Annotated in this window: 93 protein-coding genes, 2 tRNA genes and 1 riboswitch (1 of these 96 cut by a window edge); of the genes, 54 read left to right on the top strand and 41 right to left on the bottom strand. The window is 62.4% G+C overall.

All coding sequences use genetic code 11. From position 1 onward, the window contains the following. Window positions 1-148: 148 nt before the first annotated feature. From H7688_RS17175 to H7688_RS17150, 6 genes are all read right to left on the bottom strand, one after another. Window positions 149-1,225, bottom strand: coding sequence for an AI-2E family transporter (locus H7688_RS17175; RefSeq protein ID WP_183362427.1), 1,077 nt, complete (start codon window positions 1,223-1,225; stop codon window positions 149-151). Between the two features lie 147 nt (window positions 1,226-1,372). Further along, window positions 1,373-1,669, bottom strand: a complete 297-nt coding sequence (locus H7688_RS17170) for a hypothetical protein (RefSeq protein ID WP_183362426.1) — start codon at window positions 1,667-1,669, stop codon at window positions 1,373-1,375. A gap of 206 nt (window positions 1,670-1,875) precedes the next feature. Continuing rightward, window positions 1,876-2,580: a lipoprotein insertase outer membrane protein LolB gene (locus H7688_RS17165; protein ID WP_371873202.1), complete on the bottom strand. Its 705-nt coding sequence runs from the start codon at window positions 2,578-2,580 to the stop codon at window positions 1,876-1,878. Between the two features lie 178 nt (window positions 2,581-2,758). Next, entirely contained in the window at window positions 2,759-3,016 is a 258-nt protein-coding gene (locus H7688_RS17160) for a phosphopantetheine-binding protein (RefSeq protein WP_183362424.1), read from the bottom strand. Window positions 3,017-3,377: 361 nt separating this feature from the next. Next, a complete protein-coding gene (locus H7688_RS17155; protein ID WP_183362423.1) occupies window positions 3,378-4,637 on the bottom strand; it encodes a spinster family MFS transporter in 1,260 nt (419 codons plus the stop codon). A 23-nt stretch (window positions 4,638-4,660) separates the two neighbouring features. Further along, window positions 4,661-7,135 carry an AMP-binding protein gene (locus H7688_RS17150; RefSeq protein ID WP_183362422.1) on the bottom strand — a complete coding sequence of 825 codons (2,475 nt, stop codon included), beginning with the start codon at window positions 7,133-7,135 and terminating at the stop codon, window positions 4,661-4,663. Between the two features lie 543 nt (window positions 7,136-7,678). Between H7688_RS17150 and H7688_RS17145 the strand changes: the two genes are divergently transcribed. The 6 genes from H7688_RS17145 to H7688_RS17120 all read left to right on the top strand — a co-directional run bounded on the left by H7688_RS17145 (window position 7,679) and on the right by H7688_RS17120 (window position 15,971). Continuing rightward, window positions 7,679-9,130 carry a DUF3943 domain-containing protein gene (locus H7688_RS17145; protein ID WP_246329861.1) on the top strand — a complete coding sequence of 484 codons (1,452 nt, stop codon included), beginning with the start codon at window positions 7,679-7,681 and terminating at the stop codon, window positions 9,128-9,130. Between the two features lie 167 nt (window positions 9,131-9,297). Then, window positions 9,298-9,456 (top strand): hypothetical protein, encoded by a 159-nt coding sequence (locus H7688_RS17140; protein WP_183362420.1) that lies wholly within the window; start codon window positions 9,298-9,300, stop codon window positions 9,454-9,456. A 354-nt stretch (window positions 9,457-9,810) separates the two neighbouring features. Further along, window positions 9,811-10,335, top strand: a complete 525-nt coding sequence (locus tag H7688_RS17135; protein ID WP_183362419.1) for a hypothetical protein — start codon at window positions 9,811-9,813, stop codon at window positions 10,333-10,335. A gap of 164 nt (window positions 10,336-10,499) precedes the next feature. Continuing rightward, entirely contained in the window at window positions 10,500-11,417 is a 918-nt protein-coding gene (locus H7688_RS17130) for a PLP-dependent cysteine synthase family protein (protein ID WP_183362418.1), read from the top strand. 73 nt (window positions 11,418-11,490) lie between these two features. Continuing rightward, window positions 11,491-12,495, top strand: a complete 1,005-nt coding sequence (locus H7688_RS17125) for a sodium:calcium antiporter (RefSeq protein WP_183362417.1) — start codon at window positions 11,491-11,493, stop codon at window positions 12,493-12,495. A 467-nt stretch (window positions 12,496-12,962) separates the two neighbouring features. Then, entirely contained in the window at window positions 12,963-15,971 is a 3,009-nt protein-coding gene (locus H7688_RS17120) for a hybrid sensor histidine kinase/response regulator (RefSeq protein WP_183362416.1), read from the top strand. Between the two features lie 147 nt (window positions 15,972-16,118). Here the strand turns inward: H7688_RS17120 and H7688_RS17115 are convergent, their stop codons facing one another. Then, complete coding sequence (locus H7688_RS17115; RefSeq protein ID WP_183362415.1) at window positions 16,119-16,697, bottom strand: Ros/MucR family transcriptional regulator; 579 nt, start codon at window positions 16,695-16,697, stop codon at window positions 16,119-16,121. 580 nt (window positions 16,698-17,277) lie between these two features. Further along, a riboswitch (SAM riboswitch) is annotated at window positions 17,278-17,384 on the top strand. A gap of 71 nt (window positions 17,385-17,455) precedes the next feature. On the opposite strand from H7688_RS17115, the gene H7688_RS17110 reads away from it, so the two are divergent. Together H7688_RS17110 and H7688_RS17105 are read left to right on the top strand one after the other, a co-directional pair. Beyond that, the gene (locus H7688_RS17110) at window positions 17,456-18,595 is read left to right on the top strand and encodes a trans-sulfuration enzyme family protein (protein WP_183362414.1); all 1,140 of its coding nucleotides are present in this window, start codon (window positions 17,456-17,458) and stop codon (window positions 18,593-18,595) included. Between the two features lie 3 nt (window positions 18,596-18,598). Next, complete coding sequence (locus H7688_RS17105) at window positions 18,599-19,732, top strand: trans-sulfuration enzyme family protein (protein WP_183362413.1); 1,134 nt, start codon at window positions 18,599-18,601, stop codon at window positions 19,730-19,732. Between the two features lie 210 nt (window positions 19,733-19,942). Here H7688_RS17105 and H7688_RS17100 read toward each other — a convergent pair whose 3' ends face one another. After that, window positions 19,943-21,289, bottom strand: coding sequence for a leucine-rich repeat domain-containing protein (locus H7688_RS17100; protein ID WP_183362412.1), 1,347 nt, complete (start codon window positions 21,287-21,289; stop codon window positions 19,943-19,945). Window positions 21,290-21,535: 246 nt separating this feature from the next. Here H7688_RS17100 and H7688_RS17095 point away from each other — a divergent pair, with 246 nt between their 5' ends. Continuing rightward, window positions 21,536-22,528 carry an ADP-ribosylglycohydrolase family protein gene (locus H7688_RS17095; RefSeq protein ID WP_183362411.1) on the top strand — a complete coding sequence of 331 codons (993 nt, stop codon included), beginning with the start codon at window positions 21,536-21,538 and terminating at the stop codon, window positions 22,526-22,528. 279 nt (window positions 22,529-22,807) lie between these two features. Further along, window positions 22,808-23,008 (top strand): cold-shock protein, encoded by a 201-nt coding sequence (locus H7688_RS17090; protein ID WP_183354898.1) that lies wholly within the window; start codon window positions 22,808-22,810, stop codon window positions 23,006-23,008. 236 nt (window positions 23,009-23,244) lie between these two features. Here the strand turns inward: H7688_RS17090 and H7688_RS17085 are convergent, their stop codons facing one another. The 10 genes from H7688_RS17085 to H7688_RS17040 all read right to left on the bottom strand — a co-directional run bounded on the left by H7688_RS17085 (window position 23,245) and on the right by H7688_RS17040 (window position 36,242). Next, complete coding sequence (locus H7688_RS17085) at window positions 23,245-23,790, bottom strand: YaeQ family protein (RefSeq protein ID WP_183362410.1); 546 nt, start codon at window positions 23,788-23,790, stop codon at window positions 23,245-23,247. Between the two features lie 28 nt (window positions 23,791-23,818). Beyond that, complete coding sequence (locus H7688_RS17080) at window positions 23,819-24,514, bottom strand: YkgJ family cysteine cluster protein (protein ID WP_183362409.1); 696 nt, start codon at window positions 24,512-24,514, stop codon at window positions 23,819-23,821. Window positions 24,515-24,655: 141 nt separating this feature from the next. Then, on the bottom strand, window positions 24,656-25,204 hold the full coding sequence (pyrE, locus tag H7688_RS17075; protein ID WP_183362408.1) for an orotate phosphoribosyltransferase: 549 nt from the start codon (window positions 25,202-25,204) through the stop codon (window positions 24,656-24,658). Continuing rightward, entirely contained in the window at window positions 25,201-26,628 is a 1,428-nt protein-coding gene (purF, locus tag H7688_RS17070; protein WP_183362535.1) for an amidophosphoribosyltransferase, read from the bottom strand. The genes pyrE and purF overlap by 4 nt, the downstream gene beginning before the upstream one ends. A gap of 53 nt (window positions 26,629-26,681) precedes the next feature. Beyond that, window positions 26,682-27,506 carry a phosphoribosylformylglycinamidine synthase subunit PurQ gene (locus tag H7688_RS17065; protein WP_183362407.1) on the bottom strand — a complete coding sequence of 275 codons (825 nt, stop codon included), beginning with the start codon at window positions 27,504-27,506 and terminating at the stop codon, window positions 26,682-26,684. A gap of 116 nt (window positions 27,507-27,622) precedes the next feature. After that, window positions 27,623-30,613, bottom strand: coding sequence for a phosphoribosylformylglycinamidine synthase subunit PurS (locus tag H7688_RS17060; RefSeq protein ID WP_183362406.1), 2,991 nt, complete (start codon window positions 30,611-30,613; stop codon window positions 27,623-27,625). After that, a complete protein-coding gene (locus tag H7688_RS17055; RefSeq protein WP_246329860.1) occupies window positions 30,597-31,685 on the bottom strand; it encodes a mechanosensitive ion channel family protein in 1,089 nt (362 codons plus the stop codon). The genes H7688_RS17060 and H7688_RS17055 overlap by 17 nt, the downstream gene beginning before the upstream one ends. Further along, window positions 31,678-32,973 carry an adenylosuccinate lyase gene (gene purB / locus H7688_RS17050; RefSeq protein ID WP_183362404.1) on the bottom strand — a complete coding sequence of 432 codons (1,296 nt, stop codon included), beginning with the start codon at window positions 32,971-32,973 and terminating at the stop codon, window positions 31,678-31,680. The genes H7688_RS17055 and purB overlap by 8 nt, the downstream gene beginning before the upstream one ends. A 174-nt stretch (window positions 32,974-33,147) precedes the next feature. Continuing rightward, a complete protein-coding gene (locus tag H7688_RS17045; protein ID WP_183362403.1) occupies window positions 33,148-33,918 on the bottom strand; it encodes an MBL fold metallo-hydrolase in 771 nt (256 codons plus the stop codon). A 254-nt stretch (window positions 33,919-34,172) separates the two neighbouring features. Beyond that, window positions 34,173-36,242, bottom strand: coding sequence for an ATP-binding protein (locus tag H7688_RS17040; protein WP_183362402.1), 2,070 nt, complete (start codon window positions 36,240-36,242; stop codon window positions 34,173-34,175). Window positions 36,243-36,519: 277 nt separating this feature from the next. Here H7688_RS17040 and gap point away from each other — a divergent pair, with 277 nt between their 5' ends. From gap to H7688_RS17015, 5 genes are all read left to right on the top strand, one after another. Continuing rightward, entirely contained in the window at window positions 36,520-37,515 is a 996-nt protein-coding gene (gap, locus tag H7688_RS17035) for a type I glyceraldehyde-3-phosphate dehydrogenase (protein ID WP_183362401.1), read from the top strand. A gap of 159 nt (window positions 37,516-37,674) precedes the next feature. Continuing rightward, window positions 37,675-38,877 carry a phosphoglycerate kinase gene (gene pgk, locus H7688_RS17030; RefSeq protein ID WP_183362400.1) on the top strand — a complete coding sequence of 401 codons (1,203 nt, stop codon included), beginning with the start codon at window positions 37,675-37,677 and terminating at the stop codon, window positions 38,875-38,877. 263 nt (window positions 38,878-39,140) lie between these two features. Further along, window positions 39,141-39,896 (top strand): triose-phosphate isomerase, encoded by a 756-nt coding sequence (gene tpiA, locus H7688_RS17025; RefSeq protein ID WP_183362399.1) that lies wholly within the window; start codon window positions 39,141-39,143, stop codon window positions 39,894-39,896. 68 nt (window positions 39,897-39,964) lie between these two features. Continuing rightward, window positions 39,965-40,372, top strand: a complete 408-nt coding sequence (gene secG, locus H7688_RS17020; protein ID WP_183362398.1) for a preprotein translocase subunit SecG — start codon at window positions 39,965-39,967, stop codon at window positions 40,370-40,372. Between the two features lie 64 nt (window positions 40,373-40,436). Next, window positions 40,437-40,523 (top strand) — tRNA-Leu (locus H7688_RS17015). A gap of 772 nt (window positions 40,524-41,295) precedes the next feature. Here the strand turns inward: H7688_RS17015 and H7688_RS17010 are convergent. After that, a complete protein-coding gene (locus H7688_RS17010) occupies window positions 41,296-41,955 on the bottom strand; it encodes a fibronectin type III domain-containing protein (RefSeq protein WP_183362397.1) in 660 nt (219 codons plus the stop codon). Between the two features lie 300 nt (window positions 41,956-42,255). Between H7688_RS17010 and H7688_RS17005 the strand changes: the two genes are divergently transcribed. Both H7688_RS17005 and H7688_RS17000 read left to right on the top strand, forming a co-directional pair. Then, complete coding sequence (locus H7688_RS17005; RefSeq protein WP_183362396.1) at window positions 42,256-42,744, top strand: ferritin-like domain-containing protein; 489 nt, start codon at window positions 42,256-42,258, stop codon at window positions 42,742-42,744. A 399-nt stretch (window positions 42,745-43,143) separates the two neighbouring features. Further along, window positions 43,144-43,230 (top strand) — tRNA-Leu (locus tag H7688_RS17000). A gap of 229 nt (window positions 43,231-43,459) precedes the next feature. On the opposite strand, the gene H7688_RS16995 is transcribed toward H7688_RS17000, so the two are convergent. The 7 genes from H7688_RS16995 to cysD form a co-directional block, all read right to left on the bottom strand. Next, a complete protein-coding gene (locus H7688_RS16995; RefSeq protein WP_183362395.1) occupies window positions 43,460-43,882 on the bottom strand; it encodes a response regulator in 423 nt (140 codons plus the stop codon). 5 nt (window positions 43,883-43,887) lie between these two features. Then, window positions 43,888-46,320, bottom strand: a complete 2,433-nt coding sequence (locus H7688_RS16990; protein ID WP_183362394.1) for a PAS domain S-box protein — start codon at window positions 46,318-46,320, stop codon at window positions 43,888-43,890. 221 nt (window positions 46,321-46,541) lie between these two features. Further along, window positions 46,542-46,820, bottom strand: a complete 279-nt coding sequence (locus tag H7688_RS16985) for a hypothetical protein (protein ID WP_183362393.1) — start codon at window positions 46,818-46,820, stop codon at window positions 46,542-46,544. Between the two features lie 31 nt (window positions 46,821-46,851). Then, window positions 46,852-48,096, bottom strand: coding sequence for a BamA/TamA family outer membrane protein (locus H7688_RS16980; RefSeq protein ID WP_183362392.1), 1,245 nt, complete (start codon window positions 48,094-48,096; stop codon window positions 46,852-46,854). A gap of 63 nt (window positions 48,097-48,159) precedes the next feature. Then, window positions 48,160-49,158, bottom strand: a complete 999-nt coding sequence (locus H7688_RS16975) for a lysylphosphatidylglycerol synthase domain-containing protein (RefSeq protein ID WP_246329859.1) — start codon at window positions 49,156-49,158, stop codon at window positions 48,160-48,162. A 27-nt stretch (window positions 49,159-49,185) separates the two neighbouring features. Further along, the gene (locus H7688_RS16970) at window positions 49,186-50,532 is read right to left on the bottom strand and encodes a sulfotransferase family protein (RefSeq protein ID WP_246329858.1); all 1,347 of its coding nucleotides are present in this window, start codon (window positions 50,530-50,532) and stop codon (window positions 49,186-49,188) included. A gap of 201 nt (window positions 50,533-50,733) precedes the next feature. Further along, entirely contained in the window at window positions 50,734-51,531 is a 798-nt protein-coding gene (cysD, locus tag H7688_RS16965; RefSeq protein WP_183362391.1) for a sulfate adenylyltransferase subunit CysD, read from the bottom strand. A gap of 329 nt (window positions 51,532-51,860) precedes the next feature. On the opposite strand from cysD, the gene H7688_RS16960 reads away from it, so the two are divergent. From H7688_RS16960 to H7688_RS16920, 9 genes are all read left to right on the top strand, one after another. Continuing rightward, window positions 51,861-52,355 carry a chemotaxis protein CheW gene (locus H7688_RS16960; protein ID WP_183362390.1) on the top strand — a complete coding sequence of 165 codons (495 nt, stop codon included), beginning with the start codon at window positions 51,861-51,863 and terminating at the stop codon, window positions 52,353-52,355. Then, the gene (locus H7688_RS16955) at window positions 52,352-53,857 is read left to right on the top strand and encodes a CheR family methyltransferase (RefSeq protein WP_246329857.1); all 1,506 of its coding nucleotides are present in this window, start codon (window positions 52,352-52,354) and stop codon (window positions 53,855-53,857) included. Before H7688_RS16960 ends, H7688_RS16955 begins: the two co-directional genes overlap by 4 nt. Next, on the top strand, window positions 53,844-54,461 hold the full coding sequence (locus H7688_RS16950; RefSeq protein ID WP_183362389.1) for a chemotaxis protein CheW: 618 nt from the start codon (window positions 53,844-53,846) through the stop codon (window positions 54,459-54,461). The genes H7688_RS16955 and H7688_RS16950 overlap by 14 nt, the downstream gene beginning before the upstream one ends. A gap of 49 nt (window positions 54,462-54,510) precedes the next feature. After that, window positions 54,511-56,367 (top strand): methyl-accepting chemotaxis protein, encoded by a 1,857-nt coding sequence (locus H7688_RS16945; RefSeq protein WP_183362388.1) that lies wholly within the window; start codon window positions 54,511-54,513, stop codon window positions 56,365-56,367. Window positions 56,368-56,430: 63 nt separating this feature from the next. Further along, window positions 56,431-58,701, top strand: a complete 2,271-nt coding sequence (locus H7688_RS16940) for a hybrid sensor histidine kinase/response regulator (RefSeq protein ID WP_183362387.1) — start codon at window positions 56,431-56,433, stop codon at window positions 58,699-58,701. 28 nt (window positions 58,702-58,729) lie between these two features. After that, window positions 58,730-59,797 carry a chemotaxis protein CheB gene (gene cheB / locus H7688_RS16935; RefSeq protein ID WP_183362386.1) on the top strand — a complete coding sequence of 356 codons (1,068 nt, stop codon included), beginning with the start codon at window positions 58,730-58,732 and terminating at the stop codon, window positions 59,795-59,797. Between the two features lie 11 nt (window positions 59,798-59,808). Beyond that, a complete protein-coding gene (locus tag H7688_RS16930) occupies window positions 59,809-61,161 on the top strand; it encodes a hybrid sensor histidine kinase/response regulator (protein WP_183362385.1) in 1,353 nt (450 codons plus the stop codon). A gap of 2 nt (window positions 61,162-61,163) precedes the next feature. Further along, window positions 61,164-62,318, top strand: coding sequence for a sensor histidine kinase (locus H7688_RS16925; protein WP_183362384.1), 1,155 nt, complete (start codon window positions 61,164-61,166; stop codon window positions 62,316-62,318). Between the two features lie 31 nt (window positions 62,319-62,349). Then, entirely contained in the window at window positions 62,350-63,792 is a 1,443-nt protein-coding gene (locus H7688_RS16920) for a sigma-54-dependent transcriptional regulator (protein ID WP_183362383.1), read from the top strand. Window positions 63,793-64,268: 476 nt separating this feature from the next. On the opposite strand, the gene lhgD is transcribed toward H7688_RS16920, so the two are convergent. Continuing rightward, window positions 64,269-65,468, bottom strand: a complete 1,200-nt coding sequence (gene lhgD, locus H7688_RS16915) for an L-2-hydroxyglutarate dehydrogenase (RefSeq protein ID WP_183362382.1) — start codon at window positions 65,466-65,468, stop codon at window positions 64,269-64,271. 199 nt (window positions 65,469-65,667) lie between these two features. Between lhgD and H7688_RS16910 the strand changes: the two genes are divergently transcribed. Further along, window positions 65,668-66,033 (top strand): hypothetical protein, encoded by a 366-nt coding sequence (locus H7688_RS16910; RefSeq protein ID WP_183362381.1) that lies wholly within the window; start codon window positions 65,668-65,670, stop codon window positions 66,031-66,033. Window positions 66,034-66,148: 115 nt separating this feature from the next. On the opposite strand, the gene H7688_RS16905 is transcribed toward H7688_RS16910, so the two are convergent. Genes H7688_RS16905 through H7688_RS16895 form a run of 3 tightly spaced genes read right to left on the bottom strand, consistent with a single transcriptional unit; the run spans window position 66,149 to window position 68,749 of the window. Next, complete coding sequence (locus tag H7688_RS16905) at window positions 66,149-66,904, bottom strand: energy-coupling factor ABC transporter ATP-binding protein (RefSeq protein WP_183362380.1); 756 nt, start codon at window positions 66,902-66,904, stop codon at window positions 66,149-66,151. After that, window positions 66,901-67,713, bottom strand: coding sequence for a cobalt ECF transporter T component CbiQ (cbiQ, locus tag H7688_RS16900; protein ID WP_183362379.1), 813 nt, complete (start codon window positions 67,711-67,713; stop codon window positions 66,901-66,903). Before cbiQ ends, H7688_RS16905 begins: the two co-directional genes overlap by 4 nt. Beyond that, window positions 67,700-68,749, bottom strand: a complete 1,050-nt coding sequence (locus H7688_RS16895) for an energy-coupling factor ABC transporter permease (RefSeq protein WP_183362378.1) — start codon at window positions 68,747-68,749, stop codon at window positions 67,700-67,702. The genes cbiQ and H7688_RS16895 overlap by 14 nt, the downstream gene beginning before the upstream one ends. A gap of 266 nt (window positions 68,750-69,015) precedes the next feature. Here H7688_RS16895 and H7688_RS16890 point away from each other — a divergent pair, with 266 nt between their 5' ends. The 11 genes from H7688_RS16890 (at window position 69,016) to H7688_RS16840 (ending at window position 79,214) form a co-directional block, all read left to right on the top strand. Further along, window positions 69,016-69,456, top strand: a complete 441-nt coding sequence (locus H7688_RS16890; RefSeq protein ID WP_183362377.1) for a Fur family transcriptional regulator — start codon at window positions 69,016-69,018, stop codon at window positions 69,454-69,456. Between the two features lie 250 nt (window positions 69,457-69,706). Further along, window positions 69,707-70,657, top strand: a complete 951-nt coding sequence (locus H7688_RS16885) for a metal ABC transporter substrate-binding protein (RefSeq protein WP_183362376.1) — start codon at window positions 69,707-69,709, stop codon at window positions 70,655-70,657. 289 nt (window positions 70,658-70,946) lie between these two features. After that, entirely contained in the window at window positions 70,947-71,441 is a 495-nt protein-coding gene (locus H7688_RS16880) for a TlpA family protein disulfide reductase (protein ID WP_183362375.1), read from the top strand. Between the two features lie 220 nt (window positions 71,442-71,661). Then, window positions 71,662-72,105, top strand: a complete 444-nt coding sequence (locus tag H7688_RS16875; protein ID WP_183362374.1) for a nitrous oxide reductase accessory protein NosL — start codon at window positions 71,662-71,664, stop codon at window positions 72,103-72,105. A gap of 24 nt (window positions 72,106-72,129) precedes the next feature. Then, entirely contained in the window at window positions 72,130-72,642 is a 513-nt protein-coding gene (locus H7688_RS16870; protein ID WP_246329856.1) for a nitrous oxide reductase accessory protein NosL, read from the top strand. Between the two features lie 37 nt (window positions 72,643-72,679). Next, the gene (locus H7688_RS16865) at window positions 72,680-72,985 is read left to right on the top strand and encodes a hypothetical protein (RefSeq protein ID WP_246329855.1); all 306 of its coding nucleotides are present in this window, start codon (window positions 72,680-72,682) and stop codon (window positions 72,983-72,985) included. Further along, window positions 72,982-74,118 carry an ABC transporter permease gene (locus tag H7688_RS16860; protein WP_183362373.1) on the top strand — a complete coding sequence of 379 codons (1,137 nt, stop codon included), beginning with the start codon at window positions 72,982-72,984 and terminating at the stop codon, window positions 74,116-74,118. Before H7688_RS16865 ends, H7688_RS16860 begins: the two co-directional genes overlap by 4 nt. A gap of 1 nt (window position 74,119) precedes the next feature. Next, entirely contained in the window at window positions 74,120-74,845 is a 726-nt protein-coding gene (locus H7688_RS16855) for an ABC transporter ATP-binding protein (RefSeq protein WP_183362372.1), read from the top strand. Beyond that, complete coding sequence (locus tag H7688_RS16850) at window positions 74,842-75,840, top strand: hypothetical protein (RefSeq protein WP_183362371.1); 999 nt, start codon at window positions 74,842-74,844, stop codon at window positions 75,838-75,840. Before H7688_RS16855 ends, H7688_RS16850 begins: the two co-directional genes overlap by 4 nt. A 106-nt stretch (window positions 75,841-75,946) precedes the next feature. After that, the gene (locus H7688_RS16845) at window positions 75,947-76,786 is read left to right on the top strand and encodes a substrate-binding domain-containing protein (RefSeq protein WP_183362370.1); all 840 of its coding nucleotides are present in this window, start codon (window positions 75,947-75,949) and stop codon (window positions 76,784-76,786) included. A gap of 4 nt (window positions 76,787-76,790) precedes the next feature. After that, a complete protein-coding gene (locus tag H7688_RS16840) occupies window positions 76,791-79,214 on the top strand; it encodes a PAS domain-containing hybrid sensor histidine kinase/response regulator (protein ID WP_183362369.1) in 2,424 nt (807 codons plus the stop codon). 52 nt (window positions 79,215-79,266) lie between these two features. On the opposite strand, the gene H7688_RS16835 is transcribed toward H7688_RS16840, so the two are convergent. After that, window positions 79,267-80,082: a hypothetical protein gene (locus H7688_RS16835; RefSeq protein WP_246329854.1), complete on the bottom strand. Its 816-nt coding sequence runs from the start codon at window positions 80,080-80,082 to the stop codon at window positions 79,267-79,269. 284 nt (window positions 80,083-80,366) lie between these two features. Here H7688_RS16835 and H7688_RS16830 point away from each other — a divergent pair, with 284 nt between their 5' ends. The 3 genes from H7688_RS16830 to H7688_RS16820 all read left to right on the top strand — a co-directional run bounded on the left by H7688_RS16830 (window position 80,367) and on the right by H7688_RS16820 (window position 84,948). After that, on the top strand, window positions 80,367-82,079 hold the full coding sequence (locus H7688_RS16830; RefSeq protein ID WP_198424507.1) for a SulP family inorganic anion transporter: 1,713 nt from the start codon (window positions 80,367-80,369) through the stop codon (window positions 82,077-82,079). Window positions 82,080-82,338: 259 nt separating this feature from the next. After that, window positions 82,339-83,910, top strand: coding sequence for a DUF3300 domain-containing protein (locus H7688_RS16825; protein WP_183362366.1), 1,572 nt, complete (start codon window positions 82,339-82,341; stop codon window positions 83,908-83,910). Between the two features lie 120 nt (window positions 83,911-84,030). Further along, on the top strand, window positions 84,031-84,948 hold the full coding sequence (locus H7688_RS16820; protein WP_183362365.1) for a DUF2950 domain-containing protein: 918 nt from the start codon (window positions 84,031-84,033) through the stop codon (window positions 84,946-84,948). A gap of 160 nt (window positions 84,949-85,108) precedes the next feature. Here the strand turns inward: H7688_RS16820 and H7688_RS16815 are convergent, their stop codons facing one another. The 3 genes from H7688_RS16815 to H7688_RS16805 all read right to left on the bottom strand — a co-directional run bounded on the left by H7688_RS16815 (window position 85,109) and on the right by H7688_RS16805 (window position 89,029). Beyond that, on the bottom strand, window positions 85,109-86,014 hold the full coding sequence (locus H7688_RS16815; RefSeq protein ID WP_183362364.1) for a universal stress protein: 906 nt from the start codon (window positions 86,012-86,014) through the stop codon (window positions 85,109-85,111). 4 nt (window positions 86,015-86,018) lie between these two features. Next, window positions 86,019-87,323, bottom strand: coding sequence for an Nramp family divalent metal transporter (locus H7688_RS16810; RefSeq protein ID WP_183362363.1), 1,305 nt, complete (start codon window positions 87,321-87,323; stop codon window positions 86,019-86,021). A 413-nt stretch (window positions 87,324-87,736) separates the two neighbouring features. Then, entirely contained in the window at window positions 87,737-89,029 is a 1,293-nt protein-coding gene (locus H7688_RS16805) for an amidohydrolase (protein WP_183362362.1), read from the bottom strand. 270 nt (window positions 89,030-89,299) lie between these two features. On the opposite strand from H7688_RS16805, the gene H7688_RS16800 reads away from it, so the two are divergent. The 7 genes from H7688_RS16800 to H7688_RS16770 all read left to right on the top strand — a co-directional run bounded on the left by H7688_RS16800 (window position 89,300) and on the right by H7688_RS16770 (window position 94,442). After that, entirely contained in the window at window positions 89,300-89,545 is a 246-nt protein-coding gene (locus H7688_RS16800) for a DNA-binding protein (RefSeq protein ID WP_183362361.1), read from the top strand. A 69-nt stretch (window positions 89,546-89,614) separates the two neighbouring features. Next, window positions 89,615-89,857 (top strand): hypothetical protein, encoded by a 243-nt coding sequence (locus H7688_RS16795; RefSeq protein ID WP_308470310.1) that lies wholly within the window; start codon window positions 89,615-89,617, stop codon window positions 89,855-89,857. Between the two features lie 71 nt (window positions 89,858-89,928). After that, window positions 89,929-90,540 (top strand): hypothetical protein, encoded by a 612-nt coding sequence (locus H7688_RS16790; protein WP_183362359.1) that lies wholly within the window; start codon window positions 89,929-89,931, stop codon window positions 90,538-90,540. A gap of 256 nt (window positions 90,541-90,796) precedes the next feature. Further along, on the top strand, window positions 90,797-91,309 hold the full coding sequence (locus tag H7688_RS16785) for a SixA phosphatase family protein (RefSeq protein ID WP_183362358.1): 513 nt from the start codon (window positions 90,797-90,799) through the stop codon (window positions 91,307-91,309). Between the two features lie 26 nt (window positions 91,310-91,335). After that, window positions 91,336-91,857 carry a helix-hairpin-helix domain-containing protein gene (locus H7688_RS16780; protein ID WP_183362357.1) on the top strand — a complete coding sequence of 174 codons (522 nt, stop codon included), beginning with the start codon at window positions 91,336-91,338 and terminating at the stop codon, window positions 91,855-91,857. 51 nt (window positions 91,858-91,908) lie between these two features. Continuing rightward, window positions 91,909-92,886 (top strand): CHAD domain-containing protein, encoded by a 978-nt coding sequence (locus tag H7688_RS16775; protein ID WP_183362356.1) that lies wholly within the window; start codon window positions 91,909-91,911, stop codon window positions 92,884-92,886. Beyond that, entirely contained in the window at window positions 92,883-94,442 is a 1,560-nt protein-coding gene (locus H7688_RS16770; RefSeq protein ID WP_183362355.1) for a Ppx/GppA phosphatase family protein, read from the top strand. Before H7688_RS16775 ends, H7688_RS16770 begins: the two co-directional genes overlap by 4 nt. Window positions 94,443-94,730: 288 nt before the next feature. Here the strand turns inward: H7688_RS16770 and H7688_RS16765 are convergent, their stop codons facing one another. From H7688_RS16765 to H7688_RS16745, 5 genes are all read right to left on the bottom strand, one after another. Next, window positions 94,731-95,225, bottom strand: a complete 495-nt coding sequence (locus tag H7688_RS16765; RefSeq protein WP_183362354.1) for a chemotaxis protein CheW — start codon at window positions 95,223-95,225, stop codon at window positions 94,731-94,733. Between the two features lie 235 nt (window positions 95,226-95,460). Then, the gene (locus tag H7688_RS16760) at window positions 95,461-97,971 is read right to left on the bottom strand and encodes a glycogen/starch/alpha-glucan phosphorylase (protein ID WP_183362353.1); all 2,511 of its coding nucleotides are present in this window, start codon (window positions 97,969-97,971) and stop codon (window positions 95,461-95,463) included. A gap of 162 nt (window positions 97,972-98,133) precedes the next feature. After that, window positions 98,134-100,833, bottom strand: a complete 2,700-nt coding sequence (locus H7688_RS16755) for a cation-translocating P-type ATPase (protein ID WP_183362352.1) — start codon at window positions 100,831-100,833, stop codon at window positions 98,134-98,136. A 240-nt stretch (window positions 100,834-101,073) separates the two neighbouring features. Beyond that, window positions 101,074-103,776, bottom strand: a complete 2,703-nt coding sequence (locus H7688_RS16750) for a UPF0182 family membrane protein (RefSeq protein ID WP_183362351.1) — start codon at window positions 103,774-103,776, stop codon at window positions 101,074-101,076. A gap of 266 nt (window positions 103,777-104,042) precedes the next feature. Then, on the bottom strand, window positions 104,043-106,589 hold the full coding sequence (locus H7688_RS16745; RefSeq protein WP_183362350.1) for a PAS domain-containing hybrid sensor histidine kinase/response regulator: 2,547 nt from the start codon (window positions 106,587-106,589) through the stop codon (window positions 104,043-104,045). 422 nt (window positions 106,590-107,011) lie between these two features. Between H7688_RS16745 and H7688_RS16740 the strand changes: the two genes are divergently transcribed. From H7688_RS16740 to H7688_RS16730, 3 genes are all read left to right on the top strand, one after another. Continuing rightward, window positions 107,012-108,391 carry a sigma-54-dependent transcriptional regulator gene (locus H7688_RS16740; RefSeq protein WP_183362349.1) on the top strand — a complete coding sequence of 460 codons (1,380 nt, stop codon included), beginning with the start codon at window positions 107,012-107,014 and terminating at the stop codon, window positions 108,389-108,391. Next, window positions 108,391-110,400 (top strand): cache domain-containing protein, encoded by a 2,010-nt coding sequence (locus H7688_RS16735; RefSeq protein ID WP_183362348.1) that lies wholly within the window; start codon window positions 108,391-108,393, stop codon window positions 110,398-110,400. The genes H7688_RS16740 and H7688_RS16735 overlap by 1 nt, the downstream gene beginning before the upstream one ends. A 98-nt stretch (window positions 110,401-110,498) precedes the next feature. Continuing rightward, window positions 110,499-110,903: a bacteriohemerythrin gene (locus H7688_RS16730; RefSeq protein WP_183362347.1), complete on the top strand. Its 405-nt coding sequence runs from the start codon at window positions 110,499-110,501 to the stop codon at window positions 110,901-110,903. A 12-nt stretch (window positions 110,904-110,915) separates the two neighbouring features. Here H7688_RS16730 and H7688_RS16725 read toward each other — a convergent pair whose 3' ends face one another. Together H7688_RS16725 and H7688_RS16720 are read right to left on the bottom strand one after the other, a co-directional pair. Continuing rightward, window positions 110,916-111,794 carry a hypothetical protein gene (locus tag H7688_RS16725; protein ID WP_183362346.1) on the bottom strand — a complete coding sequence of 293 codons (879 nt, stop codon included), beginning with the start codon at window positions 111,792-111,794 and terminating at the stop codon, window positions 110,916-110,918. Window positions 111,795-112,367: 573 nt separating this feature from the next. Next, window positions 112,368-112,709 carry a response regulator gene (locus H7688_RS16720; RefSeq protein WP_246329853.1) on the bottom strand — a complete coding sequence of 114 codons (342 nt, stop codon included), beginning with the start codon at window positions 112,707-112,709 and terminating at the stop codon, window positions 112,368-112,370. 666 nt (window positions 112,710-113,375) lie between these two features. Between H7688_RS16720 and H7688_RS16715 the strand changes: the two genes are divergently transcribed. The 3 genes in view from H7688_RS16715 to ctaD are tightly spaced (at most 45 nt apart) and all read left to right on the top strand, a layout consistent with a single transcriptional unit that may run on beyond the window. Next, a complete protein-coding gene (locus H7688_RS16715; RefSeq protein WP_246329872.1) occupies window positions 113,376-114,221 on the top strand; it encodes an SCO family protein in 846 nt (281 codons plus the stop codon). Between the two features lie 40 nt (window positions 114,222-114,261). Beyond that, a complete protein-coding gene (gene coxB, locus H7688_RS16710; RefSeq protein ID WP_183362343.1) occupies window positions 114,262-115,209 on the top strand; it encodes a cytochrome c oxidase subunit II in 948 nt (315 codons plus the stop codon). Between the two features lie 45 nt (window positions 115,210-115,254). Then, window positions 115,255-115,343, top strand: partial view of a cytochrome c oxidase subunit I gene (gene ctaD, locus H7688_RS16705; RefSeq protein ID WP_183362342.1) — the 5' portion only. Its footprint extends 1,534 nt past the window's final position; only the first 89 of its 1,623 coding nucleotides appear in the window; it begins with the start codon at window positions 115,255-115,257; the stop codon falls past the right edge of the window.

The raw sequence follows: 115,343 nt of genomic DNA, 5'->3' as shown, positions 1-115,343 counted from the left end.
ATTGTGGAAAGCCTTCCATCCCTTTGCTACGAGTCCCCCGGGAAGTAGTGTCAGGCTCGAGACGCAAAAAAGGCCGCTGTCCCTTCTCGGGAAAAGCAACCCTCAAGCGCCAAGGCGCGGGTAGCGCCTGCAGCCTGTTCATCCAGCTTCAGCTGCCGGTTTGCGAAGCAGCGTCGTCCGCTACGACCTTTTGCGGGTGGATGAGATCCGCGCACAGAGAAATCAGGATGGCAAAGAGGACCGGCCCCAGGATAAGGCCGAGGATCCCGAGACTGAAAACACCACAGATGGCGCCAAGTACGATCGCCAGAACCGGTATGTCCCCCGTGGCGCCGATGGCCAAGGGTCGGATTGCGTTGTCGGCCAGGCCGACGAACAATACGCACCACAGCGCCAGGAGCCCCGCCTTCAGGTAGGCACCGTTCAGGGCGATGAGCGCCACCAGCGGGACCCAGACCACACCGGTACCTACCACCGGGATGAGTGCGGCAACCGCGGTGAGGGCCCCACAGAGAACCGGGGCCGGGACCCCTGCCACGAAGTAGCCCAGGCCAGCGGTTACCCCCTGGACGCAGCAGGTCAGGATGGTCCCCACCGTGACCGAGGTGGTGATGGAGCGGATCTGGTTCACGTAGCGGTGTGCAGTTGCAGGATTGGAGGCGAATCGGTCGATCGCCGCGGAAACGGTGCGTTCGCCATCGCGATAGATGAAAAAGAGGATAAAAAGGGCAACTGCCAGGGTGAACAGCAGGTCCGCCAGGCTGCGTGCGGTGTTGGTGGCCAGTTGGATCAGAAACGCAGAAGAGGCAGCAGCGGCCTTGGCTCCGATCCCTTTCAGGTCTACCCCCAACCTGTCGGTGAGCGAGGTGAGCCGGTCCACCAGGGGGAGATGGCTTATGGTATTGGCGCCAGTGCGGGCAAATTCTCGAACCAGCTGCTCGGCCTCGCGGTACCAGTCGCTCGCGTTGATGACGACGGTGGTGATGAAGGCCGCCAGGGGGAGGATGAAGCAGATGGTCACGATAAAGACCATCAAGCCGGCAGCTTTTCCCGGCCGTTCCGGAAAGTGCTTCAGTATCCGGTTGTAGTGCGGCAGCGTCGCGATACCGATGATGAGGGCCCAGGCGAGCGGCGCGGCGACCGGCATGGCGAGAAGTCCGATCACGGCGATAGCGGCGATGGTGAAAAACGCAGCAAGAAAGCTCTGGTAGATCTTGTTATCCATTAAGGGCACCTGTCCTCTTTTGGTAGGGATGCGCTCCCCTTCCGGGACCGCTGGCGAAGCAGCACAGCAGCACGGGGAGACCAACGGTCACCTGGTGGCTCCCTGCCCTCGGGTAACCTCAGGCGGGAGTTTCCAGGATAGCTCGGGTCAGCGCCCGGAGTTCGGCGTCTCGAGTTTGCGAACGTCGGACGGCGTCGTGGGAGGCGCGCCCGGGGGCTGTACCGACTGCTCGGTCTGAAACGCCGGCTGATTGCCCCTTTTTTCGTTGGTGAGTTGGGGGGCCTCTTCGATGACCTGCCAGTTTTTCCCCAGAGGGATGGCGATCGGCTTGGCCGGTACCATGGGGGGCGCAGCAGGTTTGGCGGCCTGGCTGGTCGAGCACGCTCCGAGCAGAACCACTACGGCAAGAACTGACAAAGACTGGAGGATATATTGGGATTTCATGTCATCTCCTTGGTTGAAGCTCGGCAGCAGATATGGGATCCACGTGGACCCTCATGGCAAAGCATACCAAGGAGAGACTATTATTAAAAGCCTGACGGTAATAATTGCTGCAAAATGTCACGAGCATCTTGTGCTCATAGCCATCCAGCCTGACCAAAAACGATACGGGCAGCATCCTGGCTGGAAGAACGAAGGACGGTATTCTCTCAGACCCCGGTGAATTCTTCGAGAGGCCGCACGCTGTAACCTTCCAGGTTCGGCTCAAGTACGGAAGGTTCGATTGTCGCGTTGATTTCAGGTTCGTCAAAGACGATGCGTGCCGAGGTTAGTCCTGTTTTGATCTCGATGGATTCGGGGAAAGCCACCCCATTTACGTTGCGGTAGTCGTGAAATTCTGCCAGGTCCCCTGCGGGAGAGATCTTTCGCTCGATCAGGCCGAACTTGTCGTAGCGGATCCGGTCCCCGCTTGCCGCCAGGATCTCCTGCCCGTACTGGTCCGGAGCGGTGTCCTCCTGGTGCGCCACCACCCACTTGAAAAGTGCAAAGCTTCTGAACATCGCATTGGCTGGCAGTTCGGAGGTGCGTCCCTGGTAGGCGGTCTGCCGGGCGGGTACCAGGCAGGTGAGGCGATCTCCGTCGCTGAAAACCTCGAGCACCGTGAGACCGAAAGGAGAAAGGACGGCGACATGGAAACGGTCAGGGTAGCGGAACACCAGGTAGCCCCGGCCGCTGGTGCCGCGATCCCCATATTTCATGGAGAGTGACACCGAGGATTGCAGGGTTTCCAGCTGCCGGCCCGGAACCAGCCCGGTTAAAGGTTTCGGCACGGCGGCACAGGCTGTCAGGGCGATAGCCGCCAGCAAGACGCCGAGGCAACGAACGAACGAGAGGGGAACGAACCTAAAGGACACCAGAGAACCTCACAAGGCGCGGCAGATGTACGGCATGCAACCGTCGGAGTTCCTATTTACCTGACCGGTACGCCACATTCAAGTACTGATTGCGCAAAGTCTGCAGTCTCGACCCTGGATTCCCCCGTTTGACGCCTCGGGCAACTTTCGAAGTTGGCCTGGACCCGACTCAACGGCGTCAGTAACTGTGCAATTCGATGTACTCGGCCATACTGCGCACCGACCGGAAAACCTGCGAGGCGACCGCGGCATCGGGAATCACCACACCGAAGGCATGTTCCATCCCCGTAGCCAGTTGCAGGATATCGACCGAATCCAGTCCCAGCCCCTCGCCGAACAGGGGGACATCCGGCTCAAGGTCGTGCACGGTAAGCCCCTCGCTGCGCAGCGTGTTGATGATGAAGTTTTTAACCTGGTACATGAGTTCTTCACCCATCACGTCCTCCCGTTAACTCCTTTCCCGGCACTACCTGACCCTTCAGCCGCGCCCCTTCAGAACCTGCAGTCACCCTGCTTGTCGAAAGACTCGTGGACCTCGAACAGGTTACTGCCAGTGGTGCCGCAGTAACATTAACCCTTATTAACCACCGTAACTTTATACTGTAACGTACCGGAGCTGTCAAACGGGGAGAGTGTTTTCCGGGGTGTCTTAAGAATGGAAGTTGGGCCAGCCTGGGCAGAAAACGAGGCTAAGACATAAATCCAGATCGGGACGGCGAGCAGCATCCAGAGATGTCACCAGCAGTGACTTTAAGGAAGGAAGGATCAGAGCAGACAAGGAGACGGGAAATGCGCAGCTAGCTTTCGACACGAGCCATGTCCTTTACCACGAACCGGCCACAGGCAAAGCAGAGCACCCCTGACAATGCCATGGCAAGCGGAGTGATCAAGAGGGCACTGCGCAGGTTCCAGAGGTCGGAAAGCCACCCGAGGATGGAGGGGGAGAAGGCGTCTCCCAGGGCATGGATGAAGAAGATGTTCACCGCGAAGGCCATGGCCCGCATGGTAGGTGGGGTCACGTTGATGATCACCGTGTTGAGCGGGCCGGTGTTGAGAAAGAGGAAGAATTCCGCTACGAAGATGGCGCCCAGGCAGGATTTCAGGTCGGGCGCCAGGATGGCCCAGGCGGCAAAGGGGGTGCCGATCAAAAAGCCCCAGCCGGAAACGTGCAGGTATCCGGCCGGGCTCTTTTTCTGCCAGCGATCTCCCAGCCACCCCCCCGCGAGGGTGCCGAGGATGCCGGCCAGCACCGTGATACCGCCGAACAGGGTGTTCCCCTTGGCCACGTTGAGACCGTGGGTGCGGTTTAGAAACGAGGGGATCCACTGGGCGAGGCCGCCGATGGCGAAGGTCATCGCAGCCATGGCCAGGGTATTAAAGACAAAGGAGCGGTTCCGGAACAGGTCGAGGTAACTCCCCGAACCCTCGGCGGGGAGGTCCGTCCCGGAATCGGGTGCGCCGTGCGCCGAGGCGGCAGGAGTGCGTGGCGGGGTGCGCAAGAGCGCGATGGGGAGCGCCAGGGCGAGCCCCGGCAGGCCAACCATGAGAAAAGCGGCATGCCAGCCGAACTTTTCACCCAGGATCCCGCCTAAAAGGTAGCCGAGCGCGCTGCCGACCGGAATCGCCACGTAGAACCAGGAGAGGATCTCGCCGCGCCGCTCCTTGGGGAAGTAATCGGCGATGAGACCCGGCGAGACGGTACCGAAACTCGCCTCCCCTACCCCGACCGTGGCACGCGCGGCCAGGAGCGTCCGGTACCCGGGGGCGAGACCGGCCAGGGCGGTGGCCAGGCTCCAGACCACCAGGCCGCTGGCGGCAAGTTTCACCCGGCTCCAGTGATCCCCCAGCCAGCCGAAAAGCGGCGCGAGCATCATGTAGCTCAGCATGAAGGCGCTCCCCAGGAAACCAAGAGCCGTGTCGGAGAGGTTCAGATCGGCCTTGAGCAGCGGAAAAACGGCGAAGAGTACCTGCCGGTCGATGTAGTTCAAGAGGTTCACGGCCAAAAGCAGTCCCAGCACGTAGCGGCGGTAGTTTTGCGAGATGGTTTCTGCTGGCATGCGTCCTCCGTCTTCCGATGTCCTTACAACTCTTCCACCGCCCGGCGCGCTATCTCCACGATCTCGGCCGGTTCTTCGAAGCGGAAGGTAAGCGGTGCGCCGAAGCGGACCGAGATGGTACCGCTGCGGGGGAAACTCGCTTCGGGCGGCAGCACCTCGTCGCTCCCCCTGATCTTGATCGGCACCACCGGGAGCCCCAGCTCCTTCACCATGATGCCGAGCCCCAGCTGAAAGGGTTGCATCGTGCCGGTCCGGGTGTGGGCGCCTTCCGGGAAGATCAGGATGTTGATCCCCGCATCGGCGAGCCTCCCCATGAACCTGAAGGCGGCGCTGAACCCCTGCTGCTGGGGTAGCGGAAAGAGGTTGAAGAACAGGGTACCGTACTCGAAGGTGAAACGCCTCCAGAGTCGGTTCAGGCCGTGGTAGTCGCCGAAAAAGAACTCTGCCCAGGCAGCGGTCGCGGTACTATAGCGAAGCTCGGGCGGAAGCGCAAACATTACCGATGGTTGGTCGAAGTACCCGAGGTGGTTCGCAATGAAGAAGACCGGACCCTTGATCTGGGACAGGTTCTCGCGTCCCTGCACCTCGAGTCGGGCGAAGCTGCGGTACAGGGGATAGTGGAAAACGCGGTCCCAGAAGCGGCGCATCCCCCGGGCCCAGGGCGCGTTGGTCCAGAACCGGTAGTGGTTTTTCCGGGAGAGCTTCTCGCGTTTTTCGATGATCCGGCGCACGTCGGAGACCCGGGACTGGGGACCGATCTGCGAGTCGTCAATATCGAGCCGGTACTCCTGTTCCAGAAAGTTCACCAGCTCCAGGCGGGCGATGGAGGTAAGCCCCAGGTCGGCGACCACCAGCGAGTCCTCGCGGATCTGCGCCACCGGCGTTCCGGTTACCTTGGCCAGGAGATTGACCAGGCTGTCCCGCGACCCGGTGGCTGCCCCCTCTTCGGCCCCCTGCTTGATCGCCTCTTTCACTGCGAACTTCTTGATCTTCAGCGTGGTGGTCTTGGGGAATTCCGGCTCTTTCCAGACGGTGTAGCCGGTTATCTGGTGCATCCCGTCGAGACCTTTGTTGGCCTGGGCGATGATGGCGTCCGGAGTGGTACCCGAATGGTCCAGGAGGAGCACGGCATGCACCTCCTCCCCACCGCCCCGGTCCAGGCCGATCACGCAGGCTTCCTTCACTCCCGCCACCTTGTTGAGCACCGCCTCAACCTCGTCAGGGTAAACGTTCACCCCTGCCCCGGTGACGATCAGTTCCTTCTCGCGCCCCTTGATGGTCAGCCAGCCGTCCGGGCCGATCTCACCCAGGTCACCGGTCTTGAACCAGCCGTCGGCGCTGAAGGCGGCACGGGTCGCCTCCTCGTTTTGGTAGTAGCCGGGGAACACGTTAGCGCCGCGAGCCAGCACTTCCTTGTCCTCGATTTTCAGCTCCACCCCCGGCAAGGGTGGGCCGACCGATCCGGGCACCTGGCGCTGCATGGTGTTGACGCAGAGCACCGGAGCGGTCTCGGTCAGCCCGTACCCCTCCAGGACGGTAAACCCCATGTTGAACCAGAAGGCGAAGAGCTCCGGGGATAGCGGCGCGCCGCCCGAGACGAAGACCGTGAAGTTGCGCCCGAATTTGCGCTGCACCGGGTAAAAGAGCAGCTTGCGGGCCTGCATCGAGGTCCCTTCTGCGAACCGGGACAGCTTGGCGAAAACACCTGCCAGGTGCTTCTCGGCAAGTTCCCGCTCGATGCTCGTTTTTAACAGCTGCATGAGCCTGGGGACCGACATGATGACGTAGACGTCTTCCTCGGCCAGCGCCTCCAGGATCGCTGACGGCTTGAGCGCGCCCAGGTAGATCACCGTGGCACCGCGGTAGAGCGGGGTGAAGAATCCACCCATCTGTTCGAACATGTGGGACAGCGGCAAAAGGGAAAGAAACGAGAACTCCGGCGTGATGATGGGCACCTGGCTGTTGATCTGCACGATGTTGGCCGCCAGGTTCCGGTGGGTGAGGATCACCCCCTTGGGGTTCCCGGTGGTCCCCGAGGTATAGATGAGCTGCGCTATGTCGTCGGGTTTGGGTTCGTTGATAAGGGAACTGGGGGGCAACTCGGGGAGCAGAAACGGCAGGTGTTCCAAAAGCAGGGTGGTGCCGGCGGCGATCCGTTCGACCTTGAACCTGCTCTGCAGCACGAGCTTCGCATCGGTCAGACGCCGGATGCTGTCGGCGCGTGCCAGGTCCGACATGAAGTCGACCGGCACCGCGATGGCACCCCGCACCAGGATCCCCCAGTAGGCCACCCCCCACCAGGAAGAGTTGGGCCCCCAGAGCACCACCCGATCACCGGGTTGCACCCCTTGCTGTTCGAGCAGGCTGGCCATCCTCAGGGCAAGATCGTAGCAGTCTCGATAGCTGGTGACAAACCTGCGGATGCCGGTGCGGTTGATAAAGGCCGTTTTGTTGCCGAGCCCAGGAAAGGTACGGAAAAGATCTATCAGGGTCTGCATACCTGTCACTCCTTGTGCCACCCAGCCGCCAACCTACCCGATGCATGCCGGGAACTCTCTCAAAGGCACCCGGATCCGGTCTGAGTCACCCTCGGTCCGGTTCGCAGCAAGGATAGCAGCAAAACTGAAAATATCAGATTTTATGATAAGCTCATGCCGTTACATTTGCATGGACTAATATCATTTACGACTCTGTCCCCCACATCACTGTGCCAGTCCCTGAGGTTTTCCCGCTGTTTCAGTAACGAACGAGGCTCTCGGCTGTGCGGACTCACCCATCTCCCCTTCGCTCTTCTGGGTCAGGGGTGCACCAGAGGAGTCGGACCAGCTTATGGAGACGCTATGCCCCCGATGACGCGGTTAGTTTCAGCGCTGCTTTTTTTACTGGTAACCGGCCTGTTAGTCGCGCCGGCCTCCCAGGCCGGCGCCCCACCAGGTCTCGACGCGGAGGCGGCCCGGGGGGCATCCCCTGTGCACCGCGGCGCAGAACCGGCAGTGTCCCCACGCAAAACGGAGTCGGCCGACCAGCCGGGGAGGGCGTCCTTGCAAAGCACTCCCCTCCCCCCTTCCCCGCCGGCGTTCAGCTGGCGCCGAATTGCTGCCGAGCAAGACACAGCCGTAGGCGCGGCGTCCCCGGCACCGGCACAAGGGACAACCGGCGGCTCCACGGTTCTCGATTGGGACAGCGGCGCCGGAAGAAGTTACCTGATTCCGGGTATCGAACTCCCGAGTTTTCTGGTGCTCCTCAACCTCTACGACCGCAGTTTCCTGCACACCAAAACCCAGGAAGGAAGCAGTACCTACGACAGCAACCCCTCCACCATCTGGCAGCACCTGAGAAAGCAGAACTGGACCTTCGACCGCGACCCGTTCAACGTCAACCAGATTGGGCACCCCTACCAGGGGGCCACCATGTACGGCATAGCCCGGTCCGCGGGCCTCAACTTCTGGGAGTCCCTTATCTACAGCAACCTGGGAAGCTTCACCTGGGAGATGGCCGGAGAGACCAGCCGCCCCTCGATAAACGACCTGATCACCACCGGCAACTCCGGCAGTCTTTTGGGGGAAGCACTTTTCCGCATGTCCCAATTGGTACTGCAGGAAGACGCGCCGCGCCCGGATGCCTGGCACGAGGCCGGCGCGGCCCTGCTCTCTCCGCCGACCGGGTTCAACCGCTGGGCCTTCGGGGAATGGTTCAAGCCGATCTTTCCCAGCCACGACCCTGCGCTCTTCTGGCGGACCCGCCTGGGGGCGAGCGTCAGCGGAAATGGGCGGCAGGCGGCGGTACTGGATTTCCAGATGTCCTACGGCCTGCCCGGCAAGCCCGGGTATACCTACCGCCGCCCCTTCGATTACTTCGATTTCCAGATAGGTGGCCTCTCCGAGGCACAGAACCCGATCAGCTACGTACTCCTGCGCGGCCTGCTGGTCGGCCGGGACTACCACGTCGGCGAGAACTATCGCGGCATCTGGGGGATCTACGGCGGCTACGACTACCTGTCGCCCACCAATTTCCGGGTCTCCACCACGGCACTCTCCCTGGGAACCACCGGGCAGTACTGGATGGCACCGGCCATCGCCTTGCAGGGTACGGTCCTTGGTGGCTTCGGGTTCGGAGCGGCCGGCAAGACCCCGGTGGATCTCGGCATGCGCGACTACCATTACGGCGCGACACCCCAGGTCCTGCTGGCCTTGCGCATGCTCTTTGCCAACAGGGCCGCACTGGAATTGATCGGACGCGGTTACTACGTAAGCGGTACCGGTTCCGACGATGCCGAGGGGTACGAGCAGATCGCCCGGATCAACACCGGCTTCACGGTACGGGTGTTTCGCCGTCACGGTATCGGGCTGCAATTCGTGGAGTCGCTGCGCTATGCGCACTATGGATCCCTGCCACGCAGCAAGCAAGCCGATGGAACGATAAGCCTGGTCTACACCTTCCTCGGTGATTCCCACCTGGGAGCGGTCGAGTGGCGGGACCTGGGGAGCCGGTAACCACGCGCCGGCAGCGTGCCAGCTGGCAGGGAAGCAGGATGGCTCCCTGCACTGAGTTGCGCATCGGGGCAGTTTTCTGCGAAAATAGAGCAGGTAGCGCCTGCTCCGGACGAACGAACTTTCAAGAACTGCCCGGCCTCCTCGCGCTGCCAGGATGGAGGCTCACCATGAAACGTATCACCACGCTCGCCCTGTTACTGGCACTCCTGGCCCAGATCTCTGGCTGTATCATCTGGCCCGGGTACTACGATGACGACGGATACTACGGCCACCGCCACTACTACGAGCACGGACGCCACGGAGAGTGGCACGACCGCAGGTACTGAGAGTTCCGCGTTCCTCTTCCACCGTCTCTTCTCGAGGCGCAATCGCCCCCCTCCCTACAGGTCTAGGCATCACCCCCAAAGGCTCTCTCCACCCGTTTTTCATCCGCCACGCGGATCACCCCAGATAGGGTAACAAGGACGCATTTAAGGCAGCCGATCCTGAACCAGGTCGGCAATCTGTGCAACCATGACGGTAGATTAGCTAGTTATCGACTCCGTTTGTTTGGCATTGCGTATGCTATGAGGTAAAATACCAGAAGCGCAACGGGTCCCACGGTTGCCTGATACAGTGCGACCGGTTGACAAGGAGGCACTATGAGAAGAATTCTGACAGTAACGCTAACTATTCTCGTTATGACAGCGACCCTGGTCCAGGCGTCCAGCAACTTTTCGTTCAGTATCAACGTGGGCGGCCCGCCCGTGGTGATCGAACAACCACCCGAATTCCTCTATCCGCCTGAACTCGGTTTCGGCGTTGCGGTGGGGGTTCCCTACGACATGTACTACCTCGGTGGCATTTACTACATCTACCGCGGCGGCGGCTGGTACCGCACCTCGCGCTACGGTGGCGACTGGATAAGGGTGCGGCACCGCGAGCTCCCCTACGAGTTGCGCCGCTACAAGGTCAACCGGATCCACGAATACCGTGACCGCGAATACCGCGTGTACTCGCGGGACCGGGAAGGGTACCGGGGCAGATACTTCCGGCCCGACCGTGGGCGCATTGAAGATCGTCGCGGACCCGAGCGGCATGAAGGGCGCCCGGAGCGCGGCGGCGAGTATAGGGGCGGCGGCGAACATAGGGGCGGTGGCGAACACAGGGGCGGTGGCGAGCAGCGCGGCCATGGTCCGGAGCGCGGGGATGAGCGCGGCCGCTGACCGCTGAAGTTAAGGTAAACCCGAAGAGGTCGGGCGTGGCATAACCTGCCGCCCCGCCCTCTTTTCACTTCGCAAAAAAACGGTTGCACTGCGTCAACGTCCTTGACCTTCTCCCCGCGGAAGGATTATATGGATAGCTCCATATTCCACATGACGAGGCGCACATGAAAGGTGAAAGTCTGTTGCAGGCCATCGGCTCTACGCCGCTGGTGGAGATCGGCTCCCTCTCCAGCCTCCCGGCCGTCAGGATCCTGGCCAAGCTGGAAGGTAACAACCCCGGAGGCTCCGTAAAGGACCGCCCGGCCCGCCAGATGATCCTTGCTGCCGAAGCAAGCGGAGAACTGACCCCTGACAAGGTGATACTGGAGCCTACCTCGGGCAACACCGGCATCGCCCTCGCGATGATCGCCGCGGCCCGCGGCTACCGGATCAAGTTGGTTATGCCGGCCTGTGTCAGCGTCGAGCGCCGCAGCGTGCTGGAGGCCTACGGAGCCGAGATCGTCCTCTCGCCCGGGTGCGAGGCGACCGACGGTGCCATCCGGTTGGCCCACAAGATCCTCGCCGAGGACCCGGACCGCTACTACATGCCCAACCAGTACTCCAACCCGAACAACATCCTGTCTCACTACTTAACCACCGGCCCGGAGATCTGGCAACAGACCGGCGGAGAGGTGACCCACGTGGTGGCGGGGATCGGCACCAGCGGCACCGTCATGGGGCTTTCCCGCTTCTTCCGGGAAAAGAAACCCGAGGTGCAGGTGGTGGCGGTCGAGCCGGTGCTGGGGCACAAGATCCAGGGGCTCAAGAACATGCAAGAAGCCATCGTTCCGGCCATCTACGATCCGGGCGCCTACCACCACAAGCTGGTGGTGCAGGACGACGACGCCTTCGAAACCGCGCGGCTTTTGGCCAGCAGGCAGGGGATCTTCTGCGGCATGTCCGGCGGAGCCGCGGTTTCCGGGGCGCTGCGCCTGGCCCGTGAGCTCTCTTCGGGTACCGTGGTGGTCATCGTTCCGGACCGTGGCGACCGCTACCTGAGTACCAACCTCTTCAAATCCATGTGCGCCGAATGTCCCCCCTAAAGACCGGGGGAGGCCTCCCCTCCCCCAACCGCGCCACACCGCTTAAATCCGCAGCTACCTTCGAGGAGTTTTCATGGGCAACATCCTGATGCTATTTCTGGCGCTCGCCATCATCCTTTTCGGCGCCACCGTCTTTACCAACGGCCTTGAGTGGTTCGGCAAGAAACTTAACCTCTCCGACGGCGCCGTGGGGAGCATCTTTGCCGCCATCGGCACCGCCTTGCCCGAGACCCTGGTCCCGATCATCGCCATCATGTTCGGCACCAAGGAGGCCGGTCACGCTATCGGCGTCGGAGCCATCATCGGCGCACCCTTCATGCTGGGGACCCTGGCGCTGTTCATCAGCGGCCTTGCCGTCATCTTCAACCGGAAAAAGCGCGACGACTACCCGACCATGCGCGTCGACCCCGTGGTCATGCGCCGCGACATGGAGTACTTTCTCTCGCTGTACTCCCTGGCGATCCTCTGTACCTTCCTCACCCATCCGATCCTGAAGGTATTCATCGCCATGACGCTCTTCATGTGCTACGGCGCCTACGCCCTGAAGACCATCAAGGGAACCCAGAACCACGTGGTGGAAGAGGAAGATCTCGACCCCTGTTACTTCGCACCCAAGTCTCACGACCCGCACTTCGCCCTGATCCTCTCCCAGGTCCTCAGTTCGCTGTTCCTCATCGTCTGGGGATCCTACATTTTCGTCGAGAAGGTCCAACTCCTTTCGAACGAAATGGGTATCTCCCCGTTCATCCTCTCCATGATCATTGCCCCCATCGCCACCGAACTTCCCGAGAAGTTCAACAGCGTCATCTGGATCAACAAGGGAAAGGACACCCTGGCCATCGGCAACATAACCGGCGCCATGGTCTTCCAAAGCTCGGTTATCACCGCGATAGGCATCATGATGACCCCCTGGCAGCTGAACCATGCCGCGTTCGTCACGGTACTGCTGACCTTCGCCTCCATCGGCCTTGCCTACGCGCAGTTGCGCATCAAGCGCTCGCTCACCCCGGTCACCCTCCTGGCCGGCGGCGTCTTTTACGCCCTGTTTCTGGTCCTCATCTATCTCGGCAAACTCTGATACCGGCACCACCTTTGCCGCCGGTCGGGCCACCAGGACCCTGACCAGCGGAGATCTCCTCCCCCGAAACCTGACAAAACAGCCCCCCCGCCCCCTGCCTCACTATGCTCACCCGCGCCGCCGACCCTTCCCGTGCGGCCGCATCGGATTTTTCCTGCTTTAGTTTTAATTAGTTGTGCCGATACCAAGAGGTAGGTTTTCCGGCCTGAGGTAACAACGGCACACCTAGCCGGCGAGAAGCCCGCCAGGATAGTGCCTGATTCGTGAGAGGTGGTATGCAGTTTTGGCCCGAAAGAGCCGGCCGGCGGACTCCCCCGCTGGGACAGACAGCGGGAAACCCGGTACCTGAGCAACCCGGTACGCCCCCCCCTGACCCGGGAACCGCAGTCCCGCGCCGAACGACGGACGGAGGCGGAAGCCTTCCGCCGAGTGCGGTCCTGGTAACCGACCAGGACACGGTAGTCGGCATGTGTTCGCCTGCGGCTGCCGCGCTGTTCGACAGCACGGCCCACGGGCTGGTCGGCCGGACGCTGACGGAGTTGCTGGCCCCCGCCTCGGCAGCGCAGGCCCCGTCCCTGCAGCACTTCATGGACCAGGCGCTACGTTCCGGAAGCTGCTGCGCGGAGGTGCGCCTTGCCTCCCCGGCTGCCGGCGGTACGCTGCGGGCAACCATCACCCCTTTGGCAGGCGGCTCCCCCCTCCCCCAATACTTTCACTGGCTCATCGAAACAACCGCGTCGCAGCACGCTGAAAGTGACCGCCGGGTGCAGGCCCTCCTGGAGGCGATGCCGCACCCGGTCTACCTGAAGGATGCCAGCGGCAATTTTTGCGACTGCAACGAGCATTTCACCGGCTGCCTGCACCTCCCCCGTACGGAGATTCTCGGAAAGCTCCCCAGCCAGCTCGACTCGCGGGAGGTGGACATCGTCAAGGCGTTGGAAGCCGCCTGTCCGAGTCGCGATCCGCGCCTCCCCGGCACCTTGCAGTCGGTACGGCATACCACCGGGGGAACCAGCACCCTCTTTTTCATCGAAGTGCCGCTGCTGGACGACAACGGGGCCGAATACGGCCTGGTGGGGATCATCGCAGACCTGACGGAGCAGACCCTGGTCAAAGAGGAGCAGCAACTCCAGGCGACCATGCTCGAAGACGAGATCGCCAAGCACCAGCAGGTCGCCGAGGCGCTGCGCCAGCGCGAGAAGATGCTCTCGCTGGTCATCAACGCCGTTCCGCAGAACATCTTCTGGAAGGACACCAACCTGGTCTACGCAGGGTGCAACGACGCCTTTGCGCGTGCCGCCGGCCTTTCCTCGCCCAGCGAAGTGGTCGGAAAAACCGACTTCGACCTCCCCTGGTCACGCGAGGAGGCCGAGGGCTACCGCCGCGACGACCGCGAGGTCATGCGCCTGGACCGCGCCAAATACCACCTGACCGAAACCCAACTGCAGGCAGACGGGTCGCAGGTCATCGTGGACACCACCAAGATCCCCCTGCACGGCGACAGCGGCTGCGTCGTAGGTGTACTGGGCGTCTACGAGGACATCTCCCAGCGCACCGAGGTCGAGCGCAGGCTCAAGGAGAGCGAGGAGCGCCTCAGTGTCATTTTCGAGGCCTCCCAGGTCGGTATCGTCCTGGTTTCCCCCGACGGCAGGATCAGCTTCGCCAATCGCCGGATGGCGGAGATGTTCGGGGTCTCCTTGGCTGAGCTTCTGGGGACCAGCTACCTTACCTGGCTGCACCCCTCAGAAGAGGACGAAGGATCCACCCTCACGGCCAGGATCATCAGCGGGGAACTGGCCTCGGTGGCAGTCGAGCGCCACTACCGGCGCCGGGACGGCAGCGATTTCTGGGGATACCTCTCAGGGCGACGCCTGGAAAACAGTGACGGTTCGTTGCGGGCCCTGGTCGGTTGCATTGCCGACGTCACCGAGCTCAAGGCATCCCAAAGCGCTCTACAGCGTGAAAAGGAGCGCCTTGCCGTGACGCTGCGCTCCATCGGTGACGGGGTCATCACCGTGGATACCGCCGGAAAGGTCGTGCTGCTCAACCGGGTGGCAGAAGAGCTCTGCGGGTACCACCAGGAGGAAGTTGCCGGCCTGCCGCTGGACCAGGTGTTCCGGGTCATCGAGGAGCGCAGTCGAACCCCCAAGGCGAATGCCATAGCACGGGTGCTTGGCACCGGGGAGGTCGTCGAGCAGTCCGGAAACGGGGTGCTGGTAGCGCGCGACGGCACCGAACGGATTATCGTCAGTAAGACCGCGCCCATCCTGGACCGCAACCAGGCGATACCCGGGGCGGTCCTGGTCTTCAGCGACATCACCGAGCGGCGCGGCATCGAGGAGGAGCTCTTCAAGGCCCGCAAACTGGAGTCCCTGGGGATCCTGGCAGGAGGCATCGCCCACGACTTCAACAACCTCCTCACCGGGATCATGGGCAACATCGCCCTATCCCGCGCCACACTTCCCGACGAGCACCAGGCGGCGGCCTTCCTGGACCGGGCGCGCAAGGGTGCCGAGCAGTCCAAGGCCCTCACCCAGCAGCTGCTTACCTTCTCGAAGGGTGGTGCGCCGGTGAAGAAACTCACCTCGATCAGCCAGGTGCTCACCGACTCGGCGACCTTCGCGCTCAGGGGTTCCAACGTGCGCTGCGATTTCGATATCGCACCCGATCTCTGGTCGGCCGAGATCGATACCGGACAGATGAGCCAGGTGATCAGCAACCTGGTCATCAATGCCGATCAAGCCATGCCCGAGGGGGGCACCATCCTGATCCGGGCCGAGAACGTGCTCCCTATGGATGAAGAGGACCGCCAGCACCGTATCAGGATCACCTTCAAAGATACCGGGACCGGCATCAGCAAAGAAGACCTGAGCCGGATCTACGATCCCTACTTCTCCACCAAGGCGACCGGCAACGGTCTCGGGCTCGCCACGGTGTACGCCATCATCAAGAACCACGACGGTGAGATCAAGGTATTTTCCCGGCGCGGCCACGGCACCACCTTCGCCATTACCCTCCCTGCGCAGGATGAGGCGGTACCCGAGGTGCCGGTGCAACAGCCCAGCGCTGAAACGCTTGCGGCAAACGGCGGAGGGAGAATTCTCCTCATGGACGACGAAGACGCCATCCGCGAGATGGCCAAGGCGGCGCTCGCCATGTTTGGCTACCAGCCGGTAGTGGTGTCGGACGGAGAGGAGCTGTTGGAGGTCTACCAGAAGGATCTGGCCGGCGGCCAGCGTTTCGACGCGGTGATCATGGATCTCACCATTCCCGGTGGGATGGGGGGCAAGGATGCCGTGAAAAGGCTCCTGGAGATCGATCCGGACGCGGTGGCCATTGCCTCGAGCGGCTACTCGGAGGACCTGGTGATGGCGAGGTACCGGGAGTTCGGGTTTTCGGGGGTGGTCTCGAAGCCGTACTCGCTGCACGACCTCGAGGTAACGCTGAAGGAGATCATCGCCCGGAACAAAGGGTAAGCGTGGCAGGGCAAAGAACCGCTGCTTTCGCCTCTTGTGCACCAGCGTACCACGAGGTGGGACGGGAGCGGCAGCGCAACCTAGCTGCACCACGGAATAAAAAAAAGCCGCCTTTATCAGGGCGGCTTTTTTCTGGTCTGGCAGGAATTAGGCTACGGTCTTGGCCTTGGGACCTCTCGGCTTGGCGGCCTTGGGCGGCTTGACCGCCTTGGTCATTTTAGCCGGTTTTGCTTCGGCAACCGGCTTTGCCTGTTTGGCGGGTTTGGCAGCCTTGGCGGCTTTAGCCGGAGCGCCCTTCTTGGCCTCGATATTGGCCATGCGCACTTCCCGTGCCTTGGCGAGGTTGTCCGCGAGCCCGCGGTCCTGGGCCATCTTGCGGCGGGCCTCGGAGTAGTTCTTAGCGGAAAGCGCCTGCTTGCTCGGGATGCCGAACTGTTTCTTGTACTCGCCCGGCTTCATGCCATGGGCGGTGCTCAGGTGACGCGCCAGAGTCTTGAACCCGCCTTTGCCGCAGACCATGCAAACTACTTCGCCTTTCTTAAAGGCATCCTTCACAGTAACAGTCGGTTTTACTTCTTCGGTTCCCTCGATACTTTGACCTGCCTCGAGGTTCTTGAGAGCGTTGTGTACTTTGCCGATTTCGAATATAAGCTGGTCTGAAGTCATCGGAGTACTCGACGCATGTGATGCTACGATCTGAGCAGCGATTTCCACTAACGTTGCCATTGATTGTTCCTCCGGAACTGAAATTAATAATTAAGGGTATATTGACATATCTGTAGCCTTTGTCAATGAGAATAATTCAGTCTGTTGAAGTAATCACCTCAAGAACGGATCTACCTGGTGCCAGAGTCGGTTTCACCCCACTAGTCTGACAGTTTCGTCGGGTTGAAAACCGGGTGTCCCGTGCGCTTATATTGGCAGGTACCGGGTTATTCGCGACCTGTGACCTGACCTCACTGTCGACCACAATACTTGCAGCAGATCATCCCGTTCTTAGTCGGTGCTGCCATCGGAGTTGGCAATGTACAACCTGTGAAATAGGTAGCTACAATCACGTGTGCCGGAACTGAGGCACCGTTTAATACAGACGAAGGGGCGAAACAACTACCGCGATAGCCATCAGGAACGGTCTGCTCCAGATACCAAAACCGACAGGCGGCAGGTGGTTCAACCCTCCGCTCGGGGCCGGCATGAGGCGGGCTGAATCCACACCAATGCAGTTGGGAAAATGAGAGACTTTATAGTTGACACGAATGGTGCATTTAAGTATTAGTAGACCAGCATTGCCTAACCACATAGCAGCAACTTATCTAGAGCGATCGAGGGACTGGCCCGATGACGTCGCGGCAACCTCCCCCCAGGGGGAAGGTGCCAAATCCTGCGGAACGGCAACGTTCCGGTAGATAAGGAAGCGCGGACTAGTCGCCTATGAAGTCCCCTTCCGCCCCCCGGATGGGGACTTTTCTTTTAGGAGGTAGCAGATGAAGATCGCAACACAGGCAGCCCAGGTGGGCCTGGACCGGGAGACCAGGACCGGAGCCGTCACCGTCCCCATCTACCAGACCGCCACCTTCCGGCACCCCGGACTGGGGCAGAGTACCGGCTACGATTACGCCAGGTCCGGCAACCCGACCCGCGAGGCCCTCGAGGTCGGCATGGCGACCCTGGACGGGGGCGCCCGCGGTTTCGCCTACGCCTCCGGCATGGCAGCCATCACGAGCCTCATGTTCCTGTTCCGCCAGGGGGATCACCTGGTGGTCACCGAGGATCTCTACGGCGGCAGCTACCGGCTCTTTGAAAAGCTGTTCCAGCAGTTCGGACTCTCCTTCAGCTACGTGGACACCAGCGACCTCGAGGCGGTGCGTGCCGCGCTCCAGCCCAATACCCGCGCACTTTTTGTCGAGTCCCTCACCAATCCCCTGTTAAAGGTGGCCGACGTGGCAGCGCTCGCCGCTCTTTGCAAGGACCGGGGCCTCCTCTGTATCGTGGACAACACCTTCCTGACCCCCTACCTGTTGCGCCCCCTGGACCTGGGTGCCGACATCGCCATCTACAGCGGCAGCAAGTACCTGGCAGGTCACAACGACACGGTCTGCGGCCTCGTGACGGTGAAGGATCCCACGCTCGCCGAGCTGGTCTACTTCCACCAAAACGGCGCCGGTGCGGTGCTGGGCCCCCAGGACTCCTGGCTCACCGTGCGCGGCATCAAGACCCTGCACGTGAGGATGGACCGCCAGCAGGAGAACGCCCAGGCACTCGCCACCTGGCTCAGCAGCCATCCGAAGGTCGGCAAGGTCTACTACCCCGGCCTCAAGGACCACCCCGGGCACGAGCTCATGGCCGAGCGCGGTACCGGGTTCGGCGCCATGATCGCCTTTGAGGTAACCGAACCGGAACTGGTCAACCAGCTCCTCATGAAGACCCAGTTGATCTCGTTCGCCGAGAGCCTGGGCGGCGTGGAGAGCCTGATCACCTTCCCGCAGGTGCAGACCCACGCCGATATCGAGCCCGAGACCCTCAAGCGCTTGGGGATCAACCACCTGCTCTTGCGCCTTTCGGTGGGAATTGAAGACAAGGACGACCTGATCGCCGACCTGGCGCAGGCCTTCGAAGGAGACTAAGGGATGAAATTCGCAACCGAACTGATCCACGGGGGGAACCCCATCGACCCGGAGCACGGCTCGCTGAGCCACCCGATCTACCACACCTCGACTTTCGCGCAGCGCTCCTTCGACCAATTCGGCCGCTACGACTACGCACGCTCCGGTAATCCCACCAGGGAGGCCCTCGAAGATGCCGTAGCCAAGCTCGAGAAAGGGACGACCGGCCTCGCCTTTGCCTCGGGGATGGCCGCCATCGCCTCCACCTTCCTCCTGTTCCGTCCGGGCGACCACCTGGTGGTCTGCGAAGACGTCTACGGCGGCACCTTCCGGGTGCTCTCCACGCTCTTCACCGGGTGGGGTTTGCAGGTGAGCTTCGTTGATGCCACCGACCTGGAGCAGATTGCCGCGGCGATCACCCCGCAGACCCGCGCGCTCTACCTGGAGACCCCGTCCAACCCGCTCATCAAGATAAGCGACATCCCCGGTTGCGTGGCCCTCGCCAAGCAGCGCGGTCTTTTGACCATCGTCGACAACACCTTCATGACCCCCTACCTGCAGCGCCCGCTGGAGTTGGGCTGCGACATCGTGCTGCACAGCGGCACCAAGTTCTTAAACGGCCACTCGGACGTCATCTGCGGCTTCGCGGTAACCGCGACCCAGGAACTCGGCCAACGCCTGCGGTTCATCCAGAACGCCTTCGGTGCCGTGTTGGGGCCCCAGGACTGCTGGCTGGTCCTGCGCGGCTTGAAGACCCTGAAGGTGCGCCTGGAGGAGAGCCAGTCGAGCGCTAAGAAAATCGTTGCCTGGCTGCAGCAGCAGGAGGCGGTGCAGAAGGTCTACTACCCGGGGTTGCCGGAACATCCGGGTTACGAGATCCACCGGCGCCAGGCAAGCGGCCCCGGTGCGGTGCTCTCGTTCGAGCTGAAAAGCTTCGAAACCACCAAGCGCCTTTTGGAAGGGGTGCAGCTCGCCGCCTTCGCCGTAAGCCTGGGGGGCGTCGAGAGCATCCTCTCCTACCCCGCCAAGATGTCCCACGCGGCCATGCCACCGGCAGAGCGCGAAGCGCGCGGTATCAAGGACACCCTGGTTCGCCTTTCGGTAGGCCTTGAAGACCCTGAGGACCTGATCGCCGACCTGGAGCGCTTCCTGAAGTAGGCTACACCCCGCCCCTTGCAGGAGGGGTCCAGGGGGTGGGGGAAACCGCAGGAGATGAAAGAGCCAGTTACCTTCGTGGCAGCCTCCCCCTCACCCTAACCCTCTCCCGCAAGTGGAGAGGGGATCTGAAAAGTGAGAGAGTCCCCTACCGAAAACAAAAAAGCCCGACCACTGGCTGGTCGGGCTTTTTTATAGAGGGAAGGGATGAACTTACCTGCTGTAGCGCCAGGGGAAGCTCACCGTCTTCACGCCGGGGATCGCCTTCTGGAAGGTCGCGAGCCCCTCCTCGGTTATGCTGTTGCCGCTGCAGGTAAGCCCTTTCAGGGACGGAAGCCGCACGAGGTGCGCCAAGCCATGGTCGGTAATGACGGTCTGGTACAAATAGAGCCGCTTCAGGTTGGTCAACTGGTTGAGCCCGAGCAGCGCCGCATCGGTGAGTCCTTGGCCCGAAAGGTAGAGCTCCTCGAGACCTGTAAGGTGCATGATGCTGTCGAGGTCCCGGTCCTCCACCTCATAGAGAAACAGCGAATGCAGGTCGTCCGGTTTCAGGTTGCGGATCTGGCCGATCTTCACCGCCGCGTCCGCCTTCACATCGAGACGCACCGCCTGGTCTTCCCGGATCTTCAGGCAGCCGCGCGCCGGTCCGACCTTTTTCCACTGGCTGAAGTTGAGCGAGTTGCGCTCCCGCAGGTAGATGGTCCCGTCGAAATGGTCGGTGGGGAAGCAGATCTCGCGTAGCGTTTTCCCAGGTGCGGCAGTCGGAGCCTGAGCCTGCTCGCCGCGCAGCACGGCCAGCCTTTTTTTGGCCCGGGCGATGTTCATTTCCGCAGCAGCCGTCATCTCGCCCAAGAGATCCAGACCCTGGGCAAGGCTCGCCTCGACCCGCAGTTTGAACCGGTAGACGTAGCTATCTTTGAGCTCCTGCAGCACGGCACGCGTGGTTTGAATGTCCTGACGTTCCTGGGCGATCTGCCGGATGACCTGCACCAGCTGATGCGCCAGGTCCAGCGATTCCTCCCTGGGCTTTGCCGGGGCCGGCCGCCAACTGCGCAGGATATCTTCCAGCGTATGCCGGTCCTGGCTCGCGTAGGCCCGGTTGGCGCGCGACATCAGCTCGTGGCGCCGTGACTCGTCGGCACCCGAGGCCGCCAGGTCAGGATGGATCGCCTTGGCGACCTCGCGGTACAGGGCCTTTATCTCGAGGTCCTCGAAGCGGCGGACCTGCGCGGAGTCGTCTTCAAGGTCATCCCCGTCGAATTCCTCATCAGGTTTGCCGGCGTCGCGCGCAGAGTCGGCTCCCCGGGTGTGTCCAGCCTCCCGCTCCCCACTCCCCAGATACCCCGTCAGATGGGCGATCTCCGCCTCTAACCTCTCCAACTCCGCGATACGCCTGCCGACAGTCTGTTCGTACTGACTTTCGAACCGGCCAATCTCACCACGCAGTTTTTGCAGGTCCGCGCGCACGGCGGCATGCTCGGCCAGCAAAGCGGTCAATTCACCGTGCTTGTGGTCGAGTTCGATCTCTTCCGGGAGTTTGTGCTGGGTTCCTGCTCGCATTCATCTACCTGGTACGACTGAGTGATCTTTGCAGTACAGAGAGTCTGACTGCAGGTTGAGAACTTACCATTGCGGAAACTGGGCAGCCATTTTGAATAAACGCTCGGCAGCTTGAACTCTTAGGTGCGCGTCTGCGCACGGCTGGAATAGTTCTCTCCACTAGCGGTATAATATTAAATGTCGTCTCGGGCAACAGAATTTTTAGCTAAAACTTCTGGTGCACAGACCAACCCAGAGGAGTACGTCATGAATAAAGATCAAGAAAGCCAGCTTATCGACTTCAGCGATCGCTGTAAAGCCACCATCTGGGGGCAGTTTGTCGGCGATGCCCTATGCCTTGGCTCCCATTGGATCTACGATCTTAACGAGCTGAAAAGCCGGTTCCCTGAAGGGGTTGCCGGTTTCGAGGCTCCGGTCGAAGGGCACTACCACTTTGGAAAACACCCCGGCGACTTCACCCACTACGGTGACGCTGCACTGCTGTTGCTGCAGAGTGTCGCAGAAAAGGGTTTCTTCTCACCACAGGATTTCGGTGCCCGTTTCGTCGGCCTTTTCTCCTCACCCGACTACCACGGGTATCTGGACCATGCCACCAAGGGGACCCTGGAGAATTTCCATCCCTATGCCGATAAATTCCCGGACCAACCGTTTCACTTCCAGGCGGGGGCCGACGACGACCAGCCTGCCACCGCTACGCGCCTCGCGCCGGTAGTCGTGGCCCACGCCGAGGACGACGAGATGATACGAGTCGTGGAAAGTGCCACCCGGGTCTGCCAGAACAACTCACGCGCAGTGGTCTACATGAAATGCCACGCCATGATCATCGAAGCGCTCCTGGGAGGGAGCGGACTTCCCGAAGCGGTCAAGGCGGCGGCGAGTTCGGTGGCGGGCGAACCTGAATTCGGCAGGGAGTTGAGCGGTCTGGTCGAAACGGTCTTCGCGCGGCTCAACGAAGAGGTGCGCGAAGTGACCCTCGGTTTTGGGCAGTCCTGCCCGATCAAGAATAGTTTTCCCGCTGCGTTGCACACGGCACTCAAATTCCAGGACGACCCGCGCCGGGCCTTTCTGGAATGTGCTAATGCCGGCGGAGACAACGCGGCACGCTGTGCCATGGTCGGTACCTGGCTCGGCGCCCGGTTCGGTTTAAACGCTGTTCCTCAGGAATGGCGGGAGCGTATTGTGGTCCACCAGGAAATCGAGCAGTGCATCGACAGGATCGTGAGACATCTGGAATCATAATCGGACCTGCCATCCGGCAACGCACCCGATGTCTGGGTGCGCCTTTAATGGGAACAAGCTTATCTTTGGGCGGTGTCACGGACCCAACACCCAATACTTCAGGTGGTTTGCGCGATCCCCCCTCTTGACCCGAGTGCCGCTGGCGGTGCCCTTAAACGCTAAAATTATCGGAAAACTAAAATTATAATATTGACATGCCAAGGGCAAAACTGCTAAGGTGACGCGTCTGCGGATGATCCCGGATAAAAACATCAGAAGTATTATGGGAGAAGTAAGTAAATGGTAAACGGAACTGTGAAGTGGTTTAACGACAGCAAGGGATTTGGCTTTCTTGAGCAGGAAAATGGCGAGGACGTATTCGTCCATTTTTCCGCTATCAACGGCGACGGCTTCAAGTCCCTGACTGAAGGCGAGAGTGTATCCTTCGAAATCGTGAAGGGGCCGAAAGGTCTTCAGGCAGCTAACGTTACCCGGATCTAGTCATAGCGTAGAACTTTAAAAAAAGCCTCGGAGCAATCCGGGGCTTTTTTTGTATCTGCTTCCCATCACCAGGGGGCAACGCCCCTGCTCTCCGCACTCCCACACCAGCTCACTCCCACACCTTTGCCAAGGTCCAGCGAGGTACTCCAGATGGTACCTCCCCCCATTTACCAAGGGGTAACCCAGGTCTCGGTTTACGCGAAGGAAACAGGCCGTACCTTGAACGCCGTAACCCGCTAGAGTGCGGATCCCACGACCAGTGCCGGCGAAGTTTCCAGCGTTTCCCCTCCCACCGTCAGATACAGCGTCCCTTCGGTCACCGTCACCTCCCAGGAGATCATGCGTTCCAGTGTACCCACCATGCTTGCCAAGAACTGGGCATCGATGGCAAGCACTGTCAGGTTCCGGCAGCCCGCCAGCTTGGTCTGGTGCTGCGCCAGCCACTGCGCCAGATTCCTGCCGAAAGAGAACAATACGGTGCAGCCGACATGCCGACTCGCCTTGACCAGGCGCTCCGGGTCCGGGAGCCCTACCTCGACCCAAAGAGTTGGCCTACCGTCAGGACCGATAACCCACAGGTCGGGCTCATCTCCCGCGCCGACCCCCTTGGTGAACACCAGACCCTCCTGGTAACAGAGCAGGTAGGCCAAAAGGCGCACCACGAGGCGTTCTTCGGTCTCCGAGGGGTGCCGGGCGATGGTGGTCTGCAGTTGCTCGTAGACCTGGCGATCCAAGTCGGAAAGCTGGATGGAAGCGCGATAGATGGTCGAGGGGAGTGCCATTTTGGGGAACCTCTTGGAGGGATATCGTTTATTCTTCTTCGCTATCAGTTACAACGGGTGTAAAGCCGCGCAGCCATTCGTGCCAGTCCAAGCCGGCGAAATCGACGAGCAGCGCGGTGGGAATGAAGGTGTCCAGTTCGCTGATCCTCTTTCCCAAAAGCGCCTGGGTGAAATCCCGGACCAGCGCCACTTCCCGGCGAATCATCGTATCAAAGGGGGCGCGCAATCCCTCGAGTTCCAGCGGGTCGCTCTCGGTAAAGTTGAGCGTACACCACTCATCGTGCAGCACCTCACCTGTGACGTCGACAAGCGGCAGGCCGTGCAACCGGCAGGTCATGGGGCGGTTCTCGTAGACCAGGCAGCGACCGTTTGCGTCGAGGAGCACGCACGGGGTCTCGTCTTCGTCCGGCATCAGAAGTTCCCAGTCCTCTTCGGGGCGCTCGTTCACTACGAAAGGATGCCGGAACTCCGGCCACTGCTGCCGCATGAGCTCGAGCCGTGCGCGGCACTTTACCAAGACCTTTTCCCGGGTCTCGGCAGTCAGGGCGTCGAAGCCGAGTTTCAGAAGGTAGGCGTCCAGCATGGTGATGTCGAAAAGCGACCGGCAGCAGCCAGAGCAGCCACCCTGGCAGGCGATGAGTTCAGGGTAGCGCTCGATACTCAAGGCGAACCAGCGGTCGATCTGCTGGAGCAGTTCCAGGTAATTCTGTACCGTTCTTTCCATAAAAGCTCTGAATCCTTACATCGGAAGCGGGCGATATCCCCCTTGAAAGGGGAGGGACGTACTGGCGGAGGTTAGCTTCAAAAAAAGAGGCGGCGAGAACTATCTCGGCCGCCTCTCGTTCATTGCCGGTTCGCCAGACCGTTAGGCCAGGATCTGGGCCTTGGTGAAGATGGACTTGAGCCAGTAACCCTCTTTCTCGATGTTCTCGCGGCCGCCTTCTTCGCGGTCCACCAGGGTCACCACGCCGAGCACCACCAGGCCTTCCTCCTCGGCGCGCTTGATCGCCTTCATGGAGGAGCCGCCGCTGGTCACCACGTCCTCGACGATGACCACCCGGGAGCCCGGTTTGAAGTTCTTGCGCCCTTCCAGCCACGCGCCGGTGCCGTGCCCCTTGGGCTCCTTACGGATGATGAAGGCCGGGATCGGCTTACCTTCCAAAAAGCTCACCACGGAGGTGGCGGTGGCGATCGGGTCGGCTCCCAGGGTGAGCCCCCCTACCCCTTCCACACCCTCGACGTCGCGGATCGCCTCGAAGAAGAGCTTACCGGTCAGGTAACCACCTTCCGGATGCAGCGTGGTCTGTTTGCCGTCGAAGTAAAAGTCGCTCTGCCGCCCGGAGGCAAGCGTCACGTTTCTCTTCTCGTAGGACAGTTCGATGATGATCTTCTTCAGGCGCTCCAGTTCGGTCATTTGTTCTCGGTCTCCTTTTCGAATAGTGCCATCTGCGGCTCTTCGTCCTGAGCCAGGCGCGGGAATTTAACCGGGTATCCCCCGGTAAAGCAGGCATGGCAGAAGCTCGCCTTGTCGGCGCCCACCGACGCCATCAGTCCCTCCTCCGAGAGGTAACCCAGGGAGTCGGCGGTGATGTAGCGGCGGATCTCGTCGATCGAGTGCGAGGAGGAGATCAGTTCCTTGCGGTTGGGGGTGTCGATCCCGTAGTAGCAGGGGTAGCTGGTCGGCGGCGAGGAGATGCGCACGTGCACCTCGGCGGCACCGGCGTTGCGGATCATCTTCACGATCTTGCGGGAGGTGGTGCCGCGTACGATGGAGTCGTCGATGACCACCACGCGTTTACCTTTCAGCACCTCGCGTACCGGGTTCAGCTTGATTTTCACGCCGAAGTGGCGGATCGCCTGCTGCGGCTCGATGAAGGTACGACCCACGTAGTGGTTACGGATCAGGCCGAGTTCGAAAGGAATTCCGGATTCCTCGGCGTACCCCAGGGCAGCCGGAACGCCGGAGTCGGGAATTGGAATGACGATATCGGCATCCACCTTGTGCTCGCGTGCCAGCTGGCGACCCTGCTCCTTACGCACCTGGTAGACATTCTTGCCGAAGATGTGCGAATCGGGGCGGGCAAAGTAGACGAACTCGAAGATGCAGGGGGTCGGCTGAACCTTCTTGAGCGGGAAGTAGGAGGTCAAACCGTTCTTGTCGATGTGCACCACCTCGCCCGGCTCGATCTCGCGGATGAACTCGGCGTCGATCAGGTCGAGCGCGCAGCTTTCGGAAGCGACCACGTAGGAGCTCCCGAGGCGCCCCAGGCAGAGCGGGCGGAAGCCGTTGGGGTCACGAGCTGCGATCATCCGGGTCTCGGTAAGGAACAAGAGGCAGTAGGCGCCCTGGATGCGGTTCAGTGCATCGGTGAGTCGGTCCAGAAGCGAGTTGGCCTTCGAGGTCGCCAGGAGGTGGACGATGATCTCGGTATCCATGGTGGTCTGGAAGATGGACCCGTAAGCCTCAAGCTCGTCCTTGATGATCTGGGCATTGACCAGGTTGCCGTTGTGAGCCACGGCGATCGATCCGCGGGAGTAATCCACGTTGATCGGCTGCACGTTCTTGATCACCGAGGAACCGGTGGTCGAGTAGCGGACGTGACCGATGGCCGAGCGTCCGGGAAGCGATTTGAAGATTTCCTGGTTGCCGAACACGTCGGCCACCAGCCCCATGCTCTTGTGCGCATGCAGGGCGGCGCCGTCCGAAGAGACGATGCCGCAGCTTTCCTGACCGCGGTGTTGCAGGGCGTAGAGCCCGAGGTAGGTGAGGTTCGATGCCTCCGGATGGTTGAAGACACCGAAAATGCCGCACTCTTCTTCAGGTTTATGCATCAACATTTCGTCCACGAAAATTGCTCCTTATGTGACTGCAACTGCTGGTTTGGTCGCCCCTACAGGTTCTGCTTCACGTACTGGGCCGCGTTGCGGAAGAAGACCAGGCCGGCGCCTTCCTCCGGCAGTTCCTCGCGGGTCCAGCGTGGGTGCTGGGTGCGGTGCACGAAGGCCTCGGGGTGCGGCATGAGCCCCATGACGCGGCCGGTCTCGTCGCAGATGCCGGCAATTGCGTTGGTGGAGCCGTTGGGGTTCTCCGGGAACTCCATAGTGGCCGCAGTGTAGTCGGCGTCCGAGTACTTCAGGCAGGCCAGGTGCTTGTTCTCGATGGCCGTGAGGGTCTCGGGTGCATCGACCAGGAACTTCCCTTCGCCGTGGCGCACCGGCAGGTAGACGCCACCCTCGATGCCGCGGGTGTAGACCGACGGGGAGGAGGCATCGACCTTCAGGTAGCACCAGCGGTCCTGGAAGCGGCCGCTTGCGTTGTAGGTGAGGGTCGCGGTCTGTTTCACGTAGTCGCTTCCCAGGGCGGGGAGCATCCCCATCTTGACCAGGAGCTGGAAGCCGTTGCAGACCCCCAGGACCAGCTTGCCGTCACCGATGAAGCGCAGAAGCTGCTCCAGGATCGGTTCGTTGCTGCCAGCGACCGCTGCGTAGCGGAGCCGGTTGGCCTGCGCCTTTGCGGAGCCCAGGTCGTCACCGTCCAGAAAGCCCCCGGTGAGGTTCAAAAAGTGGTAGTCGTCCAGGCTTACCTCGCCCGTCATCAGTTCCGAGATGTGGGCGATGCGTGCCTCGTCAAAACCGCCGAGCCGGCAGGCGTGGGCCGCCTCGGTCTCGCAGTTGGTACCGTTACCAGTTATGACCAGCGCTTTTGCCTTTGTCATCAAATATCCTCTAATAGATTGTCAGGCGAAAAAAATTCAGCTTCTCATTATCGCACAACAGGGATTTTTTTTGTCCACTTAAATATATGGCGTTCTGCATGCCCGGGTCGGGCAGTCTACAGTTCCCGAAGCGGCGCCTGCCAGGCTTCCTTGAGGTCGGCGAGTTCTGCCTTGACGATCTCGGCACCGCTGAGGCCGGTCACCGTGAAGGTCTGGTCGCCGCGCACTGCGCCGATTTTCGCACAGACGCTGCCGGCCAGGGCAGCCTCAAACGCGTTGGCCTTCTCGGGGCGCACGGTAACCAGGAGCCTCGAGGCGGACTCGGAGAAGAGCAGCACCGCGTCGCTCTTTTCACCGGCTGCGCCGGCAAAGGCCACCAGGGCAAGGTCAAGCTCGATGCCGTAACCACCGGCAAAGGCCGACTCGGCAGCGGCAACCGCGAGACCGCCGTCGGAGAGGTCGTGGCAGGAGGCCACCAACCCGTCGTTCAGCGCCTTGTGGTAGGCGCGGTAGCTGGCAAGTGCAGCCTGCGCGTCGACCTTCGGGACACTGTTGCCGACGTACCCTTGCTGAGCCAGGTATTCGGAGCCACCCAGTTCGTTCTTGGTGACACCGACGAGGTACACGAGGTCACCGGGGCGCTTCACGTCCATGGTGACCGCCTTGCGGGCGTCTTCCATCTTGCCGATGACCGAGAAGAGCAGGGTCGGCGGGATGGAGATCTTGGTGGTGCCGTCGTAGAAGTCGTTCTTCATCGAGTCCTTGCCGGAGATGAGCGGCAGCGAGAAGACGGTGCAGTAGTCGTAGAGCGCCTTGTTGGCGCGCACCAGCTGGGCCATCTTGTAGGGACCGTCCGGGGTGCGCTCGGAGAGGACCGGGTCGCACCAGCAGAAGTTGTCCAGGCCGGCTACGAGGTCGAGCGAGCCGCCGACGGCGACGTAGTTCCTGAGCCCCTCGTCGATGGCGTTGGCCGCCATGTGGTAGGCGTCGATGTCGCTGTAGCGCGGGCTGATGCCGTGACCGGTCACCACCGCCTCGAAGGAGTCGAGGATCGGGCGCACCACGGCGGCATCGGACGGGCCGTCGTTGGCGACGCCGGTGAACGGCTTCACGACCGAGCCCCCCTGGACCTCGTGGTCGTAGCGCCTGACCACGCTCTCCTTGGAGCAGATGTTGAGCGAGGACAAAAGCCCCTTGAGGTCGCCGGTGTAGTCGGCGGCCGGCGGGAGCGTCGGTTCCGGGTGTACCGGCTGTTCCCAGCGCGCCGGGATCTGCATGGGGGGGAGACCGCCGTGCAGGAAGGAGAGCGGCAGGTAAGCGACGGTCTTCTCGCCGTAGAGCATGTGGAAGATGCCGGAGTCGGTGAAGGTGCCGAGCACGGTCGCCTCGACGCCGAAGCGCTGGGCCATTTCCATAAACGCGTCGATGCTCTCGGGGGGAACGGCGAGGCTCATGCGCTCCTGGGCCTCGGAGATCAGGATCTCCCAGGGTGCCAGGCCCGGGTACTTAAGCGGCGCCTTGGAGAGGTCGACCTGGCAGCCGCCGCACTCCTCGGACATCTCGCCAATCGAGGAGGAGAGCCCCCCTGCCCCGTTGTCGGTGATGAAGCGGTACAGGTTCTTGTCGCGGGCACGGATCAGGAAGTCGAACATCCGCTTCTGGGTGATCGGGTCACCGATCTGCACCGCGGAAACCGGCGAGTTTTCGTTCAGCTCCTCCGAGGAGAAGGTGGCGCCGTGGATGCCGTCTTTGCCGATGCGGCCGCCGGGCATGACGATCAGGTCGCCCGGCACGATGCGCTTCTGGTGCCCCGGTTCGCCGTTCACGGTAGCCGGCATGAGCCCGGCGGTGCCGCAGAAGACGAGCGGTTTCCCCGCAAAGCGGTCGTCGAAGACGATGGAGCCGTTCACGGTCGGAATACCACTCTTGTTGCCGCCGTGTTCAACCCCTTCGACCACCCCTTCGAAGATGCGGCTGGGGTGCAAGAGACGCTTGGGGAGCGGCTTCTCGTAGAAGGGATCGGCGAAGCAGAAGACGTCGGTGTTGAAGATGAGTTTCGCCCCTTTGCCGGTACCGAACGGGTCGCGGTTCACGCCGACGATCCCGGTGAGTGCCCCGCCGTAGGGGTCGAGCGCGGACGGCGAGTTGTGGGTCTCCACCTTGAAGACCAGGGACCAGTCGTCGTTGAAGCGGATCACGCCGGCGTTGTCCTTGAAGACGGAGAGGCAGAAGTCCTTGTCCCCGAGGGCTGCGCGTACGTCGGCGGTGGTCTTCTGGATGTAGCTCTTGAAAAGCGAGTTGATCTTTTCGGTCTTGCCGGTGCCGTCGTCGTACTCGACGTCCGCGGAGAAGATCTTGTGTTTGCAGTGCTCGGACCAGGTCTGGGCCAGGGCCTCGAGCTCCACGTCGGTCGGAGCCGCCCCGAGCCCAAGCTTCTGGCGGACCTCACGCACCTTGGAATCGCGGTAGTGGGCCTGGATGATCTTCATCTCGTCCAGGGTGAGCGCCAGCACGCCGTCGCGGCTGATGCGCATCAACTCCTCGTCGGAGACCTCGAGATTGACGGTGTTCACCTCGACCTTGGCCTCGACCTGCACCTTGGGGACGAAGGTGGCTACCCCCCCCTTGGCCTGGAAGGAGGCAGCATCGAGCAGCTGGTAGCGCTGAATGAGGGTGTTGCACAAAAGGCCGGTGGCGATCTTTTCGATCTGCTCGGCCGAGAGCTTCCCGGAGATCAGGTACTGCACCGAGGTGTAGACCCCCTCCCCTGCCGCCAAAGCGCGCCCGGTCAGGTAGGCGATCGCTTCCCCGGCGGTGCGGCCGACGTTGTCGGTGACACCGGGACGGAAGCCGACTTCGACCAGCCAATCGAAACCGTGGGCCGCGGCCTTGTCGATGGCGTACCCCTGGATCACGGGGTCAGAGAAAGGGCCGGCGGCTACCGCCTCGAGTTCCTCACGGGAGAGCGGAACGTCAACGGTGTAGACGTCGATGGTGCGCACCTGGTCCACGCTCAGGTGGAGGAAGTGCTCGATCTCCCTCTTGATCCGTTCGCCGCGCGGGTCGCGGACCTCGTCCTTGAGCGTAATTTCAATTCTGTGGGGCATGGTTAGTGTCCTTTTCGAAGAAAACCGTCCGGGTCGGGAACGGGATGTTGATGCCGTTTTGTGCGAAGCTGTCGAGAATGGCGCAGTTCACCTTGTCGGTGACGCCGAAGACCGTGGTGTAGCTGTCGGTCCAGAAGAGCAGCGTGAGGTTCAGCGTGGAATCGCCGAAACTGGTAAAAAAGGCCTCCGGCGCCGGCTCGGCCAGTACGCCGGGGATCGCCTTGGCGGTGTCCGCCAGGACCTGCTTGGCAAGCGCCACGTCGGTGCCGTAGGCGACGCCGAGGGTGACCTTCCCCTTACCGCGGGAGTCGGGGAGATCCTGGTTGATGAGGAGCGTGTTGCAGAGCTCGGAGTTGGGGATGATCAGGTAGCTGTTGTCCAGGCTCTTGATCTTGGTACTCCGCAAGCCAATGTCGATGACGTCCCCCACCTGGCTCCCCAGCTGGATGCGGTCGCCGATGCGAAACGGCAGGTCGATCATGAGCGTAAAACCGGAGATCATGTTGGCGAGGGTGTCCTTGGCGGCAAGGCCGATGGCCAGGGAGCCCACGCCCAGGGCGGTGACCAGGGAGAGGATGTCGTAGTTGAAGTGTTTCAGGGTGATGATGAGCGCGGTGCCGAAGAGGAAGATACTGCCGATCTTCTGCACCAGGGGGATCAACTGCCGGCTCATCTCCTCGCCGGCAAGCTGCTTGCCATAGCGCTTCAGGGCCTCGTCCATCAGCCGGTAGGCGCAGGTGGCCAGAAGGCAGATATTGATGATGAAGAGGATCCCGGAGATCACCACGTGCAGGCGCTCGGGAAGCGGCAGGCGCCGGATCGCCACGTAGAGGCCCGCGGTGTTGACCAGGGACAAAAGCGGCGCGGTGATACGTGCCAGGGTCGGCTCGTCCCACTCCCCCTTGGTCATCTGGTTCACGCGGTGGGCGACCCGGGCAAGCAGCAGCGCCGCAAACCTGGAGACCAGGTAAGCGGCGCCGACGATCAGCACCGAAATAAGCGTTTGCTTGGCCCAGAAGAGGTAGAAGACGTCACCCTCGTCCGGGAGGAAATAGCGCCAGATATCAGCCACCGAAAACCCTCGTGAAGATGGTGTCGACATGCTTCATGTGGTAACCCAGGTCGAAGGCTTCCTTGATCTCCTCGGCAGGCAGGAACCCGGTCACCTCGGCGTCGTTCAGAAGCTCAGTCTGGAAGTCTTTCCCCTCTTCCCACACCTTCATGGCGTTTCTCTGCACCAGGGCGTAGGCCTTCTCGCGGGAGGCGCCGGCCTCGGCGAGCTTCAAAAGCACGCGCTGCGAGAAGATCAGGCCGCGCATCTGGTTCAGGTTGCGCATCATGTTCTCGGGGTAGACCACCAGGTTCTCGATGAGGCCGATGGCGCGGTTCAGCATGAAGTCCATCAAAACGGTGGCGTCCGGGCCGATGATGCGCTCGACCGAGGAGTGCGAGATGTCGCGCTCGTGCCACAGGGGGATGTTCTCCATGGCGGAGACCGCGTAGCCGCGGATCAGGCGCGCGAGGCCGGTCAGGTTCTCGGAGAGTACCGGGTTGCGCTTGTGCGGCATCGCCGAGGACCCCTTCTGCCCCTTGCTGAAGAACTCTTCGGCCTCGAGGACCTCGGTGCGCTGCAGGTGGCGGATCTCGACGGAGAACTTCTCGATGGAGGAGGCCACGATGGCCAGGGTGGTGAAGTACTCGGCGTGGCGGTCGCGCTGCAGCACCTGGGTGGAGCACGGTGCCGGCTTCAAGCCTGCCTTATGGCAGACGAAGGCCTCGACCTGCGGGTCGATGTTGGCGAAGGTGCCGACCGCGCCGGAGAGCTTGCCGTAGGAGATGGTCTCGAGGGCGGCCTGCATGCGCTTTAGGTTGCGAGCCATCTCGTCGTACCACAGGGCCATCTTGAGGCCGAAGGTGACCGGCTCGGCGTGGATGCCGTGCGAGCGTCCCATCATCGGGGTCATCTTGTGCTCGTAAGCGCGCTTCTTGATGGCCACCATGAGGCGCTTGATGTCCTCGATGATCAGCTCGCCCGCTTCCTTCAGCAGCATGGCGAAGGAGGTGTCCAGCACGTCCGAGGAGGTAAGACCCAGGTGCACGAAACGGGAGTCGTCGCCGATGTAGTCGGCCACCGAGGTCAAAAAGGCGATCACGTCATGCTTGACGGTGCGCTCAATTTCGTCGATGCGGTCCACATCGAACGAGGCCTTGGCCTTGATCCGGTCCACGGCGTCCTGGGGGATCCTCCCCATCTGTGCGTGTGCCTCGCAGGCGTAGATCTCGATCTCCAGCCACTTCTGGTAGCGGTTCTCCGGCTCCCAGATACGGGCCATTTCAGGACGACTGTAACGTTCAATCACGAATTCTTCCCCCTTGCATTGATAGCTGTTTCAGATTTTGTAGAAACACGAAAATCCACGGCACCGCTTTTCAGGCGGCAAACGCGGATCAAACAAATCCCTTTCTGTGTATCTCAAGCTGTGTCAAAAGCAGGACCCTAAGAGTTGAACCAGCTGACTTTACAGGATCATGAACTAAATGTCGAGTACTCCGCTTGTCTCATACTGGTTCCCCAGGAAAAGCTGAGGAGCGCAGAGGTTCTGCCCGTTGACCAGGTTGGTCGCGGCCAGCATCGCCAGGGAGGGGTCGTTGTTCACCTCGGAGAGATGCGACAGGAAGACCCCTTCCAGTCCGGCATGGAGCAGCTCCTCCAAAAGCGCGGCACCCTCGGAGTTGGAGAGGTGGCCGTGACGCGAACGGATGCGCTGCTTCAGGTGCCAGGGATAGGGGCCGTTTTGCAGCATCTCTTCGTCGTGGTTGAATTCCAGCACCAGCGCGCGGCAGTTCTTCAGTTTTTCGCAGGTAAGACGGGTGGCGATCCCCAGGTCGGTGGCGAAGCCGATGCACCCTTCGCTCCCCTCGATGCGGTAGCCGACCGGGTCGGTGGCGTCATGGGTAATGGGAAACGGATCGATGTTCAGCCCCTTGAAACAGAGGGCGCTGCCGGGGTCGAATTCGACCAGGTCCACCTTGCCGATGACGTGACGCGCGGCATCGTGGGTGCGTGACGCCATCAGTACGGGGATCTTCAGGCGCCGGGCCAGGGTGCCGACGCCGCGGATATGATCGGTATGTTCGTGGGTGATGAGGATGCCGTCGATCGTTTCCGGGGCAACCCCGATGGAGGCCAGCCGGTTCAGGGCCTCCCGGCCGGAGAGCCCGGCATCGATCAATAGACGACAGGAATCGGTTTCCAGAAAGAGACTATTCCCCTTGCTGCCGCTTGCCAAAAGGCAAAGCTTCATCAATCCCTCCAGAGAATGGGTACTGCTGCAATCAAAACCACCCTGCCACCCACCGAAGAAACACCACGACGTTCAAAACTCGTTACGGCAACGGAACTTACCGTGAAGCGACTCTTCGGTCAGGTTGCAGCAACCTCGGCACGACACTGTGGTGAGGGATTGGGGGTAAAGGTCGTAGTTTAAAAAGGGGTGAAAAACCTAAGTTATATACAGGAAATGGGCGGCAGATTCAAGGTTAACTTGCTGAGTTGCCACTAACGGAGCAGCCTGGAGTAATCCGCGATGTTCTCACCCAGCATGGGGTTGAGCGGCAGCAGGATATGGAACGTGGAACCGGGCATCTTCTCCGGGTTGTAGCCGGTCGACTCGACCCAGATCTCGCCGCCGTGCATGTCGACGATCCCCTTGGCGATGGAAAGCCCCAACCCCGCCCCCTTGGCCTTGAAGGCGACCTTCCCGCTGGAGTGCTCCTGGATGTTGCCGACCTCGTAGAACTTGTCGAAGACGCGCAACTGGTCGTCGCGGTCGATGCCGATACCGGTATCGGTTACCGTGATCTCCAGGAACAGGTGGTGTTCGCGTCCGGCGGCGAAGGCCGTCGACTGCGCCTCGGTGACCGGCGCCCCGCGCAGGAGGTACTTCGCGGAACTGGCGACGGTGATGCGGCCGCCGTCGGGGGTGAACTTGATGGCGTTACCGAGAATGTTGGAGAGCAGCTGCATGATCCGCAGGGCATCGCCGCGCAAGGTGGGGATCGACTCGTCGAGGTTCACCACCACTTCCTGCTTGCGCATGGAGAAGAAGAAGCGCAGCTCGTTCACCGCGGCCTCGATGAGCCGGTTCAGCTGGATGTCCTCCATCTTGAGCTGCAGCCGTTTCTCGTCGATGAGCGACACGTCGACCATGTCCTTCACGATGTTGTCCAGTCGGCTTGCGGCGTTACTTATGTTGGTGACCATCTCGAGAACCGTCTTGTCGACGCGGTCCGCCATGTCGGTGACGATCAGCTCGGAATACCCCATGATGACGGTGAGCGGGGTCTTCAGCTCGTGGGAGGCGAGCCCCAGGAAGGAGTCCTTCATCCGGTTCAGGCGCGCCAGGTCGGCGGAACTCTTCTCAAGGTTGGCGATGATCTCGCGCTCGCGGGTCACGTCGCGGAAGATGGCCTGCACCAGGGTCTCGCTGCCGCTCTTGATGGCAGTGGCGTGGAGCATCGCGACCATCACCCCGCCCCCCTTCTTCAGAAGCTGCATCTCCTCCTGGATGTGTGCGCCGCCGGCCGCCTCGCGGAAGATGCGCTGCAGCTTGGGGATGTTGCCGATGTTCAAAAGCAGCAGCATCTTGGTAAGCGGCAGCCCCACCAGCTCGCGCGCCTCGTAGCCGAAGAACTCCTCGGCCATCTTGTTTACCATGCGGATCGACTCGTCGGCCCCCATGACCAGGATGGCGTCGCTTGCGTCTTCCATGAGGGACTTGTAGAGCTCTTCGGAACGCTCCAGGTCCGCACTCATGGTTTCGAGCTTGCGGTAGGAGGCGTGCAGCTCCTCGAAGGTCTTCTCCATGTCCTGGTAGTTCTTCTTGATCTGCTCGTCCCTGTGCTTCAGGAACTGGGACATCAGGTTGATGTTGCGGGCCAGTTCGTTGAACTCGGGGACCCGCACCTCGCCGATCTGGGTGTCGAAGGCCCCTTCCGATATCTGTTTCACCCCCTTAAGGAGGGTGGAGATCGGCGACATCACGTACTTCTTGACGAAGATGACCACCAGCGAGAAGCTCACCCCCAGCGCCATGCAGAGCAGGTACAGGGTCTTGAAGATCATCCCCTTCACCTTGTCGAAGACGACCTGCTCGCTGAACCCGACGTGCGCCTGGGCGACCTGCCTGCCATCCGCGGCCTTGATGGGGACCGCAGAATCGTAGTAGGACCCTTCCTGCCCCTCGATGGTGAACGTCAGGCGGCTTTGGGAGTTCTGGGGTTGGGGTGGTACCGGCAGGGACGGCAGGGAGAGAAAACGGGGATCACTGGCGAAGAGGATGTTGCCCTTGGGATCGGAGACGATGCAGTAGGCGAGGTCGGAATTCCCGGCCATGATCTCGCGGCACTTCTCGGAGAGGCCCGTCATGTCCCTAAGGTCCAGACCCAGGTTGAGTACTTTCTCGATGTTGACCTTGAGCGCACTGGCAAGGCTGCGGGAACGCAGGTTGAGGGCGTTCACCTGGTCCTTGCGCAACGCCATGATGTCCATTCCGGATCCCACGAAGATAGTGAGGAACAGGATCAGGAAGGAGAAGAGCGTTATGCGTTTTTCAAGCGTCATGTTCATCTATGAGGTAAGTTCCAAACCTTGGGAGTGACTGGATACAGCGCCGGATATTGCAGCATAATTATATTGGCTTGAAAAGTCAATAATTATCCGGATTTATTGTCTCAAGACAAGGTGATGCACGTCACAGAATGGCAAGCGACAGCACTGGTGAGTCACATCCGTGCTATCGACCAAAAGCCAACTTTTCTTGAACAAAATTGTTGACTGTCGCGCCCACGTCCGTATACTATGCCGATTGAGAAGTAAATCTTAATTATAATCCGGGGAGGAGCACATGGCTTTACGAGTAGCGATTAACGGTTTCGGCAGAATCGGGCGTTGCGTCCTGAGGGCAGCTGCCCAGGACAAGGACATCGAATTCGTCGCCATCAACGATCTCACTGACGCTAAGACGCTGGCCCATCTGCTGAAGTACGACTCCGTACACGGCGCTTTCCCGGGCGAGGTGAAGGCAGAAGGCGACTCTATCGTCATTAACGGCAAGGCCATCAAGGTGCTGGCCGTACGCAACCCGGCCGAACTCCCCTGGAAAGAGTTGAAAGTCGACGTGGTCCTCGAGGCCACCGGTCTTTTCACCGCCAAAGAAAAGGCAGCCCAGCACCTCACCGCCGGCGCAGCCAAGGTCATCATCTCCGCCCCCGCTACCGACCCGGATCTCACCGTGGTCATGGGCGTTAACGACAAAGAGTACGACAAGTCCAAGCACCACATCATCTCCAACGCCTCCTGCACCACCAACTGCCTGGCTCCGGTCGCCAAGGTGCTCCACGAGACCTTCGGCATCGAGAAGGGTCTGGTCACCACCGTACACTCCTACACCAACGACCAGAACATCCTCGACCTGCCGCACAAGGACCTGCGCCGCGCCCGCGCCGCCGCCCTCTCCATGATCCCGACCACCACCGGCGCCGCCAAGGCGGTTTCCCTGGTGCTTCCGGAACTCAAGGGCAAACTCGACGGCATGGCCATCCGCGTCCCGACCCCGAACGTCTCGGTCGTCGACCTGGTCGTGACCCTCGCGAAGCCGGCCGACGCCGAGCAGGTCAACGCAGCCCTCAAGGCTGCCGCCGAAGGGCCGCTCAAAGGGATCCTCGGTTTCACCACCGAGCCCCTGGTCTCCATCGACTTCAACGGTTGCCCCCTCTCCTCCATCGTCGATGCCTCCTGCACCAAGGCCATCGCCGGCAACATGGTGAAGGTGATCTCCTGGTACGACAACGAGGCAGGCTTCTCCAACCGCGTCGTCAGCCTGATGAAAATCCTGCTTTAACGAACTGGCAGCACCGCAGACCTGAAAAGACGGGGAGGGTTTACTCTCCCCGTCTTTTTGCCGCTTTTACCCCCGGTGTGTGCTACCCGCAGCGCCCGGTGTGCGCTCTACAGCGTTATTCGTTTTAGGGATCATTCCCGTCATACCTCAGGAGGGATCATGTCAATTCGCTACATCGACGAGATAGACAACCTGGCCGGCAAGAAGATCTTCATGCGCGTCGACTTCAACGTGCCGCTGGACGACAACCAGAACATCACCGAAGACACCCGCATCCGCGCCGTGCTCCCCACCTTGAACTACGCCTTGGACCAGAAGGCGAAGATCGTTCTCGCCTCGCACCTGGGGCGCCCCAAGGGGGAGCGCAAGGAGAAGTACTCCATGGCCCCGGCCGCCAAACGCCTTTCCCGCCTCCTGGGCAAGGAAGTGAAACTCGCCCCGGATTGCATCGGTCCCGAGGTGCACGCGATGGTCGACGCCATGCAACCGGGCGACATCATCATGCTCGAAAACCTCCGTTTCTACCAGGGTGAGGAGAAAAACGACGCCGACTTCGCCAAGGAACTGGTGAACGGCTGCGAGATCTACGTCAACGACGCCTTCGCCGTGTCGCACCGCGCCCACGCCTCGGTGGAGGCCATCACCAATTTCATCCCCGTGGTATCCGCGGGCTTCTTGATGAAAAACGAGATGAACTACTTCGACAAGGCGATGCAGAACCCGATCCGCCCGCTGGTCGCCATCCTTGGCGGCGCCAAGGTCTCCGGCAAGATCGAGGTCCTGGAAAACCTCTGCGACAAGGTGGACAAGATCATCATCGGCGGCGGCATGGCCTTCACCTTCCTGAAAGGGCTTGGCTACAACGTCGGGAAGTCGCTCGTCGAGGACAGCCTGATCGACACGGCAATGGCCACCTTCAAGAAGGCCGCCGAGAAGGGTGTCAAGTTCTACCTCCCGGTCGACTGCGTCGTTGCCGACCAGTTCAACCCGGCAGCCGAGACCAAGGTCTGCACCGTGCAGGAGATTCCCGAGGGGTGGATGGCGCTGGACATCGGACCGGCTACCGTGACGCTCTTTGCCGAGGCGCTGCAGAACTCGAAGACCATCGTCTGGAACGGCCCGATGGGCGTGTTCGAGATGGACGCCTTCTCGCGCGGCACCTTCGCCATGGTTTCGGCCGTGGCAAACTCCTACGCCCTTACCATCGTAGGTGGCGGGGACACCGACGTCGCGGTGCACCGTGCCGGCGAATACGCCAAGATCAGCTACATCTCTACCGGTGGCGGCGCCTTCCTGGAACTTCTGGAAGGGAAGAAACTCCCGGGCATCAAGGTCCTCGAGGACAACGGGCACAAACACTAAGCGTCGTGCAGACAGTTGCGGGAGAAGGGGCGGCACTCCCCTCCCCTCTCCCGCTCTTTGCGCTGCCCGACCGGTACCGCAGGTATTTGCACGGCTTTCTTCACAACCATTACTGATCAACGCAATTTTCCGCTGGCAAAACTCCCCCTCCCCTTCAAGGCGAGGGTCGGGGTGGGGATGGGGCACGACGGGCCCGGAGTGGTTCCCCGCCCTCCTGCTGGCGGAAGGTCAGCGCGCATCAGGCAACCTTCTGGAGGGGATTCATGCGCAAACCGGTAATCGCTGGCAACTGGAAACTCTACAAGACAAAACAGGAAGCACTCTCCCTCATCGAGGAACTCGCCCCGCTGGTGGCGGATGCCAGCCAGGTCGAGGTCGTGGTGGCCCCAGTATTCACCGTGCTCCCCTCCCTGGTGCCCGCCGTCGCCGGCACCCGGATAAACCTGGCAGCCCAGGATGTCTTCTGGGAAGAAGAAGGCGCCTTCACCGGTGAGGTATCCTCGAGGATGCTCCTGGACGCCGGAGCCAGCTACGTCATCATCGGCCATTCCGAGCGCCGCGAGTACTTCGGCGAGACCGACCAGACCGTCAACAAGAAGATCAAGGCAGCTCTCCAGGGCCCGCTCATCCCGATCTTCTGCATCGGCGAGACCCTGGCAGCCCGGGAAGCCGGCGAAACCTTCGCTGTCCTGGAGCGCCAGGTAAGAGGCGGCCTCGAGGGGATCAGCGCCGCACAGTTCGCCCCGGTCATCATAGCCTACGAACCGGTCTGGGCCATCGGCACCGGCAAGACCGCCACGGACGCCCAGGCACAGGAGGCGCATGCCTTTATCCGCGGCGTGGTCACCGAACTCTACGGTGCCGATGACGCCGGGAAAGTACGTATCCTGTACGGCGGCAGCGTGAAGCCCGAGAACGTCAAGGGGCTCATGGCCTGCACTGACATAGACGGCGCCCTGGTTGGTGGAGCAAGTCTCAAAGCGGCATCCTTTGCCGCCATCGTGAACTTCGGACAATAAAGGGCTTTGTTTTTTCCGGGAATTGTGTTAAACAAGCATGTTGAAATTTCTCGGAGGTAACACGTTTAATGACAATTTTACTGGTAACACTGCACGTCATCGTCTGTTTAGCCCTGATCGTGGTTGTCTTGCTCCAGTCCGGCAAAGGTGCGGAAATGGGTGCTTCTTTCGGCGCCAGCGGTAGCCAGTCGGTCTTCGGTGCCGGCGGCGGCAACACCTTCATGAGCAAGGTAACTACCAGTGCAGCGATCATCTTCATGCTGACGTCCCTGTCCCTTGCCTTCGTCTCGGGTAAAGGTGGCAGTTCTTCGATCATGTCCAATGCAGCAAAGGCGAAGCCGGCCCCGATGGGCGGCATGCCGCTGCAGAAGCCGGCAGCTCCGGCCGCTCCCGGCGCAGCACCCGTAGTTCCGGCAGCACCCGCAGCTCCCGTAGCACCTGCTGCACCTGTTCAGTCGGCTCCGGCACAGAAATAAAATAAAGCGTTGTACTTTTTGGTTGACATCTCGCAGTACTAATGATAAATATCGAGGACTTCTTGCCGAAGTGGTGGAATTGGTAGACACACCATCTTGAGGGGGTGGCGGGCGACAGCCTGTACGAGTTCGAGTCTCGTCTTCGGCACCATCGATAACAAAGAGCGCCCTGGTCTTAACGACCAGGGCGCTTTTCTTTTTGTTCAGAACATTTCCCGCTAAGTACCTCTCCCCTCCTCGAGACTCTCACTCAAACCGATTCACAATAAGTACTATGGAAAGTTATAGCGCGGAGCAGTTCCTGCCTAGCCGTCCCTCCATCCCGAGCCAGTCCCCGAAAGCAGTAGTCGATATTCACGTATCGTAGCTATCCAACCTACCGGACAGTCCCAGGGCTTCCCCTCACGCCAGACGCCGGCAAGGATCCTCATGAGCGAGGTGGCCCACCTTTTGGCGGGGTGCTGTCCGCTAATAGCGATGAGGTGGTCGTTAATAGCGATGAGGTGGTCGTTAATAGCGACGGGGTGGTCGTTAATAGCGACGGGGTAGTCGTTATTAGCGATGGGGTAGTCGTTATTAGCGATGGGGTAGTCGCTATTAGCGAGGGGGTGGTCGCTATTAGCGGTTAGGTGGTCGCTATTAGCGGTTAGGTGGTCGCTATTAGCGGTTAGGTGGTCGCTATTAGCGGTTAGGTGGTCGCTATTAGCGGTTAGGTGGTCGTTATTAGCGAGGGGGTGGTCGCTATTAGCGGGATGCTGATCGCTGGTTCCCGGAGGATTGCGGGAATTGGGGACATGGTGGTCGCGAGGCTCTGAGAGAGGGTTCCTGGCAGCGGGATGACATCAGAGGTAGGGCGGACAAATCGCGGGAAGGATTGGCAAGCGACGGGTCCCACCTCAGCGTGGGACCCGTCAGGTTTCCATTTAGGTTACCGGAATGGTGACGGGTGCCGACCAGGGACCAGGTCCATCATCTCCGATAGCCCTCCCCCTGAAAGAGTAGCGGTTGAGGGGGTCGAGACCTCGAACGATAATCTTCTTGCAACCACGATGCGGGCCTGGGGCTTCATCAATCCAGTCTTCTTGGAGATTCGGATCTCTTCTGGTGTACTGGAACTGGTAACCGAAGGCGGCTTCCTGACTGTCCGCGTTGATCAAGACCTCACCGGGCGTTTCAAGGTTGGTCACCTCCAACCCTTGGAGTTGCTGGACGGGACCCCGATGTGCCTTGGGAACCCTGGTGCGACGCTCGAGGAGGGGAAGCCCTGCCGTCCGCAACTGGGCATTCTCGTCCAAGGCCTGCAACTGAACCCGGAATGCCACCCTGGTTAGTTCTTTGATGACGGTGCTGAGATGCTGGTCGCGCTGCGGGATCATCGCGTAGTTTCCTGCCGAGGTATGGCTCAACGTTTCCTGGAGATTGTTCCCGGCCTCCTCCAAGGGTCCCAGCGGGATATCTTTAAAGAAGGGATGGTTGGTCAGCGCGGAGACGACGTTGTCTTTCATGGTCAAGGCCTCAGCCGGATTGAGCGACATCAGGACATTGAGGTTTACGAGCGTAGGCAGGGAAAGCGGTGCGTTCATAGGCACCTCCACAGGATTGATTTTGCCTGGCCTGGCATTAGGTTTCTTTTATACTCCATAGCCAGACGGTTTCAAGAGGGAACCTAAAATTTTCCCAATCAGAATCCAATCGGAACCCTGACCGATACCTCCCGGCGAGGCGAAGCGTAGATGAACCTCACCGTAGACTGTAGATTAGCTGTCCGCAACCATCATTTCCTTACTCAAGGCACTATCTACCAACTCCCGTGTTGACAATGAGCCACTCGGCATATATTGTATACACCGATTTCCTAAGTTAACCGAACAAAAGGAGGAGTAATGAGCGACGTGCAGGAAGCAATTAAGCAGGCCATCCAGACTGAAAAGAACGCAATGAACTTCTATGAGCTGGGCGCCAAGCAGATGAAAGACCAGGACGCCAAGCGCATGTTCGAGCAGCTCGCCCGCGAAGAGAGAGAGCATGCTGCGCACTTCTTCAAGGCATACAGCGGTAACGACCTCGGCTCCTTCGAAGAGTTCATGTCCACTCCTCCCCAGAACGAGTCGGTATGGATCACCGCCATCCAGAAGGTAATCGGTCCGGACTTCTCCGAGCAGAAGGCCCTGGAAGTTGCCATGGAGAAGGAAACCAACCTCGAGAAGGCCCTGCGCGAGACCGCCGCACGCATGACCGATCCTTCGGTGCGCGAGGTGTTCGAGCTGAACGCCAAGGAGACCCACAACCACTTCCTGACCATCGAGTCGGAGTACGCCCGTATCATGGCCATGGTTGACGAGTCTGACATGGACACGTTCGTACGCGAGTAGTCGTGCCTGACATGATGGAAAGAGAGGGGGCTTCGGCCCCCTTTTTTATTGGTGCGTCCGACAATTTCGGGAAGGCCGCATCCCCCTCTCCCGCAAAGGGATCGGGAACCTAAATTGGTCGCCCATCCCAAGGGGAGGACGTGAGGTCTTTGCTGCAGGCCTCGGCACCACCTTTAGCGCTTGGTACATCCTCAGCAGTGAATCCCAGTACTAGAAGTTCGCTCACACGCTAATTGGTTGTCCTAACGCAGGAAGTTATCGAGAAGGACACCCTCCCCTCTTCTGTTCGATGAGTGACGGGAGGTGCGGGCTAAGAGCAGCGTCTGGAAAAAATAGCTTACGATGCATTTTTCTCTTGCCTGTTTCAAAGTTCGATGCTATACGTAGGGAACTTGATTGGCCGGAGTGGCGGAATTGGTAGACGCGCTAGATTCAGGTTCTAGTACTCGAAAGGGTGTGCTGGTTCGATTCCAGTCTTCGGCACCATAAAGAACTAAGGGGTTACGGTTTAGGCCGCAACCCCTTTTTCTTTATCCACTCGAGAAGTAGTCGCACCTTGATCCCCTCACCCGACCGTCATCGTACCCCTACCCTGCCTGAGCCTGGGACGAACCTGTCAAACAAAAAGGGCACGGCACATGCCGCCCCCCCTCTTCGCAAAAGCCCTTCCCGCGGCATCCCCGAATCCAGAACACCTCCGTGGAAACCTATCGTTTCACCCACCAGGGCTTGGTGCCAGATGATCTATCAACTCGGCGCCGAAGAACTGGCAACCGCCCATGATGGTACGAATGGCGAGGCCCACTTCCTCGGCCGCAAGTTCCTTGAGCACATAGCCACCTGCACCGGCGCGCACGGCCCGGTGCAGGTGGTCGCTCGTGTTATACACCGACAGGATCAGTACCTTGACGTGCGGAAACTCGCTGCGGATGCGTCGCGTAGCCTCGATCCCGTCCATCTCGGGCATGGCGACATCCATGAGCACCAGGTCAGGTTGCAGCAACCGGACCAGATCGATCCCCTCGACGCCGTTACCCGCCTCCCCCACCACGTGAAACCCTTCCTGGTCCTGGAGATGGCGCCTGAGCACCTTCCTGATCATGGCATGATCGTCGACGATGAGGATCCGGATCTCCATACCGGCTACTCCCTGATCTCGATCAGGACCGTGGTACCCATGCCGGACTCCGAGCTGAGACGCAGCGTCCCCCCCGCCAATTCCGCCCGCTCCCGCATGATGGTAAGACCCCATCCCGAACCGGTAAGCTGCAGGTTGTCGGTCGAAGGGACGAACCCCTGTCCGTCGTCGGTGATGCAGAGTTGCAGCAGATCCCCCTCCCGGGAAAGGGTGACTGTCACCAGGTTGGCCAGGGCGTACTTCGCAACGTTATTGAGGGCCTCCTGGGTGATTCGGAACAGGGCGATCTCCTGCTTGGGGGTGAGCCGTGGAATGTTCTCGTCGATGTCCACGAGGACCTCCAGACCGGTACGCTGCCGGTACTGGTCGGCATAGGATCGGAGGGCACCTCCCAACCCGTACTCCTCGAGCTGGGAAGGTCGCAGCTCGACCATCAGGTTGCGCACGGTCCGGCTGATCTCCTTGGTGAGCTGGCGCGAGTCCTCCAGGGTGCTGCGCAGGTCCGGCCGGGTCTGGTCGGCGAGCAGGTTTCCGATGTAGGCCAGGTTCAGCCCAAGGGCGGTCAGTTCCTGTCCGATATCGTCGTGCAGCTCGCGGGAGACCTCCTTTCTCAGGTCCTCCTCCTGCACGATGAGCCGCTGGGCGTAGCGTTTCAAAGCCTCCTCGGCCTTGACCCGCTCGCTTATGTCGTGCACCAGCTTGAACATGACCCGCCTGCCGTTCCACTGGTAGGCGCCGCCGACGATCTCCACCGGGAAAATCGTTCCGTCCTTTTTCCGGTGGTAGCGCAAGGGTACGAAGGTACTGCTGCTTTTTTCAATCTCCTGGACCAGCAGTTCGGACGAATCGCGTTCGGCCGACAGGTCGGACGCAAGCATTCCGGAGAGGAGTTCCTCGCGCTGATAGCCGTACATCCGGATAAGGGAGCGGTTGACGTCGATGATCCGGCCGGTATCCAGCTCGAAGATGATGATCCCGTACACCTCGTTGTCGAAGATGATGCGGAACTTGCTCTCGCTGACTCGAAGCGCCTCGTCGGCCTTCTTGCGCTCGGTGACGTCGGTGATGATGGTGGTGAATTCGTCAGGCTGGGGGCTGTAGGCGTAGATGGAGAGATACTGCTGGGTCGGTTCGAAGAAGGCCTCGAACTGCGTCTCGCCACCCAACTGGGCGATCTTGCCGAAGACCCCGATGTAGTCGAAACCGAAACTGTCGAAGTCGGGATAGATCTCCCTGATGGTGCGACCTTCCACATCGCGCTTGCGGATGCCGAGGATCTCCTCGTAGGCCTGGTTCACGCTGAGCAGCGCGAAGTCGACCGGCTGCCCCTGCTCGTTGGAGACGATCCGGCAGTGGGCGATGGCGTTGAGACGGTTCGCGAACAGTGCGCTGTAACGCCGCTCGCTCTCCCTGAGTTCCTCGGCCAGGATCTGGTACTCGTCGATCACCTGGTGCAGGTGCTCGTTGACCTCGAAGAGCTTCTCGTTCTTGCGCCCGATGCGGCTCATGGACTGAAAGGCGGCACCTGCAGAGACTAGCGAGAGCAACAGGAAGCTTCCCACCAGGAGGCTCGTGATCACCATGTCGTTGCGCCACTGCTCCAGGTAATCCTCGCTGGCCAGCGCAACCGTAACAAGTAGCGGTGCTACCGGGAGCCGGTGGAAGGTGACGATCTGCTCGGAGCCGCTGGCAGTGCTGCGATAGGTAGCACGTCGCACGCCCGAACGGAGCAGGGAGGCAAGTTCGGAGGGCACCGGTCCGGGCGCATGCCCCTGTCCGTTTCCCGCACCGCGAAACTTGGCAATGGGCTTCAGGTCGGAGCTGTAAAGGGTAATGCTGCCGCTGGCTCCCATGTCGAACTGGGCCAGCAGCTTTGAGAAGTGATCCACCCTGATGTGCGAGCAGACCATGCCGCCAAAGTTGCTATCGCGCCCGTGATAATGACGCGCCATCACGATGATCTGGTGGCCGGTGATGGGGTCTACCAGGGGGACCGAGACCTGCAGGCCCGCGTCGGGATGCTCGTTCAACAGCTTCAAGAAGTCGCGTCCCAGGCAGTCAAGACCACGCTGCCCAACCCCGCCGCTGCGGTAGACGACCCGGCCCAGACGGTCGGTGACGTCGATCCCCTCGCCTCCCGGCAGGCGCCGTTGGTAGCTTGCCAGCATCCCCTCGATCTGGTCCTTCCTGCGCCCATCCCAGGCAGGCTTTTCCTCAAGTTCGTCAACCAGGGCCCGCAGGGAAAGGTCGACCTTCTCAATGGCGCCCGAGATGCTCTCGTCGATGGCCTTGCCAAGGTTCTGGGAGACCACCTCGGCATACTGCTCGTGCTGGTTTCTGCTTTCCTGGAGGAAGTGCCAGGCAAGCACGATCACCATGAGATTGCAGATGGCAAACCCGATGACGATAAGGGAGCGGTAGCGGTAAATGGAGCTCATACTTCCTTTAATAAACCAGCGGTAACTGCTCGGGAGATTCGACACCAGGAGTCGGCGACGCGCGACGCCCAAGGATACGCCGCGAGCACAAAGTTGTCAAAAACTTACTTGAGACGCAGGGCGAAAAGGCGACGGTACTCCCGTCATTTACCCTGAATCTGAGCAGAGGGAGGGCGCCGCCCCGAGAAGTGTCGTGACCACGGGGAGTCACCCTGAGGGTTTCAGATTATTCTGGTGAATTTCTCCTTATGATAGATGCTGCGGGAAAAATGGTCGGCGAACTGACCCACCAGTTCAGCGATCAGGGCATCGGGTCCCGGGGCTCCCGTAACCGCCTGCGAGCCACGCTGGAACTCGACCGACAACCTGCGCTCTCCCAGGCGTACCGTCAGGACCGCTCCATGCCAGTCCTCCCCGTGTGGCTCGGGATCCCAGTAGACGACCCCACCGGGCAGGACCCTCTTGAGCGCCGTAACCAGTTCATATGCCGCTCGATCCATCTCTCACCTCCCCCGGCCGGTCGGCCGGACCTTAAAACGGGTAGCCAAGCCCCACAAAAACCGCCGGCCCTTCCCTGCCAACCCCCACATCGATGCGCCCGACGATATTGGGGCGCACCACGGTGCGCAGTCCCAGCCCCGGGTTGAACTCGAAGCTGCGTGCCTTGGCCTCGACCAGCGTGGACATCACCGATCCCAGGTCGATGAAGGGCGCCAGCTCCCAATCCGCCGTCACGTTGAAGATCTCCCAGCGAAACAGCCTGATGCGCTCCTCGAGGTTCAAAAGCAGGAAACTCTTGTCGATGAACCGGTTCTGTCCATACCCTCTGAGGGTGGTCTCGCCCCCGAGGATACTCTGCTCCAGGAAGGGGACCCGATGCCCCACCGTCTGGTTGGCCGCGAGCCTCGCCACGGTGATGAAACGGCCTCCGTGGGTGGGGTAGTACATCTTTGCTTCCCCGTCGTAGGCATGGTAGGTAGCGGAGCTCCCGAGGAGCTCCGTACTGATGTCGATGGAAAACCTGAGGTAGGACCCCGAAGTGGGGAGGCTCGGAGAGTCGAGGGTTGTGTAGATAAGCGAGAGTCTCTGGTCGTGCACATGGTAGCCGGGGAGTCCCGGGATCTCGTCGGCAGGAAAGACCTCGGTTATGAAGGGGACCGAGGGGATCGCGCCGTGCCAGATACCCACCTTTTTGAAGCGTTCCCCCAGCATCGCTTCTACCTGCTCCGTGAAACGGTACCCCAAGGCGGCACTGAAGCCGACCTCGTGGTAGGCGTAGTTGGTCTCGTTCTCCTGGGAGGAGGTGGACTGGAATCCGAAAAACCGGGCCGAGCCGTCGGTGAAATCGAAGAGCATCCCGTTCAGCTCCCAGCGCTCGTTGAGGAACTTCTGGTTCAGGTAGCGCAGGCGGTATTCGTGGTTGGTGGTGGTGGCTTGGGAAAGGTTGACCCGGATGGTCTGGTCCTGGTTGGGGTAAAAGGCACCGTAGAGCGTAGTGGTAACGCCGAAGTACTGGTTGTAGTTCATCTGAGGGACGATGAGTGTGCTGACCTCGTCCCGGGCGTTGTGCAGCAAAAAGGCGATGAGACCTCCGTAGGTGATCCCCTCGTTGGGGCTTGCCGCGATCACCGGCAGGGGGATCGCCACGGTCTTGGCGGGATCCGCGAAACTCTCGTTGGAGACCGGGTACGGCAGGTATTTCCTGGGAACCTGGTAGGTGCAGGAGCTCAGCAGGACCAGCGTTGCCAGTGCGCTAGCGATGGTAATGGTGCGCATGAGACCTCGTCGCGTGCCGGTCGTAACCGGCCGGCCGGGCTGCCCGGCAAAGGGTGCCCAGCCTCACTTGCCCCGGGCTGCGGCAACCAGCCCGAGCAAGAGCCAGAACGCCTCGCGGAAACGCCTGAGTATCGTGAAGCCGGTCCCGAGGGTCGCCCCCAGGTTGAACCCGAGGGAGAGCAGGATGGTGCCACCGTCCTGGACCCCCAGGGAGACCGGGATCATGAAGCCAAGTCCCGCCACCAGCTGACAGAGGGCATCGAGGCAGAGGGCACGAGGAAGCCCGATCGGGTGCCCCAACAACCAGAAGATGACCCAGACCTCGACCGCGTGCAGCGCCCACCCCACCAGGTAACACAAAAGAGCGGCAAGCCCGGCGCCGGCATGCCGGTGGTAGAAATGTTCCAGCGCCTGGTCGAGTGCTGCGCACTCGGCGCTGCGGGCGCGCAGCACTGCCGGGCACAAACCGACCCGGCTCAAAAGCGCAAGGAACGACGAGCAGGGGTGTCGGCGCTGCAGCACCAAAAAGGCCGCACCGGCGCCAGCCAGGATGAGGGTTCCCAGGTAACTCAAGAGGGTAAGGCGCGGCGAGAGCCCCGGCAGCACCTGGGGAGTCAAGGCGAGACTTATCAGGATGTAGAAGACGAGGCTTACCACCATGAGCGCCTTATGGATCACCAGCGACGCGGTTGCCTCCGGCCAGGAGACTCCGGCTGCGTTCAGGCGCTGTGCCTTGAAGGGCTCCCCCCCCAGCGAGGCGGTGGGGGTCAACTGGTTCAACGACTCACCGGCAAGCCGGTAAAGGTAGAGTCGCCACCAGGCTGGTGCCCCCCCACGCCCCAGGAGAATCAGGTACCAGGAAAGGGTCCAGAACAGGGTAGTCGCACCGTAGGGGAGCAAAAGCAAAGGCCAGTAGCGGCTCCCCTGCCAAAAGGAGTGCGCCAGGGTGCCCCAGTCGATGTTGTGCAGCATGAGAAACATGACCAGCGAGGCCACCGCCAACAGGGCAAGGTTCAGGCGTCGCATCGGACTGGCTCCGGTCTTGGTGGCGTCAACGGGCATCTGGACCCCGGAAGGAGAGCGCACCACTCACCGTTCGACGGCCACGTCGTAGGACTCGGTGTAGTGGCGAAACTTCTCCCGCTCCAGGTCCGCGTCCAGGCCGAACTGTTCGAGGGAGTAGAGGTGCGCACCGCGTTTGTCCTTGGGATGCTCCACGACGAAACGCTGCATGGCCGCCTCGGCCTCTGGCCTCAGGTCGCGTCCGAAGTGGCGGTAGATGCGGCGCACCACGGCCAGGGGATCCCGGATCAATTCGGGATAGCCGACATCGCAGAAGTTGCCGGCAAGGTCGTCGCGCGTCCCGCGCAGTTCGGTGAGCAGGTTCGCGCTGTCCACCCAGCGTCGGCTCACCTCGCCCCCCAGTTCCTTCAGGTCGATGGGGCCGGTAAAGGGGGCCCTGAGCACCCGGGCGAAGCTCGCGCAGGAGGGAAGTACCTTCAGGGGGTCGCGGTGGGTGACCACCACCTGGGCGTCCGGGTAGACGCGGAACAGGGCGTCCAGGGCCATCAGGTGACTGGGGGCCTTGAGCACCCAGTGCGAGCCGGGGCAGTGCCACTGCAGGTGCTTTAGGAAGTTACGGTGGCATCGGTAGGCAGGGGTCTTGTCCTGGCGGTCGTGCCAGCGACGGTAGGAGGTGACGAAGTACATGGACTCGAAGACGTAACTGAGAAAGGAGTGGTCGGTGATGGCGATGCATTCCTGGGGAAGCCGCGCCTCGATGGTGTGGCACTTGTCGAAGTCCGGCATCAGGACGTCGATCCAGGCGAGTTCCTTCCGGGTGCGCGCGATGCGCGGGTCGACCAGGTAACTGGCGGTCTCCGGCGGGGGCGAGGGGTGCATCGCCTCCCAGACCTGGGGGGCGCGGCAGGCGGGGTCCTGCGCGAGGAGCGCATGCAAAAAGGTGGTTCCGCTGCGGGGCAGACCGGTGATGAACATCGGACGCACGATACGCTCTGCAGCGATGCCGGGAAACTGGTTGAGGTCCCTTGTCATGCGCAACCGGTTGGAGAGCACCCGGAGCATTTCGGTGGCGACCGTGATGCGCCCCAGGAGGTTGAGCCGGGCATCCTCCACGAAGGAGCGCATCAGGATTCGGAAAGGGGTGCTGAAATCGGGTTCCCCGAAATCCGTGAGCCCGGTGAGACGGCAACTCTTCTCGACCAGGTAGTCGGGGTCCAGTGAAATGAAGGGTCGACCGTCCTTGAGGAGCAGACGGCCGAAGCTGTTCAGGTTGTCGAGCGCCCGGTGCCCCAGGGTGGCCAGTAGCGGCGGGAAGCGGAACCCCTCCCCTGCCCCGGGTACCTCCCCTGATTCCCGACGCTGCTGATCGATCACGAGTTCCGGCCCGGTGCCGGGGCTGCGGTCCTGTTTCACGGGTGTTCTCCTTCACTTCACAAATTCAAATGGTGTTGGCCGTTTGCAGCAGGGAGGGAGGACTCGAACTCGAGCGCGGCAGGTAACCTGGCGCGGCGGCATCACCTCCGCGTCTCTTCCGGCCAGCGTAACTGCCCCCGCACTGCAGATAGCGGCGGCCACCGTCACAAGCTGCCGTAACATCGGCCGCCCGCACCCTTTTTACATGTAGCCGTCTTTTCGTAACCGCTCCATGCCGCGTTCGGCGTCCTGGGCGCGACCGCTGCGCTCGGCTACCCGTGAGGCCCGCAGCTCGGCGAGGATCTCGGCGACCGTTGAAGCGTGGGAGGCGATGGGGGCGGTGCAGGGTGCACAACCAAGGCTGCGGTAGCGTCGACCGTCGCCCCGCGTGAAATAGAGGGGAATGACCGGAATGGATTCCCGCTCGATGTACTCCCACACGTCGATCTCGTTCCAGTCCAACAGGGGGTGGATGCGCAGGTGGGTCCCCGGCTCGAACCGGGTCTTGAACTGATCCCACAATTCGGGAGGCTGGTCCCTGAAATCCCAGTCGTTGTTGCCGTCCCGTGGGGAGAAGTAACGCTCCTTGGCACGGGTCCCCTCCTCGTCGGAGCGTACGCCGACGATGACACCGGTGTAGCCGCGTTCGGCGAGCACCTGGCGCAGCGCCTCGGTCTTCAGGGCACTGCAGCAGGCAAAGGTGCCCCGGGTCGGATGCATCCCCTCCTTAAGTGCGGCGCTGTTTTGCCCGACCACAAGGTTGAGCCCCCACTCTTGAGCGGTACGGTCGCGATAGGTAATCATCTCGGGAATCTTGTACGAGGTGTCGATGTGCACCAGGGGGATGGGACAGTGGCCGAAAAAGGCCTTGCGCACCAGCCAGAGCAGGACGGTGGAATCCTTACCCATGGACCAGAGCATGCAGAGATTCTCGAAGTTCTGGTAGGCCTCGCGCAGGATGTAAATAGAGCGGTCTTCCAGTTCGTCCAGCTTACTCATCAGTGTCACCCTTTGCCTAGTTTCCAGGGCTGCCAAACTATTGGCCTGCGCCAATTAGCACCAGCAAATACTATAAGGAGAGCTGCGGATTGCAACCGCAGCATCCCCATTTTTCCGGGGAACTCGGCGGCACGTTCCACCTCACCAGGCAGGATGACGGGCACCACTTCAATGAGAAGCTCCGCGTTTTACATAGTTGTTGTCTGAGGCCGGGAGTTTCCTGGCTCGGAGCGCCCCCTACCCTCCCCTGAAAAAGTGTTTCAAGCCGCCAAACCCAGAATAATCTCCTTGATATCAGACGCTTTGGACTGTACATTAGAGCGCGCCACATGTCTGGGCCAGCTACCAGCGAGGTTTCCCCCATCGACGCAGCACAACTCCTCATCTTTTCATTGGCACAAAGACGCTATGCGCTGCGTGTCGCAACGGTCGACCGGGTAGTCCGGGCGGTAGCGGTTACCCCGCTCCCCAAGGCGCCGGAGATCGTTCTCGGGGTTTTCGACCTGCACGGGCAGGCGGTCCCGCTCATCGACCTGCGCCGGCGTTTCGGGCTGGAGCCGAGGAAGCTGCGTACCAGCGACCAGTTCGTCATCGCACGCGCCGGCAGTCTCACCGTGGCACTTGCCGTGGACGGCACCGAGAGTGTCCAGGAGGTGCTGCCCGAGGCCATCGAAAAGGCACAGGGTATCGTAAGCGGCACCGAGTTCATCGAAGGGGTGACCCGCAACGAAGACGGGCTCTTGCTGATCCACGACCTTGAGACCCTGCTCTTTCCGGACGAGGCCCGGGAACTTGCCCGGGCGCTCGAGGAGACGCCGGCGTGAGCCAGGGGCAGACGGTGCTCTCGGAGACGCTCGCGCAGTTCGCCCAGTTCGTTTCCCGCCACCTGGCCCTGCACTTCGCCGGGGACCGCCTGGCGGAGTTGGAGCAAAAGCTTACCCCGCTGGCACGGGAGGCGGGCCAGGCCGACCTGGCGGAGTTCCTTACCGCGCTGATGAGCGCCCCCCCCTCGCGCAGCCGGCTGGAACCGCTCGCCCGGGCGCTCACCATCGGCGAGACCTACTTCCTGCGCGACCCGCGCAGCTACCAGGCGCTCGAACAGGAAGTGCTTCCCGCGCTGATCGCCCGCAAACGACAGGGCGACCGCTCGCTGCGACTTTGGAGCGCCGGTTGTGCCTCGGGTGAAGAACCCTACACCCTCGCGATCCTCCTGAGCCGGGTCATCCCCGACCTGGGTCGCTGGCAGATCTCGCTGGTGGGAACCGACATCAACGAGGTGTCGCTCGAGAGGGCCCGGCAGGGACGCTACAGCAAGTGGTCCTTTCGCAACGCGCCGGCCTGGCTCATGGACTACTTCACGCGCCAACCGGACGGACGCTACCAGATCGTGCCGCGCATCCGGGACATGGTGCGCTTCGAGTACCTGAACCTCGCTGAAGACCCGGCCAATGCGGAACCGGTGACCGGAACAGACTTTCTCGACATCGTTTTCTGCCGAAACGTCATGCTCTACTTTGGCTCGGCCCAGATCGAGCGGACCATGGCCCGCTTCTACCGGGCACTGAACGAGGGTGGCTACCTGTTCGTGGGGCCGACCGAGGTGGACCAGCGCCAGATGGAGGGTTTTTCCTGCCGGCGCCTGGATGGGGCCTTCGTGCTCACCAGGGAACCCGCCACGCCGAAACCGGAAAGCGCCGCGCCGCCCGCGCCTGCTCCGAAGCCGGCGCCTGCACCGCCCCCCACGCGCCAACGGCACCGGGTGGCAGCCAGGACCGCGCCGGCAGCCCAGAAAACGGCAGCAGCACAGCCGGCTCCAGCCGGCGGGCTCGACCAGGCGCTCGGTCTCTACCGCGCCGGCAATTACCAGCAGGCCGCCGAGCTGGTCGCCCGGCTGCACGAGGCGGGACCGGTCGAGGTGGAAGCGCTCCTTCTAGGTGCACGGGCCCTGGCGAACATCAGCCGGTTCGCCGAGGCGCTCCCCCTGTGCGAGGCGGCCCTTTCGGTAGATCAGCTGAGCACCCAGGCCCACTACCTGAAGGCCATCATCCTCGAGCACCAGGGGGAGCCGGAGGCGGCCTGCGCGGCGCTCAAGAAGGTGCTCTTCATCGACGGCGAGTTTTTCCTGGCCTACTTCGCCCTGGGAAACCTCTACCGGGCCAGCGGGAACGCGGCCGAGAGCCAGCGCAACTTCGCCAACGCACTGCGGCTTCTGGAACGCCGCGATCCCCAGGAAATGCTCCCGGAAACCGAGGGGCTGAGCGCGGGAGCGCTGGCACAGCTGATCCGCGACATGACACCGGCTAGGAGAAGAGATGGCGGCAGGTAACGTACAGCAACCGGGACAGGCCCCGGACGGGCCGGCGCTTTCGGAAAATGAGCGCGAGGCCGGTGCCGACCTCCCAGATCAGGAATCGCCCGAGCAGGTCCAGGCGGTGCTCGAGGCCCGTGCGGCCGAACTGGCCGCCGTGCCGCCGGCAGCCCGGAGCGGCCGGCACCTGGACTGCCTCGAATTTCTGCTCTCCGGCGAGCGCTACGCCCTGGAGCTTCGCTACCTGAACCAGACCCTCCCCCTGACCGAGTTCACCCCGCTTTTTTGCACCCCACCTTTCGTGCTGGGGCTCACCAGCCTGCGCGGGCGGATCATCTCCATCATCGACCTGCGCCGTTTCTTCGAGCTCCCTTCGGTGGGGCTCGCGGACCTGAACCGGGTGATGGTGGTGGCTGACGGTTCCATGGAGGTAGGGATTCTGGCGGACAGCATCCTGGGGGTAACCTCGGTGGCGGTAGCGGACCTCCAGCCCGCGCCGTCCGCCTTCACCGGGCTGCGCGAAGAGTTCCTGGCCGGGGTGACCGCCGACCGTCTGGCGCTGCTCGACCTGAGGAAGATCCTGGCCGATCGCAGGATCGTGGTACACGAAGAGGTGGGGTAACGCCGGTCATCCGGCAGGCACACGATAATATCCAGCACGTGGGGGTTCCATGCTAGGCAATCTGAAAATCCGCTCTCGATTGATCGCAGGTTTTGCGGTCGTGGTGTTGTTCCTGATCCTGGTGGGCGGCATCTCGCTGCGCAACCTGGTGGCGCAGGGGGACCTGATGACCCGGTTCTTCGAGCACCCCTTCGTGGTGACCAGCTCGATCCAGGAGGTCCAGGAGCAGATCATCCGGATCCACCGCAGCATGAAGGACGTGGTGCTCTATGGCAGCGACCCTGGCGAGCTGAACCTGGCCCTCAAGGACATCGACAACTCCGAGCAGATCATCTTCCGCGAGTTGGCCATCGCCAAGGAGCGTTACCTGGGCGACAAGTCCAAGATGGACCGCATCAAGTTCCTGATGGACCAGTGGCGACCGGTACGGGAGCGCACCGTCGACCTGGTACGCCAGGGGAAACTCCAGGAGGCGGCCCGCTTCCACAAGGAGTTCGCCCGCCACCAGGTGAACACCATCGACACCGAGGTCGAGGGTGTGCTGCAGTTCTCCAAGAACAAGGCCAAAGGGTTCGTGGAGCAGTCGCAGGCAAGCCAGCGCTCGACCCTGGCCCTGACAGGCCTCTTGATCTGCCTCGCGGCAGCGCTGGCGGCGGCCATCGCCTACGTGATCACCCGCTCCATCCTGGGACCGCTCAAGGAGGCCGTCGTGGCCGCCGACCGGCTGGCCCTCGGGGACCTGAGCGTGGAGATCGGCAGCGACTGCAACAACGAGATCGGGCAACTGCTCCGCTCCATGGGGACCATGGTCGCCTCGTGGCGCCGCATGGGGGAAAACGCCAACCGGATCGCCCTGGGTGACCTGGACCTCGAGGTGGTCCCCAACTCCGAGCGCGACGTCTTCGGTATCGCCATGCGCAACATGCTCTTCTCCCTGAAAAAACTCGCCGCCAGCGCCGACCGGATCGCCGCCGGCGACTTGACCGTCGAGATCGTCCCCGCCTCGGACAGGGACCAGCTCGGGCACTCCTTTGCCAGCATGTCCCGCAGCCTGCGCGAATTGAGCCTGGAGATCCGCGAGGTGGTGGGCGTTTTGGCCGCCTCGGCCGGCCAGATCATGACCACGGTGAGCGAGCTCGCCTCGAGCTCGGCCGAGACCGCTTCCTCGGTCTCCGAGACCAACGCGACAGTCCAGGAGGTGCGCCAGACCACCGACCTCACCTCGCTCAAGTCGCGCCAGGTCTACGAAAGCGCCAGCAACTCGGTGCAGGTGGCCAAGAACGGTCAGCTCTCGGTCGAGGAGGCGATCGGCGGGATGCGCGGCATCGACGAGCGCATGGGCTTCATCGCCGAGCGGATCGTGAACCTCTCGGAGCAGAGCCAGGCCATCGCCGAGATCATCGCCACGGTGAACGACCTCGCCGAACAGTCGAACCTCCTCGCGGTGAACGCCGCCATCGAGGCGGCCAAGGCCGGGGAGCACGGCAAGGGGTTTGCCGTGGTGGCCCAGGAGGTGAAGAACCTGGCCACCCAGTCCAAGCAGGCGACCGCCCAGGTGCGCGGCATCCTCGGGGTAATCCAGAAGGCGACCAGCGCCGCGGTGCTCGCAACCGAGCAGGGGAGCAAGGCCGTGGAGAACGGGGTGCGCCAGTCCGGTGCCGCCGGCGAGGCGATCCGGCAGCTCGCTGCCGCCATCGAGGAGTCCTCTAACGCCACCTTGCAGATCGTCACCTCCACCCAGGAACAGGCAATCGGCATGGACCAGATCGCCATCGCGGTGCAGAGCATCAACCAGGCAAGCGGCCAGAACCTGGAAGGCTCCCGGCAGATCGAGGCCGCAGCGCGCAACCTCTACGAGCTGAACCAGAAGCTCCAGCAGCTGGTGAGCAGGTTTACCCTGGCATGACGAGCCGCGTAGGGAGGCATACCCGCCCGGCTTTACCCGGCGGTGCCCGGCAAGGCGGCAGCCATGGCTGACCAGGAGGCCCTGTTACGCGAGCTTTTGGAGACCTTCCGTCTGGAGGCGCAGGACCACCTCGACTCGGTCTCCACGCTGCTCATCTCGCTGGAGCGCGAGCCGGAGAAGCCCGAGCAAAAGCGCCTGGTGGAGAGCCTTTTCAGGCGCATGCACACCCTCAAGGGCGCGGCGCACGCGGTGAACCTGGGGGAGGTCGCCCTCATCTGCCAGGACCTGGAGAGCCTCCTCTCCGAGGTAAAGCGCGGCGAACTGCCGCTCGAGGTGACCATCTACGACCGGCTGCACCGCGAGGTCGACCTGCTGGCCGCGCGCATCTTCCAGCACCCCGGCAGCCCCGGCCCCGCGTCTTTTAGCGCACCAGGCGCGGCGCCGACGACAACGCCCGAGCCCCTAGGCGTCCCGTCCCACCCGGTGTTCAGGGGGGGACCGGAGCCGTCGCGTCCGGAGCAGGCCGTCACGCTCCCCCCCTCCCCCGTCGAGGCGCCACGTGCCCAGGATCGCCGGGACCCCTCCGGGACCGAGACGGTACGGGTGCCGACCCGGCTCCTGGAATCGCTCTTGTTGCAGGCCGAAGAGCTCGTCTCGACCAAGCTTGCCGCTGCGATGCTCCAGGAGGAACTGAGCCTGACCGCGCGCCTCTTGACCGAGCGCACCGCGACACGTTCGCGCGCCCAGGAACTCGCCGGGTACGCCCTCAGGAGCCAGGGGCCGGCGCCCGCCAGCCAACGCCTGGCCGGCCTGATCCAGGAGTTTTGCGACAGCGAGCGGGAGTGCGAGGTGCGCCTGAGGGGGCTCGAGCGACTGGCCGAACGTAACCAGCACAACCTGGCGGCACTCATCGACCCCCTGCTTGCCGAGATGAAACAGCTGCAGCTGCTCCCCTTTGCCACCTTGAGCGACCCGTTCCAGAAGCTGGTGCGCGACCTGGGGCGTGAACTCGGCAAAGAGGCGGAACTCTCCTGCCGGGGGGCGGAAATCGAGGTGGACCGCCGCATCCTGGCCGAGCTGAAAGAGCCGCTCCTGCACCTGGTGCGCAACGTGATGGACCACGGCATCGAGGCGCCCTTGCGCCGCGAGGAGGCGGGCAAACCGCGCCGGGGGAGCGTGGAGATCGAGCTGCGCCTTTTGGACGCAAACCACGCGCGCCTCACCGTGCGCGACGACGGCCGCGGCATCGACGCGAGCCACGTGAAGGCGACCGCGCTCAGGCTGGAGCTGATCTCCCCGGAGCCGGCCGAGCAGTTAAGCGATCACGAGGCGCTCCAGCTGGTCTTCGAATCAGGCTTCTCCACCAGCCCGCTCATCACCTCCCTCTCCGGGCGCGGCGTGGGACTTGCCATCGTGCGCGAATCCCTGGAACGGTTGGGCGGGCACGTCACGGTGAGCGCCCGGCCCGGCCTGGGGTGCGAGTTCGCCATGACCCTGCCGCTCTCCTTCGCCCTGATCCGAGCCCTCCTGGTCTCGGTAGGAAAGCGCAGCGCGCTCATCCCCGCGGGAAACGTGGAGCTCACCTCCCGGCTCCCCCGCGAGGAGGTGCGCCAGGTGGAAAACCGCGACACGGTGCTCTTGGGCGGAGAGGTCTGCTCCCTGGTGTCGCTCGCCGCGGTCCTGGAACTGGGCGAAAAGACCGGCGCCCAGGAGGAGCCCTACCAGCAGGTGGTGCTGGTTAAGGCCGCCGAGCGGCGCATCGCCTTTGCCGTCGACCAGGTGCTCGGGGTGCAGGAGGTGCTGGTGAAGCCCCTGGGGGGCCAGTTGTCCCGGGTGCGCAACGTCTCCGGCGCCACGGTCCTTGGGGACGGCAGGGTGGTGCCGATCCTCAACGTGAACGACCTGGTGCGCTCGGCGCTTTTGGTAGCCGGCAGCGCGGCACGCCCCAGCACCGCCCAGGCCAAGGGGCGCCGGCTCTCCGTCATGGTCGCCGAGGACTCCATCACCTCGCGCACCCTTTTAAAGAACATCCTCGAGGCCGCGGGGTACCAGGTGGCGACCGCCTACGACGGCGCCGACGCCCTCACCCAGCTCAAGGCCGGCAGCTTCGACCTGGTGGTCTCGGACGTCGAGATGCCGCGGCTGGACGGCTTCCAGCTCACCGCGGCGCTGAGGTCGGAGCCCCGCTTCGCCGAGCTGCCGGTGATCCTGGTGACCGGACTCGAGTCGCGCAGCGACCGGGAGCGCGGCATCGAGGTCGGTGCCAACGCCTACGTGGTGAAGAGCAGCTTCGACCAGTCGAGCCTCATCGAGGTGATCGAGAGATTGACCTGACCGAAACGAAACGGGTAATGACAACCGCATGATTAGAGTACTGGTAGTCGAAGATTCCAAGACGGTGCAAAAGGCACTGGTGGCGGCCCTGGAGGCGGACCCGGAACTGCGCGTGGTGGCGGTGGCGGACAGCGGCGAGGAGGCGGTGCAGGCGGCCGCCACCCTGAGGCCCGACCTGATCACCATGGACATCAACCTCCCGGGTATGGACGGTTTCCAGGCCACCCGGGCCATCATGTCCAACAGCCCCACCCCGATCGTGGTGGTGACCGGGAAACTCGACCCGCGCGACTCGGACACCCTGTTCCGGGTCATGCAGGCCGGGGCCCTCATGGTGCTCGCCAAACCGGCCCCGCTGGGGAGCCCCAACCACGCCGAGTCGGTGGCCCGGCTGATACACCACCTAAAGCTCATGTCCGAGATCAAGGTGGTGCGGCGCAGCTTCCCCGAGGCCGCCAACCTGGCAGCGCTCCCCGAGGCACGCCTGGCGGTGCCGGGTCGCGTCGACCAGGTCAGGGTGGTCGGGATCGGTGCCTCCACCGGGGGGCCGCCGCTTTTGCAGCGCATCCTGAGTTCCCTGCCGCAGGACTACAACGCCGCGGTGTTGTTGGTGCAGCACATGGCGGAGGGGTTCACCGAGAACTTCGTCGCCTGGCTCCAGCACACCTCGCGCCTCCCCATCTCCCTGGCCCGCGACGGGATGCCGGTCGAGGCGGGCCAGGTGCTGGTCGCCCCGGACGGCTACCACCTGGAGATGGCACCGGGAAACCGGGTCATCCTGAGCTCCGCGCCTCCCGAGAACGGCCTGCGCCCCTCGGTGGCGGCACTCTTTCGCTCCCTGGCCCGGCACTGCGGCCGGCAGAGCGCCGGCGTCCTCTTGACCGGCATGGGGAGTGACGGCGCAAAGGAATTAAAGCTCTTGCGCCAGGCCGGCGGGATCACCATCGCCCAGAACCGGGAGAGCTCAGTGGTCTTCGGCATGCCCGGCGAGGCGATCCGCCTGGATGCCGCCTCCTACATCCTCCCCCCCGAGGGGATCATCGAACTTTTAACCAGGCTGGCGGCTGCGGCGCCCGACCTGTCGTCCAGATCGTGAGGTTACTCCACATGCACGAAGCTCATCCCGGCCAGCCCGCCCAGATCCTCGTTGTCGACGACAGCCCGACCCAGGCGAAACTCTTGGAGCAGGTCCTCCTGGCCCACGGTTTCCAGGTCTCGGTCCAGAAAAACGGTGCCGAGGCCTTGAGGCACCTGCTCGCCAATCCGGTCGACCTGCTGATCAGCGACATCCTGATGCCCGAGATGGACGGCTTCGAGCTCTGCCGCCGGGTCCGGGACGTGCCCGAATTGACGTGCCTCCCGATCATCCTGCTCACCCATCTCAACGACCCCTCCGACGTCCTGCACAGCCTCGAGGCGGGGGCGGATTACTTCATCTCCAAGCCCTACAACAACAAGCTCTTGTTGTCCCGCATCCACGCCGCGCTCTCGCGCCGGGGAGCCTGCATCCAGGAGAGTCCCGACGGCCTGGTCACCGTGGAGCACCACGGCCAGGACTACCGGATCAGCGCCCCCAAGGCGCAGATCATCGACCTCCTGCTGGCCACCTACGAGCTCGCCGCCGAGAAGAACCAGGAACTGTTAAGCGCCAAGCAGGCGCTCTCCGAGTTGAACCTGCAGCTGGAGCAGCGGGTGCGCGAGCGGACCGCCCAGCTCGAGGCGGAGACCGCCGAGAGGGTCCAGGCCGTCGAGGAGCTCCGGCGCAAGGACGAGATCCTGATGCAGCAAAGCCGCCAGGCCGCGCTGGGGGAGATGATCGGCAACATAGCGCACCAGTGGCGCCAACCGCTCAACGCCGTGGGGCTCTTGGTCCAGGACCTCTCCCTGTGCTACGAGTACGGCAACTTCGACCAGCCGTACCTGGACACCAGCACCAAGAAGATCATGAAACTGATCCGCCACATGTCCCAGACCATCGACGACTTCCGCAACTTCTTCACCCCCGAGCGCGACAAGGTCCCCTTCGACCTGAACAAGACCGTGGAGAAGACCCTGCATCTCGTCGAGGGGAGCCTCTCGGACAAGCGGATCCGGCTCCAGCTGGAGACCGAGGCGGTGCCGGAAATGAACGGCTACCCCAACGAGTTCTCCCAGGTGCTCTTAAACATCCTGAACAACGCCAAGGATGCCTTCGCCGGCCAGCAGATCGAGGACCCCAGCGTCTTCGTGAGGGTGCGCGTGGAAAAGGGGCGCCCGGTGGTGACCATCGCGGACAACGCCGGCGGCATCCCCGAGGAGATCATCGACCGGGTCTTCGAGCCCTACTTCACCACCAAGGACCAGGGAAAGGGGACCGGCATCGGTCTCTACATGTCGAAGAAGATCGTGGAAAAAACCATGAACGGCTCGCTCACGGTACGCAACACCGGGGCCGGTGCCGAGTTTAGGATCGAGGTCTGACGATGGCGCTGCGGGACCACAACGCTCCGTTTTCGCTCCTCTACGTGGAGGACGAGCAGGTCACACGGGAGACGGTCGCCTCGCTGATTGTGCGCCGCTTCCCCGAGCTCGAGTTGCACACGGCACCCGACGGCGAAACGGGGCTCGAGCTGTTCCGCCGCCTGCGCTGCGACCTGGTGGTGACCGACCTCAAGATGCCGGTCATGCACGGCATCGAGATGGCGCGCCAGATCAGGGCCGAGGATCCCGGCACCCCCATCATCGTAACCAGCGCCCACGGCGACATGGAGTACTTCATCGACTCCATCGAGATCGGCGTGAACCGCTACGTGATGAAACCGATCGACATCGAGAAGCTCTTCTCGGCCATCAAGGAGATGATCGGCCGGCTCACCCTGGAGCACGAGGTGCGCGCCCAGCAGGCTGCCATCGTCGAGCTGAACCGGAATCTGGCCGCGCACGCCGCCGAACTGGAGAGCGCGAACCGTGACCTGGAGTCCTTCAGCTTCACGGTGTCCCACGATCTGCGCACCCCGCTTACCAACATAAACGGCTACTGCCAGGTGATCCTGGAGATCTTCGGCGCCGGTCTGGATTCCAAGTGCCGGGAGTTCGTCGAGGTGATCTACGGCGAGACCATCTCGATGAGCGAGCTCATCAAGACCCTGCTCGATTTTTCCCGGCTCTCCCGCACCGAGATGAAGCGGACCCGCACCGACTTAAGCGAACTCGCCCAGGCGAGTGCCTCGACGCTCATCCTGCGCAACTCCCAGCGCCAGGTGAGCTTCCAGATCGAGCCCGGCCTCAGCGCCGAGTGCGACCGCGGCCTGATCAAGATCGTCCTCGACAACCTCATGGGGAACGCCTACAAGTACTCTGCGCTCACCGAAGAGGCCCGGATCGAGTTCGGCCAGTGCACGGTGGATGGCGACACCGCCTACTTCGTGGCCGACAACGGCACCGGGTTCGAGATGAAAGACGCCGACGAGATCTTTACCCCCTTCAAGCGGTTGCACGGCGACGGTGCCTTCCAGGGTTTCGGCATCGGGCTTGCCACCGTACAGCGCATCATCCAGCGCCACGGCGGCCGTGTCTGGGCCGAAGGGGAGCCGGACCGAGGAGCCACCTTCTACTTCACCTTGCCGGAACCATCCTGAGGCAGCCGACGCCACCCGAGGAGCTACGTACGTGAAACAGCCACCACGTAAAAATCTGCAGCGGATACTTTTGGTCGACGACGAAACCGAGATCCTGGAAAGCTGCCAGCGCTGCCTGGTGAGCAGCGGCTACCAGGACGTGATCACCGAAAACGACAGCCGGCAGGTACTCGACCTCCTCGCCCGCCAGGAAGTGACGGTCATCGTCCTGGACCTGCGCATGCCGAACCTGACCGGTCTCGACCTGCTCCCCCAGATCGTCGCCAAACATCCCGAGATTCCCATCTTGGTGGCCACCGCCAACAACGACGTGGACACCGTGGTGAACTGCATCAAGCAGGGGGCCTTCGACTACCTGGTAAAACCCATCGACGTAAAGCGCCTGATCACCGCGGTCAGGAAGGCGCTCGAGCTCTCAAGCCTCACCAGCGAACTCACCACCCTGAAGCAGTACCTGTTCACCGACCGGCTGGACCATCCCGAGACCTTCGGCTCCATCGTCACCGGCAACAAGAACATGCGTGCCATCTTCCAGTACCTCGAGGTGGTTTCCGGCACGCGCCAGCCCATCATGATCACCGGGGAGACCGGCACCGGCAAGGAGCTTATCGCACGCGCAGTCCACGAGTTAAGCGGGTCGACCGGCGAGTTCGTCGCCTTGAACGCGGCTGGCCTTGATGACAACATGTTCTCGGACACCCTGTTCGGGCACCGCAAGGGGGCCTTCACCGGCGCGGACCAGGCCCGTGACGGCCTGATCACCCGGGCCGCCGGCGGTACGCTGTTCCTGGACGAGATCGGCGACCTGAACGAGATGTCCCAGATCAAGCTCTTGAGGCTGTTGCAGGAACAGGAGTACTACCCGGTGGGGTCGGACTTCATCAAGAAGAGCGACGCCCGCATCGTCCTGGCCACCAACCGCGACCTTTTGGAGCGCATCAAGCAGGGTAAGTTCAGAAACGACCTCTACTACCGGCTCTGCGGGCACCGGGTGCACCTCCCTCCCCTGCGCGAGCGCCTGGACGACCTCCCGCTGCTCCTGGACCACTTTTTGGGGCTCGCCGCGAGCTGCCTAGGCAAGAAGAAGCCGACCCCGCCCCCCGAGCTTGCCACCCTTTTGAGTCTCTACCCCTTCCCGGGGAACGTCCGGGAACTGGAGGCAATGATCTTCGACGCCGTGCTGCGCCACCCGGGCGGCGTGCTCTCCATGGAGACCTTCCGGGCCGTGATCGGCGACGAGCGGTTGACCACGAAGCAGGAACCCCAGGAGCCAAGCGGTGCCGGTGGTGCACTGAGCGCCATCTTCGGGCACTTCCCCTCGATCGACGAGGTGGAGGAGTACATGATCCGCGAGGCGATGCGCCGCGCCAAGGGGAACCAGGGGCTCGCGGCCAAGCTCCTCGGGATGGGGCGCCAGACCCTCAACAAACGCTTGAAGGGTGACGGCAAAACGGCACAGGCCGCGGAGGAGTAAGGGGCCACCGCAGCGCCGATTGTGGCTTCACCCACCGCCCCCTCCCGTCAAGGAAGGGGGCGAGGTACCTCTCTGGATCCCCCCTCTTCACCCTCCCCCGTAAAAATCTCCCTGCCGGTTTGCAACCCGGAGCCACGTGGTATGGCTCCCCTGAATTCCCTGGAGATCACGTTGAGAAACGGAAAAAGGCATGAGAGCAGCCGGTTGGCGATCCATGCCTTTTTCTGTGACGTGCCGCGGATTTTACCATGGGGGCCGCCGTTACTCCGTGCCCTCCGTGTCTCCCTGGCAGATACGCCATTGGTTTTCGTGATGGGTGTTGATCATCCGCCAGCGCGTCCCTCCCCTTTCAAGGGGGAAGACAGGAGGGTGATGGGGATCGATCCCGTGCCTGCGTGTGCCCCCCATCCCCACTCCGACCCTCCCCTTGAAGGGGAGGGAGAAATCTTGGCGAGAGGATGATTGGCCCAAACCGTTTAGCTTTTGAAGTGCTCTGCCACGATCCCCTGCGCCAGGTCCATGGACGAGGTGAAGGCCGGAGAGATGGGGTTGAGCACGTGCAGCGCGGGACCGTCCGCCACCACCAGGAAATCCATCACCATCTGCTTGGTCTGCCAATCCACCAACTGCGGGCGGATGCCGACCTTGGTGGCAGCCACCAGGTCGGCGGGGTCGAGTTTCTGGACCAGGCGTGCGGCGTCCCGGTAGAAGAAGGAGGGGAGGTATTTCTTCGGCTCGCTGAGCGCCACGTTCCTGAACAGCGGGTTCGCCATAAAGAGCACCAGGTCCTCCCAGGCGATGGCCAGGGCCTCGCTGTCCATGCCGGCCAGGATGCCGTAGTTCTCCCGTCCGAAGGCCGGAATGGCGGTCGGCCCGAGGTAAACGTCGCCGTGCACGCTGCGGGTGAAATGCACCCCCAGGAAGGGGTTGCGGATGTCGGGAACCGGGTAGATGCTGGAGTTCACCGTGATGGGCGCTTCCTTGCGCAACAGGCGGTAGACCCCCTTGAAGGGGATGAGACGGAAGCGGTCCGCGATCCCGAAGTGCCGGGCAACCGTGTCGCAGTGGGCTCCGGAGGCGTTGATCAGCCGGTTGAAGGCGATCTCCCCCTGCCCGGTCCGGGCGACGCCGCTCCCCTTGAGTCCCTCGAAACGGCAGTCGAGCAGGATCTTCACCCGCCCGCTGGCAACGAGGTCGGCCTTCAGACTCTTCAGTACCGCCTTGGGATCGACCACCGCGGTGTAGTGCGAAAAAAGCGCCCGCTCGACGGTCCGCGCGTGGGGCTCGATCTCGGCCAACTGCCGCGCGTCGAGGATGTCGACCTTGGCGCCGTTAGCCAGCGCCCGCCGGTACAGCTCGTCGAGTACCGGCAACTCCTCGGGGGTCCTGGTGACGATCACCTTGCCGTTTTCCAAAAGCGGCAACCCCTTCTCCTTGCAGTAGGCCCGCATCAGGAAGTTGCCGTTCAGGCAGGACTTCGCCTTCAGACTGTCCGGTGCGTAGTAGATGCCGGCATGGAGTACGCCGGAGTTACGCCCCGAGGCATGACGCCCCAGTTCCGGCTCTTTTTCTATGATGACGATGTCGCCGTGGCCGGTCCGTACCAACTCCCGCGCCAAGGTGAGCCCGATAATCCCGGCTCCGACTATGAGTATTTCCGCACGTTGAAAGCTCATGGTATTCCCTCGTACACACACCGCGCACTGCGGCGCAAAGTTCAGCCAAGTATGCCTTCTCTTAGTGCTTTTGCCAACTATTGATCGCACCTTGACCGGATCGGGCACAAAACGAGAGCGTACTGGAGCAGGTAAATATTTGACTGATAAAAGAAAATTTGTTAGAAAGGCGTGAGTCAACATTAACAGGAGGTAGCACATGAACAAACTGATGGCGATTGTAGCAAGTTTGGTGTTCGTGGTAACTGCTGCTGTGGCATTCGCTCAAGGCAATGCGGAAAGTCCGTTCAAAGCTGGAGCTTCGATCTACGCCTGTGGGTGTGGAGCCGGCTGTCCCTGCGGCACCATTAGCGCCAAGGCCGGCAAGTGCGGCTGCGGCAAGAATCTCGTGAAGACCACGGTAACCAAGGTGGCCGACAACAAGGTGTACTACCAGATGAACGGCGCCGAGGTTTCGGCCCCCGCCACCGGCAAGTACGTCTGCAGCTGCGGCTGCCCGTGCAACACGGTAAGCCAGAAAGAAGGGACCTGCGCCTGCGGCAAACCGCTCAAAAAAGCCGAATAGTCCTTCCCTGTTCCTGAAAGAAAAAAGGCTATTCCCACCTCGGGGATAGCCTTTTTTCGTGTGCTTTTCTACGGTGCAGTACGGGCGTAAGCCTGGCCCGCCTGGATTCGACCGGTCAGCGGCGCCCCCCGCAGACCGGGCACCCCTGCAGGGACAACGGTTTCTCGAGCCGGCACTCCTCGAGGAGTTCCTCATCCTGAAAGATCTCGAGGGTGGGGCCGTCGGCACGTACCTCGCCGTCCTTGAGGACGATGGTCCGCTCGCACAGGTCGAGCACCATGTCGAGATCATGGCTGGTGAAGATGCGGGTGTGCCGGAACTCCTTCAAGAGGGCGATCAACTGGCGCCGCGAGTAGGGGTCGAGCCCGTTGGTCGGCTCGTCCAGCACCAGGATGTCCGGCGACATGGAAAGGACGGTGGCGATGGCGACCCGGCGTTTTTCCCCTCCCGAGAGGTGGTAGGGAGCCTTTTCCACCAGGTGGCGCGCCCCTACCCGCTCCAGCGCCTCGATCACGCAGCGGTCCAGGTCGTCGCCGGTGAGCCCCAGGTTGAGCGGACCGAAGGCGACGTCGTCGTAGACCGTGGGCATGAAGAGCTGGTCGTCGGGTTCCTGGAACACCATGCCGACGGTGCGGCGGATCTGCGGGAGCGTCCCCTTGGTAAGCGGAAAATCGCCGATCTGGATCTCGCCGGACGTGGGTACCAGGTAACCGTTCAGGTGCAGCAGCAGGGTGGACTTCCCCGCGCCGTTCGCGCCGATGATGGCGACGGACTCGCCGTGGTGGATCCGGAAGGAGACGTCGCGCAAGGCAGTGGTTCCGTCAGGATAGACGTGGCGCAGGTTCTTGACCGCTACGATGTGATGGCTCATGAAAAAAGTCCCGTAAGAAAGGCGCCGAACAACTCGGCGGGGTTGAATAGGCGCAGCAGGACGAACAGTGCCGACCAGCTGCAGAGGTAGAGGAATTCCGGCCGGCCGAAACGGTAGTGTTGACGGACCTGGAAGGCGCCGGTAAAGCCGCGGGCCAGCATCGCCATGTGGATCCGCTCGGCGCGCTGCCAGGTCTTGAGCAACAGGGACCCGATCAGGGAGCTGTAGCTCGCCATCCCCTGCCCCTTGTTGCCGAAGCTGCGCAGTTCGCGGGCCCGCGCGGCCCGCCCCCCCTCCTCGGCCAGCACGAACAGGTAGCGGTAGAGAAACAGGAGCTGCACGGCAAACACCTTCGGCATGCCAAGCTGCTCCAGCGCCCGGCAGATGGCGGGAAAGCCGGTAGTGGCCACGAGGATGAGCGCCGCGCTCACGGTGAGGAGCGCACGGACCAGGATCGAGGCGCAGGAGAGCCAGCCGCCGGAAATGGCGACGGGCCCCAGGTGCACCATTATTTCGGTATCGACGAGCGGGTTGAAGATGCCCACCACCAGCGCGAAGGGGCAGACAAGCGCTACCTTGCGGGCCAGGTAGCCGGCGGGGAGGTCGGCACAACCGATGAGCACGGCGGGAAACACAAAGAACGGCAGGAGTGCGGAAAGCTGGTAACGACCAAAGGAGATGACGCTTACCAGGAACACCAAAACGACCAGCACCTTGGCCCGCGGGTCCAACCGGTGCAGCGCGCTGCTGCCGGCGGCCAGGCGGTCCAGGCGCTGGAAATCAAGCAGCGCGGCGTCAATGGATGCCATAGACTTTGCGCAGGTTCCGTTTCTTCAGGATAAGGCCGCTCAGCACGACCAGCAGCAACACCACCAGGCTGCCGACCATCCCGGCCAGGCTCGTGCCGGAGTGTACCGGCAGAGAGTGCTCGACCTTGGCAGGAGCGGCCGGTTCCGTCTTTGAGGCACTTTTCGGGAAATCGTAGTCCGGGAAGAGCACCACCTTCCCCTGCAGGCGGGCCAGGGTCTGGTGCAGGGGACCCCGGGGCTGTAATTCGCTCCCGCCGGTGATGCGGGCAATGGCCCACTCGAGCCCGTCGGGATCTTTCGAGGCAAAGGCGGAGACCACCCCGCCGGTCGCAACGGCGAGCAGCAGGAAGCCGACAAGTACGCGGCGCAGCGACCAGGTGGCGAACGACGCTGCAGCGGCCGGTTCGAGCAGCTCGGGGCGTGCCTTTCTGACGAACGAGACGATGGCGGAGGTAACCACCCCTTCGACGAGGCCGATGGCCAGGTGAATCGGCAGCATGAGGAGAAGGAAGGTTTCGAAGGGGAGCTCGGCGATGCCGGAGGCGACCGTCTCCAACACCACGGCAAGGGGACCCAGCTGCAGCCCGATCATCGCGCAAAATACGGTGACCCAGGTCTCGCGGCTTCGGCTGGGTCGGGTACCCATGAGGTTACGGTACACCAGGGGGTAGACGACGAAAGCCGGGAAGAAGCCCATGTTGAAGATGTTACACCCCAGGGCGAGCAGCCCGCCGTCGGCGAAAAAGAGGGCCTGGACCAGCAAGACCGAGGCGATGGTGAGGAAGGCGGCGTGGGGACCGAGCAGGATGGCGAGCAGCAATCCGCCACCAAGGTGACCGCTCGATCCGGTGCCCGGAATGGAGAAGTTGATCATCTGCGCGGCAAACAGGAAAGCGCCGAGGACTCCCATGAGGGGGACCTTGCGGTCGTCGAGATCGCGCTTGACTTTGGCGGAACAGTAGGCGATGGTACCCGCCGATGCCGCCCACATCGTGCCTCCGACTGCCGGCGATAACAAGGCGTCCGCCATGTGCATATGCTTTCCTCCCTCTCACGTTCCAGACGCCAGCTGCGGCGTAGCACGAAAAAATAATTCGTGCTACCGAACCAATACAAGATGATCCCCGCAGTGTCAAGTTGCTTTTATTTCATTTGTGTATACAGCACTTTCCGATGATCCAGCAGGGGCATTCCCGCGCCGTCCCCCTGGCAGCTGAGCCCCACAACCCATTAGAATCCTTGACATAGAAATTTCACAATGTATTATGCGGGCAACTCTTGAGAGGCTAGAGGTGCCGCACCATGGAACAGAGCAAGCATCTCCTCGACGAGCAGTTCCTGATGTTCGAATCCGCCTGTCGGCAGGCAGGTCTGCGCCTTACCCACCAGCGCCTGGAAGTCTACCGCGAGCTGGCCTGTGCCGAAGATCATCCCTCTGCGGAAACCCTGCACCAGCGCCTGCGCCGTACCATCCCCACCCTTTCCCTCGACACGGTGTACCGTACCCTGGCGACCCTCGCCTGCCACGGACTGATCAACAAGGTGGACACGGTTGAGAGTCAGGCCCGCTTCGAGGCCACCCAGCACCAGCACCACCACCTCATCTGCAGCAAGTGCAAGCGGATCGTCGACTTCGACTGGCATTCCATCGATGCGCTCCCCCTGCCGCTCAAGGCCCAGCAGTGGGGCCGCATCGAGGCCAAAAACGTGGTGGTCTACGGCGTCTGCAGCGGCTGCCAGTAATCCTTCCCCTCCCTTCTGTCCTAATAAGGCTGCACCGACCGCGTCGCTCCCCTTCTACGACACCTCTCCGGGTACCAGCAACCTGCGCCCCCTCCCCCACCAAGAGCCGGTAGCGATCTATCGTCTTGCCTAGAACCAAAGGGTAGACTTGACAACTAAATAAAAATCATTTCTATTTAAGCGAGAGATATTCCATCTTGGATCGCCACCCGATCCCGTCTGCGTCGAACCTGAGCTAACGGAGCCTGCCATGAAACGAGCGTTACTGGGGACTTTCCTCATGCTGATGATACTTCCCGTCCTTGCCTGCCAGAAAAAGGAGGGGAGCCCGACCACGACGGAACCTGCTCGGGGAGCCCGCCTCAGCGTGGTGACCACCCTCTACCCGCTGTACGATTTCACCCGCGCGGTTGCCGGGGACAAGGCGGAGGTGAGGCTTCTGTTGCCGCCGGGGATCGAGCCGCACAGTTTCGAACCCAAGCCCGAGGACATGGTGCGGGTCAGCAAGGCCGACGTCGTGGTCTACACCAACGAGGCGATGGAGCCGTGGGCGGTGAAGATGTTAAAATCCCTCACCAGCAAACCGGTGGTGGTGGATGCCAGCAAGGGTGTGGAGCTGAAACCGGCCGTGCCCGTGGCCGACCAGGAGCAGGAACACCAGCACCAGGGGGGGAAGGATCCCCACATCTGGCTCGATTTCGGCAACGCCCAGATTATGGTGCAGAACATCGCTGACGGACTGAGCAGCAAGGACCCGGCGAACCGCTCCTTCTACCAGGCGAATGCCCAGGCCTACCAGCAGGAGCTGAAGAAGCTGGACGATGAGTACCGCCAAGGCCTCAGCCACTGCCAGAAACGGGAATTCCTGCACGGCGGGCACTACGCCTTCGCCTACCTGGCCAGGCGCTACGATCTCAAGTACCTGTCGGCCCAGGCCGTGAATCCCGACGCCGAACCCACCCCCGCGCGGATCGCCGCCCTGGTCAAGGAGATGCGCGCTAACGGCCTCAAGTACATCTTCTGCGAAGAGCTCCTCTCTCCGGCTACTGCAGAGATGATCGCCCGCGAAACCGGGGCCCAGGTACTCCTGCTGAATGGCGCTCACAACATAAGCAGGGAGGACTTCGACAAGAAGGTGCGTTTCCTCGAGCTGATGCGGGAAAACCTCGTCAACCTGCGCCGCGGCCTGCAGTGCAGCTGACAGGTACTGCACTCATCAAGGTCTACAGCCACCTGCTTCTCCTGCCATCACCTACCAGCGTCCCTGCCAGAACCTTGGCAGGGATTCTCACTTTTTCGCACCCATTTCAACAGAACTTTCAAGGAGCCACAGTCTCTGCAACCTCGTGACATTGCATAGATAGTGGCGTTTCACTATCCGGGCCTGCAAGTTGCAGCAGGAGCTCAGACAACAAGTACACCTCCTGACAGCAAAAAGCGGCACTCATTCAGAGACGCTCTTTGGGCTGTCAGTTTTCGAGGTACCTGATATGGCACGGATTACCACGTTGATAGTGGCCGCACTGCTGTACCAGGCGATAGCGGCCCCGGTTGCAAAGAGCATAGAGGTGGGTGAACCGGTCCCCGAGTTCGGCTTGCGGACCCTGGATGGTGAGGTGATCTCCCGCACCAGCCTTGCGGGACACCCCCTGCTGATATTTTTCTGGAACACCCGGAGCAGCAACGCCCGAAAGGCCCTCCCCCTTTTGAACCACATGGCCGAAAAACTTGGCCAAAAGGGGATCACGGTGCTCGCCATCAACACCGGTCAGCAGGAGAGCGAGGAGCGCGCGCGGTCGTTCTGGAAACAGCACCACTTCCTCTTCGCCGCCGGGTACGACCGCTACCTGGACCTCCGGGAGGCCTTCGGCATCCGCCAGACCCCGACCGTCATGCTGGTCGACGCCTGGGGGATCGTGCGCTACAAGAGCCCGATACTCCCCAACGACCTCGAGTCGCGCATGAGGGAGCTCTACGAGCGGTAAGTCCGGGCGCCTTCCCAGGGCACCTTTTCTGGACCTGCTCCGGCCGGGCTGACATAATCCCTGCGCCTGGTGCAACCTGCCCGTCATCCCCTCCCCTTTTTAAGCTTTGATCCCACCGTTGTCGCCCTACGTTCTCTATCTCGAGAGAATTTGCGCAGCGCTCATTGATAATTTCTCCTGTCCGTGATACATAGTAGAGGACGTTAACCCAGGAGATGACATGAAACGCTTTTTCTTGCTGCTGTCACTTGCCGCGATGTTCTGCGCCCTCACCGCCTTTGCCCAAAGCGAAGTAGAAGCCCCCAAATCCTGCAAACAGTGTGGCATGGACCGGACCATGTTCGCCCACAGCCGGATGCTCGTCGTCTACGCTGACGGTTCCCAAGCCGGGACCTGCAGCCTGCACTGCGCGACCCGCGAACTGCGCGAACATCCCGACAAGAAGGTGGCCGCCCTCAAGGTTGCCGACTACGACAGCCGTGCCCTCATCGACGCGCCTGGTGCTACCTGGGTGATCGGCGGCGAGAAAAGCGGGGTGATGACCGACGAGGCCAAGTGGGCCTTTGCCGGCAAAGAAGCCGCTCAGTCCTTTGTAAAGGCCAGCGGCGGCAGGGTTGCCGGGTTCCAGCAGGCCTGGGACCTGGCGGTCAAAGAGCAGGATTGATCACAGCTTTAAGGGGGAGACCCGATGCGAGCACTGCCAAGCACCACCCTCAACCGTTTAGGCCGCCTCGCGCTGGCTCCCTTTTGCGCGCTCCTGCTTATGGCCGGCACGTCGGGGGCCGCCTCCAAAGCTGCGAGTAGTGCCCCCCCAAAAGAAGCCAAGTGCCCGGTCTGCGGGATGTTCGTCGCCAAGTACCCGAACTGGGCTGCCAGTGCCAGCTACCGCGACGGGAGCGTTACCTACTTCGACGGCCCCAAGGACCTCTTCGCCTACTACCTGAATCCCAAGAAATTCGACCCCGCCAAAAAGCGCAGCGACATCGTGAGCCTCCAGGTCAAAGACTATTATTCCCTTGCCAGCATCGACGCCACGAAGGCATACTTCGTCACCGGGAGCAAGGTACTCGGCCCGATGGGGAAGGAGCTGGTCCCCTTTGCCCGCCAGGCCGATGCCGCGGGGTTTAGCAGCGACCACCAGGGACGCCGGGTGCTACGTTTCCCCGAGGTCACCCTTGAGCTTTTGAAGACCTTGGAATAGTGTGATTATTTTCGCCCCTTGGCGGGCGCGGTGAGCCATGGTGACCCTGCGCAAATCTACCCAGTTTTTCCTGCTGATCGCCCTGAACCTCCTGGTTTTGGCCGCCCTGGTGCTGCACGCCGAGGTGCGTTCTCGGGAGCCTGCGGCCCGGCGCAGCGCGAGCCGCATCCTGGTGCGCCAGCTCAAACTGAGCGACCTCTGCCTCTTCACCGAGGCGCGCTACACCCGGCACCCCGCCATGGCGGACCGTCACGCCCCCTTCCAGGACCACCCGCTGGCCCTGGAGCACTTCCCGTCCGGCAGCCTGGTGACCCCGCCAGCCCTGCGTCGCGAGGCCAAATGACCCCCTCCCTGCAACGCCATCTGAACATCCTGGACTTCGCGCTCTCTTCGCTTTGGCGTCGCAAGGGGAAGAACCTCTCGCTTCTCGCGGTCTACACCCTGATCATCTTCATCATCGCCTCCATCGTCTTCTTCACCCAGGCGCTCAAGAGGGAGGCCGGGCTGGTGCTCCAGGACGCCCCCGACCTGGTGGTGCAGCGCATGGTCGCCGGCCGCCACGACCCGATCCCGGTCTCCTATGCGACGGCAATCGCCGCCATCCGCGGGGTGAGCGAGGTAACCCCGCGCTACTGGGGCTACTACTACGACCCGGTGACCGGCGCCAACTTCACCCTGGTAGCCGCGGACGACCCGCAGCTCAAGCCCGAGGCGATCGCCATCGGTTCCGGCGTGGCCCGCACCAGCCGGATCAGTATCGGCGACTTCCTCCCGCTTAAGGACCTCAAGGGTTCCCCGGTGCTCTTCTCGGTGCAGAAGATCTTCCCGAGCGCCTCGGAACTGGTGGCCGCCGACCTGATCCAGCTGCGCCAGGAAGACTTCCTGAGGCTCTTCGACTTTCCGTCCGGGCGCGCCACCGACCTCGCCGTGAGCGCCGGCAACCCTGCCGAGCTCGAGACCATCGCGGCCAAGATCGTGCACGATTTCCCGGACACCCGCCCCATTTTGAAGAGCGAGATGCTGAGAACCTACGACTCGGTCTTCGACTGGCGCTCGGGGCTCGTCCTGGTAGTGCTGGCCGTCGCCGTGCTCTCCTTCATCATCTTCGCCTGGGACAAGGCGACCGGGCTCTCCGCCGAGGAGAAGAAGGAAATCGGCATCCTGAAGTCGATCGGCTGGGAGACCACCGACGTCCTTCTGCTCAAGTCCTTTGAGGGGATCGTCATCTCCCTGAGCGCCTTTCTGGCCGGGGTGAGCCTTGGCTACCTGCACGTCTTCTTTTTTTCCGTTTCGCTCTTCGAGCACGCCCTGAAAGGGTGGAGCGTCCTCTACCCTGAGTTCAAACTGACGCCGGTGATCGATCCCTACCTGATCTGCCTGCTCTTTCTTTTGAGCGTCGGTCCCTACATCGCCGCCACGGTGGTTCCCTCCTGGCTCGCCGCGACGGTAGATCCCGATGCCGCCATGAGGTCCTGACGTGATCGAAGTCATCGAGGTCTCAAAATCGTTCAACGTGGGGAAGGTGAACCAGTTCGACGCGGTGAGCCGGGTCAGCTGCCGGATCATGCCCGGTGAACTCACCATCCTGAAGGGGCCCTCGGGTTCCGGGAAGACCACCCTGATGACCCTGATCGGGTGCATGGCCCGCCCCAGCTCCGGGCGCATCGTGCTCTCGGGAATCGGAGCCGGGTCACTGTTCGGCCAGGACCCGGACGCGGCCATCGAGATCACGAGCCTCCCGGAACGCTTCCTGACCGGCATCCGGCGCAGCGCGTTCGGGTTCATCTTCCAGCAGTTCAACCTGGTACGCGGCATCAGCGTCCTGGAAAACGTGATGCTCCCCGCCTACCCCACCGGTGTGAACCACAAGGTCCTCAGGGAGCGCGCCCTTACGCTTTTGGAGACCTTCAACATCGCCCGCCATGCCCAGGCGCAGGTGGGTCTTCTTTCCGGTGGGGAGATGCAGCGCGTGGCCATCGCGCGTGCCCTCATCAACGACCCGTCGGTGATCATCGCCGACGAGCCGACCGCCCACCTCGACTCCCGGCTTTCGCGCGAGTTCATGGCGCTCGTGGAGGGGTTCAAGAAGGGCGGCAAGACGGTCCTCATCGCAAGCCACGACCCCATCGTCTACGACTCGTCCCTTGCCGACCAGGTGGTCGAGATGCGCGACGGTGCCCTGGTTGACGGGTCGCTCCCATGATCATGCACCCGGGCGTCCTTGCCCTGATCACCGGTTCCCTCCTGACCTCGGCCATGATCCTCTATGCCGGGTGGTACGGGGTTCGCATCCTGCGCAACTGGGACCTCTCCAGCGGCAGCGAGCTGCAGCTCGCCCTGGAGAAGCGCACCTACCTTATCTCGACGCTCTTGAGCTACGCCCTCGGGTTCGAGCTGGTCTCACTGTTTCTCTTCGTGTTCACCGCCGACCGGCTGCACCTGCTCTTCTCCGGCGCCATGTGCGCGGCCGGGACCCTGAACGCCAACGGCTTCGGCTATCCCCTCTTGATCCTGAAGCTGGTGAACTTCCTTTTCGCCGGGATCTGGCTCATCGTGAACCACGCCGACAACCAGGGGTACGACTACCCGCTGATCCGCTTCAAGTACCTGTTGCTGGTCCCCCTGGTCCCCTGGTCTTTGCTCGAGTTCAGCTACCTCTTCGCCTACTTCTCCGGCCTGCACGCCGACGTGATCACCTCGTGCTGCGGCAGCCTGTTCAGCCTGGAGCGCCCGGGGATCGCGGGCGACCTGGTCTCCCTCCCGGTTAAACCCATGCGCCTGGCCTTTTTCGGCACCCTTGGGGCTACCCTGGCAAGCGGCCTGTTCAGCTGGCGCAGCGGCAAGGGGTTCTACCCCTTCTCGATCCTAAGCCTTGCCACCCTCCTGGTAAGCCTCGCCTCCCTGGTCTCCTTCCTCTGCCTCTACATCTACCAGCTCCCCAGCCACCACTGCCCGTTTTGCATCCTGCAGGGGGAGTATCACTACCTTGGCTACCCGATCTACGCGACCCTCCTGGGGGGCGGGCTGGCCGGCATGGGGACCGGGTTTTTGCACCCCTGGCGCCGGCGCGGCAGCCTCCAGCTGGTCATTCCCAAGCTGCAGCGCCGCCTTGCCGGGGTGGCAATCTCCCTGTTCGCGCTTTTTCTGGTCATCGCGGCCTACCAGATGGTCTTTTCCCCGTTTCGTCTGGGAGAATAATTTCCCTCGCAACCCGCTAGATCCCTTCCCTTTTTCGACAAACAGTGCTAGTGTTTCACCCTTCCATTAAAAACCCTTTCCAGCTCATCCTGGAGCGGAGGTATCCATGCTCGGGGCACTGCGGTTATTGGTACCGCTGCTGGCGACGCTGCTGACGCTGTGGTCCGTCCACGCCGCAGAGGCCGCCACCTTGCTGCGCATCGGCGGCAACGGATCGGCCCTGGCGACCTTGCGACTGCTGGCCGCGGCCTACCACAAGCGCCACCCCGACACCACCATCCGCGTTCTCCCGAACCTGGGGAGTTCCGGCGGCATCAACGCCCTGCACAAGGGTGCCCTGGACCTGGCGGTGAGCACCCGGGCCCTGAAAACAGATGAACAGGAGCAAGGGCTGCACGCCGTTGAGTATGCCCGCACCCCGTTCGTTTTCGCCAACAACCTCAAGGTCTCCAAGACCTCCATCACCGAGTACGAACTGGTTAACCTGCTCAACCAGGAGCTCCCGGTGGGGCCGAACGGTTCCCGGATACGCATCGTCCTGCGCCCGGAGAGCGATACCGACACCTCGCTCGTGGCGCAGATCTCCCCCCAGGTCGAGCAGGCGCTACGGGCGGCCCAGGCCCGCCCGGGGATGCTCATCGCGGTCACCGACGCCGACTGTCTGGAGACCCTGGAGAAAACCCCCGGCGCCTTCGGCGCAGCGGCACTTTCCCAGATCGTCACGGAGAAGCGGGCGGTACGCATCTTGAGCTACAACGGGGTGGCACCTACCCTGAAGAACCTGGCACAGGGGAGCTACCCGCTCAGCAAACGCTACTACCTGGTCCTCGGGAAAAATGCCTCTCCTGCAGCCCGGGATTTCGCCACCTTTTTAACCTCCCCCGCGGCCCACGGTATTTTGCACCAGGCGGGAAACCTCCCCACCGTGGCAGCCAAGGAGCGCTGAGTCCATGCACCTGTCCCGAACCAATACACGCTTTACGGCGCACTTCACCGTCGCTCTCGCCTTCGTGGTTGGTCTCCTGTTTCCCCTGGGCTACTTCGTGCTGAGCTACCAGTACGCCATCGGCAGTCTGGAAACCGAGGCAGAGATCAATGCCCGCATCGTCGCCGGGCTCATCAATCAGAACCCCGAGCTGTGGCGCTTCGAGCACGAGCGCCTGGAATCGCTCTTGTCGCGTCGCCCCCAAAGCGGGCAGCCCGAGGTGCGGCGCATCCTGGATACCCTGGGAGAAGAGGTCGCCTCCAGCGGCCAACCGCTCTCCGATCCCATCATCAGCAGGTCCCAGGCACTCATGGATGCCGGCGTCGTCGTGGGACGGATCGAGATCAGCCGTTCGCTGCTCCCCATCCTCGAGCACTCCGGCCTGGTGGCACTGTTCGGGCTGGGACTGGGGCTTTTGGTGTTCATCCTGCTCCCCTTCCGCGCCATCAGTCGGGCCGCGGGACAGCTGCAGGATTCGCACAGCTTTCTTACCAGGGTCATGGAAAGCAGCACCAACGCCATCATCGTGCTGCAGCTGACCGGGGTCGTCGAGATGGTCAACGAGCGCTGCGCGGTGTTGAGCGGCCACGCCCGTGAGGACCTCCTGGACCAGCCGATCGGCCTCCTCTTCACCCCCGAGGCCGAGATCCGGGTGCGCCAGGAGCTGCAGACGGTCATCTTCGGCACGGAGGCCAAGTTCGAAAGTGACCTGTTGCGCAAAGATCACAGCACCGTCCCGATCTCCTGCGGTGCAGCACCGCTCTACCAGGAAGGGCGCCTGGCAGGGATCGTTCTCACCGTGGAGGACATCAGGGAGCGCAGGGAGGCCGCGGAGCAGCTCAAGCGTGCCAAGGAGTACACCGAGCGCCTGATCCAGGTGGCGAGCGTCATCATCGTGGGGCTGGACCGGCAGGGGGTAGTCACCCTGATGAACCGGACCGCCGAGGAGGTGACCGGGTACCAGGCCGGGGAACTGGTGGGACAGAACTGGTTCGAAACGGTAGCCAGCGGCGAGAGCCGGGAGGCCCTGAACGGGTCCCAGGCGCAGGGGGGAACGACCGGCGGGGCCACGGAGAGCCAGATCGTGAGCAAGTCCGGCTCCCTGCACACCATATCCTGGCGCACCAGTACCATCGAGGAAGAGGGCGAGCCGGTGGGGACCCTCTGTTTCGGTGTCGACGTCACGGAGCACAAGAAAGTTGAGGCGCAGTTGCGCCAGTCGCAGAAAATGGAATCGATCGGGCAGTTGGCAGGCGGGGTCGCCCACGACTTCAACAACATGCTGAGCGTCATCCTGGGGTACACCCAGCTCTGCCAGCTGGAGGCCGGCGAGGAGAGCCCGCTGTGGCCCTACCTGCAGGAGATCTCCAAGGCCGGCGAGCGCTCCCGCGACATGGTGCGCCAGCTGCTCGCCTTCTCGCGCAAGGAGCTGATCTCGCCCAAGGCGGTCAACCTGAACGCGCACTGCATCGCGACCGAGAAGACCCTGGGGCGGCTCATCGGCGAGGAGGTCACCTTCAACTTCCTCCCGTCCACGAACCTCTGGAGGGTCAAGATCGATCCCTCGCAACTGGACCAGGTGCTGATGAACCTGGCGGTGAACGCCCGCGACGCCATGCCCGAGGGGGGGATCCTCACCATCGAGACCGCCAACGTCTCCATCGGCGAGGAGTTCTGCCGTTACCGCCTGGACGCCCACCCCGGCGATTACACCTGCCTCACGGTACGGGACACCGGCATCGGCATGGACCGGGAACTGGTGCGGCGCATCTTCGAGCCGTTTTTCACCACCAAGGAGGTCGGCAAGGGAACGGGACTGGGGCTTGCAACGGTGTACGGCATCGTCACCCAAAACGGCGGGTTCATCGACGTACAAAGCGAACCGGGCCAGGGTACCTCGTTCCTCATCTACCTGCCGAGGCTTCCGGAGGAGGAGGTGGCCGAACCGGTCGAGGAGGCCCCCACACCGGCGGGATCCGGGGCAGTGCTCGTGGTGGAAGACGACACGATGCTGCTGTCCATGGCCACGCACATGCTGGAAAAGATCGGGTACCGGGTCACCCGTGCCACCTCGCCCGAGCAGGCGCTGGCGCTCTGCCGGGACCAGGAGACCTGGTACGACCTGGTGTTGAGCGACGTGGTGATGCCGGGTATGAACGGCAAGGAGATGGCCCGGCAACTCGCGGAACTGCGGCCGGGCCTCAAGGTGCTCTTCATGTCGGGGTACTCGACGGAGATCGTCGCCCAGCGCGGCATCATGGAGGCCGGCATCCACTTCATCCAGAAACCCTTCGACATGAACGTGCTGCACCAGAAGATCCAGGAGGTGCTCGAAGAGCAGGCTCCGCCGGCAGTGCCAGCCCCCCCTCTTACGCCCACCACCAAGTAGTCGCAGCGCGGCAGCTTGCGTCCCGTGCTTCTCCTTCTCTTCCTTTTACACATCAGTCGGGAACCTTGATGTCGAACTGCAGGGTGAGTGTGTTGCTGCCGGCGAGGGAACTGTGGGTGTACATGTCGTAGCCGAAGAGGAGGTTGACGTTACGGGCAAAGGCCCAGGAAAAGCCGACGTTGAAGGAGCCGTTGGAGTTGCGTCCCCCCATGTAGTCCAATCCCAGCCAGAGGTTTTCCGAGATCTCCTTGAGGGTCCGGTCCCAGGAGAGCAGCACCCCGTGGTTGCGCACCCTCCCCGCTTCGTCGATGAGCGCCCGGCGCGAACCCCGGTAGTACCCCACCGAGAAACGTCCCAGGGTGGGGAGCGGCCCGAGCGCCGGGACCGTCTTTGCCGCCAAGCCGTAGACGATGTTCTGCCCGGACGCCACGTAAGGGGCATCGTTGGTAGCGATATCTTTGGCAGGCCTGCCGTTGTAGACCCCGACGGCCAGGGCCGGGGCGTGGGGAAGAAGCGCCTCCTCGGTGATGGCAAGTTTCGCGTTACCACTCCAGGGGTGCTGGTCGTTGGGATCGTTGGCGATCACCACGTAGTCCACCCCGACTTCCATCTGCACGGCTTTAAAGGGTAGCAGTCCGAAGGTGAGACTCAGGTCGAGGGTGTTGGCATCCCGGCTTGCCAGACGGTTGGGTGGTGCATCGACGTCGCCGGAGGCCCTGAAGAAGTTGTTGATACCGAGGTCCATGGTCTTGAAGGGTTGCACATCGACGGAAGGTATCCAGACGATGGAGGTGGGGCCGGCCCAGACCGGGCTGCCGGTTACCAGAAGCAGCAGGGCAGTTGCGAGGTAGCTGGCAGTTCTCTTCACGGCGGCGCCTCCACATGAGTCAATACTCATAAAAAACACCACCTACCTTACCATGTGGCACATCTCCGTCAAGAAACGCGGTCTTTTGCCGATAGCTGAGCTTAGGTGTCAGAACCTGTCGACAAGCGTGTCAACCAGGCGAGGGTGTTCTTCACATTAAACGAGCATTGCTCCCCTTCGCTGTGCTAAGCTGGCACGCAACAATTCCAGAAGAGAGGATATTCGTCGTGGCAGGGGCGTATCAACAAAACAACGCGGGAGGTCCGCAGGGTGCTCGCAGCACCTTGAAGACACTGTTCCCCATCCTGAACTGGCTTCCGGAGTACCGCGCTCCCCGGCTTTTGCACGACCTGTTCGCCGGGGTGACCCTGGCCGCCTACGCCATTCCGGTGGCCATGGCCTATTCCCTGCTCGCCGGGCTTACCCCGCAGGTCGGGCTCTACTGCTACATCGGGTCGGGGGTGGTCTACGCCCTGTTCGCCACCTCGCGCCACCTGGCCATCGGCCCGACCGCCGCCATCTCGGTGATGGTCGCCAGCGTCGTCGGCACCATGGCTGGTGGCGATACAGCACTTTACGCATCGATCGCCTCGGCCACCGCAGGGCTCGTGGCGCTCCTGTGCTTTCTCGCCTGGGCCCTCAAACTGAGCTCCTTCGTCAATTTCATCTCGGAAACCATCCTGACCGGTTTCAAGGCCGGCGCGGCCCTCAGTATCGCCCTCACCCAGCTCCCCAAGCTCTTCGGGGTGTCCGGCGGGGGCGGCAACTTCTTCCAGCGCTTCGAGTTCCTCTTCCGGCAACTCCCCGAGACCCAGCCGGTGGTGCTCGCCATCGGCATCTGCTCGCTGGTGATCATGTTCGCCGGGGACCGCTTCTACCCAAGGCGCCCCTTTGCGCTATTGGTGGTGGCGCTCTCCACCGCCGCCGTGTCGGCCTTCCACCTCACCGACTTCGGCGTCCAGGTGGTCGGGGCGATCCCCAAGGGGCTTCCCAGCTTTTCCTTCCCCAGCGTCGGCATGCAGCACATGGAAGGGATCCTGGAACTCGCCTTTGCCTGTTTCCTGCTCTCCTACGTCGAGAGCATCGCCGCGGCCCGCACCTTCGGAACCAAGCACGCCTACAACATCGATCCGCGCCAGGAGCTCCTGGGGCTTGGTGCGGCGAACCTTCTGGCTGCCCTGGGCCAGGGTTACCCGGTGGCGGGAGGCCTGTCCCAGTCGGCGGTGAACGAGGGGGCCGGCGCCCGCACCCCGCTGTCGCTCTTTTTCGCCTCGATCAGTCTCACCTTTGTCCTCTTCTTCCTGACCGGAATGTTGCAAAACCTTCCCCAGGCGGTCTTGGCTGCCGTCGTCATCGTGGCGGTCTCCCGTTTCGTCAAGATCTCCGAGTTCCGCACCCTGTGGCGGGTAAGCCGCATCGAGTTCCACGTGGCGCTGGTCGCCTTCTTCGGCGTGCTCCTTTTGGGGATCCTGAAAGGGGTCACCATCTCGGCGGTGGCCTCCATCCTGTTCCTGCTCCGCTTCCTGGCCCGGCCGCACGTGGCGGTTCTCGGGCGCATCCCCGGCACCTCGCGCTTCGCCGACCTGGCACGCCACCCGGAAAACGAGCCATTTCCCGGGCTGTTCCTGTTCCGGGTCGAGGCGCCGCTACTCTACTTCAACGTGGACACCGTGGAGCGCCTGGTGCTCGATGCCATCCACGCCGTCCACGCCTCACGGGCACCGGTCAAGCTCGTGGTCTGCGACCTCTCCACCTCCCCCTATATCGACGTCGCCGGCGCCCGGATGCTGGCGCGCCTGGTCGCCCAACTGGAACTCGAGGGGATCGCCTTCCGGGTCGCCGAGGCCCATGCCGCGGTACGCGACATCCTGCGCGACACCGGGGTGGCTCCCTACCTGGGCGGAGTCGACCGGCGCACCTCGCTCGGCGACATCGTCCAGCAGTTCCAGATCAGCAGCGTACCTGCCGGCGCCCCCTCCTGCCCCGGCAGGGGGTAGTCCTTTTTCCTTACTCGTTGCACAATCCCTCCATTTTTGTTCCCTCTTTCAGTCTTAGGATGGCTACCATGGCAGTACCGGGGAGTGGCAGCAGTCTCCACCAATGGCCCTGACGTATCAACGATGCAGCCCTACCCCACGCGTCCTGTCAGTCACTCTGGCAGACGCAGGGCGATCGACAACGAGGCGCACCCTTTGCCAGGCAGTCTGTTTCTGCTAGACTAGGTGGGTAGCGCAGCCCGTCTCATGGAGAATCTAGATGCGAAAACTACTGTTCATAGTTCCCCTGTTGGCAATCATTGCCGGGTTTTCTCTCAGTACTCCGGTGTGGGCCCAGAGTGAGCCCGGTTACTACAGTGCCTCGGACCTCCCCAATGACAATCTGCTCAGTCCGGAGGAACTCGACGACCTGCTCGCCCCCATCGCCCTCTACCCCGACCCGCTCCTGGCGCAGATCCTTCCTGCAGCCACCTTCGTGGACCAGATCGACGAGGCGGCCCGTTTCGTGCGTTTCTACGGCAACTCCCCCCGCATCGACGACCAGCCCTGGGACATCAGCGTGCGGGCCGTGGCGCACTATCCGGACATCCTTTTCATGATGGATCGCAAGTACGACTGGACGGTGGCGCTCGGTCAGGCCTACATTGACCAGCCCCAGGACGTCATGGAATCGATCCAGGTGCTGCGTGCCCAGGCGCGCGACCGCGGGAACCTGTATTCGACGACCCAGCAGCAGGTGATCGTGGAACCAGGCGGCGACATCAGGATCGTACCAGCCGTGCCGCAGTACATCTACGTGCCGGTCTACGACCCGCAGGTCATCTATGTCGAGAGCCGCCCCTCCTACGGGTACCTCACCTTCGGGACCGGATTCGTCATCGGTGCCTGGCTCTGCCGCGACGTCGACTGGCGTGATCACCGAGTCTACTACCACGGATGGCGCAGAGGTGGCTGGGTGGAGCGGTCCCGTCCCCACATCCACGACCGGCGTGGGGTCTACATCAACCAACGGTCCTCGACCATCGTCATCAACCGCCGCGTGTTGCAACGCGACACCAGCCGGTACCGCCAGGAACTGCGTCAGGAAACGGTGCGACGCCGCGATCTGCCGGGTCGGCCGGTAACTCCGGTACGGCGCGATGGGCGCCCGGGACGGGATGAACACCGCACACCTGCACTGGAGCAGCGCCCGCGTGTCGAACAGGGGCACAAGCCGGATGCCGACCGTGGCAGGCGCCAGGGGACCGAACAGAGGCCCCAGGCCGCTCCCACAACCGCACCGGCACCACGTGGCGACCAGCACCCGGCAGCGGGGACCCAGCCCGGCTCCCGCGGCGAACACCGCACCCCGGCTGGCCAGACCCAACCGTCCGGAACGCGCCCGACACCCCCTGCGCCGCAGTCCGTGACACCCGCTCCGGCCGCCCCCAGCCCTGCCCCGCCGGCCGCCACGCCGGCAGGCAAGCCCAACCAGAGTGACCTGTACCGCGGCCGTGACACCCAGCGCAGCCAGCCCGCCTCACGCTCCGGCTACGGCGGATACGGCAGCAACCGCGACGCGACCATCTACCGGGAACGTGGTCAGTCGAGCCGGGAGCAGATGCACGGACCCGGCGAGCGCCCCGTACCGCAGGGAGCGCCCGCAGCCGTCAAACCGGCGCCGGCACCCGCTGCGGTAAGACCGGCACCGGCCGCCCCGCGCCCTGCAGTATCGGCACCGGCTCCCCGTCCCGCTGCAGCTCCGGCTCCGCGCCCCCAGGCGCCTCGTCCGTCAGCTCCGCCAGCCTCGGAGCGACCGGCCCAGCCGGAAGGGAACCGGGATCGCAGGTAGGTGGATTCGCAGCATTTTCGACCAGGCGCCAGACGACGGCGAGTCTTAAGCGACAAGGATAAAACCATGATAAACCCGGGCATTAGAGCGAGACAGTTACAGAAGGGCTTCTGGGGTGCAATGGGCCTGTTGATGCTGGCGCTGCTGCCGGCGGCAGCCCTGGCTGCGGCCAGTGCCGGTACCGTCCAGCGCAGTTTCTCCTCCCCCGAGGAGGCGCGCCAGGCCTTGGTCACCGCGGTGCAGGCGAAGAACCATGCCGAGTTAGCCGCCATCTTCGGACCGGTGCAGCGTGAATTGGAACCGGGCGACGCGGTCGAACAGGCCGCGGAGTTCGAGGACTTCGCCCACGAGGTCGGCGAAGCGGTCACCCTGGAGCCCCAGGGAGCTGCCAAGGTCATCGTGAAAATCGGTGACGAGAAGTGGCCCTTCCCCATCCCGCTGGTTAAAACGGGCGAGCGCTGGATCTTCGACACCGAGCAGGGGCGCGAGGAGATCCTGACCCGGCGCATCGGGCACAACGAGCTTCTGGCCATCAACGTCTGCCGAAGCTACGTGGACGCCCAGCGCGAGTACTACAACATGTCGGAACCCGACGGCGACCAGATCCCCAAGTACGCCCAGCACCTGATCAGTCGTCCCGGGCGCCACAATGGGCTGTACTGGCCCACGATTGCCGGCGAAAAACCGAGCCCGCTGGGTCCCTTGGTTGCCAAGGCCAAGGAGGAGGGGTACTTCCTCCCGGGTAAGCCCGGCGAGGGGGGGCGGCGACCTTTCCACGGCTACTTTTTCAAGATCCTGAAAAAGCAAGGTAAGAGTGCTCCCGGCGGCAAGTTCAGCTACGTGATCAACGGCAACATGGTTGCAGGCCACGCCCTGATCGCCTATCCAAGCCGCTGGGGGGTCTCCGGCGTGATGACCTTCATCGTGAACCAGCGCGGCCGGGTCTACCAGAAGAACCTGGGCCCCAAGACTGCAGAACTGGTCAAGAAGATGGACGCCTACAATCCCGACCTGAGCTGGAAACTGGTCGGGCAATAGCCACTTCCTCTCCCCCGTGATGCAAAAACGCCCACCGACGCATGCCGGTGGGCGTTTGTTGTTTGGACAGGAGCACCTGCGCTCAGAGTCAGGTCATCGGTCCCCCCCTTCACCCCGCCCCTCTCTCACAAGGGGTAGAGGGAACCATCCCCGCAGCGGCCTAACCCTTGCCGACCGGGACCAGCAGGAGCGGGATCCGGGACAGGCTGACGATCCGGTTGGTCACGCTACCGGACCAGAAGGCGTCCATGCCGGTTTTGCCGTGGGTCCCCAACACGATGAGATCGATGCTGGCAGCGGCGGCAGCCTCGACGATGACACTGGCGGGATCCCCCCGGAAAACATGGGCGCTCGCCTGAAATCCCTCGGCACGCAACCCCCTTTCCAGCTCCTCAAAGTAGTGCTCGGCGTCCTGGCGCGCCAGTTCCAGCAGCCTCGAGGTGGTGCCTGGCAGCAGGCGTCGGGCCACGGCCTTGTCGCCGGAAAGCGAGGCGAACTGCTCGATCACCGCGGCGAGGTGCAAGGTTGCGCCGGCCACCCGCGCAAGCCCCTTGGAGATGGGGAGCGCCTCCGCGTGTTCGGGATCGTCATCCATGGGGACCAGGATGTGCCTGCAGTAAAAAGCAGGCGGTTTCCCCTCCTGGTCCGGGTGGGTGATCAGGACCGGTTGGGAACCGCGGGCAATGACGCTCTGGGCGATGCTGCCCATAAAGAGGTGCAGCGCAGCACCACGACCGTGGGAACACATGATCACCAGGTCGTGGGCAAGTTCCTCGGCATGCTCCACGATGCACCCGGCGACGTCGTCGGTCTCGTTGGTGTGCACGTGACAGTCGATAGGGGTCCGTTTGGCGAAGGCGCGCTTGGCAAGGTCCTTCAGGTAACGTTCGGCATCCTGGGGATGCTTGAGGTGCGCCTGGCCATGCACCGCGTCCGGTGCGTTCTTCTCGATGACGTGCATCAGGGTGACCCTGGCTTTCAGCTTCTCCGCCCAGTAGGCGGCGGCAGGCAAGGCGGCCTCGGCCAGCAGGGATCCATCGATGGGTACTAGGATGTGATTGAACATGGCTTCACCCGGCAACGGTTTTGTAGATCAGGTAGATATTGAGAACGACGATGATGGCGGCAATAAAACCCGCGGCAGCCGTGGTGCTGCGCCGGTTGACCATATCGCCCATGATATCCCTGCGGGAGGTGAACATCACCAGTGGAATAACGGCAAAGGGGAGCCCGAAACTGAGCACCACCTGGCTCACGACCAGGGTGCGGGTGGGGTCAAGCCCCCAGGCGATGACGGCAAGCGGTGGTGCCATGGTCACCAGGCGACGGATCCAGATCGGGATGTGCATACTCAAAAAGCCCTGCATGATCACCTGCCCGGCGCTGGTCCCCACGGTCGAGGAGGAGAGCCCGGAAACCAGCAGGGAGAGCCCGAAGATCCAGCGGGCGGCGCTGCCCATGAGCGGCTCCAGGGTACGGTAGGCTTCCTCGATGGTAGCTACCGAGGTGTGCCCGGTCTGGTAAAAGGTGGTTGCAGCCATCATGAGCATGGCGGCGTTCACGCAACTCGCGATCCCCATGGCGATCACCACGTCGGCGATTTCGAACCGGTACAGGCTCTTCAGGCGGGCCGGGTCGCGTACCACGATGCGCCCCTGCATGAGGGCCGAGTGCAGGAAGATGGCGTGCGGCATCACGGTGGCACCCAGTATCCCGCAGGCGAGAAAGACGCTCTCAGCTCCTGCAAAGCGCGGCACGAAGATGCTGTGCAGCACCTGGATGGGATCCGGGCGTACGATGGTGGTTTCCAGGAGGTAGCAGAGGGCGATCAGGGCGACCATGGCCGAGATGACCGCCTCCAGGGGCCGGAAGCCGAAGCGCTCCAGGCCGAGGATCAGCACGGTGGCAAGCCCTGTCAACAGGGCGCCGATGAAAAGCGGCACCCCCATGAGCAACTGGAAGCCGAGCGCGGCACCCAGGAACTCGGCCAGGTCGGTGGACATGGCCACGATCTCCATTACCACCCACATCCCGATGACCACCGGTTTGGGAAAGTGTTCGCGGCAATGCTCTGCCAGATTGGTACCGGTCACCAGACCGAGCTTGGCCGAAAGGGTCTGAATCAGCATCGCCATCAGGTTCGAGGCCACGATAACCCAGAGCAGCAGGTAGCCGAACTGGGCCCCTCCCTGGATGTTGGTGGCGAAGTTACCGGGATCAACGTAGGCGACGCTGGCTATGAAGGCGGGACCCAGGAACGGAAGGAGTCGGGCCAGCAGGTTCTTGTTCTGCCGGCTCCCCAGGACGTTGAGCGCGTTTTCGACCGTCTTGGCGTCGGAGGCTTTGGGGAGGCTATCGGGTCCTGGCTCGTTCATCTCTGGGGTTTCCTGGTAGCTGCCGGACGATAAACGCTCGACGGATTGGATGTAGTGATGGGTGCGACCATGTACTGTCAGTTCGGTGATGCTCTGCCTCAAAACGACTCTTCCAGACAACATAGGAGCTAAGAGTCACTGCCTGGCAGATATAAGATCAAGAACAGCAGACAGTCTAACAGGAAAAACCGGGAATGGAATCAGGCGATACGTAAGGCTCTGACTGCTGCAGGCCGTCATAATTCAACACTGCAGGTTTCAGGTTCTAAGTTGCTGGTTATCTGGGATACCCGGGAGGCATGTATATCAAGTCGTGTCTGCGCCTCCCCTGATGCCGACTCTGCGAAATTTGACAGTGGATTTTATCCGATATCGAAGCGCCCTCGCCTCTTCCTGAAAATGACAGACCCAGCCTATCGAGTCTGGTTTACCAGGTTGAGCACGGAGGCGACAGTGGCCCGGACCCCGGTATAGAGGGTCGGCTCGGGCAGCGGCGTGTAAAACGGGGAGTGCAGCGAAGGAAGCGGCACACCGCTTTCCTGGCTCTTGCGGAAAAGCTCGGGATCCGCGGCGCCCAGCCAGAACATGCAGGTCGGGATTTCCCGGTTCAAGCCCCAGTAACCGAAGTCTTCGCTGGCCATCACCGGCGGCGCCTGGTGCACCTGGTCAGTCCCCAGCACCAGCCTGAGCGCCTCGGTGACCCGGCCGGTCAGCTCCGGATCGTTGTAGTTGGCAGGATGGGCTACCCGGAGGACCACCCGGGGTGCCTGCTCTGCGGGGACGCCGGCGGCCAGGGCGATTCCCGCAGCCATCCGTTCGATGGAGGCCACGATCCCGTCACGCACCGTGTCGTCATAGGCGCGGATACTCAGCAGCAGCCGAACCTGGTCCGGGATGATGTTGCTTGCGCTACCGCCGTGGATGGAGCCGACAGTCACCACGGCCGGTTCCAGGGGGCTCAGTTCCCGGCTTACGATGGTCTGCAGGGCGAGCACCAGTTGCGCCGCCATGACCACCGGGTCCTTGGCCCGCTCCGGTGCCGAGCCGTGGGCGCCCACGCCATAGAGGGTAACTTCCACTTCGGTGAGACTTGCCATGAAGTTCCCCGCGGCACAGGCAGCCTGACCGGCCGGCAGTTGCGCCGTGGCATGCAGGGCGAGTGCTGCGTCGGGCCGGGGTACCAGCCGGTAGGCCCCGTCGTTCAGCATGGCCTGCGCCCCGCCGCCCCCCTCCTCTCCCGGTTGCCCGACCAGGACCAGGGTCCCCCGCCAGCTCTCCTTCAGACGGGCCAGCACCCGCGCGCTGCCGATGAGCGAGGTGACGTGCAGGTCATGACCACAGGCGTGCATGACGGGCACTTCTTCCCCTTCCCGCTGAGCCCTTACCCGGCTGGCATAGGGAAGCCCGGTCTGTTCCTCGATCGGCAGGGCATCCAGGTCGGCACGCACCAGCACGACCGGACCCGGACCGTTGACCAACAGGCCAAGGACGCCATGGCCACGCCAGGGGTTTTTCAGATACTTTCCCACCCCTTCGGTCACCTGGTAGCCGCAGGCGCGCAGCTCTCGGGCCAAAAACGCCGAGGTCTGTTCTTCGTATCCGGAAAGCTCCGGGTTGGCGTGCAGTTTCTTGTAGCAGTCGACCAGCGAGCCGAGTTCAGCGCGCACCAGCCGGTCCAGTTGTTCCAGATTGTAGGAATTCAGCATAGAGGTACTCATGAAGTGAAGGTGATCGTCGTGGAAAATTAGCGACATTCTACTTCAGGCCGGAGCCGGAAGCCACAGGAAAGTAGCGTCGCCGGTCATCGCTGCCCTGCTTGGATACCGGGCAGGGCGGTTAATAAATAGGCAGCAGAGGCAGCAGAACTAGATGGCATCCGGTGGATAACTGCCGCATGGGTGGCACTTTCCCCTGGCGGGGGCCTCTGGCACGTTCCATGAACATGAAAAAACCAGACCAACCCAAGGGGGCACACCATGACCGTTGACAACGAGGCATTATTCTCCCTCTCCGAGGTCGCCCGGCAGCTGGGGACCACCGAGACCCGCATCCTCATGCTGGTAAAGCAGGGCGTTCTTAAAGGCGAGTTGGTCGAAGGGAACTGGTGGATTTACCAGAGTTCCCTCGCGGGGGTTGAACCGGAAAGCGCACGTGTGCAACTGGTCCCTTCCTGCAAAACCAGCTGCAACTCAGGCACCTGCGGCTGCCACTACGACAGCTAGCACCGCGAGGAACACACCATGCGGATTTCCATCAAGCCTTCGGACTTGAAGTACAAGTACCCTCGGGCAGTGACAACCCGGCACGAGGCGAAATTCCAGGGGAAAGACGATCCAGCCCTGTTCGATCGTGACGACCTGTACGACATCCTTCCCATGCTGGAGGCGGTGATGGACGACCTGGGTAGTAGCGACGCCCGGGTGCTGCACCTCATCGAGGACCTGATGAACCAGGAACTTCCCCGCAGTATTACCACGCGGGGCGAGGTCTTCCGCTACCTGTCCTGCACCACCCGCGATTTCCTGGAGCTTTGAGGTTTTTCGAGGAGCAGCAGGGCCGCCCTCAATGCAACGATGCGATCCATACCTACTCAAAGGAGAGTTTCATGTTTTACGCTGCCCTGAACGACACCAGGGAAACCTTTACCGGCGGCCTCAGGGACGTAACCTTCGACATTACACCGAGCGCTTTGCAGCCCGGTGACTATACCCTGACCCTCAAGGGCTTCCTCTCGCCGGGATGGCTCGGACGCCTGGCAGCAGCGCTCGCCCTGCACCGCATCGGCATCGTCAATGGACAGGCAGAGAAGATCACGGCTTACGCCTGGCAGGCAAGTTTCAAGCTGAAGGCCGCGCGCCCCACCTGCGACCCCGTGAGCCTCGACTACGTGGCGCTCGCCAACACCGAGCCTTCGCACCAGGCCCTGGCCCCCATCGTCCTGCGCGACCTGAAGATCGAACCGTGCAGCAGGCACCAGGGGAGCCTCTACATCGAGATACGCGGCGTTGACCGTCTCGGTTTTCTGGGCGACCTGCTCGACTTTTTCAGCATGCGCTGCCTGTTCCCCGTGAAGCTTACCGTGGAAACCCTGGGGGAGACCGCGGCGGACCGCTTCTGGTTGCGCGGCGTCGGCGGTTCGGTTCCCTCCGACTTGGTGGTGCAGGCCATACGGGAAAACCTCGAAAAGTTTGTTACACAGGATCTTTCGTATATCTAGTACGTTACCACATGGTCCATGATCTCTTTCTTTAACCATTCCCGCCGGCACCTGACTATCAGCAAAGGGGTCCGTGCGGGAATTTCTCTATCTGGCATCTCCCTCTGAATTCCCCTTTCCCTCCGTTTCTGCTTCCTTTGCTTCCCTCCTCCCGTTCCCATGCTACAATTGGCCAGTGCTTATCTCAGAGTCGGGAGACTGACAACTACCGCGCAGACAGAGTCCTGGGACAGTTGCCGAACTACGGGAGCCTGGTATGGTAATCCATCTGGTACGACACGCAGAAGCGATCGAGCGGACGCCGGAAGTACAGGAGCAGCACCGTTATCTGACACCCCGGGGACGCGTCCGCTTCCGCAAGATAGCCCGCACCCTTAAAATCTCGGGTATCGATCCCGACCTGATACTGACAAGCCCGTTGATCCGTGCTGTCCAGACCGCAGAGATCCTGGCCCAGACACTCAAGTTCAAAAAGGAGCTCCAGCTCACCGACCTGTTGGCCCACGGGTTCGGAGCACCGCAACTGCGCAGGCTCCTTGAGGAGCACCCGGATGCCCGGGAGATCGCGCTGGTAGGCCACGAGCCGGAACTCGGAGAGGTCACCCGGGTGCTTCTGGATACCGATACCCCCTGCGCCCTGGACAAGGGGGCTACCGTTACCTTCAAGCTGACGGCCCAGGGGGAGGCCGCCTTCCGGCAGTTCGTGGACGGCAAGGGAAATCTCTTCGACTCGCGCAACAAGGCGCTCAAACACCTGAACCAGGAGTGATCCCGAACACAAGGGGGACCAGTTTCATGGCGGAACCAGCGGACGATCTGTTACAGCTCAGGGGAGTAGGAAAGGTGTTGGCGCAGCGCCTCAACGAGGCAGGCCTCGGCAGTTTCTCCGCCATGGTGGAGGCCGGTGAGCCGGGACTTCGGAAGGTATCCGGCATCAGCCCAAGCCGGATCGACTCCCTTTTGGAGCAGGCCCAGCAGCTCACGGCAGCAAGCGCCGAGCAGCCCCCCTCTTCCAGTGCAGCGCTTCAACAGCGCCTGGCACAGGTGAAGGAGCGCATGCAAACCCTGGCCGAGCAGACCCGGGAGCAGTTTGCCGACCGGCTTGCCGGAAAGCAGGGGAAAAAGCTGGCGGGGGACCTGGTGCGCATCGACGACGCCCTGAGCCGTCTCGGTGACGGCGGCAAGAAAGGGGCCAAACGTGCCGCCAAGGCGTTGAACAAGGTGGAGAAACGGGTGACCGATCTCGACGGGATAAGCCTGAAAAAGGTGCACAAGAGGCTGAAAAAGGCGCGTAAGGCGCTGATCAAGGCGCTGTAGCGGTCAGCCGGCAGCCTCCCCTGCCCTGCCCCAGCGTCCCGGAGTTTTTAAATGCGTACCACGACATCGACACTAGATCCGCATGTGCAGACCAGGCTGCGTCCCCAGCACGCCACCCCCGCGCCGGGACCCCGTGAATCGCGCGGTGCGGCGCCGGGACAGGCACCGCTTTGGAGCGCGGCGCGCGAGATGACGGCGGCGCACGCCAAGGAGTTCTTCAAGCGCTGGCGCAAAGTGGCCGAGGGTTTCGATGCCGAGGATATCCACGACTTAAGAGTCGCCTCGCGGCGGTTGCGCGAGGCCCTGGCACTCTTCGGAGACTGTTTTCCCGAGAAATCGGTGCGGCGTATCCGCAAGCGGGTGAAGCAGGTGACCGGCATCCTGGGGGAGCTGCGCAACACCGACGAGGCGCTCCTTTTCTTCAACGGCCTCTCGCCTGCCGAACGGGAGCCAGCCCAAACCGAACTCGACCTGCTGGTTGCCCAGCTGCAAAAAGAGCGCGAAGCTGCCCGGCAGCAGTTGGAGAAGGACCTCGGTGACCTGCGGGCGACCCCGCTGAAGCGGGCCATCCGGGAGGGTCTTTCCGCACCCGAGCTATTCGGCAACCAGCGCACCGATCCCTTCCAGCCCTTGGTGCGCTTTGCCGACGAGGCCATCGCCGCGCGCGCCCTTTCGGTAGCGGACCTGCTTCCCCAGGCGCTTTTCGAGGCCAACGCCGGGGCCCAGCACCGGCTGCGCATTGCGGTCAAACGGCTGCGCTACCGCCTGGAGATCCTGGAGCCCTTGTTCACCAGCGAGTACGACCTACTGCATGCCGCGCTCAAGGGGTACCAGGAAGTGCTCGGCAAGCTGCACGACCTCGACGTCTTCGCCGAGCTCGCCCTGAACCGCGTCGCAGACGGCACCGGTCAGCAACAGGTGCTGCGGGTAATTACCGCCCGCCGTAGCCGGCTCTTCGCGGAATTCCGGCACAAGCTGGACGATATCTCCGTGGACGCGATAGGAACCAGGGCAAGGAGGGCCTTGTGAAACAAAACCGCCTGGCAGCCGTCGACATCGGCACCAACTCCATCCGCAGCATCGTCATCGAGGTGGCGGCTTCCGGAAAGTACAAGATACTGGACGACGAGAAAGTCACGGTTCGCCTGGGCGAGGGACTAAACCAGACCGGGAGCATCTCGCCGGCTGCCTGGGACCGCGCCCTGACCGCCCTATCCCGCCAGAAAAAGATCATCGACGGCTACCAGGTGCGCAGTATCGAGGCCGTGGCCACGAGCGCGATGCGCAAGGCGCTGAACGGTCCCGCGCTGGTCGAAGCAATCAAGGAGAAGGTCGGCATTGAGGTCGAGGTGATCAGCGGAGAAGCCGAGGCCGAGCTGGCCGCGTTGAGTGCCTTTCACAACTTCGACCTGGACGGGGTACGCCACCTGATCTTCGACATCGGCGGCGGCAGCCTCGAGCTGATCAGCGCCCTGGGGACCCACATCGAGGAAATCCTCTCCCTGGAACTGGGTGCAGTGTTTCTCACCGAGACCTTCCTGAAGAGCGACCCGGTGACCGAACCGGAGCACCAGAAACTTCGCAAGCACATCCGCAAGGCACTGAAAGCCTCTTTCTCCACCGAGGAGCGCAGCTCGTTGCACTGCCTGGTAGGTTCCGGCGGCGCCATCACCTCGATCGCCGCCATGGTAATGGCCACCCGGCGCGAGAACTACGACTCCAGCCACGGCTATGAGCTTTTACGGTCCGAAGTGGTCCACCTTTTGGCAAGCCTGGTGCGAAAGAGTGACAAGGAGCGCCGCTCCACTCCCGGGCTCAGCCCGGACCGCTCCGACATCATCGTGGCGGGTGTGACGGTGGTCGACGAGTTGATGGATTTCTTCGGCGTGAACCTTTTGAAGGTGAACGAGCGTGGCATCCGCGAGGGGCTCATCCTGCGCGGCCTTCAGAAGCTGAAGCTGTTACCGGGGGAAAAAACGGCACGTTCCTGGCGCGCCTCGCTGTTGGAGTTCGGGCGTTCCTGCCACTTCGACGAGCCCCACTGCCTGCAGGTGACCCGACTCGCCCTGGAGATCTACCACGCGCTGGCCAAGCGCTACGGGTTCACCGAAAAGGACCGCCGCCTTCTGGAGGCCGCGGCACTCCTGCATGACGTCGGCTACTTCATCAACTACTCGAGCCACCACAAGCACTCCTACCACCTGATCCGTCACGCCGACCTGTTCGGCTTCACGCCGCGGGAGCGCGAGCTGATCGCCAACATGGCGCGTTACCACCGCAAGGCCCTCCCCAAGAAAAAGCACGAGCCGTACATGCGGCTTCCGGCTGCGGATCGGGCGCTGGTGTCCCGTTTCGGCGGCATCGTGCGCCTGTGCGACGGCCTGGACCGGCGCCGCAATTCGGTGGTACAGGGGCTCGACTGCCAGCTGGACAAGCACACCCTGAAGCTCACCTTGCAGGGCGAGGAGGACATCTCGGTGGAACTCTTCGGGGCCCGTGCCAAGAACGACCTGTTCCAGATGGCCTTCGACCTCAAGCTGGTCCTCGAGGCACCCGGTGTGGAGTCCGAGGGGGAAGAGGCCTGAGACGGCATTCGCCCGTAACGCAAAAAGGCCCCGGAGCTTTTCCGGGGCCTCTTTTAATCGAGAAAATGAGGGTACGGGGCCTCTTTGGTCCCCTCTCCCCTTGCGGGAGAGGGACAGGGGGAAACGGCCATTTCATCGGAGCTGGCAGCTTCACCCACCCCCGAGCCCCCTCCGGTTGGGGGGGACCCGTGTGCGGTTGCATCTAGTACAGTCGAGTGATCAGCACCCCACAGCTGGCAGCCCAGCGTTAAAAGGTATTCGACCTTCCTTGCACCTCGGCAACGTTCCCTAGAACGAGCTGAAGGCGTCCTGTTCTTCGCCGGAGAACATGCGGTCCAGTTGCAGCATGAGCAAAAGCTGCTCGCCACGCTGGATCACCCCGCAGATGAAATCCTGGTCCATCCCTCCCGCAGCCATCGCCGGCGGCGGCTGGATCTCCCCGCTGGAAATCCTGATTACCTCGGACACGCCGTCCACGATGAAGCCCATCAGCTTGCCGTCGATGTCCATCACCATGATCCGGGTGTGCTGGTCGCTGTCGGATCCCATCATGTTGAACCTGCTGCGCAGGGAGACGATCGGGATGACCTTGCCGCGCAGGTTGATGATCCCCTCGATGCTCGGCGGGGTGTTCGGAATATGGGTGATCGCGGTCATCCTGATGATCTCGCGAACCTTGAGTACCTCGACGGCGTACTCTTCGGCCCCCAGGTTGAAGCTGACCAGCTGGATCAGTTCGTTTTGAGTTTCACCTTTTACAAGCGGTACGATGGCGCGTGACATGAATTCCTCCTGCAGGTCGTTCCTGCACATAAGCTGGTTGTCTGAGACGAGCGGGCCCTGTCGAGCTCCCGCACCGCTCACCTGGGTCACCTATCGGCAGGTTCCCGGAAATCTTGAGGATGAAGTTGTAAGAGGTGTCTTACCCGAGAAGGGCCAGGTGTCTGAGGAACCAGCGGGGGGAGGATCGACCGCGGGAACCGGGCTGCGGGCCCCGCGGTCGATGATGGGTTAGTGATCAGGTACGTTTCGGCGGAACCGGCACCGCGGTGAGTTTCCAGATCTCGTTACTGTACTCGGTGATGGTGCGGTCCGTGGAGAACTTGCCGCTGCGCGCGGTGTTGACGATGCTCATGCGGGTCCAGCGTTCCCGGTCCCGGTAGGCGTCACTCACCCTGCGCTGCGCCTGGATGAAGCTGCGGAAGTCGGCCGCCACCATCCAGGGGTCGTGCGGATTGCCGATGGCATCGATGACCGGGTCGAAGATGCCGGACTCGAACATGTTGAAGTGACCGCTGCGCAGAAGCTGCATGACGCGGAATAGATCGGGGTCGCCGGCGATGATCGCAGCCGGGTTGTAGTGCGGCCTCAGTTCTTCGACCTGCTCGGCGGTCATCCCGAACATGAAGAAGTTTTCGTCGCCGACCTCCTCGCGGATCTCGATGTTGGCGCCGTCCAGGGTGCCGATGGTGATGGCGCCGTTCATCATGAACTTCATGTTCCCGGTGCCGGAGGCCTCCTTGCCTGCGGTGGAGATCTGCTCGGAGAGGTCGGTTCCCGGGCAGATCACCTCCATGGCGGTGACCCGGTAGTTGGGAAGGAAGGCGACCTTGAGCCGGCTCCCTACCTCGGGGTCGTTGTTCACCACGCTCGCCACGTTGTTGATCAGCTTGATGATCAGCTTCGCCATGTAGTAGCCGGGAGCCGCCTTGCCGCCGATCAGCACGCAGCGGTCGGTCCAGTCGGCGGTGTCGCCGCGCTTGATCCGGTCGTAGAGATGGATCACGTGCAGCACGTTCAAAAGCTGGCGCTTGTACTCGTGGATGCGCTTCACCTGCACGTCGAACAGCGAGGAGATCGGGAACTCGACGTCGCACTTCTCCTGCACCAGTTCGGCAAGGCGCGCCTTGTTCATCTGCTTGACCTCGTGCCAGTGGTCCCGGAACTCGGCATCGTCGGAAAACTTGAGGATCTCCTGGATCCGCTCCAGGTGGGCGATGAACCCTTCCCCGATTTTCTCGGCGATAAGCCGGGTAAGCTCGGGGTTGCACCAGCCAAGCCAGCGGCGTGGCGTGACTCCGTTGGTCTTGTTGTTGAACTTGTGGGGCCACAATTCGTAGAAATCGCGGAACAACCCCTGCGCGAGGAGCTGGGAGTGCAACGCCGCCACGCCGTTTACCGAGAAGCTCCCCACGATGGCGAGGTAGGCCATGCGGATCTGCGGCACCGGCCCCTCTTCCACCAGGGACATGCGGCGCAACCGGTCGTTGTCGCCGGGCCAGCGTTGGGCCACCTCGGCCAGGAAGCGCGCGTTGATCTCCAGGATGATCTCCAAAAGGCGCGGCAAAAGCTGCTGGAAGAGGTTCACCGGCCACTTCTCGAGCGCCTCGGGGAGCAGGGTGTGGTTCGTGTAGGCCATGCTGTGCGAGGTGATGCTCCAGGCCTCGTCCCAACCAAGACCGTGCTCGTCCAGCAAAAGCCGCATCAGCTCGGGGACCGCGCAACTTGGGTGGGTGTCGTTCAGCTGGAAGCAATTTTTCTCGCCGAAACCGGTCAGGTCGTGGCGGTTCAGGGCAAGCCAGCGCTCGATGACGTCCTGCAGGCTCGCCGAAGCCAGGAAGTACTGCTGGCGCAGCCTGAGCGCCTTGCCGTTCTCGCTGGCGTCGTTGGGATAGAGCACCATGGTGATGTTTTCGGCCTCGTTCTTGGCGGCCACCGATTCCGGGTAGCTCCCGGCGTTGAACTCGCCCAGGTCGAAGATATCGGTAGGGGCCGCCTTCCAGAGCCTCAAGGTGTTCACCGTGCCGTTCTGGTAGCCGGGAATCGGGATGTCGTGCGGGACGGCGATGACGTCGCGGGTGTCGACCCAGCGCCGCCCGGTGGAGCCATCGGCCCGCACGAAGAGTTCGGTACGCCCCTGGAAGTGCACCCGCTGCGAATATTCGGGGCGCTCCACCTCCCAGGGATTTCCATCGCGCAGCCAGTGGTCCGGTTCTTCGACCTGGCGCCCGTCCACGATGCGCTGGCGGAACATGCCGTACTCGTAGCGGATGCCGTAGCCCATGACCGGCAGCTGCAGCGTGGCGCAGCTGTCCAGGAAGCAGGCCGCCAGGCGCCCCAGGCCGCCGTTGCCGAGTCCGGCATCAATCTCCTGCTCGGCCAGGTCTTCCAGCTTGATCCCCAGCTGTAACAGCGCGGTCGAGGCGCGGTCGGTGATCCCCAGGTTCAACAGCGCGTTCCCGAGGGCACGTCCCATCAGGAACTCGAGGGAGAGGTAGTAACCACATTTGCACTCGGAATCGTGGTAGGCGTAGCGGGTCGCGCTCCAGCGCTCCATGAGGCGCTCGCGGACCGTGTAGGCCAGGGCCTGGTAGTGGTAGCGCGGCGACCGGCTGTACTTGTCGCGCCCGAGGTGGTGGGCGTAGTGGTGGCGGAAATCCTGGATCAACCCCGGCACGTCCATGGGGAGTGGCGGCAGGTCGGTGAGGCCCGGGCTGTATATGGTCTTGTGCTTCTTCTTATCGAACATTGTGACTCCTTGGCGCGGGAACCTAAGCGCAGCGGCCTTTCCCCATTCACGGTGGATCAGGCTCCTCAGCTGCGTCCCCTGGAATTTCGACCCGTACAGTGTACCTAGTTTTTCCATTTTCAAAAGCAAAAGAATTTCTAATAACAAGAGGTTGCGGGATACTCATGACAGGTCACCCAAACTCCCCCGGCGCGCAAACCACTTGGCGAGTTCCAAAATAGGCACGATGGAGAGGGCGCAGCCGGTGACGATCAGCCAGTCCCGCAGCGGGAGCGGGTAGGTTCCCAGGGGGGCTTGCAGCAGCGGGAGGTAGATGACGCACATGAGCAAAACCAGCTCCCAGAGGATGGCGCGATTGAGCCAGCGGTTGGCGAAGGGGTTCCGAAACACCGAGGCACGGTCGGACCTGAAGTGGTAGGCCTTGAAGAACTCGATGAGGACCAGGGAGACGAAGGTCATGGTGCGGGCCTCGGAGGCGGGCTTTCCGGCACCGAGGGCCAAGGCGAAGAGCAGCAGGTTGACCAGGGTCGACCAGCCACCGCCCACCAGCATCAGGGTGACCACGGCTCGGTTAAAGATGCCGTGCTGCGGGTCGCGCGGCGGTCGACGCATCAGGTCACGGTCGGCCGGGTCCACGGCAAGCGCCAGCGCAGGCAGGCCGTCGGTAGCGAGGTTCACGTAGAGGATCTGCACCGCGCTGAGCGGCAGCGGCAGTCCCAGGAGGAGCGTGCCGGCCATCAGCCCGATCTCACCCAGGTTCGAGCTCAAGAGGTACATCAGGTATTTGCGGATGTTGTCATAGATGGCCCGCCCCTCGGCCACCGCGGCGACGATGCTCGCGAAGTTGTCGTCGGTAAGCGTCATGGCGGCCGCTTCCTTGCTGACCGCGGTCCCGGTGATCCCCATGGCGATACCGATGTCAGCCTTTTTCAGGGCGGGTGCGTCGTTCACCCCGTCACCGGTCATGGCGACCACCTGCCCCTGGCGCTGCCAGGCCGCTACCACGCGCAGCTTGTGCGCCGGAGCCACCCGGGCGTAGACGTCGATCTCGCTCACCGTGCGGTCCAGTTCCCGGTCGTCCAGGGTCTCCAGTTCCGGCCCGGTGAGCACCCTCCCCGCCTCCCGCAACAGTCCCAGCTCCCGCGCCACGGCACACGCGGTGACCGGATGGTCTCCGGTAATGAGGACCGGGCGGATACCGGCCTCACGGCAGGTACGTATCGCTTCGGCCGCCTCCGGGCGCGGCGGGTCGCTCATACCCAGCAGCCCGAGCAGGGTGAGGCCACGCTCCGCGTCCTCCCGCCCCCCGGCACGTCGCGCAACCGCGAGCACGCGCAAGGCCTCGCCCGCCATGCGCCGCGCCGCCTCCTTCAGCTCCTCCCGAGCCGCGTCGCTCAACTCCCGCTCCCCATCCGCCGTCCGAACCCGGCTGCAGGCGTCGAGCAGGACTTCCGGGGCTCCCTTGACACAGGCGAAACTCCCCCGGGCGTCACGGTGCAGGGTGGTCATCCGCTTGGTCTCGGAGCTGAAGGGGATCTCGTCCAGGCGCGGGGACTCGGTGTCCAGCAGGCGTGCGTCGATCCCGGCCTTGGCCGCGGCCACCACCAGGGCCCCTTCGGTAGGATCCCCCTTGACGCGGAATTGCCCGTCGGGGTCGGGACCGAGCAGGCGCGCATCGCTGGAAAGAACCGCGGCCCGCAGCACGGCGAGCAACGGTTCCGGCGGCAGGACAGGAGAGCCGTCCTGCAGGAAATCGCCCACCGGTTGGTATCCCGCACCGCTTACCTGATACCAGGTGCCGGCGGCCAGGCACGAGCGCACCGTCATCTCGTCGCGGGTGAGCGTCCCGGTCTTGTCCGAGCAGATGACCGAGGTACAGCCCAGGGTTTCCACCGCGGGGAGTCGGCGCATCAGGGCGTGGCGCCGTACCAGGCGCTGGACCCCCAGGGCGAGCGAGATGGTCACCACGGCCGGGAGCGCCTCGGGGACTACGGCAACGCCCAGGGCAACGGCAAAGAGAAGCATCTCCAGCCAGTCTTCGCCGCGCAAGAGCCCCAGCCCGAAGATGATCAGCACACCGAGCAAGGCGGCACGGGCCAGCAGGATCCCGACCCGGTCCAGCCCTTTTTGCAGCGGCGTCTTCTCGGTGGTGATGGTTTGCAGGAGTCCGGCAATCTTGCCAAACTCGGTGGCCATCCCGGTGGCGACCACCACCCCCCTACCCCGCCCGTAGCTCACCGTCGTACCGGCGAAACAGATGTTGCTGCGGTCCCCAAGCGGCAGGAGCGTACCGGCAAGTACCTGGCAGGACTTTGGGACGGCCCGCGACTCTCCGGTCAGGGAGGATTCCTCGGTGCGCAGGTTCATCGCCTCGCAGACCCTGATGTCGGCAGGAACCCGGTCACCGGCCGCCAGGAGTACCAGGTCGCCCGGCACCAGGCTTTGGGCCGGGACCTCCAACTCCTCGCCATCGCGCAGAACCCGCGCCGTGGGAGCCGCCATCTCGCGCAGGGCTTCCAGCGCCCGTTCCGCCCGGTACTCCTGGAAAAACCCAAGCAGGGCCGCAAAGCCGACGATCACCGCAATGGCCGCCGATTCCACACCGTGTCCCAGGAACAGGGAGAGACCGGCGGCCAAGATAAGGATGACGATCAGGACGTTTTTGAACTGTTCCAGAAGGATCTGCCAGGGGGAGATGCGTTGGGGGGAACTCAGAAGGTTGGGACCGTACGCAGCGAAACGACTGCCGGCTTCGGCGCCGCTCAGACCGGCAGCGGAGCTGTCGAGCAGGCGGCAGACCTCGTCGGCATCAAGGGTGTGCCACTGCGGGGAAGTATCGGACTCCGGCGATTCCTTGGGCATAGATCCCCCAGAAACAGCGGGTTGGGCTGGCAACGGTCAGCGGGGCGCGTCCTTATTACCCCCGGAGCGTCAGAACGAGGAATCCCCCCCTCCCTTGACGGGAGGGGGCCGGGGGGTGGGTGAAGCTGCCATTTCCAATGATGTGGCACCCTCACCCAGTCCCCTCTCCCGCAAGGGGAGAGGGGACTGGACAGCGTTCCCGGACACCGGGGTGTACCTTTCGAGGGCGCGGATACCCGGTCAGCGGGCCATGCGCTTTAGCACATCTTCGAGCTTGCGCAGCTGTTCGCCGTAGCCGGACCAGTCACCCTGGCGCTGCAGGGTAAGCGCCTTTTGGAAGAGGGCGAGCGCCTCTTTTCCAAGGCCTGCTCCCCCACCGGCAAGCGGTGGGAGCGAACCAGCCGTGCCCGGAGGCGTACCTGCCGGCTGCAGCGCGGCAGACTCGGCTTTGCCACCGAAGATCCGCTGCAGGGCGAGTTCCAGGGTGTCCTCCATAACCACCTGGTCGCCGTAGGCCACGATGACCCGGCGCAGCTCGGGAAGCCCGCCCTTGTCCGCCGTAAGGAAGAGCGGCTGCACGTAGAGCAGCGACTTCTCGATCGGGATGACCAGCATGCTGCCGCGGATCACCTCCGAGCCGCGCTGGTTCCAGAGGGTGAGTTGCTGCGAGATGAAGGCGTCCTGGTTGATCCGGGCGTCGATCTGCTTGGGGCCGTAGATAAGCCGGTCCCGCGGGAAGGTGTAGGCGAGGATCTTCCCGTAGTTGGCGCCGTCGTTGCGTGCCGTCAGCCAGGCCGCCAGGTTGTCGCGCTTTGAGGGGGTGAAGGGGAGTAGCAGGATATACTCCTCGCGCGACTCGCCGGGAAGCTTCATCACCGTGTAGTACGGCTCCATCGGCTTCTCGCCGAGGGTCGGGATTTCCCAGAGGTTCTCCTTGTTGTAGAACACCTTGGGGTCGGTCATGTGGAAGGCGGCGAAGACGGCGGCCTGCAGCCCCAGGTACTGGTGCGGGTAGCGGATGTGCCGGCGCAGGTCTTCGGGCATGGCGGAGAGCGGACGGAACATCCCGGGGTAGATCCGGCCGTACACCTTGGCCAGCACCTCGTTGGGATCGCTCACGTACAGGGTGATGCTGCCGTCATAGGCATCGACGGTGACCTTCACCGAGTTCCTCAGGTAGTTGGTGCCGTCCTTGAGCGGACGGGAGTACGGCATGCGGTCCGAATGGGTGTAGGCATCGATCATCCAGGTGAGCCCGCCGGACTGGTTCACCACCAGGTAGGGATCTGAGTCGTAGGCGAGGAAGGGGGCAAGTTTGCGCACCCGCTCGGCGACGTTGCGGTTGTAGAGGATCCGGCTTTGCGCGGTGATGTCCGAGGAGAGCAGGATTTTTTCCGACCCGAAACGCACCGCGAAGAGGAGCTTCGTGGCCAGGGAGTCGATGGGGACTCCCCCCTTGCCGCGGTACACCGTGTTGCTGTTGCCGGTGGCGGTCGGGTAGCTGAATTCGGGGACCTTGGTTCCCACGATGACGTAGTCGTTGGAGAGTTCGCCGTAGTAGATCTCGGGTCGGGTTATCTTGATGTCGGCGAGGCTTACCGGGGGAATATCCTTCACGAAGAACTCCGGAAGCCCTTCCTTGCTGATCCGGCTCACCGGCCCCATGGCGAGACCGTTGCCGTGGGTGAAGATCAGGTGCTCGTTGATCCAGTTCCGGCTGGGAAGGTCGCCATAGGAGAGCTCGCGCGGCGAGAGCATCACCTGGGTAAGCTGGCCGTTCACCTGGTAGCGGTCGTTGTCCACGTCGAAGAACTTGTAGTAGGTCCGGATCTGCTGCAGTTGACCGTAGGTCTTGAGAAGCGGCGCGTGATCCCAGAGCCTGATGTTCTTGATGGTCGCCTGGTTGGTGGCGATGTCGGCGGCGGAGAGTTTCTGGTCGACGTCGAAGGGGATGGTCTCGATTTTGTCCAGCCCGTAGGCAAGCCGGGTAAATTCGATGTGGTTCGCGAGGTACGGAGTCTCCAGGTCGAGCTCGTTGGGGGCCACCTTGAACTTCTGCAGCATGCCGGGGAAAACGCCGATGCCCGCCACGAAGAGAAGGAAGATAAAGGCCGCAGGTGCCAGGCAAAAGCGCCACTTCCCCTTCCAGATCCCGGCCGCGCAGGCAACCCCGGCAAGCGGAGTGAGCCAGGTGAGCACCCGGAAGGTCAGCAGCCGGGCGTTTACATCCGTATAACCTGCCGCCTGGAAACTGCTGTGCCCGGAGATCAGGAGCCGGAAGCCGCCCAGGGCGAAGCCGGCCGCCAGCACCAGGGAAAAGAGCAGGGCCAACAGTCCGAGGTGCCGCTGCACCTTGGCGTCGATGCCGACGCCGCGTACCCCGAGGGTGATGCCGCCACGCAGGTAGTAGACCGCGGCCGTAAGGGCGAAGTTGGCGAGAAAGAGGGCCCCGGCAAAGTCGCGCAGTTGCTCCAAAAGCGGCAACTGGAACAGGTAGAAACCAAGGTCCATGCGCAGGACCGGGTCAGGCGTTCCGACCGTTACCGCGTTGGAAAAAAGGAGCAGGTTCTGCCACTGAAAACTTCCCCACTTCCCGGCGAGAACCGCTAACAGTACGCTCGCCAGGACGCTCAGCGGCGCCACCAGTTTTGCGGCTTCGTCGTTTTTCAACCGGTACAGGTTCCCACCCAGCGGGAAGACGCCGCGCAGGGGAAACTGGATCCGGTTGGCGAAATGCATGTTGGTGAGGGTAACCAGCAAAAACAGCAGACCGAAGCCGCCGGCGGCAACGCCTTTCGCTCCGAGATTGGTGAGAAATACCGCTCGGTACCCGGTCTCGTTAAAGAAGAGCCAGTCGGTAAAGAGACTGACCAGGGAGCTGCCAAAGGGGAGCACGACGGCCAGCAGGATCAGCAGGGCGACGAAGCGGTTTTTCTTCGACATGGGGTAGCTCCGGTGTCATTGCAGTAAAAGGCCCGGCTGCGCCAAAGGTGCACCAGGCTAAAAGGATGCGGATACGATTCGATGCTACGGCCATCCTGTGCTGGCACAGCCGCGACTGGTTCATTATGACAGTTGTGACCTGACCGGCAAGCGTCCTGTGAGAATAACGACCAGTAATATTATCCACGAAGTTCAACCGATACCGACCCTAGGTAGGAGCTCTTGCTCCCTCGCCTACTCAAAGAGGGGCAGGAAGGACCGCACGCCTAGCCATGCCCCTGCGGTCCGGCCGGCCTCCCCTCTCCCAAAAGCGAGCTCAATAACTGCCAGAGTTCCCGGTTTTTGTACGGTTTGGCAACCGCACCCCGGAAGCCGTAGGCACGGTGATCGGCCATGATAGGATCGCTCGAGTAGCCGCTCGAAACGATGAGGCAGGCGTCGGGATCGTAGGCAAGGATGCGTTCTGCCGCTTCCTTCCCCCCCATCCCGCCGGGAATGGTGAGATCCATCAGGACGGCATCGAAGGCGCTCCCCGCCCCCTTGGCAGCCTGGTACAGGGCAAGCGCCTCGCTGCCGTTTTCGCAGGTAGTGACCTGGTACCCCACGTAGCGCAGCATCTCCCGGGCGAGATCGCGAACCAGGGCTTCGTCGTCCATGACCAGGATGGAGCCGCCCGGATGGCTCAGCAACTCCTGCGGGGGAGGCTGACTGGACAAGGGGGTGCTCGACGCGGTGCTGGCCGGCAGCAGCATGGTGAAGGTGGCCCCGCTCCCCGGCTCGGTGGCGACGGAGATGCTCCCGCCGTGCTTCTTGACGATCGAGTAAACCGAAGCGAGCCCCAGGCCGGTGCCGAAGCTCTTGGTGGTGAAGTAAGGGTCGAAAATCTTCACCAGGTCGTCCTGGCTGATGCCGCACCCCTGGTCGGCACAGCTCACCCTGACGTACTCGCCGGCGGGCAGCCCGTCGGGGTTGTCGGGGCCGAGCGTCTCGTTGCGCGCACTGACCGTCACCGTCCCGCCACACGGCATGGCCTGCTTGGCGTTGAGGATCAGGTTGTAGATCGCCTGCCCGATCTGCCCCTCGTCGGCGTGGATCGGGTGCAGCGCCTCCTGAATGGTGATGCTCCCCTTGACGTTGGAACCGCGCAGGGCGAAGGAGACCGCCTCCTCGACGACCTGCTGGACCGAGACCGGCTTTTTAACCAGGTCGCCTCCCCTGGCGAAGGTGATCAGTTGCCGGGCCAGATCTGCGGCACGCACCGAGGCGAGTTCGGCCGTCGCGAGCGGCTGGTGCGCCGGGTGATCCTGGGAGATGAATTCCTGGGCGAAGCTGATTCCACCCATGATGCCGGCCAGGATGTTGTTGAAGTCGTGGGCTATGCCGCCAGCCAGTACGCCGAGCGATTCCAGTTTCTCGATCTTGACCCGCTCGGATTCGTAGCGCCGCTGCTCGGTCACGTCCCTAAAGGTCCACATCCTGCCGTAGCAGTAGCCGTCTTTGGAGAGCACCGCGGCGGAGTAGCGATCGAGGATCCGGCCGTTCTTCAGTTCGATTTCGTCCCGGCTGGTTTCCCACGGGTGATCGTAGAGATAGAGGACACGCTTGAGGAAAAGATCCGGGTGGCGCACCAGACCGAGGGCGTGCTTAAGCAGGGCGGAGTTGTCGGGTCCGTCGAGTACCGACGCCGGCACCTCGAACACCTCGAGGAACTGCCGGTTGTGGAAGGCGACCCGCTTGTCGTTATCCACCACCAGTATCGCGTCCAGGGTGGCGTCGGACTGTGCCTCGAGGAGCGCCGACTTGAGCCGCAAGGCCTGCTCGCTCTGGCGCAAGGCCTCCTCGGCCTGCTTGCGCTCGGTAATGTCCTCGCCGGAGCCGAGCGCCCCCAGGCAGGTCCCCTTCTCGTCGTACAGGATCGCGTAGTGCCAGACGATCTGGCGCAGTTCCCCTCCCCGGGTAAGCAGCGGGCTCTCCAGGTGCGCCACCTCCGTGGCCGTTCCGGAATCCATGGTCCTGCGGTAGACCTCGGCACGCTCACGCCCCAGCGGTTGCGGCAGGCAGGTGCTGAACCAGTCCTTGCCGAGCAACTCCCTTTCCTGGTAGCCCAGGGTCTCGCACGCCTTGCGGTTGGCGGTGCTGACATGCCCTTCGGTGTCCAGGGATACGATGAGGGTTTCCACGGTTTCCAGGTACCCCTGGGCGCGGTCCCGTTCCTTGCGGGCTGAAGCCTCCGCCTTGCGACGCTCGTCGAGTTCCCGCTCGAGCGTGGTGATCACCACCCAGAAGACCAGGGCAAAGATGAGGGCGCTGAAGGAAAAGCCGGTGGTAAGGTCGAGCAACCGGTCCATCGCGCTCTTGTAGGGTAAGGAGAGCTGCGGTTCGTAGAAGTCGAGGACCAGGAGCAGACTCACAACCATTACCAGGAGAAGGAACATCCCCTGCCGAACGCGTCCCCTGAAGAAGATCACCGGGTACATGGTGCAGGCGAAGAAGTAATAGCCAATGCTGCCGACCGAGCCGGCATTCAGGAACCAGGACAGGGCGAGGCTCGCCAGGGTCAGCAGGTAGAACACGACGATATGATGGCTGCCACGCCAGGAGCGGTAATAGACAAAGACGGTGGCCAACCCGTAAAGGGCGACGATAAGGTTGAGGTAGGGGGAGAGGTCCTGCAGCAGGTTGATGGGGAGGACCAGGACCAGGGAGACAAAGGACACCGTCAGGCAGGTCAAGCGAAAGAAGCGGATTTCCAGCGATACCTCAGGGGCGCCGTGTTTCACGAAGGTCCACAGTTTTTCGACGAGTCGGTCCATGCTGCGCTACCTTGATGAATCGGTCTATGGTGCTGGATGAGTTAGGCGAGACTAACACACATGTGTTCAGGAGTAAACTCTGTAGTAACGTTCTTACCGCACGTACTAGCCCGCTTCAATTACTTCATGTGCCACCTTTCACAATATCACTGTACGAATCGGTAGCGGTCTGGTTGACAGAAGCAGGAGTCTCCGGAGGAGCACTCTGACGACATTGCAGCATGCGAAAGTACTTGACAATAATGCTCTAGAAGAAAGATAGTGTGGGATGTATACGTAGGCCCGGCAGCGAAACCCCGCCGGCCCACCTCCGCCCCACCGTTCGCAGCTGCGACGGCGCGGCAGCATACCGGGCCTCAACCGGTAACCTTCTTTACCTACAACTTTGCCGGACGCGGCAGCAGTCAGAGGTGGCAGCATAGATGTATAGCGGACGTGTAATCATATGCGACGATGAAGTCGAGATTCTCAGGTACCTGAGCAAGATCCTCTCGGCCAAGGGGCTCGACCTGGAGGTTTTCAGCTCGGGAAGCGCCCTGATGACCTGCCTGGAGAACCGCGGCGCCGACGAGTGCGACCTGCTCCTTTTGGACGTCAAGATGCCCGACCTGGACGGCATCGAGATCCTGCAGCGCATCAAGGCGATGAAGCTGGAGATTCCGGTCGTGATCATGACCGCGTACGCCTCGATCAACTCGGCCATCGAGGCGATGAAGCTCGGCGCCTACGACTACGTCACTAAGCCCTTCCCCAAGGAGAAGATCTTCGGCATCCTCGAGAAGGTGCTGGAAAGAAAGGAACTCCTCAAGGAGAACTCCGCGCTCAAGGACGAGCTGGGGCACCCGCTGGCGAGCCCGCTCATCTTCGCAAGCCCCAGTTTCACCGAGGTGCACGACATGGCGCTTCTGGTCGCGCAAAGCGACTCGAACGTGGTGATCCTTGGCGAATCGGGGACCGGCAAGGAGCTCGTGGCAAGCCTCATCCACCATAACTCGCAGCGTGCCTCGGAACGCTTTCTGACCATCAACTGCGCGGCGCTCTCGGACACCCTCCTGGAAAGCCAGCTCTTCGGCCACGTGCGCGGCGCCTTCACCGGTGCGATCAACCACCAGAAGGGGCTCCTGGATGCCGCCAACAACGGCACCCTGTTCCTCGACGAGGTGGGCGACATGAGCCCGGCCATCCAGGCCAAGCTTTTGCGGGTACTCCAGGAAGGCGACTTCATCCCGGTGGGCGACACCAAGTCAAAGACGGTGAACATCCGCTTCCTCGCCGCCACCAACAAGGACCTCGAGGAGGAGGTGCGCCAAAAGCGCTTCCGCGAAGACCTCTACTTCAGGCTCAACGTGATCTCCCTGTACCTCCCCCCCCTGAGGGAGCGCGTCGAGGACATCGAGCTTTTGGCCAAGCATTTCCTGAAGAAGTACGCCTCGCGCATGAAGCGCGAGATCACCGGCTTCACCCCCGAGGCGCTGCAACTCCTTACCACCTACAACTGGCCCGGCAACGTGCGCGAATTGGAAAACGCCATCGAGCGTGCCGCTATCCTGACCCGCGGCCCCCTGATCCGCCCCGAGACCCTGCCGGTGTGGCGCAGTAACGGTCTGCCGCCGGTCGCCGAGGCACCCCGGACCGCGGAGCGGCTGGTCTCCCTGGAGACCATCGAGCGCGAGCACATCCTGCACGTCCTCAAGGCCTCGGGCAACAACAAGAGCCGCGCCGCCCGGATCCTGGACATCGCCCGGCGCACCCTGGACAGGAAGATCGAGGAGTTCGGGCTCGACGATGCCGGAGTGCTCTGATGCCGACCCGCCTCCCCCGCCGCTTCCCGATCCGGGCCAAGATCACCATCGGCGCCCTGGCCCCGCTCTTCGTTGCCTGCTTCCTCTGCTCCCTCACCGGCCTCTACCTCATCAAGGCAAAAATCGTCAACCAAGCCCAGGAGAAGGTACGCACCGACCTCAACTCCGCACGCGAGGTGTACCAGAACGACCTGGACCGGATCGGGGAACTGGTCGACCTCACCTGCGGCAGCCCCTTCGCCGCCACCGCCTTCGCAACCGGTGACCGCCAGGTGCTTGCCCAGCTCCTCATCCCCCTGCAGCAGAAAAAACACCTCGACATCCTGACCGCCGTGGACGCCCAGGGGCGGGTACTGTACCGGGCCCACAACGCCACCAGCGCGGGGGACCGTCCCGATTGCGACTTCGTGAAGCGCGCCCTCTCCGGCAGGTCCGTCACCGGCACCAGTGTCCTGACCGGGCAGCAGCTCGCTACCGAAAGCCCCGACCTGGCGCGCCGCGCCGCCATCTCGGTAGTCTCCACCCCGCACGCCAAGCCGCTCGCCAGCACCGAGGAACGCTCCGGGATGATCATGGTTTCCGCCGCCCCGGTCCGTAACGCCTCGGGGGAGGTGATCGGGGCACTCTACGGGGCCACCTTGCTGAACAACAACAACCACCTGGTGGACAAGATCAAGCAGATCGTCTACGAGGGGGTCAAATTCCACGGTACCGACGTGGGGACCGCCACCATCTTCCTGGGTGACACCCGCATCGCCACCAACGTAATTGCCAGCAACGGCTACCGCGCCATCGGGACCCGGCTTTCGGAGCAGGTCTACAACCGGGTGCTGTTGGAGAAGAAGAAGTGGATCGCGCGGGCCTTCGTGGTGAACGACTGGTACTTCACGGCCTACGAGCCGATCCTGGGGCTCCAGGGGGAGGCGGTCGGCTCGCTCTACGTGGGGATGCTGGAGAAGCCCTACACCCAGATGCAGAAGAACGTGAACTCCATCCTGTACCTGGTGCTCCTGGTCACCTCGCTGCTCGGTATCGCCTTCTCCAGCATCATCGGAGCCCTCTTGTCCCGGCCGATCCGTGAGCTGGAGAGCCTGGCGCACCGGGTGGCCCTGGGGGAGCGCGACCTGCAGATGGAGGAACCGGCGGCCGACGAGGTTGGCGACCTGGCACGGGCCTTCAACCAGATGACCAAGGCCCTCTCGCGCCAGGAGGCAGAGATCAACCTGCTGCACCGCGGGCTTGAGCTGAAGGTCCAGGAGCGCACCGCCGAGTTGAGCGAGAAAAACCGCCAGCTGCTGGAAACCCAGGCAGATCTGGCGCGTGCGGAAAAGCTCGCCGACCTGGGGATCATGGCAGCCGGCGTCGCCCACGAGATCAACACCCCGCTCGCCATCATCCGGGGCAACACCGAGGTCCTGGAAATGTGCCTGCCGCCCGATCACGGCAACCGCGAGGAGGTTGAGATCATCACCCGCCAGACCGAACGGATGGCGAAGATCGTCGGCAACCTGCTCGCCTTCGCCCGGCAGAAATCGCTGGACCGCAAGCAGGTCGAGGTGCACGGTATCCTGGACGACATCCTGGCCCAGATCGGCCACCAGGTTTCCCTGGAACGGGTCAAGGTGGAGCGCGACTACGACCCCGATCTGGGTGCCATCAAGGGGGACGCCGATCAGCTGCGCCAGGTATTCAGCAACCTGATCCTGAACGCGACCCAGGCGATGCCGCAGGGCGGCACCCTGACCCTCTCCACCAGGTCGCTCGGGCCGGGTGCCGGCTGCAGCATTGAGGTGGCCGACACGGGAACCGGGATCGCTCCCGAGCACCTGGAAAAGATCTTCACCCCGTTTTTCACCACCAAGGATTCCGGCACCGGCCTCGGTCTCTCGGTCTCCTACGGAATCGTCAAGGACCACGGCGGCGACATCCAGGTCACCAGTTCACCCCTGGGGACCCGCTTCCGGATCATCCTCCCGCCGGAGAAGCCACAATCCGTCATCCTCGAATGATTCCGCTTGCAGCGCGGGTCCGGTATGTTAAACTAGCGGTCGCCAACCATCTCATGAGTAATTTGGGCAACAAAGCCAAGCCAAAGGAGTAGCTGCAGATGTCGATCGCCTGGACCAACAACCTCGCAACCGGAGTAGCAGAAATCGATAACCAGCACCGCGAGATTTTCGCCAGGGTGAACCGTCTTTCGGAGGCATGCGCGGAAGGGAAAGGCAAAGAAGAGGTGCTCAGGCTGCTGAATTTTCTGGAGGATTACGTTCGGGAGCACTTCACGGCGGAAGAGAAACTTCAGATACGGGAGGGATATCCGGAGTACGCCGCGCACAAGGCGCTGCATGCACGCTTCATAGCGGATCTGGAACGCCTGACCAGCACCTTCCGTGAGGAAGGCGCGACCCTGTCGCTGGTCATCATGACCAACAAGACCCTGACCGCCTGGCTGGTGCAGCACATCAGCAAGGTGGACATGGAACTGGCCGCCTACCTCAAAGGGACGGCCTGATTAACCCCGGGCTTACTGCTGGGGCGTTTTGGGCCCCGGCGCCCCCTGCTGGCCACGCTGTTTGTCACGCCCTCTGCGGTGCCGGGACCGACGGCTCCTCTCACCCTGCTTCTGTTGCCCCTGCCCCTGCCCCTGTCCCGGTCCTTGTGCCGGGTTGCCGGAACCTTTCGTCTGTCCCTGGGATGTCTGCCCCTGCCCTTTAGCCCCCTGCTCGCGCGGGGGTTGTTCGGCACGCTGCGGCGACTTCAGGCGGGCGATCAGATCACGCGCCCACTCCTGGTCCCCCTCGCAGCACTCAGCCGCAACGTACTGCAGGTCTTCCGGGGTGGTCTTCGAGGACTTGATCCGGAACAGGCGCTCGATAAGCTCCTTGGACCAGTAGTAATCCCGGATGTACTTCTTCCCCTCGATCTCCTCATAGGTGTACTCGGTGCAGGGAACCACGCTCTTCAGCCACTGCGGGGATACCTTCAGGCGCGCTGCGGCGGCCTCCTGCTCGTGGTAGTCACCCTCCAGTTTCGGATGCTGCGCTCCCTGGTCCGCTTCGGCAACCTGGGCCGCGGGGGCATCCTGCTGAAGCTCGGTAAGGTAACGGGTCAGGTCCTGCAGGGCCGGCTCCGCCAACACCTCGAGGGCCAACTCGGCGCTATGCACTGCTCCGGGTAGCGAAACCCGAACCCCCAGCCAGATCTCGTCATCCCCCTCGGGGCGTCCGACACTCACCTCCATGTCGAGCGTCGGGTCCTCGAACCGTCCGAGGTCCTCCTCTTTCATGGTAGCGGCCAGCGCCTCGCAAAGCCGCTCACGCAAAGGGCCGGGGCCCGGACGAAAGTAGGAGTGTCCGTGCAGTTGCTGTAAGAGAGTGGCAATGGTGGGGACCTGTACTGTCATGATCTTCATCCTGTGATTCTACTAATTTGAAAGGACCTCTTGCGGCTTCATACCCTACCACAAGCCGGGGTAAAGTTCATACAAAGTTTTTTGCCTCTGCCCTTCCGCTCGACCAGGCCCAGGTGGTTCCCTGCGAGCGCGGCAATAAAAAAAAGGGGCCCGCGCAGGCCCCCTCTTTTTCTGCACTATCACATTGCACGGCAACTACACCAAAACACAGACAGCATTTACAGCATCACAGCCCAAAACAAATCACACAACTAAAATGTATCCAGATTACACAACTCACATCGACAAGAACTACAGGATCTCACCTCACCAATAAAAAACACATTTCATAACATAACATCTACATCGCATTCATAACATCTGCATCACAACTCACGCGCATACATCACATCTGCATTGCATAGCACTCGAATTACCGCTCATTCATCACAGGACATATCATCATTACATTAGATTCAAAGCACACCATATCATCATCACATCAATTCATTACAGAGCATCGCATACTAACATCGGCATTACATCAACAGATCACATCACATTACATGGCAGCAGATAACACGGTTAACATTGCATATCCATGGCACTGTACAGCTGTGCGGGAAGAAACGGCTTTCTGATGAAACGGGGCAATTCGCCTGCGGCACCCAACCCGGAGAGTTCCTGGTGTTTGGCAGTACCGCTGCAGAAGATGATGCGCGCCTCGCCGTTACGCGAGAGGATCTCTCGGGCCGCCTGCACCCCGGACTTGAAGGGAAGATCGACGTCCATGATGGTTATATCGGGTCGGCACTCAAAGAACATCTCGACGGCTTCCACACCGTCGGACGCCTCGGCGACAATCTCGTAATTCTCTCGCTCAATGAGGTAGCGCAACATGAGTCTGATGTCAGCTGTGTCATCCACAATAAGGACTCGTCTTTTCACAACGAAGCTCCTTCCCATTCAAAACACATCACCGACCAACTGCCGCATGACCAATGACAGTTTCAATGCCTAAAACATGCCGAAAAACCATGCACTGACAGTACAGGTCATTCGCGGGCCAGGAAGGAAAGGGCATCCCCCGGCTCCTCCTTCGATAACAGATTGATATTACGGCATTAAAGGTCTATACCTTTACAGTTTCATTATTTATCCTGTGCACCGTTATCATGAATTAAACCCACAACTGACTCCGGGCTTCCTACCGGTAGTCCGGTGATATGACAACGGGGCCGTGAAAAGACCGGGATGGAACCGGCCATGTTGTGGAACTCCTTGGACCGACGTAGCAGGATTTAATTGCCTACGTAAAAAGGCGGCATGTTTTCCGCTATTAGGTCTCCCGGATCACCGGTGCTACCAGCACGGCCTCACCCCCTGCCGACTCTCCACATTTTTTGGTGCACCCCCTTTCTTTCACTTGCAAATGCTTTCACGGCAATTAGAATACTCTAAGTTTTTACCAACCATCGCCCTTTAGTACCGTAAGCCGGCGCCAGCAAAGGCCTGAGCATGAGCAGGGCTTGGAGAAGTCCCCATGAGAGAGCTCCTGCGGATAAAGTTCGGCGATGGACGCATCGCGTGTCGATGCTGATCCGGGCGCTGCGCCAGCTGCTGTTGGTCGTCCTGCTCCTCCAGGTACCCTTCCCGTCGCTGGCTTGGGGACACAGCAGCGCCGACCAGGTGCTGAGCCAGATCGGGGTCGACGAACACCCCGGGGGCAGCCTTCCCCTTCAGACGGTATTCCGGGACCCGACGGGTCGACCGGTCCGCCTTTCGGATAACTTCAGCGGTGTTCCGGTGCTCCTTTCACTCAACTACTACGCCTGCCCTACCCTTTGCCCGCTCGTGTTCCGCAACCTTGCCGAGACCCTGGCAGAGCTGGGCGATCTGAAACTCGGCAGGGATTTCCGCATCGTCACCCTCAGCATCAACCCGGATGAATCGCCGGCCCTGGCACAGGACAAGTCAGGCAAAACCTACGCGATGCTGAAAGAGGTGGTAGCCCCAGAACGGTACTGGCCTTTCCTGATGGGAGACCAGCAATCCATCGCGGCGCTGGCTCGCAGCGTCGGGGTGCGATACCTGAAACAGGAAAGCGGCGACTACGCCCACCCGAACGTCCTGGTAGTCCTCACCCCCGAGGGGAAGATCTCCCGGTACCTCTACGGGCTGGTCATCCGGCCCCGCGACCTGCGACTCGCCCTGGTCGAAGCGGCAGGCGGCAAAATCGGCTCTTCCGAGGCGGCGAACCGGCTGTTGCTCTACTGTTTCCACTACGACCCAGTCGGCAAGAAGTACGTCCTCTTCGCCTCGCGGCTCATGACCCTCGCGATGCTGTCGGTACTTGCCCTGACCGGCCTTTTGCTCGCGCTGCTCTGGAAAAAGGAGCGGGTTCCCCGTTCCCCGGACCCCTCAAACCCAACAACCTGACCTCTGTGCATCCCTGACACCTCGAACCAAGGGGAGCTGCATGCCCTATCCAACCATCCTCAGAGCAAGCGAAGCCTCGCTGGTAAGCCACGACGTCGATGCGGTGTTTATCTTCATACTGGCCATCGCGGGGTTCTTCTTCGTTCTCACCCAGGGGCTCCTGATCTACTTCGCGATCCGCTACCGGAAGAAGAAGGGGGTGGAGGAAAGCACCCCGTACATTACGGGAAACCACGCCCTCGAGGTGGTCTGGATCGTGATCCCCTCGCTGCTTTTGGTAGCAATCTTCGCCTACGGCCTCACGGTCTTCATCAAGATGCGCACCCCGCTTCCCAACGCGACCGAGATCCAGGTCACCGCCTCCCAGTTCACCTGGAGCTTCAAGTACCCCGACGGCCGCAGCGTCGCCAACGAATTGAGACTGCCGGTGGACCAACCGGTCAAGTTGATCATGATCTCACGCGATGTGATCCACGGTTTCTTCGTTCCAGCCTTCCGGCAGAAGCAGGATGTCCTCCCGGGGAGCTACACCTACCTCTGGCTGCTCCCCAAACGGGTCGGCACCTACGACATCTACTGTTCCCAGTACTGCGGAACCGGGCACTCGCTGATGCGGGGATCCCTCATCGTGATGCCCCAGCCGCAGTACCAGGCCTGGCTGGCAGCCGAGCAACAAAAGCAAAAGGCCGGTGCCCAGTCCCCCGCGGAACACGGCAAGGCACTCTTCGAGAGTGCTGGGTGCGGCGGGTGCCACAGTATCGACGGCTCTCCCAAGGTGGGACCGACCCTCAAGGGGATCTTCGGCAGCCGGGTTACCCTGAACAACGGACAGTCCCTGGTGGCCGACGAGGAATATTTACGGGAATCCCTCGAAGAGCCCAACGAACAGGTGGTGCAGGGTTTCCAGCCGATCATGCCCTCCTTCAAGGGGAGCCTCAAGCAGGACGAGATCTCGGCACTCATCGCCTACATGAAGACACTCAAGTAATCAGGCCCTGCGACGCACGGCACCAGACAGGTACGGGGTACCCACATGGCAGATCACGCAACCAGCAGCCTCCCCGGGGACCGGGGTTACCTGAGCGAGCAAGGATGGCGCTCCTGGGCGCTCACCATGGACCA

Source organism: Geomonas limicola (assembly GCF_014193675.1).
In the GTDB taxonomy this organism is placed as follows: Bacteria; Desulfobacterota; Desulfuromonadia; order Geobacterales; family Geobacteraceae; genus Geomonas; species Geomonas limicola.
Note: the sequence above shows the minus strand (reverse complement) of the source record. Positions and strands in the feature narration are given on the sequence as shown.

Excerpts from the sequence above, each read along its gene's own strand:
- H7688_RS17080 (WP_183362409.1), bottom strand. The coding sequence starts at position 24,514 with ATGGAAAGAACGGTACAGAATTACCTGGAACTGCTCCAGCAGATCGAC.
- H7688_RS17155 (WP_183362423.1), bottom strand. The coding sequence starts at position 4,637 with ATGCCAGCAGAAACCATCTCGCAAAACTACCGCCGCTACGTGCTGGGA.
- H7688_RS16725 (WP_183362346.1), bottom strand. The coding sequence starts at position 111,794 with ATGACAGTACAGGTCCCCACCATTGCCACTCTCTTACAGCAACTGCAC.
- H7688_RS16885 (WP_183362376.1), top strand. The coding sequence starts at position 69,707 with ATGAAACGAGCGTTACTGGGGACTTTCCTCATGCTGATGATACTTCCC.
- H7688_RS17150 (WP_183362422.1), bottom strand. The coding sequence starts at position 7,135 with ATGCAGACCCTGATAGATCTTTTCCGTACCTTTCCTGGGCTCGGCAAC.
- H7688_RS17115 (WP_183362415.1), bottom strand. The coding sequence starts at position 16,697 with ATGGCAACGTTAGTGGAAATCGCTGCTCAGATCGTAGCATCACATGCG.
- H7688_RS16980 (WP_183362392.1), bottom strand. The coding sequence starts at position 48,096 with ATGCGCACCATTACCATCGCTAGCGCACTGGCAACGCTGGTCCTGCTG.
- cheB (WP_183362386.1), top strand. The coding sequence starts at position 58,730 with ATGATTAGAGTACTGGTAGTCGAAGATTCCAAGACGGTGCAAAAGGCA.
- H7688_RS17125 (WP_183362417.1), top strand. The coding sequence starts at position 11,491 with ATGGGCAACATCCTGATGCTATTTCTGGCGCTCGCCATCATCCTTTTC.
- H7688_RS16925 (WP_183362384.1), top strand. The coding sequence starts at position 61,164 with ATGGCGCTGCGGGACCACAACGCTCCGTTTTCGCTCCTCTACGTGGAG.
- H7688_RS16870 (WP_246329856.1), top strand. The coding sequence starts at position 72,130 with ATGCGAGCACTGCCAAGCACCACCCTCAACCGTTTAGGCCGCCTCGCG.
- H7688_RS17060 (WP_183362406.1), bottom strand. The coding sequence starts at position 30,613 with ATGCCCCACAGAATTGAAATTACGCTCAAGGACGAGGTCCGCGACCCG.
- H7688_RS16840 (WP_183362369.1), top strand. The coding sequence starts at position 76,791 with ATGCACCTGTCCCGAACCAATACACGCTTTACGGCGCACTTCACCGTC.
- lhgD (WP_183362382.1), bottom strand. The coding sequence starts at position 65,468 with ATGAGCTTTCAACGTGCGGAAATACTCATAGTCGGAGCCGGGATTATC.
- H7688_RS16815 (WP_183362364.1), bottom strand. The coding sequence starts at position 86,014 with ATGTTCAATCACATCCTAGTACCCATCGATGGATCCCTGCTGGCCGAG.
- H7688_RS17085 (WP_183362410.1), bottom strand. The coding sequence starts at position 23,790 with ATGGCACTCCCCTCGACCATCTATCGCGCTTCCATCCAGCTTTCCGAC.
- pyrE (WP_183362408.1), bottom strand. The coding sequence starts at position 25,204 with ATGACCGAACTGGAGCGCCTGAAGAAGATCATCATCGAACTGTCCTAC.
- H7688_RS16880 (WP_183362375.1), top strand. The coding sequence starts at position 70,947 with ATGGCACGGATTACCACGTTGATAGTGGCCGCACTGCTGTACCAGGCG.
- H7688_RS17045 (WP_183362403.1), bottom strand. The coding sequence starts at position 33,918 with ATGAAGCTTTGCCTTTTGGCAAGCGGCAGCAAGGGGAATAGTCTCTTT.
- cbiQ (WP_183362379.1), bottom strand. The coding sequence starts at position 67,713 with ATGGCATCCATTGACGCCGCGCTGCTTGATTTCCAGCGCCTGGACCGC.
- H7688_RS16785 (WP_183362358.1), top strand. The coding sequence starts at position 90,797 with ATGGTAATCCATCTGGTACGACACGCAGAAGCGATCGAGCGGACGCCG.
- pgk (WP_183362400.1), top strand. The coding sequence starts at position 37,675 with ATGTCAATTCGCTACATCGACGAGATAGACAACCTGGCCGGCAAGAAG.
- H7688_RS16810 (WP_183362363.1), bottom strand. The coding sequence starts at position 87,323 with ATGAACGAGCCAGGACCCGATAGCCTCCCCAAAGCCTCCGACGCCAAG.
- H7688_RS16930 (WP_183362385.1), top strand. The coding sequence starts at position 59,809 with ATGCACGAAGCTCATCCCGGCCAGCCCGCCCAGATCCTCGTTGTCGAC.
- H7688_RS16890 (WP_183362377.1), top strand. The coding sequence starts at position 69,016 with ATGGAACAGAGCAAGCATCTCCTCGACGAGCAGTTCCTGATGTTCGAA.
- secG (WP_183362398.1), top strand. The coding sequence starts at position 39,965 with ATGACAATTTTACTGGTAACACTGCACGTCATCGTCTGTTTAGCCCTG.
- cysD (WP_183362391.1), bottom strand. The coding sequence starts at position 51,531 with ATGAGTAAGCTGGACGAACTGGAAGACCGCTCTATTTACATCCTGCGC.
- H7688_RS16945 (WP_183362388.1), top strand. The coding sequence starts at position 54,511 with ATGCTAGGCAATCTGAAAATCCGCTCTCGATTGATCGCAGGTTTTGCG.
- coxB (WP_183362343.1), top strand. The coding sequence starts at position 114,262 with ATGCCCTATCCAACCATCCTCAGAGCAAGCGAAGCCTCGCTGGTAAGC.
- H7688_RS17005 (WP_183362396.1), top strand. The coding sequence starts at position 42,256 with ATGAGCGACGTGCAGGAAGCAATTAAGCAGGCCATCCAGACTGAAAAG.
- H7688_RS17110 (WP_183362414.1), top strand. The coding sequence starts at position 17,456 with ATGAAGATCGCAACACAGGCAGCCCAGGTGGGCCTGGACCGGGAGACC.
- H7688_RS16765 (WP_183362354.1), bottom strand. The coding sequence starts at position 95,225 with ATGTCACGCGCCATCGTACCGCTTGTAAAAGGTGAAACTCAAAACGAA.
- H7688_RS16850 (WP_183362371.1), top strand. The coding sequence starts at position 74,842 with ATGATCATGCACCCGGGCGTCCTTGCCCTGATCACCGGTTCCCTCCTG.
- H7688_RS16860 (WP_183362373.1), top strand. The coding sequence starts at position 72,982 with ATGACCCCCTCCCTGCAACGCCATCTGAACATCCTGGACTTCGCGCTC.
- H7688_RS17105 (WP_183362413.1), top strand. The coding sequence starts at position 18,599 with ATGAAATTCGCAACCGAACTGATCCACGGGGGGAACCCCATCGACCCG.
- H7688_RS17130 (WP_183362418.1), top strand. The coding sequence starts at position 10,500 with ATGAAAGGTGAAAGTCTGTTGCAGGCCATCGGCTCTACGCCGCTGGTG.
- H7688_RS17065 (WP_183362407.1), bottom strand. The coding sequence starts at position 27,506 with ATGACAAAGGCAAAAGCGCTGGTCATAACTGGTAACGGTACCAACTGC.
- tpiA (WP_183362399.1), top strand. The coding sequence starts at position 39,141 with ATGCGCAAACCGGTAATCGCTGGCAACTGGAAACTCTACAAGACAAAA.
- H7688_RS16735 (WP_183362348.1), top strand. The coding sequence starts at position 108,391 with ATGCCGACCCGCCTCCCCCGCCGCTTCCCGATCCGGGCCAAGATCACC.
- H7688_RS17160 (WP_183362424.1), bottom strand. The coding sequence starts at position 3,016 with ATGGGTGAAGAACTCATGTACCAGGTTAAAAACTTCATCATCAACACG.
- H7688_RS17040 (WP_183362402.1), bottom strand. The coding sequence starts at position 36,242 with ATGAACATGACGCTTGAAAAACGCATAACGCTCTTCTCCTTCCTGATC.
- H7688_RS16800 (WP_183362361.1), top strand. The coding sequence starts at position 89,300 with ATGACCGTTGACAACGAGGCATTATTCTCCCTCTCCGAGGTCGCCCGG.
- H7688_RS17135 (WP_183362419.1), top strand. The coding sequence starts at position 9,811 with ATGACAGCGACCCTGGTCCAGGCGTCCAGCAACTTTTCGTTCAGTATC.
- H7688_RS16790 (WP_183362359.1), top strand. The coding sequence starts at position 89,929 with ATGTTTTACGCTGCCCTGAACGACACCAGGGAAACCTTTACCGGCGGC.
- H7688_RS16950 (WP_183362389.1), top strand. The coding sequence starts at position 53,844 with ATGGCGGCAGGTAACGTACAGCAACCGGGACAGGCCCCGGACGGGCCG.
- H7688_RS16820 (WP_183362365.1), top strand. The coding sequence starts at position 84,031 with ATGGGCCTGTTGATGCTGGCGCTGCTGCCGGCGGCAGCCCTGGCTGCG.
- H7688_RS17120 (WP_183362416.1), top strand. The coding sequence starts at position 12,963 with ATGTGTTCGCCTGCGGCTGCCGCGCTGTTCGACAGCACGGCCCACGGG.
- H7688_RS16990 (WP_183362394.1), bottom strand. The coding sequence starts at position 46,320 with ATGAGCTCCATTTACCGCTACCGCTCCCTTATCGTCATCGGGTTTGCC.
- H7688_RS16750 (WP_183362351.1), bottom strand. The coding sequence starts at position 103,776 with ATGTCGAAGAAAAACCGCTTCGTCGCCCTGCTGATCCTGCTGGCCGTC.
- purF (WP_183362535.1), bottom strand. The coding sequence starts at position 26,628 with ATGTTGATGCATAAACCTGAAGAAGAGTGCGGCATTTTCGGTGTCTTC.
- H7688_RS16875 (WP_183362374.1), top strand. The coding sequence starts at position 71,662 with ATGAAACGCTTTTTCTTGCTGCTGTCACTTGCCGCGATGTTCTGCGCC.
- H7688_RS17090 (WP_183354898.1), top strand. The coding sequence starts at position 22,808 with ATGGTAAACGGAACTGTGAAGTGGTTTAACGACAGCAAGGGATTTGGC.
- H7688_RS16760 (WP_183362353.1), bottom strand. The coding sequence starts at position 97,971 with ATGTTCGATAAGAAGAAGCACAAGACCATATACAGCCCGGGCCTCACC.
- H7688_RS16740 (WP_183362349.1), top strand. The coding sequence starts at position 107,012 with ATGTATAGCGGACGTGTAATCATATGCGACGATGAAGTCGAGATTCTC.
- H7688_RS16910 (WP_183362381.1), top strand. The coding sequence starts at position 65,668 with ATGAACAAACTGATGGCGATTGTAGCAAGTTTGGTGTTCGTGGTAACT.
- H7688_RS17170 (WP_183362426.1), bottom strand. The coding sequence starts at position 1,669 with ATGAAATCCCAATATATCCTCCAGTCTTTGTCAGTTCTTGCCGTAGTG.
- H7688_RS16960 (WP_183362390.1), top strand. The coding sequence starts at position 51,861 with ATGTCTGGGCCAGCTACCAGCGAGGTTTCCCCCATCGACGCAGCACAA.
- H7688_RS16730 (WP_183362347.1), top strand. The coding sequence starts at position 110,499 with ATGTCGATCGCCTGGACCAACAACCTCGCAACCGGAGTAGCAGAAATC.
- H7688_RS16805 (WP_183362362.1), bottom strand. The coding sequence starts at position 89,029 with ATGCTGAATTCCTACAATCTGGAACAACTGGACCGGCTGGTGCGCGCT.
- H7688_RS16780 (WP_183362357.1), top strand. The coding sequence starts at position 91,336 with ATGGCGGAACCAGCGGACGATCTGTTACAGCTCAGGGGAGTAGGAAAG.
- H7688_RS16845 (WP_183362370.1), top strand. The coding sequence starts at position 75,947 with ATGCTCGGGGCACTGCGGTTATTGGTACCGCTGCTGGCGACGCTGCTG.
- H7688_RS17010 (WP_183362397.1), bottom strand. The coding sequence starts at position 41,955 with ATGAACGCACCGCTTTCCCTGCCTACGCTCGTAAACCTCAATGTCCTG.
- H7688_RS16755 (WP_183362352.1), bottom strand. The coding sequence starts at position 100,833 with ATGCCCAAGGAATCGCCGGAGTCCGATACTTCCCCGCAGTGGCACACC.
- H7688_RS16865 (WP_246329855.1), top strand. The coding sequence starts at position 72,680 with ATGGTGACCCTGCGCAAATCTACCCAGTTTTTCCTGCTGATCGCCCTG.
- H7688_RS16985 (WP_183362393.1), bottom strand. The coding sequence starts at position 46,820 with ATGGATCGAGCGGCATATGAACTGGTTACGGCGCTCAAGAGGGTCCTG.
- H7688_RS17175 (WP_183362427.1), bottom strand. The coding sequence starts at position 1,225 with ATGGATAACAAGATCTACCAGAGCTTTCTTGCTGCGTTTTTCACCATC.
- H7688_RS16940 (WP_183362387.1), top strand. The coding sequence starts at position 56,431 with ATGGCTGACCAGGAGGCCCTGTTACGCGAGCTTTTGGAGACCTTCCGT.
- H7688_RS16715 (WP_246329872.1), top strand. The coding sequence starts at position 113,376 with ATGCTGATCCGGGCGCTGCGCCAGCTGCTGTTGGTCGTCCTGCTCCTC.
- H7688_RS17100 (WP_183362412.1), bottom strand. The coding sequence starts at position 21,289 with ATGCGAGCAGGAACCCAGCACAAACTCCCGGAAGAGATCGAACTCGAC.
- H7688_RS17095 (WP_183362411.1), top strand. The coding sequence starts at position 21,536 with ATGAATAAAGATCAAGAAAGCCAGCTTATCGACTTCAGCGATCGCTGT.
- H7688_RS16825 (WP_183362366.1), top strand. The coding sequence starts at position 82,339 with ATGCGAAAACTACTGTTCATAGTTCCCCTGTTGGCAATCATTGCCGGG.
- H7688_RS16745 (WP_183362350.1), bottom strand. The coding sequence starts at position 106,589 with ATGGACCGACTCGTCGAAAAACTGTGGACCTTCGTGAAACACGGCGCC.
- H7688_RS16775 (WP_183362356.1), top strand. The coding sequence starts at position 91,909 with ATGCGTACCACGACATCGACACTAGATCCGCATGTGCAGACCAGGCTG.
- H7688_RS16995 (WP_183362395.1), bottom strand. The coding sequence starts at position 43,882 with ATGGAGATCCGGATCCTCATCGTCGACGATCATGCCATGATCAGGAAG.
- H7688_RS16905 (WP_183362380.1), bottom strand. The coding sequence starts at position 66,904 with ATGAGCCATCACATCGTAGCGGTCAAGAACCTGCGCCACGTCTATCCT.
- gap (WP_183362401.1), top strand. The coding sequence starts at position 36,520 with ATGGCTTTACGAGTAGCGATTAACGGTTTCGGCAGAATCGGGCGTTGC.
- H7688_RS16975 (WP_246329859.1), bottom strand. The coding sequence starts at position 49,158 with ATGCCCGTTGACGCCACCAAGACCGGAGCCAGTCCGATGCGACGCCTG.
- H7688_RS16895 (WP_183362378.1), bottom strand. The coding sequence starts at position 68,749 with ATGCACATGGCGGACGCCTTGTTATCGCCGGCAGTCGGAGGCACGATG.
- H7688_RS17140 (WP_183362420.1), top strand. The coding sequence starts at position 9,298 with ATGAAACGTATCACCACGCTCGCCCTGTTACTGGCACTCCTGGCCCAG.